The organism is Pseudomonas sp. FSL W5-0299 (assembly GCF_005930655.1).
In the GTDB taxonomy this organism is placed as follows: domain Bacteria; phylum Pseudomonadota; class Gammaproteobacteria; order Pseudomonadales; family Pseudomonadaceae; genus Aquipseudomonas; species Aquipseudomonas mandelii.
On record NZ_RXHX01000019.1, the window covers coordinates 1 to 110,062 of the forward strand.

Annotated in this window: 96 protein-coding genes, 3 tRNA genes, 2 pseudogenes and 1 riboswitch; of the genes and pseudogenes, 67 read left to right on the forward strand and 34 right to left on the reverse strand. The window is 59.9% G+C overall.

Annotated elements, in window-relative coordinates:
* From FHL16_RS34085 to FHL16_RS20890, 7 genes are all read left to right on the forward strand, one after another.
* The coding region (locus tag FHL16_RS34085; RefSeq protein WP_177346244.1) for a hypothetical protein at positions 1-142 on the forward strand (142 nt) is incomplete at its 5' end.
* Positions 143-842: 700 nt separating this feature from the next.
* On the forward strand, positions 843-1,616 hold the full coding sequence (locus FHL16_RS20865) for an ABC transporter substrate-binding protein (RefSeq protein ID WP_010457256.1): 774 nt from the start codon (positions 843-845) through the stop codon (positions 1,614-1,616).
* A gap of 91 nt (positions 1,617-1,707) precedes the next feature.
* Positions 1,708-2,397, forward strand: a complete 690-nt coding sequence (locus tag FHL16_RS20870; protein ID WP_010457254.1) for an ABC transporter permease — start codon at positions 1,708-1,710, stop codon at positions 2,395-2,397.
* Positions 2,394-3,092, forward strand: a complete 699-nt coding sequence (locus FHL16_RS20875; protein WP_010457252.1) for an ABC transporter permease — start codon at positions 2,394-2,396, stop codon at positions 3,090-3,092. Before FHL16_RS20870 ends, FHL16_RS20875 begins: the two co-directional genes overlap by 4 nt.
* Before the next feature lies 1 nt (position 3,093).
* The gene (locus FHL16_RS20880; protein WP_077749178.1) at positions 3,094-4,206 is read left to right on the forward strand and encodes a M14 family metallopeptidase; all 1,113 of its coding nucleotides are present in this window, start codon (positions 3,094-3,096) and stop codon (positions 4,204-4,206) included.
* A 27-nt stretch (positions 4,207-4,233) separates the two neighbouring features.
* A complete protein-coding gene (locus FHL16_RS20885) occupies positions 4,234-4,998 on the forward strand; it encodes an ABC transporter ATP-binding protein (RefSeq protein ID WP_010457249.1) in 765 nt (254 codons plus the stop codon).
* A gap of 247 nt (positions 4,999-5,245) precedes the next feature.
* Entirely contained in the window at positions 5,246-6,226 is a 981-nt protein-coding gene (locus FHL16_RS20890) for a GlxA family transcriptional regulator (RefSeq protein WP_010457247.1), read from the forward strand.
* A gap of 2 nt (positions 6,227-6,228) precedes the next feature.
* On the opposite strand, the gene FHL16_RS20895 is transcribed toward FHL16_RS20890, so the two are convergent.
* Complete coding sequence (locus FHL16_RS20895) at positions 6,229-11,094, reverse strand: dermonecrotic toxin domain-containing protein (protein ID WP_077749179.1); 4,866 nt, start codon at positions 11,092-11,094, stop codon at positions 6,229-6,231.
* 286 nt (positions 11,095-11,380) lie between these two features.
* Between FHL16_RS20895 and FHL16_RS20900 the strand changes: the two genes are divergently transcribed.
* The 7 genes from FHL16_RS20900 (at position 11,381) to astE (ending at position 19,225) form a co-directional block, all read left to right on the forward strand.
* Positions 11,381-12,601, forward strand: coding sequence for an aspartate aminotransferase family protein (locus FHL16_RS20900; protein ID WP_010457244.1), 1,221 nt, complete (start codon positions 11,381-11,383; stop codon positions 12,599-12,601).
* 203 nt (positions 12,602-12,804) lie between these two features.
* Entirely contained in the window at positions 12,805-13,824 is a 1,020-nt protein-coding gene (aruF, locus tag FHL16_RS20905; RefSeq protein WP_010457242.1) for an arginine/ornithine succinyltransferase subunit alpha, read from the forward strand.
* A 70-nt stretch (positions 13,825-13,894) separates the two neighbouring features.
* Positions 13,895-14,920 (forward strand): arginine N-succinyltransferase, encoded by a 1,026-nt coding sequence (gene astA, locus FHL16_RS20910; protein WP_010457241.1) that lies wholly within the window; start codon positions 13,895-13,897, stop codon positions 14,918-14,920.
* Positions 14,917-16,386 (forward strand): succinylglutamate-semialdehyde dehydrogenase, encoded by a 1,470-nt coding sequence (gene astD / locus FHL16_RS20915; RefSeq protein WP_177346245.1) that lies wholly within the window; start codon positions 14,917-14,919, stop codon positions 16,384-16,386. Before astA ends, astD begins: the two co-directional genes overlap by 4 nt.
* Before the next feature lie 161 nt (positions 16,387-16,547).
* Positions 16,548-17,894 (forward strand): N-succinylarginine dihydrolase, encoded by a 1,347-nt coding sequence (astB, locus tag FHL16_RS20920; protein WP_077749181.1) that lies wholly within the window; start codon positions 16,548-16,550, stop codon positions 17,892-17,894.
* 20 nt (positions 17,895-17,914) lie between these two features.
* Complete coding sequence (locus FHL16_RS20925; RefSeq protein ID WP_010457234.1) at positions 17,915-18,202, forward strand: hypothetical protein; 288 nt, start codon at positions 17,915-17,917, stop codon at positions 18,200-18,202.
* A gap of 12 nt (positions 18,203-18,214) precedes the next feature.
* The gene (gene astE / locus FHL16_RS20930) at positions 18,215-19,225 is read left to right on the forward strand and encodes a succinylglutamate desuccinylase (RefSeq protein WP_010457232.1); all 1,011 of its coding nucleotides are present in this window, start codon (positions 18,215-18,217) and stop codon (positions 19,223-19,225) included.
* 125 nt (positions 19,226-19,350) lie between these two features.
* Here the strand turns inward: astE and FHL16_RS20935 are convergent, their stop codons facing one another.
* A complete protein-coding gene (locus FHL16_RS20935) occupies positions 19,351-19,860 on the reverse strand; it encodes a 6,7-dimethyl-8-ribityllumazine synthase (protein WP_007943897.1) in 510 nt (169 codons plus the stop codon).
* 102 nt (positions 19,861-19,962) lie between these two features.
* Positions 19,963-20,134: riboswitch (FMN riboswitch) on the reverse strand.
* Positions 20,135-20,331: 197 nt separating this feature from the next.
* On the opposite strand from FHL16_RS20935, the gene ltaE reads away from it, so the two are divergent.
* The 6 genes from ltaE (at position 20,332) to FHL16_RS20965 (ending at position 26,156) form a co-directional block, all read left to right on the forward strand.
* Entirely contained in the window at positions 20,332-21,336 is a 1,005-nt protein-coding gene (gene ltaE / locus FHL16_RS20940) for a low-specificity L-threonine aldolase (RefSeq protein WP_077749182.1), read from the forward strand.
* A gap of 146 nt (positions 21,337-21,482) precedes the next feature.
* The gene (gene alaS, locus FHL16_RS20945) at positions 21,483-24,107 is read left to right on the forward strand and encodes an alanine--tRNA ligase (RefSeq protein ID WP_010457228.1); all 2,625 of its coding nucleotides are present in this window, start codon (positions 21,483-21,485) and stop codon (positions 24,105-24,107) included.
* A gap of 91 nt (positions 24,108-24,198) precedes the next feature.
* Positions 24,199-25,440 carry an aspartate kinase gene (locus FHL16_RS20950; RefSeq protein ID WP_008033100.1) on the forward strand — a complete coding sequence of 414 codons (1,242 nt, stop codon included), beginning with the start codon at positions 24,199-24,201 and terminating at the stop codon, positions 25,438-25,440.
* Positions 25,441-25,630: 190 nt separating this feature from the next.
* Positions 25,631-25,819, forward strand: coding sequence for a carbon storage regulator CsrA (gene csrA / locus FHL16_RS20955; protein WP_003178872.1), 189 nt, complete (start codon positions 25,631-25,633; stop codon positions 25,817-25,819).
* 62 nt (positions 25,820-25,881) lie between these two features.
* Positions 25,882-25,972 (forward strand) — tRNA-Ser (locus tag FHL16_RS20960).
* A gap of 107 nt (positions 25,973-26,079) precedes the next feature.
* Positions 26,080-26,156: transfer RNA gene (locus FHL16_RS20965), tRNA-Arg, on the forward strand.
* A gap of 19 nt (positions 26,157-26,175) precedes the next feature.
* Here the strand turns inward: FHL16_RS20965 and FHL16_RS20970 are convergent.
* Complete coding sequence (locus FHL16_RS20970) at positions 26,176-26,694, reverse strand: cell envelope protein SmpA (protein WP_077749183.1); 519 nt, start codon at positions 26,692-26,694, stop codon at positions 26,176-26,178.
* A 319-nt stretch (positions 26,695-27,013) separates the two neighbouring features.
* Here FHL16_RS20970 and mgtE point away from each other — a divergent pair, with 319 nt between their 5' ends.
* A complete protein-coding gene (gene mgtE / locus FHL16_RS20975) occupies positions 27,014-28,456 on the forward strand; it encodes a magnesium transporter (protein WP_010457218.1) in 1,443 nt (480 codons plus the stop codon).
* Between the two features lie 101 nt (positions 28,457-28,557).
* Here mgtE and FHL16_RS20980 read toward each other — a convergent pair whose 3' ends face one another.
* On the reverse strand, positions 28,558-28,884 hold the full coding sequence (locus FHL16_RS20980; protein ID WP_003178899.1) for an Arc family DNA-binding protein: 327 nt from the start codon (positions 28,882-28,884) through the stop codon (positions 28,558-28,560).
* Between the two features lie 385 nt (positions 28,885-29,269).
* On the opposite strand from FHL16_RS20980, the gene phnN reads away from it, so the two are divergent.
* A complete protein-coding gene (gene phnN / locus FHL16_RS20985) occupies positions 29,270-29,842 on the forward strand; it encodes a phosphonate metabolism protein/1,5-bisphosphokinase (PRPP-forming) PhnN (RefSeq protein ID WP_010457210.1) in 573 nt (190 codons plus the stop codon).
* On the opposite strand, the gene FHL16_RS20990 is transcribed toward phnN, so the two are convergent.
* On the reverse strand, positions 29,817-29,996 hold the full coding sequence (locus FHL16_RS20990; RefSeq protein WP_010457208.1) for a PA3371 family protein: 180 nt from the start codon (positions 29,994-29,996) through the stop codon (positions 29,817-29,819). The two genes, phnN and FHL16_RS20990, sit on opposite strands and share 26 nt — an antisense overlap.
* 23 nt (positions 29,997-30,019) lie before the next feature.
* Entirely contained in the window at positions 30,020-30,253 is a 234-nt protein-coding gene (locus FHL16_RS20995) for a hypothetical protein (protein WP_077749184.1), read from the reverse strand.
* Positions 30,254-30,543: 290 nt separating this feature from the next.
* Between FHL16_RS20995 and FHL16_RS21000 the strand changes: the two genes are divergently transcribed.
* Both FHL16_RS21000 and FHL16_RS21005 read left to right on the forward strand, forming a co-directional pair.
* Positions 30,544-30,620, forward strand: a tRNA-Arg gene (locus tag FHL16_RS21000).
* A 146-nt stretch (positions 30,621-30,766) separates the two neighbouring features.
* On the forward strand, positions 30,767-31,306 hold the full coding sequence (locus FHL16_RS21005) for a hypothetical protein (RefSeq protein ID WP_077749185.1): 540 nt from the start codon (positions 30,767-30,769) through the stop codon (positions 31,304-31,306).
* A gap of 1 nt (position 31,307) precedes the next feature.
* Here FHL16_RS21005 and FHL16_RS21010 read toward each other — a convergent pair whose 3' ends face one another.
* The gene (locus tag FHL16_RS21010) at positions 31,308-35,459 is read right to left on the reverse strand and encodes a CheR family methyltransferase (RefSeq protein ID WP_077749186.1); all 4,152 of its coding nucleotides are present in this window, start codon (positions 35,457-35,459) and stop codon (positions 31,308-31,310) included.
* Between the two features lie 204 nt (positions 35,460-35,663).
* On the opposite strand from FHL16_RS21010, the gene FHL16_RS21015 reads away from it, so the two are divergent.
* From FHL16_RS21015 to FHL16_RS21030, 4 genes are all read left to right on the forward strand, one after another.
* Positions 35,664-37,268 carry a tetratricopeptide repeat-containing response regulator gene (locus FHL16_RS21015; protein WP_010457175.1) on the forward strand — a complete coding sequence of 535 codons (1,605 nt, stop codon included), beginning with the start codon at positions 35,664-35,666 and terminating at the stop codon, positions 37,266-37,268.
* The gene (locus FHL16_RS21020) at positions 37,265-37,957 is read left to right on the forward strand and encodes a sensor histidine kinase (RefSeq protein ID WP_077749187.1); all 693 of its coding nucleotides are present in this window, start codon (positions 37,265-37,267) and stop codon (positions 37,955-37,957) included. The genes FHL16_RS21015 and FHL16_RS21020 overlap by 4 nt, the downstream gene beginning before the upstream one ends.
* A 201-nt stretch (positions 37,958-38,158) precedes the next feature.
* Positions 38,159-39,400: a glutamine synthetase family protein gene (locus FHL16_RS21025; RefSeq protein ID WP_177346246.1), complete on the forward strand. Its 1,242-nt coding sequence runs from the start codon at positions 38,159-38,161 to the stop codon at positions 39,398-39,400.
* Between the two features lie 70 nt (positions 39,401-39,470).
* Positions 39,471-40,847: an MFS transporter gene (locus tag FHL16_RS21030; RefSeq protein WP_010457169.1), complete on the forward strand. Its 1,377-nt coding sequence runs from the start codon at positions 39,471-39,473 to the stop codon at positions 40,845-40,847.
* A 66-nt stretch (positions 40,848-40,913) separates the two neighbouring features.
* Here the strand turns inward: FHL16_RS21030 and FHL16_RS21035 are convergent, their stop codons facing one another.
* The 4 genes from FHL16_RS21035 to flgA form a co-directional block, all read right to left on the reverse strand.
* Positions 40,914-41,660: a flagellar brake protein gene (locus FHL16_RS21035; protein ID WP_042932643.1), complete on the reverse strand. Its 747-nt coding sequence runs from the start codon at positions 41,658-41,660 to the stop codon at positions 40,914-40,916.
* A 92-nt stretch (positions 41,661-41,752) separates the two neighbouring features.
* Positions 41,753-42,220, reverse strand: coding sequence for a flagella synthesis protein FlgN (locus FHL16_RS21040; RefSeq protein ID WP_010457166.1), 468 nt, complete (start codon positions 42,218-42,220; stop codon positions 41,753-41,755).
* Between the two features lie 48 nt (positions 42,221-42,268).
* Positions 42,269-42,595: a flagellar biosynthesis anti-sigma factor FlgM gene (gene flgM, locus FHL16_RS21045; RefSeq protein WP_010457164.1), complete on the reverse strand. Its 327-nt coding sequence runs from the start codon at positions 42,593-42,595 to the stop codon at positions 42,269-42,271.
* Positions 42,596-42,760: 165 nt separating this feature from the next.
* Entirely contained in the window at positions 42,761-43,522 is a 762-nt protein-coding gene (flgA, locus tag FHL16_RS21050; RefSeq protein ID WP_077749189.1) for a flagellar basal body P-ring formation chaperone FlgA, read from the reverse strand.
* An 82-nt stretch (positions 43,523-43,604) separates the two neighbouring features.
* Between flgA and FHL16_RS21055 the strand changes: the two genes are divergently transcribed.
* The 6 genes from FHL16_RS21055 (at position 43,605) to flgE (ending at position 48,718) form a co-directional block, all read left to right on the forward strand.
* Positions 43,605-44,537 carry a chemotaxis protein CheV gene (locus tag FHL16_RS21055; protein ID WP_010457160.1) on the forward strand — a complete coding sequence of 311 codons (933 nt, stop codon included), beginning with the start codon at positions 43,605-43,607 and terminating at the stop codon, positions 44,535-44,537.
* A 46-nt stretch (positions 44,538-44,583) separates the two neighbouring features.
* Entirely contained in the window at positions 44,584-45,411 is an 828-nt protein-coding gene (gene cheR / locus FHL16_RS21060; protein WP_010457158.1) for a protein-glutamate O-methyltransferase CheR, read from the forward strand.
* 366 nt (positions 45,412-45,777) lie between these two features.
* A complete protein-coding gene (gene flgB / locus FHL16_RS21065; RefSeq protein ID WP_010457156.1) occupies positions 45,778-46,185 on the forward strand; it encodes a flagellar basal body rod protein FlgB in 408 nt (135 codons plus the stop codon).
* A gap of 3 nt (positions 46,186-46,188) precedes the next feature.
* Positions 46,189-46,632 carry a flagellar basal body rod protein FlgC gene (gene flgC, locus FHL16_RS21070; RefSeq protein ID WP_010457154.1) on the forward strand — a complete coding sequence of 148 codons (444 nt, stop codon included), beginning with the start codon at positions 46,189-46,191 and terminating at the stop codon, positions 46,630-46,632.
* Positions 46,633-46,647: 15 nt separating this feature from the next.
* Entirely contained in the window at positions 46,648-47,373 is a 726-nt protein-coding gene (flgD, locus tag FHL16_RS21075) for a flagellar hook assembly protein FlgD (protein ID WP_077749190.1), read from the forward strand.
* A 31-nt stretch (positions 47,374-47,404) separates the two neighbouring features.
* Entirely contained in the window at positions 47,405-48,718 is a 1,314-nt protein-coding gene (flgE, locus tag FHL16_RS21080; RefSeq protein ID WP_077749191.1) for a flagellar hook protein FlgE, read from the forward strand.
* 286 nt (positions 48,719-49,004) lie between these two features.
* On the opposite strand, the gene FHL16_RS21085 is transcribed toward flgE, so the two are convergent.
* Positions 49,005-51,899, reverse strand: a complete 2,895-nt coding sequence (locus tag FHL16_RS21085; protein WP_010457148.1) for a ribonucleoside-diphosphate reductase subunit alpha — start codon at positions 51,897-51,899, stop codon at positions 49,005-49,007.
* A 732-nt stretch (positions 51,900-52,631) separates the two neighbouring features.
* On the opposite strand from FHL16_RS21085, the gene FHL16_RS21090 reads away from it, so the two are divergent.
* The gene (locus FHL16_RS21090; protein WP_010457146.1) at positions 52,632-53,345 is read left to right on the forward strand and encodes a response regulator; all 714 of its coding nucleotides are present in this window, start codon (positions 52,632-52,634) and stop codon (positions 53,343-53,345) included.
* A complete protein-coding gene (locus FHL16_RS21095; RefSeq protein ID WP_077749192.1) occupies positions 53,342-54,952 on the forward strand; it encodes an ATP-binding protein in 1,611 nt (536 codons plus the stop codon). The genes FHL16_RS21090 and FHL16_RS21095 overlap by 4 nt, the downstream gene beginning before the upstream one ends.
* A 141-nt stretch (positions 54,953-55,093) precedes the next feature.
* Here the strand turns inward: FHL16_RS21095 and FHL16_RS21100 are convergent, their stop codons facing one another.
* The gene (locus FHL16_RS21100; RefSeq protein ID WP_202979495.1) at positions 55,094-55,819 is read right to left on the reverse strand and encodes a 4'-phosphopantetheinyl transferase family protein; all 726 of its coding nucleotides are present in this window, start codon (positions 55,817-55,819) and stop codon (positions 55,094-55,096) included.
* A 174-nt stretch (positions 55,820-55,993) separates the two neighbouring features.
* A complete protein-coding gene (locus tag FHL16_RS21105; RefSeq protein ID WP_077749194.1) occupies positions 55,994-56,785 on the reverse strand; it encodes a dienelactone hydrolase family protein in 792 nt (263 codons plus the stop codon).
* A gap of 147 nt (positions 56,786-56,932) precedes the next feature.
* Between FHL16_RS21105 and FHL16_RS21110 the strand changes: the two genes are divergently transcribed.
* The 3 genes from FHL16_RS21110 (at position 56,933) to FHL16_RS21120 (ending at position 59,721) form a co-directional block, all read left to right on the forward strand.
* The gene (locus tag FHL16_RS21110) at positions 56,933-57,535 is read left to right on the forward strand and encodes a hypothetical protein (RefSeq protein ID WP_077749195.1); all 603 of its coding nucleotides are present in this window, start codon (positions 56,933-56,935) and stop codon (positions 57,533-57,535) included.
* A gap of 165 nt (positions 57,536-57,700) precedes the next feature.
* Complete coding sequence (locus FHL16_RS21115) at positions 57,701-58,378, forward strand: response regulator (protein WP_077749196.1); 678 nt, start codon at positions 57,701-57,703, stop codon at positions 58,376-58,378.
* Positions 58,375-59,721: an ATP-binding protein gene (locus FHL16_RS21120; RefSeq protein WP_077749197.1), complete on the forward strand. Its 1,347-nt coding sequence runs from the start codon at positions 58,375-58,377 to the stop codon at positions 59,719-59,721. The genes FHL16_RS21115 and FHL16_RS21120 overlap by 4 nt, the downstream gene beginning before the upstream one ends.
* A 250-nt stretch (positions 59,722-59,971) precedes the next feature.
* On the opposite strand, the gene FHL16_RS21125 is transcribed toward FHL16_RS21120, so the two are convergent.
* A complete protein-coding gene (locus FHL16_RS21125; RefSeq protein ID WP_342212510.1) occupies positions 59,972-60,982 on the reverse strand; it encodes an AraC family transcriptional regulator in 1,011 nt (336 codons plus the stop codon).
* A gap of 339 nt (positions 60,983-61,321) precedes the next feature.
* On the opposite strand from FHL16_RS21125, the gene FHL16_RS21130 reads away from it, so the two are divergent.
* Both FHL16_RS21130 and FHL16_RS21135 read left to right on the forward strand, forming a co-directional pair.
* A complete protein-coding gene (locus tag FHL16_RS21130) occupies positions 61,322-62,656 on the forward strand; it encodes a dicarboxylate/amino acid:cation symporter (RefSeq protein WP_077749198.1) in 1,335 nt (444 codons plus the stop codon).
* A 144-nt stretch (positions 62,657-62,800) separates the two neighbouring features.
* On the forward strand, positions 62,801-63,982 hold the full coding sequence (locus FHL16_RS21135) for a CaiB/BaiF CoA transferase family protein (RefSeq protein WP_077749199.1): 1,182 nt from the start codon (positions 62,801-62,803) through the stop codon (positions 63,980-63,982).
* Between the two features lie 135 nt (positions 63,983-64,117).
* Here FHL16_RS21135 and FHL16_RS21140 read toward each other — a convergent pair whose 3' ends face one another.
* Positions 64,118-64,612 (reverse strand): SprT family zinc-dependent metalloprotease, encoded by a 495-nt coding sequence (locus FHL16_RS21140; protein ID WP_010457127.1) that lies wholly within the window; start codon positions 64,610-64,612, stop codon positions 64,118-64,120.
* Between the two features lie 149 nt (positions 64,613-64,761).
* Positions 64,762-65,364 (reverse strand): Yip1 family protein, encoded by a 603-nt coding sequence (locus tag FHL16_RS21145; protein ID WP_010457124.1) that lies wholly within the window; start codon positions 65,362-65,364, stop codon positions 64,762-64,764.
* A 439-nt stretch (positions 65,365-65,803) separates the two neighbouring features.
* Here FHL16_RS21145 and ttcA point away from each other — a divergent pair, with 439 nt between their 5' ends.
* On the forward strand, positions 65,804-66,628 hold the full coding sequence (gene ttcA, locus FHL16_RS21150) for a tRNA 2-thiocytidine(32) synthetase TtcA (RefSeq protein ID WP_010457122.1): 825 nt from the start codon (positions 65,804-65,806) through the stop codon (positions 66,626-66,628).
* A 130-nt stretch (positions 66,629-66,758) separates the two neighbouring features.
* Entirely contained in the window at positions 66,759-67,433 is a 675-nt protein-coding gene (locus FHL16_RS21155; RefSeq protein WP_077749200.1) for a DNA-3-methyladenine glycosylase I, read from the forward strand.
* A 90-nt stretch (positions 67,434-67,523) separates the two neighbouring features.
* Here the strand turns inward: FHL16_RS21155 and FHL16_RS21160 are convergent, their stop codons facing one another.
* The 3 genes from FHL16_RS21160 to arsC are packed head-to-tail and all read right to left on the reverse strand — an operon-like array spanning position 67,524 to position 68,897.
* Positions 67,524-67,949, reverse strand: coding sequence for a DUF2069 domain-containing protein (locus FHL16_RS21160; protein WP_010457118.1), 426 nt, complete (start codon positions 67,947-67,949; stop codon positions 67,524-67,526).
* Between the two features lies 1 nt (position 67,950).
* Entirely contained in the window at positions 67,951-68,547 is a 597-nt protein-coding gene (gene wrbA, locus FHL16_RS21165; protein WP_010457117.1) for an NAD(P)H:quinone oxidoreductase, read from the reverse strand.
* Entirely contained in the window at positions 68,544-68,897 is a 354-nt protein-coding gene (gene arsC, locus FHL16_RS21170) for an arsenate reductase (glutaredoxin) (protein WP_077749201.1), read from the reverse strand. Before arsC ends, wrbA begins: the two co-directional genes overlap by 4 nt.
* Before the next feature lie 114 nt (positions 68,898-69,011).
* Here arsC and FHL16_RS21175 point away from each other — a divergent pair, with 114 nt between their 5' ends.
* Entirely contained in the window at positions 69,012-69,479 is a 468-nt protein-coding gene (locus FHL16_RS21175; RefSeq protein ID WP_077749202.1) for a TlpA disulfide reductase family protein, read from the forward strand.
* Between the two features lie 176 nt (positions 69,480-69,655).
* Here the strand turns inward: FHL16_RS21175 and FHL16_RS21180 are convergent, their stop codons facing one another.
* On the reverse strand, positions 69,656-70,060 hold the full coding sequence (locus FHL16_RS21180; protein ID WP_077749203.1) for an META domain-containing protein: 405 nt from the start codon (positions 70,058-70,060) through the stop codon (positions 69,656-69,658).
* Entirely contained in the window at positions 70,060-70,494 is a 435-nt protein-coding gene (locus FHL16_RS21185; protein WP_077749204.1) for a hypothetical protein, read from the reverse strand. Before FHL16_RS21185 ends, FHL16_RS21180 begins: the two co-directional genes overlap by 1 nt.
* 134 nt (positions 70,495-70,628) lie before the next feature.
* Between FHL16_RS21185 and FHL16_RS21190 the strand changes: the two genes are divergently transcribed.
* Complete coding sequence (locus FHL16_RS21190) at positions 70,629-71,030, forward strand: hypothetical protein (RefSeq protein WP_077749205.1); 402 nt, start codon at positions 70,629-70,631, stop codon at positions 71,028-71,030.
* Between the two features lie 5 nt (positions 71,031-71,035).
* Here the strand turns inward: FHL16_RS21190 and FHL16_RS21195 are convergent, their stop codons facing one another.
* Complete coding sequence (locus tag FHL16_RS21195; protein ID WP_077749206.1) at positions 71,036-72,025, reverse strand: 2-hydroxyacid dehydrogenase; 990 nt, start codon at positions 72,023-72,025, stop codon at positions 71,036-71,038.
* Between the two features lie 154 nt (positions 72,026-72,179).
* The gene (locus tag FHL16_RS21200) at positions 72,180-74,933 is read right to left on the reverse strand and encodes a response regulator (protein ID WP_010457103.1); all 2,754 of its coding nucleotides are present in this window, start codon (positions 74,931-74,933) and stop codon (positions 72,180-72,182) included.
* A 214-nt stretch (positions 74,934-75,147) separates the two neighbouring features.
* On the opposite strand from FHL16_RS21200, the gene FHL16_RS21205 reads away from it, so the two are divergent.
* The 7 genes from FHL16_RS21205 (at position 75,148) to FHL16_RS21235 (ending at position 83,580) form a co-directional block, all read left to right on the forward strand.
* A complete protein-coding gene (locus tag FHL16_RS21205; RefSeq protein ID WP_077749207.1) occupies positions 75,148-75,870 on the forward strand; it encodes a response regulator transcription factor in 723 nt (240 codons plus the stop codon).
* A complete protein-coding gene (locus tag FHL16_RS21210; RefSeq protein WP_077749208.1) occupies positions 75,857-77,281 on the forward strand; it encodes a sensor histidine kinase in 1,425 nt (474 codons plus the stop codon). The genes FHL16_RS21205 and FHL16_RS21210 overlap by 14 nt, the downstream gene beginning before the upstream one ends.
* Before the next feature lie 141 nt (positions 77,282-77,422).
* Positions 77,423-78,325, forward strand: a complete 903-nt coding sequence (cysM, locus tag FHL16_RS21215) for a cysteine synthase CysM (RefSeq protein ID WP_042932649.1) — start codon at positions 77,423-77,425, stop codon at positions 78,323-78,325.
* Positions 78,325-79,677: a 23S rRNA (uracil(1939)-C(5))-methyltransferase RlmD gene (gene rlmD, locus FHL16_RS21220; RefSeq protein WP_077749209.1), complete on the forward strand. Its 1,353-nt coding sequence runs from the start codon at positions 78,325-78,327 to the stop codon at positions 79,675-79,677. The genes cysM and rlmD overlap by 1 nt, the downstream gene beginning before the upstream one ends.
* 122 nt (positions 79,678-79,799) lie before the next feature.
* On the forward strand, positions 79,800-82,043 hold the full coding sequence (relA, locus tag FHL16_RS21225) for a GTP diphosphokinase (protein WP_010457093.1): 2,244 nt from the start codon (positions 79,800-79,802) through the stop codon (positions 82,041-82,043).
* 132 nt (positions 82,044-82,175) lie between these two features.
* Positions 82,176-83,009, forward strand: coding sequence for a nucleoside triphosphate pyrophosphohydrolase (gene mazG / locus FHL16_RS21230; protein ID WP_010457090.1), 834 nt, complete (start codon positions 82,176-82,178; stop codon positions 83,007-83,009).
* Positions 83,010-83,037: 28 nt separating this feature from the next.
* Entirely contained in the window at positions 83,038-83,580 is a 543-nt protein-coding gene (locus tag FHL16_RS21235) for a DUF2058 domain-containing protein (protein ID WP_077749210.1), read from the forward strand.
* Positions 83,581-83,650: 70 nt separating this feature from the next.
* On the opposite strand, the gene FHL16_RS21240 is transcribed toward FHL16_RS21235, so the two are convergent.
* The 6 genes from FHL16_RS21240 to FHL16_RS21265 form a co-directional block, all read right to left on the reverse strand.
* The gene (locus tag FHL16_RS21240) at positions 83,651-83,839 is read right to left on the reverse strand and encodes a hypothetical protein (RefSeq protein WP_010457086.1); all 189 of its coding nucleotides are present in this window, start codon (positions 83,837-83,839) and stop codon (positions 83,651-83,653) included.
* A 379-nt stretch (positions 83,840-84,218) separates the two neighbouring features.
* A complete protein-coding gene (gene fabB, locus FHL16_RS21245) occupies positions 84,219-85,439 on the reverse strand; it encodes a beta-ketoacyl-ACP synthase I (protein ID WP_077749211.1) in 1,221 nt (406 codons plus the stop codon).
* Positions 85,440-85,450: 11 nt separating this feature from the next.
* Complete coding sequence (gene fabA / locus FHL16_RS21250) at positions 85,451-85,966, reverse strand: 3-hydroxyacyl-[acyl-carrier-protein] dehydratase FabA (protein WP_008148022.1); 516 nt, start codon at positions 85,964-85,966, stop codon at positions 85,451-85,453.
* Between the two features lie 248 nt (positions 85,967-86,214).
* The gene (locus tag FHL16_RS21255; RefSeq protein ID WP_010457080.1) at positions 86,215-88,116 is read right to left on the reverse strand and encodes an ATP-binding protein; all 1,902 of its coding nucleotides are present in this window, start codon (positions 88,114-88,116) and stop codon (positions 86,215-86,217) included.
* Positions 88,113-89,045, reverse strand: a complete 933-nt coding sequence (locus tag FHL16_RS21260; protein WP_010457078.1) for an ABC transporter substrate-binding protein — start codon at positions 89,043-89,045, stop codon at positions 88,113-88,115. Before FHL16_RS21260 ends, FHL16_RS21255 begins: the two co-directional genes overlap by 4 nt.
* A complete protein-coding gene (locus FHL16_RS21265) occupies positions 89,046-91,169 on the reverse strand; it encodes a TonB-dependent receptor plug domain-containing protein (RefSeq protein WP_042932652.1) in 2,124 nt (707 codons plus the stop codon).
* Between the two features lie 196 nt (positions 91,170-91,365).
* Here FHL16_RS21265 and FHL16_RS21270 point away from each other — a divergent pair, with 196 nt between their 5' ends.
* The 10 genes from FHL16_RS21270 (at position 91,366) to FHL16_RS21315 (ending at position 100,151) form a co-directional block, all read left to right on the forward strand.
* The gene (locus FHL16_RS21270; protein ID WP_010457075.1) at positions 91,366-92,391 is read left to right on the forward strand and encodes an NAD(P)H-dependent glycerol-3-phosphate dehydrogenase; all 1,026 of its coding nucleotides are present in this window, start codon (positions 91,366-91,368) and stop codon (positions 92,389-92,391) included.
* A gap of 32 nt (positions 92,392-92,423) precedes the next feature.
* The gene (locus tag FHL16_RS21275) at positions 92,424-92,771 is read left to right on the forward strand and encodes a DUF4389 domain-containing protein (protein ID WP_010457073.1); all 348 of its coding nucleotides are present in this window, start codon (positions 92,424-92,426) and stop codon (positions 92,769-92,771) included.
* A complete protein-coding gene (sixA, locus tag FHL16_RS21280) occupies positions 92,768-93,223 on the forward strand; it encodes a phosphohistidine phosphatase SixA (protein WP_010457071.1) in 456 nt (151 codons plus the stop codon). Before FHL16_RS21275 ends, sixA begins: the two co-directional genes overlap by 4 nt.
* Before the next feature lie 192 nt (positions 93,224-93,415).
* A complete protein-coding gene (locus FHL16_RS21285) occupies positions 93,416-95,083 on the forward strand; it encodes an AMP-binding protein (protein WP_077749212.1) in 1,668 nt (555 codons plus the stop codon).
* 31 nt (positions 95,084-95,114) lie between these two features.
* The gene (locus FHL16_RS21290; RefSeq protein WP_010457067.1) at positions 95,115-95,558 is read left to right on the forward strand and encodes a hotdog fold thioesterase; all 444 of its coding nucleotides are present in this window, start codon (positions 95,115-95,117) and stop codon (positions 95,556-95,558) included.
* A 202-nt stretch (positions 95,559-95,760) separates the two neighbouring features.
* The gene (locus FHL16_RS21295; protein ID WP_370654446.1) at positions 95,761-96,651 is read left to right on the forward strand and encodes an alpha/beta fold hydrolase; all 891 of its coding nucleotides are present in this window, start codon (positions 95,761-95,763) and stop codon (positions 96,649-96,651) included.
* Positions 96,648-97,502, forward strand: a complete 855-nt coding sequence (locus tag FHL16_RS21300; RefSeq protein ID WP_010457064.1) for an alpha/beta hydrolase — start codon at positions 96,648-96,650, stop codon at positions 97,500-97,502. Before FHL16_RS21295 ends, FHL16_RS21300 begins: the two co-directional genes overlap by 4 nt.
* A 50-nt stretch (positions 97,503-97,552) precedes the next feature.
* Positions 97,553-98,212, forward strand: a complete 660-nt coding sequence (locus FHL16_RS21305; RefSeq protein ID WP_077749213.1) for a glutathione S-transferase family protein — start codon at positions 97,553-97,555, stop codon at positions 98,210-98,212.
* Positions 98,213-98,220: 8 nt separating this feature from the next.
* Positions 98,221-99,027: a DUF4892 domain-containing protein gene (locus FHL16_RS21310; protein WP_042932656.1), complete on the forward strand. Its 807-nt coding sequence runs from the start codon at positions 98,221-98,223 to the stop codon at positions 99,025-99,027.
* A 68-nt stretch (positions 99,028-99,095) separates the two neighbouring features.
* Positions 99,096-100,151 (forward strand): AI-2E family transporter, encoded by a 1,056-nt coding sequence (locus FHL16_RS21315; protein ID WP_077749214.1) that lies wholly within the window; start codon positions 99,096-99,098, stop codon positions 100,149-100,151.
* Between the two features lie 109 nt (positions 100,152-100,260).
* Here the strand turns inward: FHL16_RS21315 and xopAW are convergent, their stop codons facing one another.
* From xopAW to FHL16_RS21330, 3 genes are all read right to left on the reverse strand, one after another.
* Positions 100,261-101,115: a XopAW family type III secretion system calcium-binding effector gene (xopAW, locus tag FHL16_RS21320; RefSeq protein ID WP_077749215.1), complete on the reverse strand. Its 855-nt coding sequence runs from the start codon at positions 101,113-101,115 to the stop codon at positions 100,261-100,263.
* Positions 101,116-101,348: 233 nt separating this feature from the next.
* Positions 101,349-102,398: a sensor histidine kinase gene (locus FHL16_RS21325; RefSeq protein WP_010457050.1), complete on the reverse strand. Its 1,050-nt coding sequence runs from the start codon at positions 102,396-102,398 to the stop codon at positions 101,349-101,351.
* Positions 102,398-103,156 carry a response regulator gene (locus FHL16_RS21330; RefSeq protein ID WP_077749216.1) on the reverse strand — a complete coding sequence of 253 codons (759 nt, stop codon included), beginning with the start codon at positions 103,154-103,156 and terminating at the stop codon, positions 102,398-102,400. Before FHL16_RS21330 ends, FHL16_RS21325 begins: the two co-directional genes overlap by 1 nt.
* Before the next feature lie 293 nt (positions 103,157-103,449).
* Here FHL16_RS21330 and pyrF point away from each other — a divergent pair, with 293 nt between their 5' ends.
* Positions 103,450-104,148, forward strand: a complete 699-nt coding sequence (pyrF, locus tag FHL16_RS21335; RefSeq protein WP_167362277.1) for an orotidine-5'-phosphate decarboxylase — start codon at positions 103,450-103,452, stop codon at positions 104,146-104,148.
* Positions 104,149-104,226: 78 nt separating this feature from the next.
* Here pyrF and FHL16_RS21340 read toward each other — a convergent pair whose 3' ends face one another.
* Positions 104,227-105,231 (reverse strand): NADP-dependent oxidoreductase, encoded by a 1,005-nt coding sequence (locus FHL16_RS21340; RefSeq protein ID WP_010457045.1) that lies wholly within the window; start codon positions 105,229-105,231, stop codon positions 104,227-104,229.
* Positions 105,232-105,467: 236 nt separating this feature from the next.
* On the opposite strand from FHL16_RS21340, the gene FHL16_RS21345 reads away from it, so the two are divergent.
* The 4 genes and pseudogenes from FHL16_RS21345 to FHL16_RS35085 form a co-directional block, all read left to right on the forward strand.
* A complete protein-coding gene (locus FHL16_RS21345; protein ID WP_077749218.1) occupies positions 105,468-106,229 on the forward strand; it encodes an SDR family oxidoreductase in 762 nt (253 codons plus the stop codon).
* Positions 106,230-106,415: 186 nt separating this feature from the next.
* Positions 106,416-107,807, forward strand: coding sequence for an aminotransferase-like domain-containing protein (locus FHL16_RS21350; RefSeq protein ID WP_077749219.1), 1,392 nt, complete (start codon positions 106,416-106,418; stop codon positions 107,805-107,807).
* A gap of 159 nt (positions 107,808-107,966) precedes the next feature.
* Positions 107,967-109,019 (forward strand): annotated as a pseudogene (locus FHL16_RS35080) (HAMP domain-containing protein); the annotation flags it as partial.
* A 264-nt stretch (positions 109,020-109,283) separates the two neighbouring features.
* A pseudogene (locus FHL16_RS35085) lies at positions 109,284-109,880 on the forward strand (methyl-accepting chemotaxis protein); the annotation flags it as partial.
* Positions 109,881-110,062 lie beyond the last annotated feature (182 nt).

A 110,062-nucleotide genomic window follows, 5' to 3' on the forward strand; every position in this document is an offset into this window, starting at 1 on the left:
CCGTTCGGGCAAGATCATGCGCCGGATCCTGCGCAAGATTGCGACCGCCGAATACGATGGGTTGGGTGATATCTCCACCTTGGCGGATCCGGGTGTGGTGCAGCATTTGATTGATGAGCACAAGATCATGAACGTCGCTTAACCGACATCTCTGAGTCAGTAAAAGCCCCATCCGGTGTTGTGCCGGATGGGGCTTTTTTTGTCTGAGGTTTTTGTGTTGGCCGGTCGGGCCTCATCGCTAGCAGGCTAGCTCCCACAGAGGGAACTGCGCTCGTTTCAAATTGCGAATCCCCTGGAGATCCCTGTGGGAGCTAGCCTGCTAGCGATGGCGATCTGTCAGGCACTCAATAAACAACGCCCAATAATTATCGACTTCACTTGTAGGCGCTTTCCCACTGTTACCCTCCGCCCTTCAAGTAACTGAATGTGTAACCGCGCGCTCCGATGCGGGGCATTGGGAAACGCCAACCCCCACTCCCGGGCCTCTCCAGCCCGGCTAAAAAATAAGACACAACGCTGCGCTTGCCGGATTAGAAGGGTTTGCCAATAATAGGCCCGCAATTTGCAGCAGTGATCGGTTCACTGTCTTTTGCTCTTGCATGAATTTGCAGGGCTGTCAACGCGCTCAAGCGGCTTTCTCGGTGCATCTGTAATTAGTTGTCGCATTGAAGAAATATCGGCTTCGGGCCTGTCGTTAGAATGCCGATCACTCGCTCGTTGTGGCTCGCGTTGAAAAAAGCGCGCGGTTCCTACGACGCAGCACCGCTTTGCGGTTCCACTCATTCGCATATTGGGCTGTCGCTCACTCTGCCGTTTTAGCCCTTTACCGATGGAGTCCCAAGATGAAGAAACTCGTGCTGCTTGGCGCCCTGGCACTGTCCGTGCTGTCCCTGCCGACTTTCGCTGATGAAAAACCTCTGAAAATCGGTATCGAAGCGGCTTACCCTCCGTTTGCTTCCAAAGCACCGGACGGCAGCATTGTTGGTTTTGACTACGACATCGGCAACGCTCTGTGCGAAGAGATGAAGGTCAAGTGCACTTGGGTCGAGCAAGAGTTCGACGGTCTGATCCCGGCGCTCAAAGTGCGCAAGATCGACGCGATCCTGTCGTCCATGTCGATCACTGAAGACCGCAAGAAATCCGTGGACTTCACCAACAAGTACTACAACACCCCGGCGCGCCTGGTCATGAAGGCCGGCACTCAAGTCAGCGAAGGCCTGACTGAGCTCAAGGGCAAAAACATCGGCGTGCAACGTGGTTCGATCCACGAGCGTTTCGCCCGCGAAGTCCTGGCCCCGCTGGGTGCCGAGATCAAGCCTTACGGTTCGCAGAACGAAATCTATCTCGACGTGGCCGCTGGCCGCCTCGACGGCACTGTGGCAGACGCTACGCTGCTCGATGACGGTTTCCTGAAAACCGACGCTGGCAAAGGTTTCGCCTTCGTTGGCCCGGCCTTCACCGACGTCAAATACTTCGGCGACGGCGTGGGTATCGCGGTTCGCAAGGGCGACGCGCTGAAAGACAAGATCAACACCGCGATCGCTGCCATTCGCGAGAACGGCAAGTACAAGCAAATCCAGGACAAATACTTCGCCTTCGACATCTACGGCAAGTAACACGTCCAGGCGACAAGTCCGAAATGGCGCAAGCAACAGGATCTCTGAGGTTTGCGCCATTTTTTCATCCCAACATTCGAGGACCTGAATCATGTTGAAAGGCTACGGGGCTGTCATCCTCGATGGCGCATGGCTGACGCTTCAGCTCGCCTTGTCCTCCATGGTCCTGGCCATCTTTCTGGGTCTGATCGGCGTTGCATTGCGTCTGTCGCCGGTTCGCTGGCTGGCCTGGCTGGGCGACCTGTATTCCACGGTGATCCGCGGTATTCCCGATCTGGTACTGATCCTGCTGATTTTCTACGGTGGTCAGGACCTGCTCAACCGCGTGGCGCCGATGCTCGGCTTTGACGACTACATCGACCTGAACCCGCTGGCCGCCGGTATCGGCACCTTGGGCTTCATCTTCGGTGCGTACCTGTCGGAAACCTTCCGCGGCGCCTTCATGGCGATCCCCAAAGGTCAGGCAGAAGCCGGCATGGCCTACGGCATGAGCAGTTTCCAGGTGTTCTTCCGGGTTTTGGTGCCGCAGATGATCCGTCTGGCCATTCCGGGCTTCACCAACAACTGGCTGGTACTGACCAAGGCCACCGCGCTGATTTCGGTGGTGGGTCTGCAAGACATGATGTTCAAGGCCAAGCAGGCGGCAGATGCCACCCGCGAGCCTTTCACCTTCTTCCTCGCAGTGGCGGCGATGTACCTGGTGATTACCAGTGTCTCGTTGCTGGCATTGCGTCACCTTGAGAAGCGCTACTCGGTAGGCGTAAGGGCGGCTGATCTATGATCTTCGACTACAACGTCATTTGGGAGGCCTTGCCGCTGTACTTCGGCGGCCTGGTGACCACCCTCAAATTGCTCGCGCTGTCGCTGTTTTTCGGCCTGCTGTGTGCGTTGCCGCTGGGCTTGATGCGCGTCTCCAAGAACGCCGTCGTCAACATGACGGCCTGGCTCTACACCTACGTGATCCGCGGCACGCCGATGCTGGTGCAGCTGTTCTTGATCTACTACGGTCTGGCGCAGTTCGAAGCGGTACGTGAAAGCTTCTTGTGGCCGTGGCTGTCCAGTGCAACGTTCTGTGCGTGCCTGGCCTTTGCGATCAACACCAGCGCCTACACCGCTGAAATCATCGCCGGCAGCCTGCGCGCCACGCCGAATGGCGAGATCGAAGCGGCCAAGGCCATGGGCATGTCGCGCTACAAAATGTACAAGCGCATCCTGCTGCCATCGGCTCTGCGCCGGGCGCTGCCGCAGTACAGTAACGAAGTGATCATGATGCTGCAGACCACCAGTCTGGCGTCCATCGTGACCCTGATCGACATCACCGGTGCCGCGCGCACGGTCAACGCTCAGTACTACTTGCCGTTCGAAGCGTACATCACCGCCGGCGTGTTCTATCTGTGCCTGACCTTCATTCTGGTGAAGCTGTTCAAACTGGCCGAGCGCCGCTGGCTGGGCTATCTGGCCCCGCGGAAGCACTGATATGGAACGCATCGATCACTTATTGCCGTGGAACCACCTGGGCAGCGAGCGCCAGATCTCGGTGTTCCGCTTCGGCAGTGGCGAGCGCAAGGCCTACATCCAGGCCAGCCTCCACGCCGATGAACTGCCGGGAATGCGCACGGCCTGGGAGCTGAAAAAGCGCCTGGCCGAACTCGAAGCCCAAGGCCTGCTCAACGGCGTGATCGAGCTGGTGCCGGTGGCCAATCCACTGGGCCTCGGTCAACTGTTGCAAGGCAGCCATCAAGGTCGTTTCGAAGCGGGCAGCGGTAAGAATTTCAACCGCGATTTCGTCGAGCTGAGCGCGCCAGTGGCCGCTGAGCTGGACGGGCATCTGGGCGATGATCCACACGCCAATATCCGCTTGATCCGCCAAGCCATGAGCGATGCGCTGGCGGCATTGCCGCCGGCCGCGAGCCAGCTGCAAGGCATGCAGCGCATCTTGCTCAGCCACGCGTGCACCGCTGATGTCGTGCTGGATTTGCATTGCGATGCCGAAGCGGCGCTGCACATGTACGCCTTGCCGCAACACTGGCCGCAATGGCGTTCGCTCGCCGCGCACCTGAACGTGAAAGTGGGGCTGCTGGCGGAAGATTCCGGCGGCAGTTCCTTTGACGAGGCGTGCTCGCTGCCGTGGCTGCGTTTGTCGCGTCAGTTCCCGGATGCGCAGATTCCGCTGGCCTGTCTGGCGACGACCATCGAACTGGGTGGTCAAGCTGATACCGGTCGCGCGGACGCCGAGGCTTATGCCGAAGGCATTCTGGCGTTCCTCGCCGAGCAAGGCTTGATCAGCGGCGAATGGCCCAAGCCTGCGCAAGAGGCGTGCGAAGGCATGCCGTTCGAGGGCACCGAGTTGCTGTTCGCGCCACACCCGGGTGTGATCAGCTTTTTGCGTAAACCCGGTGAGTGGATCGAAGCCGGTGACGAGATTTTCGAAGTGATCGATCCGTTATCGGATCGGGTCAGCACGGTGTGTGCTGGTACGTCCGGGGTGCTGTTTGCCATTGAACGGCTGCGTTATGCCCAACCCGGTTTCTGGCTGGCCAAGGTGGCGGGGCGCGAAGCGCTGCGTCACGGGCGCTTGCTCAACGACTGACTGACTGTTTTTGTGAGAACCGACCGCATGTACAAACTTGAAGTCCAAGACCTGCATAAACGCTATGGCAGTCACGAAGTGCTCAAGGGCGTGTCCCTGAAAGCGGCGGCTGGTGATGTGATCAGCATCATCGGCTCCAGTGGCTCTGGCAAAAGTACTTTTCTGCGCTGCATCAACCTGCTCGAGCAGCCGCACGCGGGCAAGATTCTGCTCAACAACGAAGAGCTGAAACTGGTGGCGAACAAGGACGGCGCGCTGAAAGCGGCTGACCCGAAACAGCTGCAACGCATGCGCTCGCGCCTGTCGATGGTGTTCCAGCATTTCAACCTGTGGTCGCACATGACCGCGCTGGAAAACATCATGGAAGCGCCGGTTCACGTGCTGGGCATGTCCAAGGCCGAGGCCCGTGAAAAAGCCGAGCACTACCTGAACAAGGTCGGCGTGGCCCATCGTAAAGACGCTTACCCGGGCCACATGTCCGGCGGCGAGCAGCAGCGCGTGGCGATTGCCCGTGCGCTGGCGATGGAGCCTGAGGTGATGCTGTTCGACGAACCGACCTCGGCCCTCGACCCGGAACTGGTCGGCGACGTACTGAAAGTGATGCAGGCCCTGGCGCTGGAAGGCCGGACCATGGTCGTGGTGACGCACGAAATGGGCTTCGCCCGTGAAGTGTCGAATCAGCTGGTGTTCCTGCACAAAGGTATCGTTGAAGAAAGCGGCAACCCGCGTGAAGTGCTGGTCAATCCACAGTCTGAACGCTTGCAGCAATTCCTGTCGGGCAGCCTGAAGTAAACCGAACTCCCGTTGCGCACCGGGATAGTGCATGCTTCGCAACCTAAAGGCTGGTCCCAATCCCTGCAGGAGCGGGGCTTGCCCGCGAATGCGGTGGTTCAGACAGCAATCATGTTGACTGAACCACCGTTCTCGCGGGCAAGCCTCGCTCCAACAGGGGAATGCTGCAGGTTTCGAGATTTGCGTTCATTTACGGGCTAGCATTGGCCCATGCCTTCATCACTGTTTTCGTTTCGGATTGCCCGCCATGACTGCCCATCGAATTGGTTTCCTGATTTGGCCCAGCACTAAAGCACTGACGCTTGCGCTGGCTGAGGAGGCCTTGCGTGTTGCCCAGCGTGTGCATCCGGATGTTGTCTACGAATTGTCGTTTTTGCAGGCCGAACCACCGACCGAAGGCGCCTGGCAACTGCCGGGTGAGCCGTGGGCCGGCAAGCTCGAAAACTTCCAGAAGCTGTTTCTGCTCGCCGATGAGCCGCCGACCACCCTCGCGCCGGCGCTCAGCAGTTCGCTGAAACAACTGGTGCGTGCCGGTTGCGTGATTGGTGGTTTGTCTGCCGGTGTCTACCCGTTGGCGCAATTGGGTTTGCTCGACGGTTACCGCGCTGCCGTGCATTGGCGCTGGCAGGACGATTTCGCCGAACGCTTCCCTAAAGTGATCGCCACCAGCCATCTGTTCGATTGGGATCGTGATCGACTGACCGCGTGTGGCGGCTTGTCGGTACTCGATCTGTTGCTGGCCGTGCTGGCCCGTGATCACGGCGCCGAACTGGCCGGCGCTGTGTCGGAAGAACTGGTAGTCGAGCGTATCCGCGAGGGTGGCGAACGCCAGCGCATCCCGCTGCAGAACCGCCTCGGTTCCAGCCATCCGAAGCTCACCCAAGCGGTGTTGCTGATGGAAGCCAACATCGAAGAGCCGCTGACCACCGATGAAATCGCCCAGCACGTGTGCGTGTCCCGTCGACAACTGGAGCGGATCTTCAAGCAATACCTCAACCGCGTGCCGAGCCAGTACTACCTGGAACTTCGCCTGAACAAGGCCCGGCAGATGTTGATGCAAACCAGCAAGTCGATCATTCAGATCGGCCTGTCCTGTGGCTTCTCATCGGGGCCGCATTTCTCCAGCGCCTACCGCAACTTCTTCGGTGCCACGCCGCGGGAAGATCGCAACCAGCGGCGCAGCAGCAGTCCATTCGAGTTGTCGTCGGTGCCGTCCGAGCGCGGCTGATGTTACTCGTCGATCTCGGAACCCTCTGAGGTCGACACCTGTATTTCCCCTCGGTTGATAACCTCCTCCACGCCAAAATCCGCACGGGTCAGTTCAAAGAAGCGGACCAGTCGCGCGAGGCTTTCCTGGGAAAACGGATTGCCTCTCAAGGTGATGTTTTCAGCAATTTCCACCGGCAATTCCAGCAGGTCGCTGGGCACCTCGGTTATTGCATTCATGCTCAGGTCAGCCCAGTCGAGATCCGCCAGCTGAAGCAGGCCGTCGGGTATGTCAGTGATGCCGGTGTCGTTGAGCAGCACGGTCGACAAGTCGGGCATTTGGCTTAGATCCGGCGTGCGCCCCAACGGGTTAAAGCTCAGGTCGAGGTAATCAAGCTGCTCCATTCCCGCCAATGCACTTGCCGACTCCGCTGACAGGCTGACCCGGCAATCGGGGAGCGACAGCGAGCGCAGGCGTCCCATCTTGAACACCGAATCGGGAATGTCACCCAGGTCACACTCGCGCAGCCGCAGGCTTTTGAGGTTGAGAAAGGACTCAAGGAAACGCCCCAGGCGTGTTGCGCCCTCGGCACTGTCAACCTCAAGCGCGGAAACATGGCTGAAGTCCGCACTCAAGGTCGGCAGTTCTCCATTGATGACCGGACGGACCCTGAGTTCGAACGTCGGCTCAAGTGCTTCGTTGAACTCATCCAGTTCCGACTCGCGCTGCCAGCACTTCTCGAGCGCTTGCTTGAATTCGTCGCGGTTCGTTTGCTCGGCAACGAGTTGCTCGTCGCTGAAGGGTTCGCCCGTCACCGGGTCCTGCTGCGGAACATCGGCGGTCCATGCGGACAAATCGTTTTTCAGCTGGGTGAGCTCTTGTTCAAGGCGCGTCAAATAGCTGCGGCCATCCTCCAGAGTCCCCGGCAATTCGTAGACGAACTCGCTCGCCTGCTCGATTTCCATGCTGGGGTACAGCGCCTTGACCCGATCGATGTCGGCTTCGGGTGCATAGACGCCCATGTCGTAGGCGGTTTCGAAGTGGTGTTGCTTGATCAATTCTCGCGCGCTGTTCGACAGCGGGTTGTCGGTGAGGTGCAGGCCGCGCTTGTCGTAAAGCGAACTCTCGAATAACCCGGCAGGCAACTCGCTGATGTGGTTGTTCATCAGCAGGAGGGTTTGAAGCTTCGGGTGTTGCAGAAGGCTGGCCGCAATCCCTGTCTGGCGGGTGTCGCTCAGGTCCAGGTGCGCCAGCTCGCTCATCGTGTCGATATGCGGCAAGGTTTCAAACGGATTTTTGTACAGGTCGAGCATGGCCAGTTGCTTCATTGACGCCAGCTTCGACCACGTGGCGGCGTCGACCCGGATGCCGCAATCGCTCAAGACCAAGGCGTGAAGGTCGGGCATTTGGCTGATGGCGTCGGGGAGGGTGTTCAGGGAAAAGCGGCGCAATTCCAGGCGGCGCAGCCCGCTGAAACCTCGTAGAAACGCGGGAATGGCCTGTGCGCTGCGGGTGCCTTCCAGGGACAGCTGCGACACATGACTGAAATCGGCAGTCAACGACGGCAAGTCGCCGAGGATCGGCTCTGCAAACCTGAGCACATATTGGGTCACCCCCTCCGGTGTGTCGAAATCCCGGTCGGACTGTCGACGCCAGCTGCGCTGGATTTCCTGGGCCAGCAACCGGCGGTTGTTTCGCTCGGCTTGTTGATCCAGTTCGCTGAGCGGGCGGCCGGTCTCAGGATGGGTTGTGGGGGAATCACTGACCCAGGCGCGCAGGTCCTGATGCAGTCGGGCCAACTCCCTCCTCAAACGTGAAAGTTCTACGCGAGCACCATCGGGATGAAGTTGCAGTGTCTGGACAATGGACTGCATTTCTTCCTGAGGCAGGTTGGGGTAAACCTCGCGAACCCGGTCGTTGAGCGTCGGTGTCTCGCGGGCGATTCGACTGTAGCCCTCGGTACCACCGGGCAGGCGCATGGTGGTCGGGTCATAGAACGGTTTCCGATGGGGATTTTTTGCAAACAGCCTGCGTAAGGCCGGTTGCTCCAGTGCGTGTTCGGCGATGCGTTGTTTAAAGACCTGGGCATCTGTGATCGAAGGGTTCAACTTGTTGCGTTGCGCATCCGGCAGCGCCCGGAACAAGGCCTGATAAAAATCCTCCGGCGACGAATCCGAGTCTTGGTGTACGTGGTAAGTCCCGTCTTCAGCGCGAACCAGTATTTTTTGTAGGGGCGCATCGGGTTGGCCAATGCTGTCGCGCAAAGCCCCCTCGGCCGAGTAGTCCCGCACTTCGATACGCAACCCGGCTGGTAAATCGGGCAGTGAGTTCAGGCTTTGCAAGGCCATTCGGTGGGTGTCGGTAGTGTCCAGCGCTTCGGAATAAAAACCTTCAGAGGCTCGGATGGCACGCACGGCCTCCATGGCTTTGAGCGCGGCGTCCTTGAGACGCTGGGGCGTGCGGCCGTTGTGCAGCTGTTTCAGTTCCGTGCCGGACGCATTGCTCACCAGTTCCTCGGCGATATCGGTAGGTAACCCCCGCACATCATCGATCAGCCGCTGAACCCGCAGGTCATCGGTTTTTTCCAACGCGCGATAACGCAGATCGAACAGCGATTTGCGGTAATCCCGGGCCAGTTCTGCGGTCCGTTGTCTGAAGGCTGATGTTTGGGCTTGCGCTGTCGGCATTGGCGTGTCGACAGGCCAGCCGTCGTAGCCACTCAGCAGTTGATGTTGCAGGGTCGAATCAGCCTTTCGATAGTGCTCGGGTTGATCACTGCCGATCTGCTCGATAAAGGTGTCGATGTCCCGGTTGATCTTGAAACGCTTGATCGTGTCGGTCAGCAGCGAAGGCGGGCGGTAATGTTCGACATGCATTTCGCGCACGACGTTGTCGTGGAAACCGCTGACCCGCAGGATCTGCTCGCGTTCGGCGTTGCTGAACGACTCGACACCCTGGCCGATTCGACGCATGACCGTTTCCCGATCCCACTCCAGCGGTTGTTCCAGCTCGGTGTGCCAGGCGCCGTGATGATTGTGCAGTAAAGAAGGCTGATAAGCGTCGGCGCGGGTCGGGTGCTCAATCTGAAACGCGTTGGAGGTGCCATCGGGTTTCACGGCATACAGTTTTCCTTCCAGAGGCAGCAGCGTCTTGCCCCCGTGGCGATAGAGGCCAAGCTGATCGGGTTTGGCGTCTTCGGGCAAACGCTGTGCCTGTTCGTAAGGGGTCAGATCCGGCTTCCAGTAGCGGGTTTTTCCTTTCGGCGTTGCGACGGGTTTGAGCGGGTCGACCAGCGCGACCGCTTCGCGCGAAAGCAAACGGCTGAAGGCGCCGGCAGCGATCGCACCACCCACCGCGAATGTGCCCACCTCAACCACTGTTTCAGCGAGTGTAATCAAATGCCCGACCGCCTCTGTTTTCAGTCCTTCGGCCAGGTCTACGATGCCTTCGAAGGTTTCGTCGAGTAACTGGTAAGCCATATAACCCAGCATTATTTCGCCAAGAAACGGGACGAACGGCATTGCCACGAATGTTGCGATTTCAAGCAGCGTCGAAGCTACTTTGCTGACGGCATCCCACAAAGCCCAGCGCGCATTTCGGTCGGCGGAGGCGGTGGAGACGGCCAGCGTGCTGGCGTCGTTGAGGATCTTGTTCAGTTGTCGCTGATAGAGATAGTTCCACAGGTCCGCGCTGAACGGCGTCATTGAAAACCGCAGGTTGGGCCTGTCGATGGGCGTTTCGCGCCAGCTCGGCAGTGGGTCGCCACGCTTGTGTTGATGCCAGGTCACGCGCTGGAGGCGGCGGTTGAGATCAGCAAAAAAAGGCCCCCTTTCCTTATGCTCGACGAAGCGGCTGAAGAACGTCTGGTAAGCCGGGGCGCGTAGCTTGCGGGTCAGTTCGGTCATGAACGCCAGGGTGTTCGGGTACTCCTTGAGCGGGTGCTCGGGATCGTCGGGAATGTAGGCAATGATCCGTGTTCCCTTGCGCGCGCGCTCCAGGCTCGGCGCGAAAACGACAATCCCGGTCAGGGAGGAGGACATGAGGGTCAGGTCATGACCGTACAGCGGCTGGCCATTGAGTCGCGCCCCGGAACGACCTTCCACAAGGCGCAGGATCGAGTGATAGGCATCCTCCGGAATATCCTTGCGGATTTGAGCCATTTGTAGCGCGGCTTTGAGTGCCGTTTTATGCGAGCTGATCACCTTCGCTTTCAACACCGCGCCGGCCACCGGGTTGGTCAGCCCAAGATTGTCTTTGAGGTACGTGGTGTAGCGGGCGCCGATGTCCAGTTCCCGGCACAGCCTCACAAAGGCAGCGATGGTCAGTTTCTGTTTGACCGCCGGCAGCGTATCGAACTGCCCTGCGGGCGATGGTTCGGTAATGAACGTCGAGGCGGGCTCGTAAGCATCCGCCGCCATTTCCGATGCCTGAAAGTTATGCAGGGCGGCGTCGAGCAGCGACACGGTCCAGGTGCGCGCTGCCCCCGTCTTGATCCCGAACCAGGGCACGGCTTGTGGAATGTACAGGCGCAGGAAGGTGGTTTTAACGTCCACTTCCAGATCAAACCGGGTTTTCAAGGCCGCGCTTAGCAACGCTTCGGCGAAGGCGCGTGCGCTTTGCAGCCTCGACAGCGTTGAGTCCAGACGATTTCGCTGGGTCCAATGTTCCTGGCTGAGCTTTTTCAGCGACTGGTGTTGCAGGGATGTCGCGGTGCCGTGCCAGTGCGGCGCGGCAAGCGAGGCGGTTTTGAGGGCATCGCGTGTCGCGGGCGAGGCTTCCAATACCCAGGCCGGCAGGTTGTTGAACAGATGATGGTAGTGATCGTCCGGTTGCGTGGCGGATTCATTGCCACCGACATTTGAAGGGCGATCGTTTTCGTGTCGACTCATGCGCTATTCCCTTAGCGTTTGGATGAGTCGCCAGCAAAACAGACGATGGCGGGGCGGGTGCGGTACATATTTACCGCACCGCTCGACAAGCCTGCCTATAACCTGTGCCGGCGGTTTAAACTGCGCCTTTGCGACCCTATATGTCGCATTGCCGTAAACCCGGTTGAAACCGGGGTTTGCGCTATAAGAAGTTGTCGCTTGGCGGCAAGGCCGGGCTGAAAACTGTCCTTACAATCCCCCCATCGCTCGCCAGTTTCCGGCGAGTGTTCCTCTTCAGGAGACTCCGATGTCCGTTGAGCACGCTGCGGTAGAACGCGCCGATTTCGACCAGGTAATGGTTCCCAACTACGCGCCTGCCGCATTCATTCCAGTGCGTGGTGCCGGTTCCCATGTCTGGGACCAGTCTGGCCGCGAGCTGATCGACTTCGCTGGCGGGATTGCCGTTAACGTATTGGGCCATGCGCACCCGGCGCTGGTCAGTGCCTTGACCGAGCAGGCGAACAAGCTGTGGCACGTGTCCAACGTGTTCACCAATGAGCCGGCCTTGCGCCTGGCGCATAAGCTGGTCAACGCCACCTTTGCCGAGCGTGCTTTCTTCTGCAACTCCGGCGCCGAAGCCAACGAGGCCGCCTTCAAGCTGGCCCGTCGCGTCGGTTTTGATCGGTTCGGCAGCGAGAAGTACGAAATCATCGCCGCGCTCAACAGCTTCCATGGCCGTACCCTGTTCACCGTGAACGTCGGTGGCCAGTCCAAGTATTCCGATGGTTTCGGTCCGAAGATCACCGGTATCACCCACGTGCCGTACAACGATCTGGCTGCGCTGAAAGCCGCCATTTCCGACAAGACCTGCGCCGTGGTTCTGGAGCCGATCCAGGGCGAGAGCGGTGTGATCCCGGCTGAGCTTGAGTACCTGCAAGGCGCTCGCGATCTGTGCACCGCGCACAACGCGCTGCTGATCTTCGACGAAGTGCAGACCGGCATGGGTCGCACCGGCCACCTGTTCGCCTATCAGCATTACGGCGTAGTCCCGGACATCCTGACCAGCGCCAAGAGCCTGGGCGGCGGTTTCCCGATCGCGGCGATGCTGACCACCGAAGACCTGGCCAAGCATTTGGTCGTCGGCACCCACGGCACCACTTACGGCGGCAACCCGCTGGCGTGCGCGGTCGGGGAAGCGGTGATCGACGTGGTCAACACCCCTGAAGTGCTGGCTGGCGTCAAGGCCAAGCATGCCAAGTTCAAGGCGCGCCTTGAGCAGATCGGTGAGAAGTACGGCATTTTCACCAAGGTCCGCGGCATGGGCCTGTTGATCGGTTGTGTACTGAGCGACGCCTGGAAAGGCAAGGCCAAAGACGTCTTCAACGCCGCCGAGCGTGAAGGCCTGATGATTCTGCAAGCCGGCCCCGACGTGGTGCGTTTTGCCCCAAGCCTGGTGGTTGAAGACGCAGACATCGACGAGGGCCTGGACCGCTTCGAACGCGCTGTGGCCAAGTTGACGCAAGCCTGATAGACCCTTCGGCGCCTGACATTTCAGGCGTCGAACCCAATTTTTATGCCGGACCCGCTCTTCTGTAGGAGCAAGGCTTGCCCGCGAAAGCGGCGTGTCAGACACCTTGTTATTGGCTGACACACCGCTTTCGCGGGCAAGCCTCGCTCCTGCAAGGGTACGGCTTATTTCCCCCAAAAGAGTTACGAGAAAGGAGTGACACCATGCTGGTGATGCGCCCCGCGCAAATGGCTGATCTGGGCGAGGTACAGCGTCTGGCTGCGGACAGCCCGATTGGTGTCACTTCCTTGCCGGATGACGTTGAACGCCTGAGCGACAAGATCGCCGCAAGCGAAGCCTCGTTTTCCGCGGAAGTCAGCTTCAACGGCGAAGAAAGCTATTTCTTCGTCCTCGAAGACTCGACCACCGGCAAACTGGTCGGTTGCTCCGCAATCGTTGCCTCCGCCGGTTACTCCGAGCCGTTCTACAGCTTTCGCAATGAAACCTTCGTGCACGCCTCCCGCGAGCTGAAGATTCATAACAAGATTCACGTGCTCTCGCAGTGCCACGACCTGACCGGCAACAGCTTGCTGACCAGTTTCTACGTGCAGCGCGAGTTGGTGGGTTCGCCTTGGGCCGAGCTCAACTCCCGTGGTCGTCTGCTGTTCGTTGCCAGCCATCCGGAGCGCTTTGCCGATTCCGTGGTGACCGAGATCGTCGGTTACAGCGACGAAAATGGCGATTCGCCGTTCTGGGACGCCATCGGTCGCAACTTCTTCGACCTCAACTACGCCGAAGCCGAGCGTCTGTGCGGCCTGAAGAGCCGGACCTTCCTCGCCGAACTGATGCCGCATTACCCGATCTATGTGCCTTTGCTGCCGGACACCGCTCAAGAAGCGATGGGCCAGGTGCATCCGCGAGCCCAGATCACCTTCGACATCCTGATGCGCGAAGGCTTCGAGACCGATCACTACATCGACATTTTCGACGGCGGCCCGACGTTGCATGCCCGCGTCTCCGGGATCCGTTCGATCGCGCAGAGCCGTGTAGTGCCGGTGAAAATCGGCGAGGCGGTCAAAGGTGTCGGTCGTCAGTACCTGGTGGCCAACGCCCAGTTGCAGGATTACCGCGCTGTATTGCTCGAGCTCGATTACGCGCCGGGCAAACCCGTGACCCTGGATCTGGAAGCGGCCGAAGCCCTGGGCGTCGGTGAGGGTGCGAGCGTGCGCCTGGTGGCGGTTTAACGACTGCTTGAGTGTTTAGAAAGCAGCGAAGTTTCGCGGGTGGCGCAAGCGGCCCGTTTGAGGAGATAGCATGATCGTTCGTCCTGTACGCAGCAGCGATTTACCCGCTCTGATCGACCTGGCCCGCAGCACCGGCACCGGCCTGACCACCTTGCCGGCCAACGAAGAACGTCTGGCCCATCGGGTCGGCTGGGCCGAGAAGACCTTTCGCGGTGAAGCCGGGCGGGGCGATGCAGACTACCTGTTCGTGCTCGAAGACGATGACGGCCGCGTGGTGGGCATTTCCGCCATCGCCGGCGCTGTCGGCCTGCGTGAGCCTTGGTACAACTTCCGGGTCGGCCTGACGGTCAGCGCTTCGCAAGAGCTGAACATCTACCGCGAGATCCCGACGCTGTTCCTGGCCAACGACCTGACCGGCAACTCTGAGTTGTGCTCGCTGTTCCTCCACGCCGATTACCGCACGGGCCTCAACGGCCGCATGCTGGCCAAGGCGCGGATGCTGTTCATCGCCGAGTTCCCGCAGCTGTTTGGCAACAAGATCATTGCCGAGATGCGCGGCGTGTCCGACGAAGCCGGGCGCTCGCCATTCTGGGAAAGCCTGGGCCGTCACTTTTTCAAGATGGAATTCAGCCAGGCCGATTACCTGACTGGCGTGGGCAACAAGGCGTTCATCGCCGAACTGATGCCGAAATTTCCGCTGTACACCTGCTTTCTGTCGCCAGACGCGCGCAACGTCATCGGTCAGGTTCACCCTGACACCGAGCCGGCGCTGGCCATGCTCAAGAGCGAAGGTTTCAGCTACCAAGGCTACGTCGACATCTTCGACGCCGGCCCTGCGGTCGAGTGCGAAACCGGCAAGATCCGCGCCGTGCGCGACAGCCAGGCACTGGTGTTGGCCATCGGCACGCCGGGTGATGACGCTACTCCGTTCCTGATTCACAACCGCAAGCGCGAAGACTGCCGCATCACTGCCGCGCCAGCACGCTTCGCCGCCGGTACGTTGGTCGTTGATCCGCTGACCGCCAAACGTCTTCAACTCAACGCCGGTGATCAAGTGCGCGCCGTTCCGTTGTCTGCTGCCAGGGAGTCGAAATAATGAATTCGCTATACATCGCAGGTGAATGGCTGGCCGGTCAGGGCGAAGCCTTCCAGTCGCTGAACCCGGTGACCCAGCAAGTGCTGTGGACCGGCGAAGGCGCGACCGCCGCTCAGGTTGAGTCGGCCGTGCAGGCTGCTCGTCAGGCGTTTCCGGGCTGGGCCCGTCGCACCCTGGACGAGCGCATTACCGTGCTTGAAGCCTTTGCCGCCGCGCTGAAAAACCACGCTGACGAACTGGCCCGCACCATTGGTGAGGAAACCGGCAAGCCGTTGTGGGAAGCAGCAACGGAAGTGACCAGCATGGTCAACAAGATTGCGATCTCGGTGCAGAGCTACCGCGAGCGTACCGGCGAGAAGAGCGGTCCGCTGGGCGACGCCACCGCCGTGTTGCGCCACAAGCCACACGGCGTGGTGGCGGTGTTCGGGCCTTACAACTTCCCGGGGCATTTGCCGAACGGTCACATCGTGCCGGCACTGCTGGCCGGTAACAGCGTGCTGTTCAAGCCCAGCGAACTGACGCCGAAAGTCGCCGAACTGACGGTTAAATGCTGGATCGAAGCCGGTCTGCCGGCGGGTGTTTTGAACCTGCTGCAAGGCGCGCGCGAAACCGGTATCGCCCTGGCGGCGAACCCGGGCATCGACGGTCTGTTCTTCACCGGTTCGAGCCGCACCGGCAATCATCTGCACCAGCAATTCGCCGGTCGTCCGGACAAGATCCTCGCCCTGGAGATGGGCGGTAACAACCCGCTGGTGGTGGATCAGGTCGCAGACCTCGATGCTGCCGTTTACACCATCATCCAGTCGGCATTCATTTCCGCCGGCCAGCGTTGCACCTGTGCCCGTCGCTTGCTGGTACCGCAGGGCGCCTGGGGCGACACGTTGCTGGCGCGTCTGGTGGTGGTCAGTTCGACGATTGAAGTCGGTGCGTTTGACCAGCAACCGGCGCCGTTCATGGGCTCGGTGATTTCCCTCGGCGCGGCGAAAGCGCTGATGGATGCGCAAGAGCATCTGCTGGCCAATGGCGCCGTGGCGCTGCTGGAAATGACTCAGCCTCAGGCGCAAGCCGCGTTGCTGACACCGGGCATCCTGGACGTGACGGCTGTCGCCGATCGTCCTGACGAGGAGCTGTTCGGCCCGTTGCTGCAAGTGATCCGCTACGCTGATTTTGAAGCGGCGATTGCTGAAGCCAACGACACGGACTATGGGCTGGCGGCTGGTTTGCTGTCGGATTCCGAAGCGCGTTATCAGCAGTTCTGGCTGGAAAGCCGTGCCGGTATCGTCAACTGGAACAAGCAGCTGACCGGCGCCGCGAGCAGCGCGCCATTCGGCGGCGTCGGCGCTTCGGGCAACCACCGCGCCAGCGCCTACTACGCCGCAGATTACTGCGCGTACCCGGTGGCCTCGCTGGAAACGCCGAACCTGGTGTTGCCTGCATCGCTTACGCCTGGCGTGAAGATGGCGTGATGTCCATCGCCAGCAGGCTGGCTCCCACAGGTTCGGTGGTGTTCACACATTTTGTGTACGACCCCATCACTGTGGGAGCCAGCTTGCTGGCGATGGCCGCGACGCGGTCTTACTGAATAGTTACTGAAGCCATAACAACAGATTCTCGTGGAGCCTCGCTGATGAAATCCTATGAAGTCAATTTTGACGGTCTAGTGGGGCCGACCCATAACTACGGCGGTTTGTCCTACGGCAACGTCGCGTCCCAGAGCAACAGCCAGCAGTCTTCGAACCCGAAGGAAGCCGCGCTGCAAGGCCTGGCGAAAATGAAAGCGCTGATGGAAATGGGCTTTCAGCAAGGCGTTCTGGCCCCCCAGGAACGTCCTGACGTTGCGGCCCTGCGCCGTCTGGGCTTCAGCGGCACCGACGCGCAAGTGATCGAGAAAGCCGCCAAAGATGCGATGCCCTTGCTGGTCGCCAGTTGCTCGGCGTCGAGCATGTGGGTGGCCAACGCTGCCACGGTCAGCCCGAGTGCCGATACTGCGGATGGCCGCGTGCATTTCACCGCTGCCAACCTCAACTGCAAATACCACCGCAGCATCGAACACCCGACCACCAGCCGCGTGCTGGGGGCGATGTTCGCTGACCAGAAACACTTTGCTCACCACGCCGCCTTGCCGGCGGTGGCGCAGTTCGGCGACGAAGGTGCGGCCAACCACACCCGTTTCTGCCGTGAATACGGTGAAGCCGGCGTCGAGTTCTTCGTGTTCGGGCGCAGCGCATTCGACACCCGCTACCCGGCTCCCCAGAAGTACCCGGCGCGCCAGACGCTTGAAGCCTCGCAAGCCGTTGCTCGCCTGCACGGCTTGAGCGATGACGGCGTGGTCTTCGCCCAGCAGAACCCATCGGTGATCGATCAGGGCGTGTTCCACAACGACGTGATCGCGGTAGGTAACGGCGAGGTGCTGTTCTATCACGAGGACGCGTTCCTCGACACCGAGCAGATGCTCGCTGAACTGCAGGGCAAACTCGCAAAAGTCGGTGGGACATTCCAGTCAATTTGCGTCCCGCGTTCTGCCGTAACCGTCGAAGACGCCGTTCGTTCCTACCTGTTCAATAGCCAACTGCTGACCCGCCCTGACGGTTCGATGCTGTTGATCGTGCCGGAAGAGTGCCGTGGCAATGAACGCGTCTGGCAGTATCTGCAAGGTTTGACCAGCTCCGGCGGCCTGATCCGCGAAGTGAAGGTTTTCGATCTGAAACAAAGTATGCAGAACGGCGGCGGCCCGGCTTGCCTGCGGTTGCGTGTCGCACTGAATGAAACCGAACTGGCGGCGGTCAATCCAGGGGTTATCATGACGGCACCGTTGTACGGCACGCTGACCGAATGGGTCGACAAGCACTACCGTGACCGCATGGCCGAAACCGACCTGGCGGATCCGCAATTGCTGCTTGAGTGCCGGACGGCACTGGATGAACTGACGCAAATCCTTAAACTGGGCGCGGTTTATCCTTTCCAGATCAATTGAACGTCGAGAGCGTAAAAAACATGAGCGATACCCTGCAGCTGATCCTTGAAGACACCGACGGCACGCAACTGGAAACGTCCTGCACCCGCGTCGCGGTACTGTGGCAAGGCAAAGAGCTGTGGATCCAGCAGGACGGCCGCGGCCAGCTGCTGATCGGCGTGGACGTTGAAGAAGGTGATGCCGAATACGCAAACCTGCTGCTGCGCCCATTGGCGACTAATCTGGTAAGTCTGCAACTGGAAATGGAACCGGCTGAAGTCGGCGACGAAGACCACGTGCACGGCCCGGATTGCGCACACGACCACTAAGGAAATCGCTCTATGCTCGCCCTCGGCAAACTGCTTGAACTGACCCTCGCCGGCCGCGAACCGGCGGAGAAGACTCAACTGACTGTCGAAGGCGTGCGCATGCGCTGGTTGAGCGAAGGTGCGCTGGAAGTCCGGCCGCCTGAGGCGCGCGACAATGGCCTGGACCTGCTGCTGTCAGCGGGTATCCATGGCAACGAAACAGCGCCGATCGAGTTGCTCGATCGCCTGTTGCATGACATCGCTCGCGGCGACTTGAAACCGCGCGCACGCATTCTGTTCCTGTTTGGCAACCCGGAAGCGATTCGCAAAGGCGAGCGCTTCGTCGAGCAGGACGTCAATCGGCTGTTCAACGGCCGTCACGAACAAACCAGCGGCTCCGAAGCCCTGCGCGCCTGTGAACTGGAGCGGCTGGCGGCGAGTTTCTTCAGCCTGCCGGATCGCAGCCGCCTGCATTACGACCTGCACACCGCGATTCGTGGTTCGAAAATCGAGCAGTTCGCGTTGTATCCCTGGAAAGAGGGGCGCCAGCATTCACGTCTCGAGCTGGCCCGTTTGCGTGCTGCCGGTATGGAAGCGGTGCTGTTGCAGAACAAGCCGTCGATTGTGTTCAGCTCTTACACCTACGACAAGCTTGCGGCCGAGTCTTTCACCCTTGAGCTGGGCAAGGCGCGGCCGTTTGGGCAGAACGACGGTGTGAACGTCTCGCTGCTTGAAACCCGCCTCCAGCAGATTATCGAAGGCACCGAGCCTGCGGTGACCGACGAAGGCCTGGACGGTTTGCAGTTGTTCAGCGTGGCGCGGGAAATCATCAAGCACAGTGATAGCTTCCGCCTGAACCTGCCGGCGGACATCGAGAACTTTTCGGAGTTGGACGTGGGTTACGTGCTGGCCGAAGACATCGCCCAGACCCGCTGGATCATCGAAGAGAAGGGCGCCCGGATCATCTTTCCGAACCCCAAGGTCAAAAACGGCCTGCGCGCCGGCATCCTGATCGTGCCCGCCACCGACGAAAACCTCGCATAACAGACACAGTAGTCCCCTGTAGGAGCGAGGCTTGCCCGCGAAAGCGATTTCATAATCAACATTGATGTTGAATTTAAAATCGCTTTCGCGGGCAAGCCTCGCTCCTACAGGGGCTGGCTCGGGGTTTAGACGGCTACCGCGCGAGGCTCGCTGCGACGCAACGCACGCATCTTGTGCAGCGTATCGGCACAGGTCTTCGCCGCTTCCTGGCCTTTATGCACGAAATGCTCGAAGAAGAACTTCTGATGCTCTTCGCCGGCATGGAAGTGGTGCGGGGTTAAAACCACCGAGAACACCGGCACTTCAGTCTCCAGCTGAACCTGCATCAGGCCGCTGATCACCGACTGGGCGACGAATTCGTGACGGTAGATGCCGCCGTCGACCACCAGGCCCGCGGCGACGATGCCGGCATAACGGCCGGACTTGGCCAGCAGCTTGGCGTGCAGTGGAATTTCAAAGGCGCCGCCGACTTCGAAGAAATCGATCTCCGATTCCTGATAACCCTGGGCAATCATTTCGGCAACGAAGCCCTTACGGCTCTGGTCGACGATTTCCTTGTGCCAGCAGGCCTGGATGAACGCAACGCGCTCGCCCTGATGGTTTTTGCTTTTGCTATCGATTGCGGTGGGTTGCATGTTCTGACTCCTGTTTATGTAAAAAACAGGGCATATGAATCGAATGGGATTTAAGGGTACGCACGCTCGCACGAATGCCTGCGGACGGCCCTTTGGCGCCAATCCCGTTCTCTCTTCATCCGGACTATGACCGTCGGCCCCGGGATCACACCGGGTCTGCTGACCTTGCCGCCAGACACCACCGAAGCCGTGTCTGTCACCAAGCGCTCGCGGGCTATGCGCATTGTGCGCAATTACCGCCGGTGGGGAGTTGCACCCCGCCCTGAGAACGTTTTGCCGCCAGATTGTTTGGCGGCGCAGCTTTTTTAACACATATTTCCTGCCTGTGCATTGCTGCTATCTGATGATTGCTATCGACTTTTTCGCTCACTTGACGGGTCTTTTCCTTCGCTTGGGGTTGATTAATCGTTGTCATGACCGCAGTAATTCCTACCTGAAAGGGATTTTCCCCTGCTTACCGAGGCCAGATTCATGAGCGTTATCGATCTTCGCAGCGACACCGTTACCCAACCGACCGCCGGAATGCTCGACGCGATGGCCAGTGCGCCCACCGGTGACGACGTCTATGGCGAAGATCCGACGGTCAACCGCCTGGAAGCGGAACTGGCAAAACGGTTGGGGTTTGCCGCTGCGTTGTTCGTGCCGACGGGCACCATGAGCAATCTGCTGGGCCTGATGGCTCATTGCGAACGGGGTGACGAATACATCGTCGGCCAGCAGGCGCACACGTATAAGTACGAAGGTGGCGGCGCGGCGGTGCTTGGCTCGATCCAGCCGCAGCCGCTGGAAGTGCAGGCTGACGGCTCGCTGGACCTGGCGCACGTCGTCGCCGCGATCAAACCGGACGACTTCCATTTCGCTCGTACACGGTTGCTGGCGCTGGAAAACACCATGCAGGGCAAAGTCCTGCCGCTGGAGTATCTCGCCCGGGCACGCAGCCTTACCCGTGAACATGGGTTGCAGCTGCACCTGGACGGCGCTCGGCTTTACAACGCGGCCGTCAAGTTGGGTGTTGATGCCCGCGAGATCACACAGCACTTCGATTCGGTTTCGGTCTGCCTGTCCAAAGGCCTGGGCGCGCCGATCGGGTCGGTGTTGTGTGGTTCGGCAGAGTTGATCGGCAAGGCGCGTCGCCTGCGCAAGATGGTCGGTGGTGGCATGCGCCAGGCCGGTCTTTTGGCCGCGGCGGGGCTTTATGCGCTGGATAACAACGTTCAGCGTCTGGCCGACGATCACGCCAATGCGCAATTTCTGGCCGACGGACTGCAAAAGGCCGGTTACGAAGTCGAGCCGGTGCAGACCAACATGGTTTACGTGAACATGGGCGACAAGGCCGAGGCGATCAAGGCCTTTGCCGCCGAGCGTGGCATCAAGCTGAGCGCTGCCGGACGCCTGCGGATGGTCACGCACATGGACGTTGACCGCGCTCAAATCGAGCAGGTCGTCGCGACATTCGTCGACTTTTCTCGCAACTGATCGCCTTGGCGGTCCAATTGACCGTTTCTATCGTATAAACACGCTGTACCCCGCGCGCTGGGCCGATATAATGCGGCCCTTTGCCGTCGCTTCGTCTGTTGACGTTTCGTACAGGCCTTTGGCCGCAGCCTCCGTGGAAGAACCTAATGAAAAGCGCAGAAATCCGTGAAGCCTTCCTTCGCTTCTTCGAAGAGCAAGGCCACACCCGTGTAGCCTCCAGCTCTTTGATTCCGGGCAACGACCCAACCCTGCTGTTCACTAACGCGGGGATGAACCAGTTCAAGGACTGCTTCCTGGGCCAGGAAAAGCGCGCGTACACCCGCGCTGTCTCCAGCCAGAAATGCGTGCGCGCCGGCGGCAAGCACAACGACCTGGAAAACGTCGGTTATACCGCCCGTCACCACACCTTCTTCGAAATGCTGGGTAACTTCAGCTTCGGTGATTACTTCAAGCGCGACGCGATCACCTACGCCTGGAACTTCCTGACCTCCGAGCAGTGGCTGAACCTGCCGAAGGAAAAGCTCTGGGTCACCGTCTACGCCAGCGATGACGAGGCCTATGACATCTGGACCAAGGAGATCGGTGTTCCGGCCGAGCGCATGGTCCGCATCGGCGACAACAAGGGCGCGCCATACGCTTCCGATAACTTCTGGACCATGGGCGATACTGGCCCGTGCGGTCCTTGCACCGAGATTTTCTACGATCACGGCGCCGACATCTGGGGCGGCCCGCCGGGCTCGCCGGAAGAAGATGGCGACCGTTACATCGAGATCTGGAACAACGTGTTCATGCAGTTCAACCGCACCGCCGATGGCGTGTTGCACCCGCTGCCAGCGCCGTCGGTCGACACCGGCATGGGCCTGGAGCGGATCAGTGCCGTGCTGCAGCACGTTCACTCGAACTATGAAATCGACCTGTTCCAGAGTCTGCTGAGCGCATCGGCCAAGGCTATCGGCTGCACCAACGACGCTCAGGCTTCCCTGAAAGTCGTGGCTGACCACATTCGTTCGTGCGGTTTCCTGATTGCCGACGGCGTGCTGCCGTCCAACGAAGGCCGGGGTTATGTGCTGCGCCGGATCGTCCGTCGCGCCTGCCGTCACGGCAACAAACTGGGCGCCAAGGGCAGCTTCTTCTACCAGATCGTAGCGGCCCTGGTTGCCGAGATGGGCGAAGCCTTCCCTGAGCTGAAAGCTCAACAGGCACACATCGAACGCGTCCTGAAAGCCGAAGAAGAGCAGTTCGCCAAGACCCTGGAGCAGGGCCTGAAAATCCTTGAACAGGATCTGGCCGAACTCAAAGGCGACGTGGTGCCGGGCGACGTGGTGTTCAAGCTCTACGACACCTACGGCTTCCCGATGGACCTGACGGGCGACATCGCTCGCGAGCGCAACTTGACCATCGACGAAGCAGGCTTCGAACGCGAAATGGAAGCCCAGCGCGTCCGTGCCCGTTCCGCCAGTTCCTTCGGCATGGACTACAACAGCCTGGTCAAGGTTGATGTGGCCACCGAATTCACCGGTTACAAAGCCACCAGCGGTTCGGCGAAAGTTGTTGGCCTCTATAAAGAAGGCCAGGCGGTCGACGTACTGAGTGAAGGCGAAGAGGGCGTGGTCGTTCTCAATCAGACCCCGTTCTACGCTGAGTCCGGCGGCCAGATTGGCGATTGCGGTTATCTGCAATCGAGCGGTGGCCGCTTCGACGTGCGTGACACCACCAAGACCGGCGGCGCATTTCTGCACCACGGTGTGTTGGCATCGGGCAGCCTGATCATCGGTTCGCCGGTTGAAACCCACGTTGAAGCCGAGGTGCGCCACGCCACTTCGCTGAACCACTCGGCCACTCACTTGCTGCATGCGGCGTTGCGTAAAGTACTGGGCGATCACGTTCAGCAGAAAGGCTCGTTGGTCGACAGTCAGCGCCTGCGCTTTGACTTCAGCCACTTCGAAGCCATCAAGCCTGAGCAACTGAAGGCCCTGGAAGACATCGTCAACGCCGAGATTCGCAAGAACTCCGCCGTTGAAACCGAAGAAACCGACATCGAAACCGCCAAGAAAAAAGGCGCCATGGCGCTGTTTGGCGAGAAGTACGGCGACAACGTGCGCGTGCTGAGCATGGGCGGTGATTTCTCCGTCGAGCTGTGCGGTGGCATCCACGCCAACCGTACCGGTGACATCGGCCTGCTGAAAATCATCAGCGAAGGCGGTGTTGCGTCGGGCGTGCGTCGTATCGAGGCAGTCACCGGTGCTGCGGCACTGGCTTACTTGAACGCTGCAGAAGAACAACTCAAGGAAGCGGCCAACCTGGTCAAGGGCAGCCGCGACAACCTGATCGACAAGCTGTCGGCTGTGCTGGAGCGCAACCGTCTGCTGGAGAAGCAACTCGAGCAGTTGCAGGCCAAGGCGGCCAGCGCGGCGGGCGACGATCTGTCGGCTTCTGCCCTGGACGTCAAAGGCGTGAAAGTGCTGGCCGTGCGTCTGGACGGTCAGGACGCCAAGGCGCTGCTGGCGCTCGTCGATCAGCTGAAAAACAAACTCGGCCGCGCAGTGATCCTGCTCGGCAGTGTCCATGAGGAAAAGGTCGTTCTGGTTGCAGGCGTAACCAAAGACCTGACTGGCCAACTCAAAGCCGGTGATTTGATGAAGCAAGCCGCTGCGGCAGTGGGCGGGAAGGGCGGTGGTCGTCCAGACATGGCGCAAGGCGGCGGTACTGACGCTGGCGCACTGGACGCGGCACTGGCCCTGACGGTTCCATTTGTAGAGCAGGGTTTATAAGGCAGGGTGTCCGGCCCGTCGTCTAGTGGCGGGCGGGAACGCTGTTTGAGTGATTATTTGGGCGCCCTTCATGGGCAGAGGCGGCTTTGAAATGGCTTTGATCGTACAGAAATTTGGAGGCACCTCAGTCGGCACTGTCGAGAGAATCGAGCAGGTCGCCGACAAGGTTAAGAAATTCCGCGATGCCGGCGATGACCTGGTGGTTGTCCTGTCGGCAATGAGCGGCGAAACCAACCGTCTGATCGATCTGGCCAAGCAAATCAGTGGTGATGGCCAACCGGTTCCGCGTGAGCTGGATGTGATCGTTTCCACGGGCGAGCAGGTGACGATTGCACTGTTGGCCATGGCGCTGATCAAGCGCGGCGTGCCTGCGGTGTCTTACACCGGCAACCAGGTGCGGATTCTGACGGACAGTGCGCACAATAAAGCGCGTATCTTGCAGATTGATGACCAGAAGATTCGCGGTGATCTGAAGGCAGGTCGTGTGGTGGTTGTCGCCGGTTTCCAGGGCGTCGACGAGCATGGCAACATCACCACCCTCGGTCGTGGCGGTTCCGACACCACCGGCGTGGCGCTGGCGGCGGCTTTGAAGGCCGACGAATGCCAGATCTACACCGATGTCGATGGCGTCTACACCACCGACCCGCGTGTGGTGTCCGTGGCCCAGCGCCTGGACAAGATTACCTTCGAAGAGATGCTGGAAATGGCCAGCCTCGGTTCCAAGGTGTTGCAGATCCGTGCGGTGGAATTCGCCGGCAAGTACAACGTTCCGCTGCGCGTACTGCACAGCTTCAAGGAGGGTCCGGGCACCCTCATTACTATTGATGAAGAGGAAACCATGGAACAGCCGATCATTTCCGGCATCGCTTTCAATCGCGATGAAGCCAAGCTGACCATCCGTGGCGTGCCAGACACCCCGGGCGTTGCATTCAAGATTCTCGGCCCGATCAGTGCCGCGAACATCGAAGTCGACATGATCGTGCAGAACGTTGCGCACGATAACACCACCGACTTCACCTTCACCGTGCACCGCAATGACTTCCAGGCCGCACAAACCGTGCTGGAAAACACCGCTCGCGAGATCGGTGCCCGTGAAGTGGTCGGTGACATCAAGATCGCCAAGGTCTCGATCGTCGGCGTCGGCATGCGTTCTCACGCAGGCGTGGCCAGCCGCATGTTCGAATCCCTGGCGAAAGAAAGCATCAACATCCAGATGATCTCGACGTCGGAAATCAAAGTCTCCGTTGTGATCGAAGAGAAGTATCTGGAACTGGCTGTGCGCGCTCTGCACACAGCTTTCGAACTGGACGCACCGGCCCGAACAGGCGAGTGATGCGTTTGCCAAAGGGCGCGGTCTGACCGCGCCCTTTGTCTTTTTTGAATGGCGCGACCCAGGAACTGTTCTTTTGCTCGCGCTGGTCAATACTCAGGCATGTAGGGCTGCGATCGTTTTCCGGTTGTAGGTCGAGTGCCTTTTTTTTGCAGACTGTTGTCCCTGAAATGAAATGCGTGAGGAGAAAGGTATGCTGATTCTGACTCGTCGGTGCGCAGAAAGCCTGATTATTGGTGATGGCGAAATCACCGTGACCGTGCTCGGCGTCAAAGGAAATCAAGTGCGTATTGGCGTTAACGCACCTAAAGAGGTTGCGGTTCACCGTGAGGAAATTTACTTGCGGATCAAGAAAGAGAAGGACGACGAACCAAGCCATTAATTTTTATCGTTTTTTATGTTTGCAAACGGGGAAGAAGCTGGTTAATATACGCCCCGTGTTGCGGAGAGCTGGCCGAGTGGCCGAAGGCGCTCCCCTGCTAAGGGAGTACACCTCAAAAGGGTGTCGGGGGTTCGAATCCCCCGTTCTCCGCCATTATTTGCGTAGTACGTTGTAATCTGGCTTTTTCGGTAAGTGTTTGAAATTACTAGAAAAAGTGCTTTACATAGAGATTAGACGGCCTATAATGCGCGGCAACAAATGCACTCGTAGCTCAGCTGGATAGAGTACTCGGCTACGAACCGAGCGGTCACAGGTTCGAATCCTGTCGAGTGCACCAAACACCAAAAAGCCCGCGTTTAACGCGGGCTTTTTGCCGTCCGGGATTTGGCTTTTCCCTTTGTACATCCTTTCTCGTCGAACTCCACGTGTGCGCTGCGACCTCGCTTGAGTTCGTAGCGGTAGCTTGTTGCGGAATTCCTGATACTGATCTTGTCCGGCTTGCCCAGGGCGCTCTCGACGTCCTGTTGTGTCATGCCCGCGACTATCCGTTGATTGATGATTGCTTCGCGACGTTCCTTGGCGGTTATCAGGTTTGCGCACTTGTCCTCAGTCTGGCCGACAATGGTTGGCTCCTTTCTTCCGGTTTTCGTCGAGGGTGTCTCCCGAGCGTCAGCCTCAGGCATGAGCGCTATCGTGTTGCCGGGCGTGAAAGTGCGCACCTCTTGCTGCGAGAAGCTTTCACCCTCCGCGCAACTCAGGGTTGTGAAGGTGAGGCGACCGTCGGGTGCTTCGCAACGGTGAAGGATGGTTGCCTGCAACCGGGGTGAAAGGCAGAGCAGGGCAAGCAGTAAAAAATAAAAGGCAATTGATGGCATTAAACGTCCTCCATGACGGTCCATGTCAGGGTAGCCGCTACATTTTTCGATGAGGGTGTGTTTTCTTTTCAGAATGAGTCGTCGCAGTTGGAGAGATCAGGACTGCGCTCAGCTTTGTCTTGCAACCGCTTGTTTCAGCCATGATTTTTTGACGTTTAAAACCGTCGGGCGGTGTATCATTGCGCCCGTCAGCCCCGCCGGGGCTTGTGGAATACCTCCATGGACTTACCCAGTAGTTACTCAGTATCCCGTTTTTCCAATCATGAATTGACTGATTGATCCTTCCGGCGTGCCCCGCTGCTGGGAGTGGAGTTCGCCTATGTCTGAAGTAGAAGTAAAGAAAACGCAGGAAAGCTTGCAGGACCGCCTCGCTCAAGTCGTTGAGCTGCTGCAGCGCCAGCGGGTGGTCGAAGACCTGACTCATCGCCAGGAAGGTCCGCATCACGACCGGGTCGAGAACCTGGTTCACCGGCAAAACCTCGTCGAGCTGCAACGCAAGCTCGATGATCTGCACTCCGCCGACGTTGCCTACATCCTTGAAGCCTTGCCGCTGGACGATCGTCTGACGCTCTGGCAATTGGTCAAGGCTGATCGTGACGGCGACATTCTCCTCGAAGTATCCGACTCGGTTCGTGAAACCCTGATCGCCGACATGGACGATCACGAGCTCCTGGCTGCGGCCAAGGACATGGACGCCGACGAACTTGCTGACCTGGCTTCCGAGCTGCCGCGAGACGTTGTCCACGAGCTGATGGAAACCCTCGATGGTCAACAGCGTGAGCGCGTCCGCTCCGCGTTGTCCTATGACGAGGAGCAAGTCGGTGCGCTGATGGACTTCGAGATGGTGACCATCCGTGAGGATGTCAGTCTCGAAGTCGTCTTGCGTTATCTGCGGCGTCTCAAAGAGCTGCCGGGCCACACCGACAAACTGTTTGTGGTCGACTACGACGGCGTGCTCAAGGGCGTGCTGCCGATCAAGCGTTTGCTGGTCAACGATCCGGAAAAGCAGGTTTCGGAAGTCATGGCCAGCGACCCGGTGAGTTTTCACCCGGACGAAGATGCCTACGATGCCGCTCAGGCGTTCGAACGTTACGACTTGATCTCGGCGCCTGTGGTCGACAAGAACGGCAAGCTGATCGGCCGTCTGACCATCGATGAAATGGTCGACCTGATCCGTGAAGAGAGCGAAAACGAAGTGCTCAACATGGCGGGTCTGCGCGAAGAAGAAGATATCTTCGCTTCGGTCTGGAAATCCCTGCGCAACCGTTGGGCCTGGCTGGCGGTCAACCTGATCACCGCGTTTATCGCATCCCGGGTGATCGGCCTGTTTGAGGGCTCCATCGAAAAACTGGTGGCACTGGCGGCATTGATGCCGATCGTGGCCGGTATCGGTGGCAACTCGGGCAACCAGACTATCACCATGATCGTTCGAGCCATGGCGCTGGACCAGGTGAGCACCGGCAATACCTCGCGATTGATGCGCAAGGAGCTGGCCGTCGGTTTGATCAATGGCCTGGTCTGGGGTGGCGTGATTGGCGTTGTGGCCTATCTGCTTTATGGCAGTTGGTCCCTCGGGGTGGTGATGACCGCCGCCATGACGCTTAACTTGTTGCTGGCGGCGTTGATGGGGGTCTTGATCCCGATGACTCTGGCGCGGCTTGGGCGCGATCCGGCGATGGGTGCCAGCGTTATGATCACTGCCATGACTGACAGCGGCGGGTTCTTCATCTTCCTCGGGCTGGCGACGATTTTCCTGCTCTGACTTGCCTGCTTTAAGAAACCCGCCAATTCGGCGGGTTTTTTATGGCCGAATTTCAGGCAAAAAAAAGCCAGCGATTATGCTGGCTTGGCTTTCGGGTCGAATCAGGAAGCGTCTGCGGCCATTTCGGCGTCATGGGCAATCAGCGAAACAAGAGCATTTTGCTGACGGTGGGAGAGTTGGCGGAAGCGTTGCAGCAGTTCACGTTCGTGCAATGACAGCTCTGGGCTGTCCAGGCGCATGCTCAACTCTTCGCCCAGTGCACCTTCCTGAATAAGACTCTGCTCAAGGCGCGCAATGATTTCGGAGTTCATGCTGCGATGATGATTGCGAGCCACCTCGGCAATGCGTTCACGCATTCCGTCTGGCAGACGTACGACGAACTTGTCAGCCGTACGGCTGGAATAAATTGCCTGTTTCAATGGGCGCATATATTTAACCGGTTAGTTCAGGGGAGCGGTTCTCGGGATTGGCCGCAGGATGTCTGATAGGACAAGCTCTCTGGCCAAATGTTCAACCTGAATTGATAGAGGCTCGCATCATGCCTCAAAGCAGCCAGATCATTGGCGTCAATTCTGTGACAAATATTGAGCTGGGTAAAGGCGTTATGCCAGCACCTTTATCGAAAATGTGGACTGGTTAGAAAACTTTGGTCCCTGCCCGTATCGCTGACCGCGTGCTCTTCCCGTCAGGTGATGCCCGAAGACGCCTGAAGGTGCATGCTACGCGGATTCGATCCTTGGTCCTTACCTTATACAGGATAGTGGCAAATGGCCGATTTACTAGTGGCAGACCCGCACAGGGGGGGGATTCAGGATGGATGGCAGGCTGATTTACTTGATGGGGCCTTCCGGATCCGGCAAAGACAGCCTCATCGAAGCGGCTCGACAACCTTTACGCTCGATAAACGGCGAAGTGGTACGACGGGTCATTACGCGTTCGGCTGAATCCGTAGGCGAAGATGCCATCGGAGTCTCTCGCGAGGAGTTCGAACAACGCCGCGACAAGGGTGACTTTGCGCTGTCGTGGCACGCCCATGGCCTGGATTACGGCATTCCGGTCCAGATCGACCATTGGCTGGAAGAAGGTCGTCATGTCTTGGTCAATGGCTCTCGTGGCCACCTGGCCGAGGCACTGCAACGCTACCCGACATTGTTGCCGGTGCTGTTGACGGTCCAGGATGAGGTCTTACGCGAGCGACTGATGAAGCGAGGCCGTGAGAGCCTTGCAGAAATTGAAGCCAGATTGCGCCGCAACAGGTTATTTACAGCGGAGGATCCTCTCGGTGATTCGCAGATCCATCGACTCGACAACTCTGGCGAGCTTGCCGTCACCGTCGCCAATCTTCTGAAATTGCTTAACGTCAGCGCAGAACCGGATCGAATTTGATTTTGCGTCCGATAATCAGCGCCAGCACGAACAACGCGCCGAAAACGCCGCAGGCGATCAGGGGTACGGTGGCAACCGTGTCCGGGACCAATGACAGATGAAGAATGCCGCTCAGTAAGGCAAGGATCAAGAATCCTGCGGCTGATTTGGACATTGCTGTGCTCCTGATAGGGTGATTCAAAATACCAAGCGTTCCGAAGTCTGAGACACCGGAAGATAATTTTGCTGGCTTACGTCCTGGCCAACAAAGCCGCGCTGATCGTTCATGACCGCCAATTGCGGGGCTTTTTGCAGCTGGAGGTAATGCGGCATCCGATGCGCGACCTGCTCAGCGCCGCTCTCGGCGGCAAAATGACCACCCAGCAGGACGGTAAGGGCGATTGCATTCGAGAGTAAAAGGACGCTGTTCATGAGGCTAACCTCGGTTGTTCGTGAGAACAGCTAAAGCAGCCCGCGTGCCAAGAGTCTAACGGCAATTAAATCCTTTAAAAACAAAGAATTAACTTATTGCTTAAAGAGGCCGTCGTTGCAAATTGCAATGATGGCATTTTGAGAGGATGCAATTTGCACGGTAAATTAAGCCACGATGACAAGGGGCTGCTGCCTACACTTAAAAAGCCCTACGGACGACATGACAAAAGCAGGCCTGGCCGTTAACATGCTCGCCGTCTATCGCACCGCATCCCTGCGGGGCGATCTGTGTCTCAGTAGCTCAATTGGATAGAGCATCCCCCTCCTAAGGGGAAGGTTGGCAGTTCGAACCTGCCCTGGGACACCACCTGATTTACAGCCCTGCGCTGTGATAAAAAGCCCCGCCGGAAAATCCTCCAGCGGGGCTTTTTTATGCCCGTCGCCCCGACGACCTACATGGCAAGTCCATCGTTGCTGTGCCTTACTCCTTCGTACCATTCAAGGAGTGACGCGATGCGACACAGAGGTGCACATTTCTGGTTATGGACCAACAGCAGGCTACTTCACCATACCCATGAAGAAGTGCTCAGCGATGGTGTGCAGGTCGAGGTGCAGGCACGGGTCGGTCATGGGGGCGTCACGCAGGTGTTCATCGGTATATACGCTGACGGTGGCGGGGCGATTTGCGAGGAGTTTCATGACCGCGCGGTGGGTGAATATTATTGTTCCGCATTGAAGTGGGGCGCTCAGCGGGCAAGAGAGCTGGTGGCGGACAGCCAAGCGTTTGTCGCGCCGCATCGGGTGCAATTGACGTTGGCCCCGGTGATTACCGATGAACCGACACTGGCATTGCGACGCATGGAAATGACCGAACGGGAGCGTTTGAAAATCCGCTCCGAAGACGCCTGGTCGGAGTACCTGGCGGCCAAAGCCGCGATGCTTGAGCTGATGCGCGCCACCAAAGTCGACCCCGGGGTGTGGGCGGACCACAAGGAGCGCCTGCGGCAGGCGATTGATCGGCGCATCACTGTGCAACGCGCCTATCTGCGCTGAGTCATTTGCCGATCGACAGGCTCGAGGAGCGTCGCAGTTCCTCGATGGTCTCGATCAGTTCATCGTAGGACACCGGTTTGCCGATGTGCTGGTCGAAGCCCGATTGCCGGGATTTCTGAATATCGCTTTGGGCACCGTAGCCCGTCAGCGCAATGGCCGGCACATCCCTGAGCAGCGGGAGTTGCCGCAAAGCGCTCATCAGTTCGTGACCGTTCATGACTGGCATGCCCAGGTCCGAAATGATCAGGTCGAAGTGCGTGCCTTTTGCGGCGTCCAGCGCGGCCACCGGACGGTCGAAGGCAATCACTTGCGCGTCCTCCATTTCCAGCAGCATCTTCAAGGTTTCCAGCACTTCGGCAGAGTCGTCGACCAGCAGAATGGTCAAGCCGCTCAGCCGTCCGGCCCCCTCGTCGACCTGCGTAGCGGTTTGAGCGTCATGATCAGTCTTGGCCATCGGCAAGTAGACACTGAACGTGCACCCTGCACCCAACCCGGGTGAGCTCACTTCAACCGAGCCGTGTTGTGCTTCTGCCAGTTGGCGGACCAGCGACAGGCCGATCCCCAGCCCTTCACGGTTGTGCGTGGCATGTTGCTTCTCTGCCTGCCCGAACAGATCGAACACGTGCTCAAGGTTCTCGGCGGCAATGCCGGTGCCGTTGTCTTTGACGTCCAGCCGCACCCTGTTCCCGTCCTGGCTGGCGATCAGTTGCACGTGGCCATTGGGCGGGGTGAATTTCAGCGCGTTGTTCACCAGGTTCCAGATAATCTGTTCCAGGCGTGTCGGATCGGCATGCACCATCAACGGCTCTGAAGGCACATGCAACTCGACCGTGGTTTCGTGCCGTTCGTTGAGCACGACGCTGTGGATATCACGCAGCACGCTGACCAGGTCGGTGGCGACGGGTTGTAGCTTGAGTTTGCCGGTACGGACACGGGCGACATCCAGCAGATCATCGATGATCCGGGCCTGGCTATTGACGGCATCGCAGATCGTATTGACGGCCTTGGCGGCCGGAGCCACGGACTTGGTCACCGGCAGGCGACGCAGCAACTCAGCGTTGAGCTGGATCAGGTTCAGCGGGTGCTTGAGCTCATGGGACATGACCGCGAAGAACTCGTCCTTGAGGTAATTGGTGTTGCGGGTCTCGGCCAGCGCCAGGCTTTGCGCTTCGTGCTGACGTTTGTGGCCGGTCAGGTCCCGGGCAATCTTCACGTAGCCTCGGAGGTTGTCACCGCTGAGCAACGTCGCCTCACCACTGCAAAAGAACCGACTGCCATCCTTGCGCAAGTGCCAGCGTTCGTCCTCGCTGCGCCCATGGTCGCGCACCGTCTGCAGTTCTTTCTCGGGCACGCCGCTGGCGCGGTCCTCTTCAGAGAAAATAAAGTCGTAATAAGCCCCCTCTGCTTCGCTCTTGCCATAACCGAAGATCAACTCGGCACCTTTGTTCCAGCTGGTGATCACCCCTTGTTCATCCAGCGTGATGATCGCGTAATCGCGGGTGCTTTCAGCCACCAGACGCATGCGTTCTTCGCCCAGGCGCAGTTCTTCTTCGGCGGCGCGGCGTTTGGTGATGTCGATGAAGGTCAGCACCGTCCCGTCGATATGGTCTTCGCTGGAGCGGTAGGGCAGCAGGCGGGCGATGTACCAGCGCTTGTCGGTGCTGCTGACTTCGCGCTCGATCATGTTCAATGACTCGAAGACCAGCGCTGCATCACGGGCCAGGTCGTCGTAGTGCAGTCGGTGGGTGATGTCGAGCAAGGAGCGCCCGGTATCCACCGGCAACATGCTGAAAATGTCCGTGGCGCGCGGAGTGAACCATTTGATCCGCATGTTGCGGTCAACGAACACCGTGGCGATGTCGGTGGAGGCGATCAGGTTGGTCAGGTAGTCGTTGATCTTGTCGGTTTCTTCAACTTTGGTTTTCAGCTCGAAGTTGACCGTCAGTAACTCTTCGTTGATTGATTGCAGTTCTTCCTTGCTGGTTTCCAGCTCTTCGGTGGCCGAGCGCAGCTCTTCGTTGATTGCCTGCATTTCTTCGTTGGAGGCCTTCAGCTCCTCGCTGGAGACTTCCGATTGTTCGATGGTGTCCTGCAAGTGCAACTTGGTGCGTTGCAGTTCGCGTTCAAGGTTGGACAGCACCTGGCTTTCGGTTTGCGTCAGGGTCGAGGCGGCCTGTTCCGAGGGATCGACTTCGGCCTCTTCGAAAATCACCAGGACAAACTCGCCGTCCGACTCTTCGTCCTTATAAGGCTGCGCCATCAGGTCGACTTTGTAACGCCGGTTGTCCCGGCTGATCGGCACCGCACGGGATTTGACCACCAGGCCACTCTGCTGGACCTGAAACAGCGTGGTGCGAATCTCCAGACGCAACTCGGGAACAATCAGCGTCAGCAAGTTACGCGACAACTCGCCGCCCACATGGCGCAGGAAGCGCCCAGCGCTATCGCTCATGTGCAGGATGTCGGCGTTGGCATCGACAATCATGCTCGGTGGCGCCGCGCTTTCGAGGGCGCGCTGATGGATGTCGGCAAAGGACAGTTTGCGCTGCACCGCGTTTTGCGGCGTCTCACGGGAAATATTGCTGCGCACATACCCGCCGCGCGGCATGGTTGGGGTACGTCGGCTATTGGTCGTGCCGGTCTTGGCGCGGAAGATCCGGTTGCGCTTGTCCACCGGAGCGAACAGTTCGTGGCAAGCATCGGCGCTCTCGGAAGAGCCCAGGAACAGGAAACCGCCCGGACGCAGTGCGAAGTGAAACATTTGCAGAATTTCACGCTGCACTTCGCGATCCAGGTAGATCAGCAGGTTGCGGCAAACGATCAGGTCAATCTGCGAAAAGGGCGGATCGGACAACAGGCTGTGTTTGGCAAACAGGACCTTTTCGCGAATTTCCTTGCGAATCCGGTAGTGGTCATCTTCCTTGACGAAGTAATGCCGCAGGCGCGTCGGCGGCACATCGGTCACGATCGCTTGCGGGTACAGACCGGCCCGGCCGATGCTGATGGCGCGCTCGTCAATGTCGGTGGCGAACAGTTGCAGCGAGGCTTTGCTGGCGTCCAGTTGCAGTTGATCGTTGAGCAGCATCGCCAGGCTGTAGGCTTCTTCGCCCGTTGAACAACCGGCGGACCAGACACGGATTTCTTCTTTCTCGGGCTGCGCCGACACGGCGGCACTGACCAGTTGCGGCAGCACGTTCCGCTCCAGGGCTTCGAACGCCTCGCGATCACGGAAGAAGTTGGTCACGCCAATCAACATATCGCCCAGCAGGGCTTTGGTTTCGTCGGGATTGTTTTGCAGGAAGCGGAAATAGGCACCCAGGTCGGGTTGGGCCGTGACCTGCATCCGGCGCTCGATCCGCCGCAACACGGTCGCGCGCTTGTAGTGCTTGAAATCATGGCCGGTGCCGGTGCGCAGCTGGATCAGGATGTCATGGAGCAGCTGTTCGGCGAGCGCCGCGTCACGCTCGGACACGGAGGCGAACGTTTGCAGGTCCGGGTCGTTGGCGGTGGGCAGGCTGATTTCCTGTGAGTTTCGCCACAGCTCCAGCAGCTTTTGCGGCATTTCCACCACCGGCAACACCAGATCGACATTGCCGGTTTCGATGGCAGCGCGAGGCATGCCGTCAAACTCGGCATCTTCCGGTGCCTGGGCCATGGTGATGCCACCGTGTTCCTTGATGCGCGACAGCCCGACCGCACCATCGGAGCCACTGCCTGACAGCACCAGGCAGAAAGCGCGCTCGCGGTGGACTTCGGCCAGGTCGCGGAAAAACAGATCAATCGAGGCGTGCCGAGACCCGTGCGGGTCGTTGCTGCTGACTTCAAGCACCCCGTCATTCATCGTCAGCCGCTGAGCCGGCGAGATGACGTAAACGTGATTTTTCTCGATCGGCACCGTTTTGGTGACTTGCAGGACTGGCATCCGGGTCGATTCCTGGATGATCTTGTCCGCGATGCTCTGGTGATCGGGCGACAGGTGAAGAATGATCACGAACGCCATGCCGTTGTCATGCGGCATGTTCTCGAAAAACAGTTTGATGGCTTGCAGCCCGCCCGCCGACGCTCCAACGCCTACCACTGGAAAATCCAGGGTGCTGGGCTTCAGGGCCTTACGCTCAGGAGCCGGGGCCGAGTGCTGGGGGGTGCTGGTCATTTCTTCTGCCTTAGTCGGCGACTGCGGTCTATTGATATCTTCGGTTATAAAAAGCGCGTCAATAAAGCAGCATAATCCCGTTTTTCAATAACACCTTCAAATATTTAGAGACACTTGATTGGCTGGAGTTCTCAAGGGAACGGCACTCCTGGCCGATAACCCGAACGGTCATTGTCTTCTTCTCAAATTGCCTGGAAATCTTCGATGCTGTCGTATCACCAAAAGAGTTTTCTGATCGTCGATGATTTCTCGGATTTCCGCAGTTCCGTCAGGTCCATGCTGCGTGAACTGGGGGTCAAGGACGTCGACACCGCAGACACCGGGGAGCAGGCGCTGCGCATGTGTTCGCAGAAGGCCTACGATTTCATCCTGCAGGATTTTCACCTCGGCGACGGCAAGAAGAACGGCCAGCAAGTCCTCGAAGACTTGATGATCGAAAAGCTGATCAGCCATGAAAGCGTGTTCGTCATGGTCACTGCCGAAACCAGCCAGGCCATGGTGCTCAGCGCGCTGGAACACGAACCCGACGCTTACCTGACCAAGCCGTTCAACCGTTCCGGCCTGGCCCAGCGCCTGGAGCGTCTGGAACAGCGCAAGAACCTGCTCAAGCCGATCCTGCAAGCGCTCGATCGTGGCAAACCGCTCGAAGTGCTCAATGCCTGCATCGAGCTGTGCAAGAAGGACATCCGTTATTCGCCGCTGTGCCTGCGTTACCGCGCGGACGCCTTGCGCGACCTGAATCAAAACGAAGCGCTGGAACGTCTCTACGACAGCATCATTGCCGATCGGCCGTTGCCGTGGGCGTTTGCCGGGTTGGGCAAGTTGCTGTTCAAGCGTGGCCAGGTCAGCCAGGCTAAAGGCGTCTACGAAAAAGCCCTGAAAGTGTTTCCGATGATGCCGGCGCTGTATGACGGCATGGCTGATGTGCTGGTGGCCGAAGGGGATACCAAGGGCGCGCAGAAAGTATTGGAAGAAGCCATTCGCCTGTCGCCGCTGGCGGTGCGCCGGCAAGCTCTGCTGGGCAAACTGGCGATGGCCAACGAAGATTTCGATACGGCCTCAAAGGCTTATCGCCAGGCCGTGTCCCAAGGCGCGCAGTCACGCTTCAAGGATGCCGAAAGCAACCTCGGCCTGGCCCATGCGTTGATCAGCAAAGGCAGCGAGAAAGGCCTGGATACCCGCACCCGACTGGAGATCAATACGACCCTCAGCCTGGTGGCCAAGGAAAACCCGTCTGATCCTGGCCTGCAGATTCGTGCGCGCCTGATGAAAGCCACCAGCCTGTTGCTCAACGACGCCGAAACCGCCGAGAAGCTCACCGAGCAGGCGATGATGCGCCTTGATGGCATGGAGCAGTTCATGAGCGCCGAAGCCGCGCTGCTGGTGGCCAAGCAGCTGCAAATGCTCGGCCAGGCGAGCGCCGGCGCGACGATGTTGAAAAACTGTGCGGAAATCTACGGTGACGATCCGGTGGTGATGCAAGGGATCGCCAAACTGACCGACGACCCGACGATCCTCAGCCAGAGCAACGCGGCCTCCGACCTCAACCGACAGGGTGTGCAGGTGTACAAGACCGGCAACCTGGTCGAAGCCCGGGCAATCTTTCGCAAAGCGCTGGCGCTGCAACCGAAGAACATCAGTATCGCCCTTAACATGGCGCAATCGCTGCTGCACGGCACCGATACCAGCGTAGCGTCGGCCGAGCTCGATGAATGCCGGGCCTGCCTGAAACTGGTGGGCATGATGCCCGACACCGACGCGCGGTATCCGCGCTTTCAGAAACTGAAAATCAAGGCGTTCAGCGGATGAGCCAAGACAACTCTGCACTGGATTTTTCGACGGTGATTGCCTCCACCGTGCACGACATGAAGAACTCGTTGACCCTGCTGATGCAGGCCCACAGCCAATGGCTGGCCCGCTTGCCCGATCCCGAGCGGCACAGCCCGGAGCAGGGCGTCATCGAGTACGAGTTCGCTCACCTCAACGGCATGCTGGTGCAGTTGCTGGGGCTGTACAAACTGGGCGTCAATCAGATGCCGTTGCAGCCGGCCTATCATGAGCTGGATGATTTCATCGAAGCGCAACTGGCCGCTCATCAGGAAGTGTTCGCCAGTCGCGGCATTGTCGCGACTTATGAAGTCGACCCGTTGAGCCCCTTGGGTTTCTTCGATCGCGAGCTGGTGGCCTCGGTGCTGGCCAACTGCATCAACAACGCCATTCGTTACGCCCGCCAGTCATTGCTGATCAGTGTCGGCGACGAGGCCGGCGAACTGGTGCTGTCCATCAACGACGATGGCGACGGTTATCCGGTCGAGATGATCGAGCGTCAGGCCGATTATGTGCAGGGCATCAACCACAGCAGCGGCAGCACAGGCCTGGGCTTGTATTTCGCCGGACGGATCGCCGCCTTGCATCAGCGCAATGGCGTGGAAGGACGCACCCGGATCAGCAACGGCGGGCCGTTGGGTGGTGGGGTGTTCAGCCTCTGTCTGCCCTGACGTTTCTTTTTGTGTGGCGCTGCTTGATATTCCGAACAGGCGGAGCCTATTTTGTACGGGTCGCCGTTCGCGGCTCGCACAATTACAAAGGATTGCGTCATGACAACCGATGGCCAGCGTTCACTCGCACAGCGATTGACGGGCATTGATGAGATTGAATGTGTCACGCCGGATTTGAACGGCGTGCCTCGGGGCAAGGTAATGACCGCCGAGGGGTTTCTCGAAGGAAGGCGTTTGCAGATGGCGCGGGGTGTGCTGCTGCAATGCATCATGGGCGGATATCCGCCCGCACGCTTTTATGGCAGCGATGATGGCGACCTGGCGCTGGTGCCTGACCCGGCACACATCCACCGCCTGCCCTGGAGCCAGCAACCGCGGGCACTGGCCATTTGCGACGCCGATGAACTGACCGGCGAGAGCTCGAAGCTGTCGACCCGTGGCCAACTCAAGGCGGTGATCGCCCGTTACGCGGCGCTGGGCCTGGCACCGGTGGTGGCGACCGAGCTGGAATTCTTCGTGTTCGCGCCCAATCCCGACCCGACGCAACCGTTCCAGCCGCCGTTGGGCCTGGACGGTCGGCGCGAGGAAGGTCATTCGGCGTTCAGTGTCAGTTCCAATAACGGTCTGCGGCCATTCTTCAGCGAAGTCTACCAATGCATGGCGGCCCTGGGTTTGCCGCGCGACACCTTCATGCATGAGATGGGCGTCAGCCAGTTCGAGATCAACTTGCTGCACGGCGATCCGTTGCTGCTGGCCGACCAGACGTTCCTGTTCAAGCACCTGCTCAAGGAAGTCGCGCTCAAGCACGGCCTGAGCGTGGTGTGCATGGCCAAGCCGCTGGCGCACACGCCGGGCAGTTCGATGCACATTCACCAGAGCATCGTCGAGATCGGCAACGGACGAAATGTGTTCAGCGATGCGGCAGGCCAACCGACCTCGACCTTCCGTCACTTCATTGGTGGCCAACAGGCCGGCATGGCGGATTTCACCGCGTTGTTTGCGCCGAACGTGAATTCCTATCAGCGCTTGTGCCATCCGTATGCTTCGCCGAACAATGCCTGCTGGTCCCACGACAACCGGGCCGCCGGATTGCGCATTCCGGCCAGTTCACCGGCCGCCCGTCGGGTCGAAAACCGCTTGCCGGGGGCTGATGCGAATCCGTATCTGGCGATCGCCGCCAGTCTTGCCGCCGGTTTGTATGGCATTGAGAACGAACTGGAGCCGAGCGAGGCGATCCAGGGCGAATTCGAAGTCCCGGATAATCTTTCGTTGCCGTGTACCTTGCATGCCGCTCTTGAACGTCTGAAACGTAGCCAATTGGCGAAGGAACTGTTCGGCAAGGAGTTCATCGAAGGCTACGTCGCTTCGAAGACCATGGAGTTGACCAGCTTCTTTGATGAAATTACCCCCTGGGAGCGCCGTGTTCTGGCCACCCAGGCCTGATGACCTGTCGTCTTCGGGCTATCTTTTCGGATAGCCCGTTTCTTACCGCAAGGAGCCGCTCGGAACGCCGATGCGCCAAATCTGGAAACCTTTTCGAGCGCTTTATTTTGCCTCGCTGATGATGTTGATCGGCTCAGGCTTGCTGAGTACCTACCTGGGCTTGCGTCTGGCGGCGGATAACGTCGACAGCTTGTGGGTGGGTGCGTTGATGGCCGCCAACTATTTCGGCCTGGTGCTGGGTGGCAAGATCGGTCACCGACTGATCGCCCGGGTCGGGCATATTCGCGCCTATTCGGCCTGCGCCGGGATTGTCGGCGCGGCGGTGCTCGGCCACGGCCTGGTCGACTGGTTGCCGGCGTGGATATTCCTGCGGGTGATCGTCGGTCTCGGCATGATGTGCCAGTACATGGTGATCGAAAGCTGGCTCAATGAGCAGGCTGAAGCGTCCCAGCGTGGCACGGTATTCAGCGGCTACATGATCGCGTCCTACCTGGGGCTGGTGCTGGGCCAACTGATTCTGGTCATGCACCCGGCCCTGGGCCTGGAGCTGCTGATGCTGGTCGCCTTGTGCTTCGCGCTGTGCCTGGTGCCGGTGGCCCTGACCCGGCGGATTCACCCGGCGCCATTGCATCCGGCGCCGATGGAGCCGCGGTTCTTCATCAAGCGCGTGCCGCAGTCATTGAGCACGGTGCTGGGCGCGGGGCTGATCATTGGCTCCTTCTACGGTCTGGCGCCGCTGTATGCTTCGCAGCAAGGATTGTCCACCGAGCAGGTCGGTCTGTTCATGGGTAGCTGCATTTTTGCCGGGCTGCTGGTGCAGTGGCCGTTGGGCTGGCTGTCTGACCGTTATGACCGGGCGTTGTTGATCCGCTGTTTTGCGGTGGTCCTGGCCCTGACCGCGTTGCCGCTGGCGATCATGCAGCAGGTGCCGCTGGAGGTTCTGTTCGTCGCCGGGTTCTTCTGTTCGCTGGTGATGTTCTGCCTGTATCCGCTGGCGGTGGCCTTCTCCAATGACCACGTCGAAGGTGATCGTCGCGTGTCCCTGACAGCGATGTTGCTGGTGACTTACGGCGTGGGTGCCAGCATCGGGCCGTTGGTGGCCGGGGTCCTGATGAAGCTGTTCGGCAGCCACATGCTATATGCCTTCTTCAGCTTCTTCGCGTTGGTGCTGGTGTGGCGGATTCGCCCGAAAGCGGTCACCAACCTGCATCAGGTCGAAGATGCGCCGTTGCATCACGTGGCTATGCCGGACAGCATGTCGAGTTCGCCGCTGGTGGCGTGCCTTGACCCGCGGGTCGATGAGCAGGTGGTGCAGGATCAGATGCAAAATCCGATCAGCCCGGAACCTGCGCCTGAACCAGAGCCGGATCCCGAGACCGAGACCGATCCACCATCAGAAGACCCGGATGCGGGTCGTGAGCAAAGCTTCACCGAAGCCAGGCCCTAAAAACCTGCGCATAAAAAAACGGGCAGTCACCGCAAGGGACTGCCCGTTTTTTGTTGAAGCACCGTATTACATGTCGTCTTTGTCGAAACGGCGTGCTTCACGCTGTAGCTGATAGACGAACCGTTCGACTTGCCGCTGCACCAGACCGCTCATGTTATGAAAGCGAACACCGGCGAAGGTGGTGGAGATCCTCTCTTCGAAGTGCAGGTAACGCAATTCGACCGGTGCGGTCATGTTGCCGAAGGGCAGGGCGGCGACAAAGCGGTCATAGACCTGGCCCAGTTGCAGGCTGCCGGTGATGTCACCTTCAAAACGCAGTTTGCAGCCGGTGGCCGAGATGTCCAGCAGCTTGCCGCCCAAGGTCGATTTGAGTTTCTCACCGCCCAGTTCGACGTTGACCAGTTGCGCCAGTTTCAACGCTGCACGGAACGCATTACGGCGCTGGTGATAGATCACTTCAGCGGGCAGTGGGCCACGATAGCAGCGAGCATCGCCGGACTCATCGATGGTCAGCGTACCGTTACTTTCCCAGGCGATGCGCACGCCGTCATGAAAGCCTTCAACCTTGAATGGTTCTCCGGCCAGCAGAAAACGTTCCCCGTCACGCGGGATCATTTCATCCAGGGCGATCGAATTGCTGTCGCGATCAACGTTCACCAGATAGCTCTGGAAGCGTTGGGTGCGCTCATGGAACGTGATGATCAACGGATCATGGCTTTCTTGCAGCTGCCGCAGGTTACCGGCGATTTCCATCGGCGTGGATAGCACCTTGGGTGGCTGCGGAGCATCGTCCGCGTTTAAGGCATTGAACACGGTTCATCATTCTCCAGGCAAAATTTGACTGCGACTTGCTAGCATACTGCCAGCATGTGAGGCGTCTTGATAGAGCGTGCTCATCAACAGGCTCAAGCCTGACTAAGCGGGCGCGGCTTTGCGAGCTTGGAGGTTGATCCGCGGGCATCGTAAAGCGCTGGCGGTTCGCCGCCGGTGAGGATTTTCAGCTGATTGGCCGTGGCGGCCTGCTGGACCAGGATCGACTGGCCATTATTGACGTTGGCTGCCTGGCATTGAGCCAGTAGATCGGTCAGTTTCTCGCTCTGTTCCAGCAATTGATCGCCGATGCTCGACTGGCTGGCAAGTTGCTCCAGGCCACTGCGATCGGCCGGCAGATTGAGGCTGACGAGGATTTCACTGCGCTTGCGGCCATGCTGTTCAAGCAGAATGATCATTGCCTGCTTCTGCGCCAGAATATCTTCGAGCAGCGGCATGTCGCGACCGTGCAAGGCGAGGGACTCGGTTTGCAGTAACTCCAGCAAGCGTTGCGCTGGAGCAAAGTCGTCGGTGATCAGTTGCAGTAAATTAGTGTCGTGCATGGCTGGCCTTGGGGTTTAAGCGTCCAAAAGCCTGGCGCAGGCCGTGGCCTAGCGCTGGGCTTCGAAGTTGAGCAGTTTGCTGGCTACACGGTTGCTGTCGACTTTATAGCTGCCATCGGCAATCGCTGCTTTCAACTCGGCCACGCGGGCGTTGTCGACGGCAGGCTGATCGCGCAGCTTGTCAGTGACCTTCTGCAACTGTTGAGCCTCATTGCTGAGGTGTACCGATTCCCCGCTTTTGACGGTACTGGCCTGTTCGGCCGGGGTATTCAGCGGCGCGGATGTGCCGGTTTCGGCGGTTTCCTTCGCGGTGCTGGTACGCGTACTACCGGTAAGTGACGAGGAACTGTTCAAACGGCTGAAATCGATGACCATGGTAAAAAACCTCTGGGTATTTGGACGCTTGCCATGTTTTCGGCTCTCCCTGCGAAAACTTTAGGCCCATTTATCAATGAGCTTGCATGCGCCAGCGCTTGTCCTGCCTGCGGCACAGTTTAGGGAACAGCCGGGCGGCGCGCCATCTTTCACCAGTAGATTGTTCTACATGGCAACTTCCACCTGGCCCGGCGCGATGACTTGCGCCTTGATGACCCGCTGGGAGTTGAGGTTTTTCACACGAATCTGTTCACGCAGGCCGCCGTTGGACAGGGCTTCGCCCGGCATACGCACACTGAGCGTACCACTGCGGGCGGTAATCACCACTTGGTCGCCCTTGCTGATGACTTCCGCCTGTTCGAGATGGACCAGCGTCAGGACCTGATTGGCGACCGTTGGTCGGGTAAGTTTCTGCCCCACGGCTTGTTCCAGGGAGGTGAAATAACCCTGGTTGATCAGGCTGATGTCTCGCTCGCGCAACATGACATCGCCGGGCTCGATGACCCCGGCGCGTTTGAGCGGCCGGGTGGTGGTGACAACGTCCCGAAACAGGCGGACTTGAGCGGGTACGAAGACTGTCCAGGGGGATGTGCTGTCGCAGCGGACCTTGACCGTGACCCGTCCGATCGGGGTCGCCGGGCTCTCCAGGGTGGCTGTCAATTCCTTGTCGCACATGGGCATGCGCAGTCGCGGATCGAGCTGGTTGACTTCGATTTCGTAGCGTCCTTCCGTTTGACTGGTAGCCAAATAGTCTTCTACGGTGAATTCAAGAAAGCCCTGAGTGACGCCGATAAGCATGTCAGGCAAGGTAACCGCGTCAGCAAGGGCAGGGCTGCCAGCGTTGAACAGGCAGACGGCCGACATTGCGCAAAGCAATTTGCGGGTAATTGATGTCAGGCGTCGGAAAAATGTCGGTTCTGTGTTCATAAGAGTTAAAAAGCAAGCGCCGTGCCGTTTAGCAATAAATGTGCGTCGCAACACACTTAAGCGTTGGTGTAGGAGTCAGTGCATGGCTGGTGTAATGGATTCAGTAAACCAGCGCACGCAACTGGTTGGGCAGAATCGCCTTGAGCTGTTGTTGTTCCGTCTCGACGGCCAGCAGCTGTATGGGATCAACGTGTTCAAGGTTCGGGAAGTGCTGCAATGCCCCAAACTGACCCTGATGCCCAAGTCCAGTCCTGTCGTGTGCGGTGTGGCAAATATCCGGGGGGCGACCATTCCGATTCTTGATCTGGCGATGGCGACCGGCTCCGGCGCACTTAAAGATCAAAGCAATCCCTTCGTGATCATCACGGAGTACAACACCAAGACCCAGGGATTCCTGGTGCGATCGGTGGAGCGCATCGTCAACATGAACTGGGAGGAGATTCATCCGCCACCCAAGGGCACGGGACGCGATCATTACCTGACGGCTGTGACTCGGGTCGACAATCAGTTAGTCGAAATCATCGACGTCGAGAAAGTGCTGGCGGAAGTGGCGCCGACACCGGAAGCGATTTCGGTCGGCGTGGTGGATGTCGAAACCCAGCACAAGGCGCTGTCCTTGCGGGTATTGACGGTCGATGACTCGTCGGTGGCGCGCAAGCAGGTGACCCGTTGCCTGCAAACGGTCGGCGTTGAAGTGGTGGCATTGAACGACGGCAGGCAAGCGCTGGATTACTTGCGCAAGCTGGTCGATGAGGGCAAGAAGCCGGAAGAAGAGTTCCTGATGATGATTTCCGACATCGAGATGCCGGAAATGGACGGGTACACCCTGACGGCCGAGATCCGCAACGACCCGCGCATGCAAAAGCTACATATCATCCTGCATACTTCGTTGTCGGGTGTATTCAATCAGGCAATGGTCAAGAAGGTCGGCGCGGACGACTTCCTGGCAAAATTCCGTCCTGATGACCTGGCATCCCGGGTAGTCGACCGGATCAAAGCAGCAGATATCAGCTAGGGGCCTTCTGCCCCTGGCGGTTAACACGATTTAAGAGGCGGCATCTTTGTCTACGGGTAATTTGGATTTCGAACAGTTCCGGGTATTCCTGGAAAAAGCCTGTGGCATTTTGCTCGGTGAAAACAAGCAGTACCTGGTCTCGAGCCGTCTCAACAAGCTGATGGAGCAGCAAGGCATCAAATCCCTGGGTGAGCTGGTTCAGCGCATCCAGACCCAGCCGCGCAGCGGTTTGCGCGAGATGGTGGTGGATGCCATGACCACCAACGAAACCCTGTGGTTTCGCGACACCTATCCGTTTGAAGTCTTGAAGAACAAGGTGTTGCCCGAAGCGATCAAGGCGGCCCCCGGCCAGCGCTTGCGGATCTGGTCGGCGGCGTGCTCGTCGGGTCAGGAACCGTATTCGCTGTCGATGTCGATCGATGAGTTCGAGCGCGTCAACATGGGCCAGTTGAAGATGGGCGCGCAAATCGTCGCGACCGACTTGTCCGGCACCATGCTGACCAACTGCAAGACCGGCGAGTACGACAGCCTGGCCATCGGCCGTGGTCTGTCGCCCGAGCGCCTTCAGCGTTACTTCGACCCCAAAGGGCCGGGGCGCTGGGCGATCAAGGCGCCGATCAAGAGTCGCGTGGAGTTTCGCTCGTTCAACCTGCTGGACAGCTACGCGGCCCTGGGCAAGTTCGACATCGTGTTCTGCCGCAACGTGTTGATCTACTTCTCCGCCGAGGTGAAGAAAGACATCCTGTTGCGTATTCACAGCACGCTCAAGCCAGGCGGTTATCTGTTCCTCGGCGCCTCCGAAGCGCTGAACGGTTTGCCGGATCATTACCAGATGGTCCAGTGCAGCCCGGGGATCATTTACCAGGCGAAGTGATTCGTTGGCCGCATCAAAAAACGGGAGTCCTCAGGGGCTCCCGTTTTTTTTGCCCGATGATTTCCCTGACATCACCACGATCCCCCTGTGGGAGCAAGCCTGCTCGCGATGGCGTCGTGTCAGCCAACATCAATGTTTCTATTACACCGCTATCGCGAGCAGGCTCGCTCCCACAGGGGAGGGTGGTGTTCTTTAGAGGGTGATAAGCGGCAGAAAAGCGGCAGGCGGCGGAAATCGGTTGCCGCTTTTCTGGCATTGCCGCCTTGCCACTGCCGGCAAAGCCCCGGTTTCCGGGGTTTTTTGAATTGGCACGCCACTTGCTATGTCTCTGTTACGAAAAATCAGGTCACCCGAAGGTTTCCCGACATGAGCATCAGCTTCGATAAAGCGCTCGGTATCCATGAACAAGCCCTGGGCTTCCGCGCTCAGCGTGCCGAAGTCCTGGCCAACAACATCGCCAACGCCGATACCCCGAACTACAAGGCTCGGGACCTGGAGTTCTCCAAAGTGCTCGCCGCACAGAACGAGAAAACCAAGGGTGGTACGTTTGCCTTGAACATGACCAACAACCGCCATATCGAGGCCGAAGGCCTGGGCAATGGCGACGAGTCGCTGATGTATCGCACGCCGATGCAGCCGTCGATCGACCAGAACACTGTGGACGCCCAACTGGAACAGTCGAACTACGCGGAAAACGCCGTCGGCTTCCAGGCCAGCTTCACCCTGCTCAACAGCAAATTCAAAGGGCTGATGTCAGCCCTGCGCGGAGAGTAAGTCATGTCCCTATCCAGTGTTTTCAACATTGCCGGTAGCGGCATGAGCGCGCAGACCACGCGCTTGAACACCGTGGCCTCGAACATCGCCAACGCCGAAACCGTCTCGTCGAGCATCGACCAGACCTATCGCGCCCGTCACCCGGTGTTCGCCACCATGTTCCAGGGCGGCCAGAGCGGCGGCAGCGATTCGCTGTTCCAGAACCAGGACGCCGCCGGCCAAGGCGTGCAAGTGCTGGGCGTGGTCGAAGACCAAAGCAACCTTGACGCGCGTTACGAGCCGAACCATCCGGCCGCCGATGCCAAGGGCTACGTCTACTACCCGAACGTCAATGTCGTCGAAGAAATGGCCGACATGATTTCCGCCAGTCGCTCGTTCCAGACCAACGCTGAAATGATGAACACCGCCAAAACCATGATGCAGAAGGTCCTGACCCTCGGTCAGTGATAAGGGGCGACTCAGATGAGTGTTACCGATACCACCAGCGGCGTGAACATCAAGGACGTCTTGGCCAACTCTTCGGTCAAGGCCAATAACACCAGCAGCGACGGCCTGGCCTCGGCCACCAACAGCGCCACCGGCAAGAAGGCGTTGGGCAAGGACGCGTTCCTGCAATTGCTGGTTACCCAGCTGAAGAACCAGAACCCGCTCGAGCCGCAAGACAACGGTGACTTCGTGGCTCAGCTGGCACAGTTCAGTAGCCTGGAAGGCATCACCACGCTGAACGATACGGTCAGCGGCATTGCCGGCAACTACAACTCGTCGCAAGCGCTGCAAGCATCTTCGCTGGTGGGCCGCTCGGTGGTCGCGCAGACCGACACAGCGGTGGTCGATACCTCCAAGAGCTTCAACGGCACGGCCGTGGTTCCGGCATCGGTGGATCCGGTGACGATCAAGATCACCGACGCCGATGGCAAAGTGATTCGCACCATCGACATGGGCAGCCAGCAGGCCGGCAACGCCAGCTTCATCTGGGACGGCAAGAACGATGCGGGCGAAGTGGCCAAGGCGGGCACGTACAAATTTGCCGCCACCGCGACTTACGACAGCAAGGCGACCGCGCTAGTGACCTACCTGCCGGCCACCGTCAACAGCGTGACCATCAGCCAGACCGGCGGTGAGTTGATGCTGAACCTCGCAGGCCTGGGCAGTATCGCCCTGTCCAAAGTACAGACCATTGGTATATAGAGCCGACTAACACGGCACAAAGGAGTGGAATATGTCTTTCAATATCGGCCTTAGCGGTCTCTATGCAGCCAACAAACAACTGGACGTGACCGGCAACAACATCGCCAACGTCGCGACCACCGGTTTCAAATCGTCCCGTGCAGAATTCGAAGACGTGTACTCGGCCACTCGCCTGGGTACCGGCAGCAAGACCGTCGGCAACGGCGTGCGTCTGGCCAACGTTTCCCAGCAGTTCGGCCAGGGCGACGTGAACAACACCGGCAACGTGCTGGACATGGGCATCCAGGGCAACGGTTTCTTCATCCTCAGCGACAACGGTTCCCTGAGCTACACCCGTGCCGGTGCGTTCAAGACTGACGCCGAAAACTACGTGGTCGACAACAACGGCAACCGCCTGCAAGGTTACGGCGTTGATGACAACGGCAAGATCATCAATGGCGTGCTGACCGACCTGAAAATCGACACCTCGAGCCTGTCGCCCAAGGCCACCACTCGCGTCGACCAGACGATTAACCTGAACTCCTCGGAAACCCTGCCGACCGTTACACCGTTCAACCCGGCCGAGCCATTGAGCTACAACAAGCCGATCTCCACGCATATCTATGACAGCCAGGGTAACCAGCACAACCTGGACCAGTACTACGTGAAAACCGGTACCAACGCGTGGACCGTGTACACCTACGTCGACGGTCGTTCGCCGTCCAACCCGGCCGCCGAGCCACCGGTGCCAGTGACGGCCAACGTGACCTTCAACTCTGACGGTACCGTCAACACCATGACCGGCAGTCCTGGCTTTGCTGTGACCGGTAAAGTCTTCCAGTTGACCGGTTGGGTGCCGGGCGTGGTCACCAATGCCAACGTGACGCCAAAAGTCTGGGGGCCTAACGGTTCGGTTGCGGCCACTGGCGGCCTGTCCTTCGACATGACCAAGACTACCTCTTACAATTCGCCGACTGCCCGTACCCAGCAATTTCAGGACGGCTACGCCACTGGCCAGATTTCCAGCCTGACCATCGACGAAACCGGTGTCATGACCGCTAACTTCAGCAACCAGCAAACCAAGGCCATCGGCCAGGTGGCGGTCGCGAGCTTCGCCAACGAGCAAGGCCTGCAGCCCATCGGTGGTACGCGCTGGAAAGAAACCTTCGCCTCGGGCGAGGCGGGTGTCGATGCTCCGAAAACCGGTACGCTGGGTGCGGTGGTGTCCAACTCCCTGGAAGAGTCCAACGTCAACCTGACCAACGAACTGGTCGATTTGATCAAGGCGCAGAGCAACTACCAGGCAAACGCCAAGACCATCTCCACTCAGAGCACCATCATGCAGACCATCATTCAGATGACCTGATGCTGGTTCGCGCTGAATAAAGAGCCCCTCGTGAGAGGGGCTTTTTTTATGAGCGGGATTTGTCTCGAGTGCCGAATTTTGCGTTGTCAGTGATGGCCCCTACGCGAGCGGGCTCGCTCCTACAAAGGATCTTCAGTGCGGCGCCTGTCCAGTTCAGGAGCGAGCCTGCTCGCGAAGGCGTCAGCCCGGTCACCACTTTCCTTGGGGCAAAAGAAAACCCCCGACAATCCAGAGGACTGATCGGGGGTTATCCAGACGAGCGCCTTGCGGCGCTCACCGGCTCAGCTTATTGGCAAGCTTCGCAATCCGGCTCGTCGATGGCGCAAGCCTTCGGCACTGGAGCAGGGCCGGCTGGCGCTGCCAGGACCGAATCTTCACCGTGGTTGCCGCCGCTGGAAACAGCGTTCAGCTTGCCGGTGTTGATGGTCGACTTCTCGGTGCTGGTCGCGGCCAGGGCACGGAGGTAGTAAGTGGTTTTCAGGCCACGGTACCAGGCCATGCGGTAGGTCACGTCCAGCTTCTTGCCCGAAGCGCCAGCGATGTACAGGTTCAGCGACTGAGCCTGGTCGATCCACTTCTGACGACGGCTTGCCGCGTCAACAATCCACTTGGTGTCCACTTCGAAGGCGGTCGCGTAGAGCTCTTTGAGTTCTTGCGGGATGCGCTCGATCTGTTGCACCGAACCGTCGTAGTACTTCAGGTCGTTGATCATGACCGAGTCCCACAGACCGCGAGCCTTCAGGTCGCGAACCAGGTACGGGTTGATCACGGTGAATTCGCCCGACAGGTTCGATTTCACGTAGAGGTTCTGGTAGGTCGGTTCGATCGACTGCGATACGCCGGTGATGTTGGCGATGGTCGCGGTCGGTGCGATGGCCATGATGTTGGAGTTACGAATGCCTTTCTGCACACGGGCACGAACCGGTGCCCAGTCCAGGGATTCGTTCAGGTCAACGTCGATGTACTTCTGGCCACGTTGCTCGATCAGGATCTGTTGCGAATCCAGCGGCAGGATGCCTTTGGACCACAGCGAACCCTGGAACGTCTCGTAGGCGCCGCGCTCGTCGGCCAGGTCGCAGGAAGCCTGGATCGCGTAGTAGCTGACCGCTTCCATCGACTTGTCGGCGAATTCGACGGCCGCGTCGGAACCGTAAGGAATGTGCTGCAGGTACAAAGCGTCCTGGAAGCCCATGATGCCCAGGCCGACCGGACGGTGCTTGAAGTTGGAGTTCTTCGCTTGTGGCACCGAGTAGTAGTTGATGTCGATTACGTTATCGAGCATGCGAACGGCGGTGTTCACGGTGCGTTCCAGCTTGGCGGTGTCCAGCTTGCCGTTGACGATGTGGTTCGGCAGGTTGATCGAGCCCAGGTTGCAAACGGCGATCTCGTCCTTGTTGGTGTTCAAGGTGATCTCGGTGCACAGGTTCGAGCTGTGAACCACGCCGACGTGCTGCTGCGGGCTGCGCAGATTGCACGGGTCTTTGAAGGTCAGCCATGGGTGGCCGGTTTCAAATAGCATGGACAGCATTTTGCGCCACAGGTCTTTGGCCTGGATGGTCTTGAACAGCTTGACCTTGCCTGGGTATTCGGTCAGGGCTTCGTAGTACTCGTAACGCTCTTCGAAAGCCTTGCCGGTCAGGTCGTGCAGGTCCGGTACTTCGGACGGCGAGAACAGGGTCCACTTGCCGTCATCGAAGACGCGCTTCATGAACAGGTCAGGGATCCAGTTGGCGGTGTTCATGTCGTGGGTACGACGACGATCATCACCGGTGTTCTTGCGCAGCTCGATGAACTCTTCGATGTCCATGTGCCAGGTTTCCAGGTAGGCACAGACAGCGCCTTTGCGCTTGCCACCCTGGTTAACGGCGACGGCGGTGTCGTTCACTACTTTCAGGAACGGGACAACACCCTGGGATTTGCCGTTGGTGCCCTTGATGTACGAGCCCAATGCACGAACCGGCGTCCAGTCGTTGCCCAGGCCGCCTGCGAATTTCGACAACATGGCGTTGTCGTGGATCGCGTGGTAGATGCCCGACAGGTCATCCGGCACGGTAGTCAGGTAGCAGCTGGACAGCTGTGGACGCAGGGTGCCGGCGTTGAACAGGGTCGGGGTCGACGACATGTAGTCGAAGGACGACAGCAGGTTGTAGAACTCGATGGCACGGTCTTCTTTCTGCTTCTCTTCAATCGCCAGGCCCATGGCCACGCGCATGAAGAAGATTTGCGGCAGTTCGAAGCGGATACCGTCCTTGTGGATGAAGTAACGGTCGTACAGGGTTTGCAGGCCCAGGTAAGTGAACTGCTGATCGCGCTCGTGGTTGATCGCCTTGCCGAGTTTTTCCAGGTCAAAGGTGGCCAGGACCGGGTTCAGCAATTCGAATTCGATACCCTTGGCGATGTACGCAGGCAAGGCCTTGGCGTACAGGTCGACCATCTCGTGGTGGGTCGCGCTTTCGGCGACTTCCAGGAAGCTCAGGCCTTCGGCACGCAGGGTGTCCATCAGCAGGCGAGCGGTCACGAACGAGTAGTTCGGCTCACGCTCGACCAGGGTACGGGCGGTCATCACCAGGGCGGTGTTGACGTCGGTCAGGGCCACGCCGTCGTACAGGTTTTTCAGGGTTTCGCGCTGGATCAGGTCGCCGTCGACTTCTTCCAGGCCTTCGCACGCTTCGGTGACGATGGTGTTCAGGCGGCCCATGTCCAGAGGCGCAAATGAGCCATCGGCGCGGGTGATGCGGATCGACGGGTGAGCGTTGACCGCTTCTTCGGCCGGTGCGTGGGCAGCGCGTTCTTTCGAACGACCGTCACGGTAGATCACGTAGTCGCGGGCCACTTTCTGCTCGCCGGCACGCATCAGGGCCAGTTCGACCTGGTCCTGGATTTCTTCGATGTGGATGGTGCCGCCCGAAGGCATGCGACGCTTGAAGGTTGCGGTGACTTGTTCGGTCAGGCGCGCAACGGTGTCATGGATTCGCGACGAGGCGGCAGCGGTGCCGCCCTCAACTGCGAGAAACGCTTTGGTGATCGCGACGGTGATCTTGTCATCGGTATAAGGAACGACAGTGCCGTTACGCTTGATCACGCGCAGTTGGCCAGGCGCGGTGGCGGACAGATCCGAAGTCGAATCAGCGGCCTGCGGCAAGGTGCCCTGCGGGTTCTCGCGAGTTGTGTCGGTTTGCATGGGGGAGTGTCTCCACATTCTCTATGTTTGTTTGAGCACCTTCATGGTGCCCACCGTTCTGTCCTGAAGCACTACAACCGAGGGGCCTCGGGCATAACAACTTCGGGACAGTAGGAAAAGGCTAATGATGCCGCTTCCTTGCCGAAGTCTTTGGTCTCGAGCCAGGGCCCGAAACCGGATTCCATTCAGGGTGACAGTAATGACTGCAACACCCGTACCGTTCCGGCTGTTCTGGCCTCAAAAAACGGTGCCATCCGCAGGTGCGGTTTGGGCTTTCAAATTCACGCTTGGTTCAACCGGAAACAGCAATAAAGCGCTTGAGTTTCTGGTCTGAAATGTGGTTAGGCTTTTTAAGCAAAAACCCTACATGTAGGGTTTTTTTGGCGCCCGGCTACAAGATAATGCGTTTTGGAGGGTGTTGCAACGTACTACCTGTGGATAAACCTGTGCGTAAATTGTGTGTGAAAGAAGGAACAGGCGTGTAGGCCGCGACCTAGCGGGAGCGAACCGTTTTTCACTGATTTTCAGCGATTGAAAACAGTCATTCGGATTTTTAAGGGCGCGAACCCTATCACAAAAATCCGGGTTGTCCGAACGCATTTGCCGGCTTGTGTTCTCGGCGTTCGGCGTTTATACAATCGGCCAGTGTGTATGCATTCTTATCCTCCCCAATCATTACAAAAAGACGGGCGGATCCTTCCTTATAAGTGTTGTTGGCAAGCAGAGGTCACCGTGGAGCAAGAAGCCTGGCAGATATTGATTGTGGAGGACGACCAGCGTCTGGCCGAACTGACCCGCGATTACCTGGAAGCCAATGGCCTGCGCGTATCGATCGAGGGCAATGGCGCCCTGGCCGCGGCCCGCATCATTAATGAAAAGCCGGACCTGGTGATCCTCGACCTGATGCTGCCGGGCGAAGATGGCCTGAGCATCTGCCGCAAGGTCCGCAATAAATATGACGGCCCGATCCTGATGCTCACCGCCCGCACCGACGATACCGATCAGATTCTTGGCCTGGACCTGGGGGCCGACGATTACGTGTGCAAACCAGTGCGTCCGCGCCTGCTGCTGGCGCGCATCCAGGCGCTGTTGCGCCGCAGTGAAGCCCCTGAGGTGGCCCCGGAAAAACAACGACGCCTGCAGTTCGGCCCGCTGGTGGTGGACAACGCATTGCGCGAGGCCTGGCTGAATGACAACGGCATCGAGCTGACCAGCGCCGAATTCGATCTGCTGTGGCTGCTGGTGGCCAACGCCGGGCGCATCCTGTCCCGGGAAGAAATTTTCACCGCCCTGCGCGGCATCGGCTATGACGGCCAGGATCGCTCCATCGACGTGCGCATCTCGCGCATCCGCCCCAAAATCGGCGACGATCCGGAGCATCCACGACTGATCAAGACCATCCGCAGCAAAGGGTATCTGTTCGTTCCGGAAGCCTGCACCCTGTGAACTCGATCTTCCTGCGCATCTACGGCGGCATGTGTGCGGCGCTGATTCTGGTCGCGGTGCTCGGCGTACTGGCCTTGCACCTGCTCAACCAGGTGCGCAGTGAGCAATACCGCGAACGCCTGGCCCACGGCACCTTCTCGCTGATGGCCGACAACCTGCAACCGATGAACGAAACCGAACGCCACCGGGCCTTGCTGGTGTGGGAGCGTTTGCTGGGGATTCCGTTGGCGCTGAAGACCTTCGCCCAGACCGACCTCGACCTGACGCAGCGTACCCGCGTGCTGCGCGGCCAGGCGCTGGTGGAACAGACCGGTCCGCACGCAGCGAAGGTGTATCGGCTGGTCAGCGACAAGGAACAGTTGGTTTTGACGGGAGAAGTCCAGCAGATCAGCGAGCAACTGGCGCGAGCGACTATCTATCTGCTGGCCGACGAACTGGTGCGCGTGCCGGTGGCTGAGCAGCCCAAGCGCCTGGCGCAATTGAAACAAGACAAAGGCTTCGGTTTCGACTTGCGCCTGGTCACCGTCGACCAGGCGGACATGGACGAGGACCAGAGCCGCCGGATCTCCGAAGGCGACACGGTGATGGCATTGGGCAAGGGCGGTGACTCGATCCGGGTGTTTGCCGGCATGGTCGGCACGCCGTGGGTCCTGGAAATCGGCCCGCTGTACCAGATGAATCCTTATCCGCCCGAATGGTTGGTGCTGATCGCGGCCCTTGGTTTGAGCCTGATCGGCTTGATCGTCTATCTGTTGGTGCGACAACTTGAGCGTCGCTTGCGTGGTCTCGAAGCCGCTGCCACGCGCATTGCCAAGGGCAGCCTGGAAACCCGCGTGCCGGCGCGCGGCGCGGATTCGGTGGGGCGGCTGGCCTCGGCGTTCAATGGCATGGCCGAGCACTTGCAACAGTTGTTGGCGATCCAGCGTGAACTGGTGCGCGCGGTGTCCCACGAATTGCGCACCCCGGTGGCGCGCCTGCGTTTTGGCCTGGAGATGATCGGTTCGGCCACCACGCCACAGGCCCTGGAGAAATACCGCGAAGGCATGGACCACGACATCGAGGACCTCGACAAGCTGGTGGACGAAATGCTGACCTACGCGCGTTTGGAGCAGGGCTCGCCCGCGTTGAATTTCCAGCGGATCGATCTGGATGCGTTGGTCAATCAAGTGATCGAGGAATTGGCACCGCTACGCGCCGACGTCACCGTGCAGCGCGGGTTGTGCCTGTCCGCCGCCGATTGTGACGATGCCTGGGTCGAGGCCGAGCCGCGCTATTTACACCGGGCGATCCAGAACCTGGTGAGCAATGCCATGCGCCATGCCTCGTCGCGGGTGACGGTCAGTTATCAGGTGGGGCAGCAGCGTTGCCGGGTGGACATCGAAGATGACGGGCCGGGCGTGCCAGAGTCGGCGTGGGAAAAAATCTTCACGCCGTTCCTGCGCCTTGATGACAGCCGTACACGGGCGTCGGGCGGGCATGGCTTGGGACTGTCCATTGTGCGGCGGATTATCCATTGGCATGACGGGCGGGCGTTGATCAGCAAGAGCAAGAGTCTGGGCGGGGCGTGCTTCAGCCTGAGTTGGCCTAGGAATCAGGAGAGGCGGTGAGATCTCGGTTGTCTGGGCTGGCCTCATCGTCGGAACGCCGCCCGGAGCAGGCTCGCTCCCACAGGGGATTTTCGGTGTGACATAGATCCAGTGTGGGAGCGAGCCTGCTCGCGATGAGGCCCTTCAATACACCGCAAATCCTCAGGCCTTGATACTGACCAGACTCAACAACTGCCCATCCACCACCCCAAACTGCGCATCCAGCTCCGTGCCATTGCGCCACTCGCTGGACAGATCTGTCAGCAATCGCAGCCGCACCTCACCGCTCTCGCTCCACTCCAGCACTTCCGCATGTTCAAAATAAAACCGCTGCCGAACAATCGGATACAGCGCCTTGAACAGACTCTCCTTCACCGAAAACGTCAGCGTGACCAGCATCGCCAACTGATCACGATGACCTGCGGCCATGCGCTGCAATTCCGCCGGGGTGAGGATTTCCCCGGCCAGGCGTTCGGCACGTTCAGGGTTTAGCAGATTTTCCAGGTCCATCCCCAATCCACGCCAGTGGGTCTTGTTCGCGACAATCGCCGCGGCCCGGCCGGTGCTGTGGGTGATTGAGCCGCTGATATGCGCAGGCCAGACCGGCGCCCGGTCTTCACCGATGGCCGGGCTGAAACTCAGCCCTTCCAGCTTCTGCAACGCCGCCCGGGCACAGACCCGACCGGCCAGAAACTCGGCCTGACGCTTGGCAACCGAGCGCTGGATGCTCGCTGGCGGCTCGATGGCGCTGCGCGTGAAATCATCGAGGGCCAGTTGCGAGGTATCGAAGTGCGTGCTCAATAGCACCGTATCAGGCAGCACAAACGGCAGCGGCCAATGGGCATCGAGCGGGGTGCAGCAGACGGGCAGGGCGGGGGTGGCATTCATGTCGCGCATTTTGCCGGGTTGCCTTCGGGCTGGGTAGCCCTGACGTAGACCGCGTTATCGTTCTTCGCGGGCAAGCCTCGCTCCTGCAGGTTTGAGCCGATCACGAAATGGCGGAACGACACAAGCCCTGTAGGAGCGAGGCTTGCCCGCGAAGGCCACGTCTCGATCTTCTGCTTAACCGAAGATTTTTTTGAAGAACGCCTGCATATCCGCCCAGGATTTTTCATCCGCCGCCTTGCTGTACCCGATATCCGGCCCACCATGATCGCCATGGCCCAACCGATCCGCATCTGGATTGCTGAACCCATGCTTGGCGCCCTCAAGGCTGACGAATTGATAGTCGGCCCCGGCCTTGTCCATCTCAGCCTTGAACGCCGCGACGTTGTCCGCCGTCACCATGCTGTCCAGCGCACCATGCTCCACCAGGATTTTCGCTTTCACGCTGCCCGGTGTTGCGGGCGTTTTGGTCGCCAGCGCCCCGTGGAAACTCACCACGCCCGCCAGCGGAACGCCTTGACGCGCTGCATTCAGCACCACGGCACCGCCGAAGCAGTAACCGATGGCAGCGACTTTATCCGGATGGGTCTGTGGCTGTTTCTTCAGCAAATCGAGCCCGGCCTGGAAGCGGGCGCTGGACGCGGCACTGTCTTTCAACGCCGCTTGCATGAAGGCCATGGCGTCCTTGGGATGCTCGGTGTTCTTGCCATCGCCATACATATCAATGGCCAGCGCGCTGTAACCCAGTCCGGCCAAATCACGGGCGCGGCGCTTGGTGTAATCGTTGAGGCCCCACCATTCATGCACCACCACCACGCCCGGACGTTGACCCTTAATAGCATCGTCGTAAGCGTAATAGCCGATCAGCTTCGTGCCGTCGGGGCTCTGATAGGGAATCTCCTGAGTCTTGATCTCGGCGTGGCTGAGCCCGCTCAAGGCCAGTAATAGGAGGGCGAGGAAAACGCGCATGGTCGGATCTCCTGCATAAAAGTCATCAAAACAGCCGGGTGGAGTTGATTCAGCTTAGGTTCAGAGTGCGTTCAGGGGGAGTTCAGGGGTGGGTGCGTAACCTTGCCCCGTACCCAAAAAGCAAATAGCGCATGAGGAAATTCCCCAATGACTCACTTCAAAAAACTGCTTCTGGCTTTCACCGTCATGGGCGCAAGCACCGCGGCTTTCGCTTCCAACGATAATTTCGCCAGCCTTACTCTTGGACAGACCAGCGACAAAGTCAAAAAGTCCCACGCCCTGAACGACAACCTCAACCACCCGAACGCCGACGGCGTGATCGGCAAGGACACCACCTGGGGTGTGCGTCTGGGCCAGCAAAGCAGCGAGGGCCGCTACTACGCCACTTACGACAACGTGTCGGGTTCGCACAATGGCATTAAACTGCGTCAGGAAAACCTGTTGGGCAGCTACGATCTGTTCTACCCGGTAGGCGCCAGCACCAAATTGTTCGGCGGTGCCACGGCCGGCCTGACCAAAATGACTCAGGAGTCCCCAGGGTTCAGCCGCGACAGCAACATCGGCTACGCCATTGGCGGCCAGGTTGGCGTATTGCAGCAAGTGTCGCAAAACACCTCGGTCGAACTGGGTTACCGTTACCTGCGCAGCAACGCCAGCACCGAGATGAGCGAGCGCGGTGGCAGCAAGCAGGGTTCGCTGGACCTGACCAGCAGCGCCCAGACCTATCTGTCGGCGAACTACGCTTTCTGATAAGTGCAATCCCTGTAGGGGTGAGCCTGCTCGCGATAGCGGTGTGTCAGTCGACATCAATGTCGAATGTGCTGGCGCCATCGCGAGCAGGCTCGCTCCTACAGGGTTCTGCGGTGTGACTGAGAACTGTGCTGCTGGAGATAACGATTTGCCTAGGAGAGCGTTATGAAACTGCTGGTCGTCGAAGATGAAGCGCTGTTGCGCCATCACCTGCAAACCCGCCTGACGGACAGCGGCCACGTGGTCGAGTCCGTGGCCAACGCCGAGGAGGCGTTGTACCAGACCGAGCAGTTCAACCACGACCTGGCGGTGATCGACCTCGGCCTGCCGGGCATGAGCGGGCTCGACCTGATCCGTCATCTGCGCTCGCGTGGCAAGGCCTTCCCGATCCTGATCCTCACGGCGCGTGGCAACTGGCAAGACAAGGTCGAAGGCCTCGCCGCCGGCGCCGACGATTACGTGGTCAAGCCGTTCCAGTTCGAAGAGCTCGATGCGCGCCTGAATGCCTTGCTGCGCCGCTCCAGCGGTTTCACCCAGTCGACCATCGTCGCCGGGCCGCTGCTGCTCGACCTCAATCGCAAACAAGCGTCCCTCGATGAACAACCGCTGGCGCTGACCGCCTACGAGTATCGAATCCTCGAGTACCTGATGCGCCATCATCAGCAAGTGGTGGCCAAGGACCGCTTGATGGAGCAGCTCTATCCGGATGACGACGAGCGCGATCCGAACGTCATCGAAGTGCTGGTCGGCCGTCTGCGGCGCAAACTCGAAGGCCCGGCCGGTTTCAAACCGATCGACACTGTGCGCGGCCTCGGCTACCTGTTCAATGAGCGCTGCACTTGATTCGCTCCCTTCGTGTCCGCTTGATGCTGGCCGCCGCCACCCTGGCGGTCCTGTTCATGCTGGCGTTGCTGCCAGCGATGCAGGGCGCGTTCAGCCTGGCGTTGCAGGATTCCATCGAGCAACGCCTGGCGTCGGACGTAAACACGTTGATTTCCGCCGCCCGGGTGGAAAACAACGCCCTGCAGATGCCGACGCAGTTGCCCGATGAGCGCTTCAACCTGACTGACAGCCGCTTGCTCGGTTACATCTATGACCGCGAAGGTCATTTGGTCTGGCGCTCGAAGGCCACCGGCGAAGAGAAGATCAACTACAAACCGCGTTACGACGGACGCGGCAACGAATTCGCGCGCATTCGCGAGGCCGATGGTCAGGAATTCTTCGTCTACGACGTCGAAGTCAAACTGCTCAGCGGCAAAAGCGCGGCATTCAGCATCGTCGCCCTGCAACCGGTGCACGAGTACGAAGTCACCCTCGAAGGCCTGCGCGAAAACCTCTACCTCGGTTTCGGTGCCGCGTTGCTGGTGCTGCTGGCGCTGCTGTGGATCGGCCTGACCTGGGGCTTGCAGGCCTTGCGTCGGCTCAGTCAGGAGCTGGACGAAATCGAAAGCGGCGCCCGCGAAAGCCTCAGCGAACAACACCCGCGTGAGCTGCTGCGCCTGACCGGCTCCCTCAACCGCTTGCTGCACAGCGAACGCGAGCAGCGCAGCCGCTACCGAGATTCCCTCGACGACCTGGCCCACAGCCTGAAAACCCCGCTGACCGTGCTGCAAGGCGTCAGCGAAGACATGGCCCAGCGCCCGGAAAACCGAGATCAGGCCTGGTTGCTGCAAACCCAGATCGAGCGCATGAGCCAGCAGATCGGCTATCAACTGCAACGCGCCAGCCTGCGTAAAAGTGGGCTGGTACGTCACCAGGTGCGCCTGCAGCCGGTGCTGCAAAGTCTGTGCGACACGCTGGACAAGGTCTACCGCGACAAGCGCGTGCGCGTTGCTTTCAACCTGCCGGAGCCGTGTTACGTGCCGATCGAACAGGGCGCGCTGCTGGAGATGATGGGCAACCTGCTGGAAAACGCCTATCGCCTGTGCCTGAGCGAAGTGCGCATCAGCGTGCGCGAAACCCTGAGCGGGGTCGAGTTGTGCGTTGAAGACGACGGGCCGGGCGTGCCGCCGGATCAGCGAGCGCGGATTCTGCAACGGGGCGAGCGGCTGGATCGCCAGCACCCGGGGCAGGGGATCGGGTTGGCGGTGGTCAAGGACATTATCGAGAGCTACAACGCGAAGCTGACGCTGGGGGATTCGCCGATGGGCGGGGCGGCGTTCCGGATTCATTTTCCGGTGGTTTGATCGAGGGGTTGGCGGTGTTTTTTCGGGCCTCATCGCGAGCAGGCTCGCTCCTACAATTGAATCTGCGGCGCTCGCGAAAAGTGCATGCTCCGCAGATCCCCTGTAGGAGCGAGCCTGCTCGCGATGAGGCCGGTCAATTCAACCCAAAAATCAGTTTCGGATGCTGGACAGGCTTGATCCGCCGTAGTCGTTCAGTCAGGTAGACCGCGTCATCGTTCATCGCGAGCAGGCTCGCTCCCACAGGAGATCTTCAGTGAATGCACAATGTGCGTTCACACCGATCACCTGTAGGAGCGAGCCTGCTCGCGATGAGGCCGGTCAATTCAACCCAAAAATCAGTTTCGAACCCCAATTGCTCGGCAATCTGCTGTAACGACAGATCTGCTCGCCCCAGGTGATAAATCGCAATGTCCCGGCGCAACTGATCCTTCAATTCCTGAAAACTCGACCCTTCTTCGCGCAAGTGCCGACGCAACGTCTGCGGGCTGATGTGCAGGTGCGCAGCCACCTCTTCCAGGTCCGGCCAGCGTGCACTGTCGCGGCTGAGCAAGCGGCGCAACTGGCTGCTCAGACTGTCGCCGTCATCCGGGCGCGAGAGCAGGTCGGCGGGAGAATGTTGGAGGAAATGCTTGAGCGTGCGTTCGTCCTGCAACAACGGCATGTGCAGGTAGCGGCTGTGAAACAGCAAACTGCTCTGCGCCGTGGAAAACTCCATGGGGCAGGGGAACAGCAAATCGTATTCGGCGCCGTGTTCGGGCTTTGGATAACTGAACGTCGCCTGCTCCAGCCGAATGCGCTGGCCGATCAGCCAACTGCCAAGCCGGTGCCAGACCATCAGTTGGCTTTCGGTGAGGAAATGATCAGGGTCTTGGAACTTTGAATCGTCGAGGCTCAGGCGGACCCATTCGTCTTCGCGGGTCAGGGTCAGGCGCGGACCGTCAGGGAATAGGCTGTAAAACAATAAGCCGCGATGCAGCGCCTTATCGAGGTTGCGGCAGTGGATCACGGCGTGGCACATCATTGCGAAGGTCCCGGTTTTACTGGGCGTCGGCCCGAAACCGAGGTATTCGTCGTCGAGGGCCAGCCACAACGCCTGGATCAATCGCGTGAACTGCTCCGGCGCAATTCGCGCCCGTGGCTCATCCAGCAACTCGGGGCTGATGCCGAGTTGTTGCAGCAGATTTGAATAGTCATAACCCAACCGACGCGCGCCACCTAATGCGGCACGGGCGAAATGACTGGCGATGGTGCGTTCACGCATGGCAGGCAGGTCCGACCCAATGAACGACGGATGGTAGCTGTCGACCCTCGTTATGAACAGGCGGATATCCGCCAAATTGTAGGACGAGACCTGGTCGATGGGCGGAAATCCGCCACATTGTGGTAGCTCGTCAGTGGCAAGGCTGGACCTGTAACCCTTGATGTCAAAAGGCATGCAGGCATTTTTTTAAAGGTGGCACGGGCCTTGCGATACAACAAGCAGATGCCTGCCGTTGCGCAGCTCGACAAAACAAATCCCTCCAGTGCAGGAGGGTTCGCAATTGAAGTGTCTTGGGCAACAGACGGATGTTGTCACGGGGCACTCTTGAGGAACTTTGCAATGACGACTCGTCAGCCACTGTATAAATCCCTGTACTTCCAGGTGATCGTTGCTATCGCCATCGGCATCCTGCTCGGTCACTTCTATCCGCAGACCGGTGTGGCCCTCAAGCCACTGGGTGACGGGTTCATCAAACTGATCAAAATGGTCATCGCGCCAATCATCTTCTGTACGGTCGTCAGCGGTATCGCCGGCATGCAGAACATGAAGTCGGTCGGCAAGACCGGTGGCTATGCGCTGCTGTACTTCGAAATCGTCTCCACCATTGCCTTGCTGATCGGTCTGGTCGTGGTCAACGTCGTGCAACCGGGCGCCGGCATGCACATCGATGTGACCACTCTGGACACCAGCAAAATCGCTGGCTTCATCTCGGCCGGTAAAGACCAGAGCATCGTTGCCTTTATCCTCAATGTGATCCCGAACACCATCGTAGGCGCCTTCGCCAACGGCGACATCCTGCAAGTGCTGATGTTCTCGGTGATCTTCGGTTTCGCCCTGCATCGCCTGGGTGCCTACGGCAAGCCGGTTCTGGACTTCATCGATCGCTTTGCCCACGTGATGTTCAACATCATCAACATGATCATGAAGCTCGCTCCAGTCGGCGCGTTCGGTGCGATGGCCTTCACCATCGGTGCCTACGGTGTCGGCTCGCTGGTGCAACTCGGTCAGCTGATGATCTGCTTCTACATTACCTGCATCCTGTTTGTGCTCGTGGTACTGGGCGGCATCTGCCGCGCGCACGGCTTCAGCGTAATCAAATTGATTCGCTACATCCGTGAAGAACTGCTGATCGTACTGGGCACTTCCTCTTCGGAATCCGCTCTGCCGCGCATGCTGATCAAAATGGAACGCCTGGGTGCACAGAAGTCCGTTGTCGGCCTCGTAATCCCGACCGGCTACTCGTTCAACCTCGACGGTACGTCGATCTACCTGACCATGGCGGCTGTGTTCATCGCTCAGGCGACCGACACCCACATGGACATCACCCACCAGATCACCCTGTTGCTGGTGTTGCTGTTGTCCTCCAAAGGCGCTGCAGGCGTGACCGGCAGTGGTTTCATTGTGCTGGCAGCAACCCTGTCGGCCGTTGGCCACTTGCCGGTTGCCGGCCTGGCGCTGATCCTGGGTATCGACCGTTTCATGTCCGAAGCCCGTGCGCTGACCAACCTGGTCGGTAACGCGGTTGCGACCCTGGTCGTGGCCAAGTGGGTCAAAGAGCTGGACGAAGACAAGCTGCAAATCGAGCTGGCTTCCGGCGGTCGCGGTATCTCCGACACCCGTGAAGAAGACGACCTGGGCGTGGCCGAAGGCCCAACCCCTAGCAACGTCAAGTAAGACTGGCTGCACTGAAAAACCCGCTTCGGCGGGTTTTTTCTTGCCCGTGATTTGAGCGCAACGGTCACAGCTGCTGACACTTCAGGTGATTGCTGCAATGCGTTTGCCTGCCTAGGCTGGAGGCATCGTTCACGGAGGTCGCTCATGCCCGGTCCACTGGCATCACTCAAGGTTCTGGATTTCTCGACGCTGCTGCCGGGGCCGTTTGCCTCGTTGTTGCTGGCGGACATGGGCGCGCAAGTCCTACGCATCGAATCGCCGACCCGTATGGATTTGCTCCGGGTGTTGCCGCCGCACGATCACGGGGTGTCGGCCAGCCACGCCTACCTCAATCGCAACAAGCGCAGCCTGGCGCTGGACCTCAAGCAGCCCGAGGCGCTGGAGGTGATCAAGCAATTGCTGGCGGACCACGACATCGTGCTGGAACAGTTCCGCCCCGGTGTGATGGAACGCCTGGGGCTGGGTTATGACGCGTTGAAGGCGATCAATCCGCGGCTGATCTACGTGTCGATTACCGGTTATGGCCAGAGCGGCCCCTACAAGGACCGCGCCGGTCACGATATCAACTACCTGGCGCTGGCGGGGCTGGCGAGCTACACCGGCCGCACCGAGAGCGGGCCGCTGCCATTGGGCATGCAGGTGGCAGATGTCGCCGGCGGCTCGTTGCACGGAGTGATCGGGTTGCTGGCGGCGGTGATCGCTCGCCAGCACAGCGGGGTGGGGCAGCATCTGGATGTGAGCATGACCGACTGCGCCTTCAGCCTCAACGCCATGGCCGGCGCCGGGTACCTGGCCTGTGGTGTGGAGCCGGGCAGGGAGGATCAGATGCTCAATGGCGGCAGCTTCTACGACTACTACCGTTCGCGGGACGGGCGCTGGTTATCGGTGGGCAGTCTGGAACCGGCCTTCATGCAGCAACTGTGCAGCGCGCTGGGGCGGCCGGAGCTGGCGGCCAAGGGCCTGTCGCCCAAACCCGCCGAGCAACAGGTACTGAAGAATGAGTTGAAAGCCGAATTCGAGAAACATGACTTTGCGCAACTGTGCGAGTTGTTTGCCGGGGTCGATGCGTGTGTCGAGCCGGTGCTGAGTTTGGCCGAGGCGGTGCAGCATCCGCAGTTGCAGGCGCGGGAGTTGGTGACGCAGGTGCCGCGGGGGGACGGTTCTGCGCAGGCGCAGATGGCGTGCCCGTTGAAATTCTCAGAGGGATTGCCGGCGCCGCGGCATATCGGCGCGGTGTTGGGACAGCATACGGATCAGGTGTTGGGGGAGTTGGGGATGAGTGCTGAGCGGATTGCAGAATTGCGCCGTGCCAAGGTGATTCTCTAGCGTCTGTACCGGCCTCTTCGCGGGCAAGCCTCGCTCCCACAGGATCTGTGTCGTTCACAAAGCTTGTGCTCGAAATCAATACCTGTGGGAGCGAGCCTGCTCGCGATGAGTCCGGCACCGCCACCACAAATCTGACTACTCGACCCGCATCTCCCCACTGAACACCAACGTGCTGCGGCACCGCCGGCACAAATACCGCCGCCCTTGCCGTACCAGACCATGGCGCTGGGCCGAAAACGGGAAATCGCTGTCGACGCACGGGCATTTGTAGATGTAGCGCGTCACGCTGCGGCGTTTGACGTCGTAGGTGTGGCAGCGATTGGGCGGCAGTTCGTACACGCCGCGCATGATCAATTGCCACTCTTCACCGTGCGGCTGAATGCGGTCGCCGAACAGTTGATGGGCGATCAGGTGCGCGACCTCGTGGGCCACGGTCTGCTTGAGGAAGTCTTCAGTGTTTTCCCGGTACAGCTGCGGATTGAAGCGCAGCAGGTTCTCGTGCAAATGCGCGACACCGGCTTTTTGACCGCGCAGCTTGAGGCTCACCACGGGGCGTTTGAAAGTTCGTTTGAAAAAGGATTCGGCCAGCTGATAACAGTCTTCGACGCGGGTATTGAGTTGCTCGGGCATGCTTGATGGATCTCCAGAGACGTCGAGTATGCCGCAACCCCGGGGCCTTGCGAATCGCCGAGGCGCCGAATGGTCGTTACCCCTCACACATTAGAAGGCCGCCTTGCGGCGGCCTGTGTTGGCAGATCTTGTTTTTGGGTGGTGAGTTGCTAATTGGTGTAGACCGGCCCCACGCCGAGTCCCCAGACAATCACTGTAAACGCCATGATGGCGACCAGCACCACCAGGCCTACGGCAAGTACCGAACTGGAAAACAGAAAGCCCTCGTCTGATGGAATGTTCATGAAAGTGGGTAGCCCCACATACAGCAAGTACACCGTGTAGCAGATGGCCGCCGTTCCGACGATCATCCCCAGCCACATATGAGGGTACAGCGCCGCCAGACCGCCGATGAACAGCGGGGTCGCGGTATAGGTCGCAAATGCAACGCAGCGGGCCAGGCTTGGATTGGCGTCATAAGTACGGGCCATCCAGTGGATGAATGCGCCCATGACCGCGACGCCGCCGAGCATCGCCAGGTACGACATGATCGTCATCCATAGCGCGCTTTCCTGGGTCAACATGACCGGCGCTCGATTGCCGATGACCCAGCCGACCTGAGTGGTGCCGATAAACGCCGACACAGCGGGAATTGCCGCCAGAATCAGCGTGTGAGTCAGGTACATGTGGCTGATGCTTTCCTCTTGGTCGCCACGGATTTCTTTCCATTCCTGGTCGGGGTGGGTGAAGAGCCCCACTACGTGATGGATCATGCCAGTCACTCCTCTTGTTTTTACCGTCGCCCCCCAGTGGAGCGCCTACAGGCCAAAGTGGCCAAGTAAGTAAAAGGTCTGGATATGTATGCGACCTTATGTCGCAGTATAGAAAGGTCTTCACGGCGCAGGTTGTAGGGCGTTAGAGCAAATTGCGCTGTAAACCCTGCTGTTAATCGCCGCAGGGTCTTGCGCGACCTATGTGGCGAGGGAACTTGCTCCCGTTCGGCTGCGCAGCCGTCGCAAAAACGGCCGACGGGGTTTGACTGACCCGATGGTGCAGGATGGTTTTGGGGCCGCTGCGCGACCCGGCGGGAGCAAGCTCCCTCGCCACAGGGGTAAGCTCAGCTCAGATAAAGTGCAGTTGCCAGGCACTTCGCCGACGATGGGTTTTTGCGTAAAATGCCGGCCTTTCGTCACACCTTACGGATCTCGCGTCATGGGCACTCTCACGGTCAACCAGAACAAACTGCAAAAGCGCCTTCGCCGTCAGGCGGGTGAGGCTGTTGCCGATTTCAACATGATTGAAGACGGCGACAAGGTCATGGTCTGCCTGTCCGGTGGTAAAGACAGCTACACCATGCTCGACGTGCTCTTGCACTTGCAGAAGGTCGCTCCGATCAAGTTCGAGATCGTGGCCGTGAACATGGACCAGAAACAGCCAGGCTTCCCTGAACACGTGTTGCCGGCCTATCTGAAAACGCTGGGCATCGAGTACCACATTGTCGAGAAAGACACTTACTCGGTGGTCAAGGAGCTGATCCCGGAAGGCAAGACCACCTGCTCGTTGTGCTCGCGCCTGCGTCGCGGCACGCTCTACACCTTTGCCGACGAAATCGGCGCGACCAAAATGGCCCTCGGTCACCACCGCGACGACATCGTCGAGACATTCTTCCTTAATATGTTCTTCAACGGTTCGCTCAAGGCCATGCCGCCGAAGCTGCGCGCCGACGACGGCCGCAATGTGGTGATCCGGCCACTGGCCTACTGCAACGAAAAAGACATTCAGGCCTACTCGGACTTCAAGCAATTCCCGATCATCCCGTGCAACCTCTGCGGCTCCCAGGAAAACCTGCAACGTCAGGTGGTTAAGGACATGCTGCAAGAGTGGGAACGCAAGACCCCGGGCCGCACCGAAAGCATTTTCCGCAGCTTGCAGAACGTGCAACCGTCGCAACTGGCGGACCGTAACCTGTTCGACTTCACCAGCCTCAAGATCGACGAAACCGCCGCTTCGCGGTTCGTCAACGTGGTCAACCTCTAATCAGAAACGGTAGGAGCGAGCCTGCTCGCGATTGCGTCGTGTCAGTCGACATCAACGTTGAATGACACATCTCTATCGCGAGCAGGCTCACTCCTGCAATTGTTTTTTGTTTCAACCTCCAGGAGAGGGCATGCGCGATTACAAGTGGCTGCACGAATACTGTCTGAATCGCTTCGGTTCAGCAGCTGAACTGGAAGCCCATCTGCCCGTTCCCAAGACCCCGGCGCAACTGCGCAAGATCAGCGACGATCGTTATCTCTCGACCATGGCCCTGCGCGTGTTTCGCGCCGGCCTCAAACACAGTCTTGTGGACGCCAAGTGGCCGTCGTTCGAAGAAGTGTTCTTCAAGTTCGACCCGGAAAAGGTGGTGCTGATGAGCGCCGAACACCTTGAGCGCCTGATGCAGGACGCGCGGATCATCCGACACCTGGGCAAGCTCAAGAGCGTGCCGCGCAATGCGCAGTTCGTACTGGACGTGGCGCATGAGAAGGGCAGCTTCGGCGCATTGATCGCCGATTGGCCGGTGACGGACATCGTCGGGCTGTGGACGTACCTGAAAAAGCGCGGCCATCAATTGGGCGGGTTGTCGGCGCCGCGTTTCTTGCGCATGGTCGGCAAGGATACGTTTGTGCCGAGCTATGACGTGGTGGCGGGGCTGAACGCGCAGAAGATCGTCGACAAGGTGCCGACCAGCCAGCGGGACCTGGCGTTGGTGCAGGATGTGTTCAACCAGTGGCATGAACAGAGTGGCGGCCGGCCGATGAGCCAGATTTCGATGATGCTGGCGTACACCGTCAATCATTAAGACCGAGTCGTGGCCTTCGCGAGCAAGCTTTGCTCCTACAGGTGCGGTGCAGCCCTTGTAGGAGCGAAGCTTGCCCGCGAAGGCGTCAGATCAGGCGGCGGAGATCTCGCCTTCACCCGCCAACTTGCGATTCAACTGAAACCGCCACCGCACATACAACAGCGCCGAGCAAAACACCGCCAGGCTCGCGCCCATTTCCAGCAAGCCAAACAGCTGCCGATTGGGGTCATACGCGGCCAGTGCGCCCTTGATGAAATACAGATTCACCACAAAACACATCCACGAATGCCCGCGTGCGCTGCCGATGATCATCCCCGGTGCGAGCAATAGCAGGGGCACCAGTTCGATCAGCAAAATCACCCACGGCCGGGCGCCGTGCAGGTCGGCAAATACCAGATAATAGGCGCACAGCAGCCCCACCAGCCCGAAAAAGCACAGCAGGCTGATCGCGCGCATCGCCCGGACCCGCGGTTCGAGCCATTCGATCGAGGGCAGAATCTTCGGCTTTTTCGCCACGTCAGTTCCCCAGTTTCTGCGCAGTCTTCGCCAGACGCAGGCCCAAGGCCCGGCATAGCGCGACTTCATGTTCGTTCAAACCGCTTTTGCCATCCGCCCCGGCGTGATGACTGGCGCCATACGGCGTGCCGCCGCCCCGGGTTTCCAGCAGGGCCGATTCGCTATACGGCAGGCCGGTAATCAGCATGCCGTGGTGCAGCAACGGCAACATCATCGACAGCAGCGTGGTTTCCTGACCACCGTGCAGGCTTGCGGTGGAGGTGAATACCCCGGCCGGTTTGCCCACCAGCGCCCCCGTCAGCCAAAGATTGCTGGTGCCGTCGAGGAAGTACTTGAGCGGCGCGGCCATGTTGCCGAACCGGGTCGGACTGCCCATGGCCAGGCCCGCGCAGTGCTTCAGGTCGTCGAGGCTGGCGTACAGCGCGCCTTCATCGGGGATGTCCGGCGACACGGCTTCGCATTCGGTGGAGATCGGCGGCACCGTGCGCAAGCGCGCTTCCATCCCGGCCTGCTCGACACCACGGGCAATCTGCCGGGCCATTTCATTGGTCGAGCCGCTACGGCTGTAATACAGAACCAGAATGTACGGCGCGCTCACGGCAGCAACTCCAGCACATTCTCCGGCGGACGGCCGATGATGGCTTTGTCGCCGACTTCCAGAATCGGTCGCTCCATGAGTTTCGGGTTGGCGGCGATGGCGGCGATCAATTGCTCCTCGCTCAAACTGCTGTCGGCCAGGTTGAGAGTCTTGTATTCGTCCTCGCCGGTGCGCAGCAGTTGCCGGGCGCTGATGCCGAGTTTGGTCAGCAGGCTCTGGATTTGCGCGGCGTCCAGCGGCGTTTCCAGGTAGCGGATCACGGTCGGGGTCAGGCCACGGGCTTCCAGCAGTTCGAGCGCACCGCGGGATTTCGAGCAGCGCGGGTTGTGATAAAGCGTCAGATCGGTCATGTGCGGGTCGCATCTTGCGTAAGGTGGCGGCTATTCTAACTGTGCAGCGCGTAATCCAGAACCTCGGGAGGCGATGGGTCGCAGGCGCATTCAATTTTGAACAAGGATTACGACATGACAAGACGACTGGCAGCAGCATTGGCGATCATCGGTACGTTGATGCTGGGGGGCTGTGGCAACGACTATGGCATCGACCAGAACGGCCAGAAAGTCGCCGCCGAACGTCTGGACAACCAATGGGTGGTCCTCAACTACTGGGCTGAATGGTGCGGCCCGTGCCGTACCGAGATCCCGGAGTTGAACACGCTGGCGGATCAGTTGAAGGACAAGAAGATAGGTGTGTTCGGGGTCAATTTCGACAATGTGCAGGGGGAAGAGCTGAAAAGCGCCAGCGAGAAACTGGGGATCAAGTTCACCGTGCTGGCGTCGGACCCGGCGGATCTTTTCGAGTTGCCGCGCAGCGAAGCGTTGCCGGTGACCTACATCATCGACAACAAAGGCAAGGTACGCGAGCAGTTGATGGGCGAGCAGACGGCGGCTGGGGTGATGGCCAAGCTTGAGGCGTTGCAAGCGGTCAAGTGACTGCGCATGGATCTTGTGGCGAGGGAGCTTGCTCCCGCTCGACTGCGCAGCAGTCGCAAAACCGGTACAAACGGTGTTCCTGATGAACCGAGGTGACGGGTTTTAGGGCTGCTGCGCAGCCCAGCGGGAGCAAGCTCCCTCGCCACAGGTATTCACTTGGCCACAGCTCGGGGTTATCAACCCTCTTCAAGCCACCAACGCAACGGCTTGCCTTCGGCCGGCCAGAAGCGCATCTGTTCGATCGGCGAAACATCCCAGCGCTGCACATTTTCCAGGGCCTGCATGAAGCGCTTTTCCTGCTCCATCACGGCTGGTGCGCACATTTTGCGGGTGCTGCCGATTTTGCCGAAGCTCAGCTTGTCACCTTCGAGCGTGTACGGTGCAAACCAGTGGTTGCAGCCGCCATTGCCGTAAGCCCGACCGTCTTCACCGAGGGTGATGGTCAGGTGGCTGTAATCCATCAGTGGACGTTCGCCGATCCATTCCAGGATGTAGCTGCGGTTTTGTTGCAATTTCACCGGCTCGGCGGCGCAGCCCAGCAGGCTGGCACCAACCAGGGCGGTCAGGGCGAGGTGTTTCATCACGCGGGCTCCTGGCAGGTCGGGCACAGGTGCTTCTCGCCAACGGTGGTCCAGCCCAGCTCGGCAATGCGCGCAGTGGCGGCAGGTTTTTCTGCCTTGTTGCCCAGTTTGGCATCGACCGCAAACTCAAAGCTCAGCTCTTTGGCGCAGCTGTCGCAGTTGACTTTCCAGGTGTGGATCGCCAATTCGCCGAACACCGGACCACTGGCCACTGCGACCCATTGGCCGGGCGGGTTGATCAAGTGGCGAACCGTTTCCACGGTCAGGCGCATGGACAGGTCCTTGGCACCTTTGAGGGTCACGATCAGCACGTCGTTATTACGAATCGAGCCGCCGTTGCCGGTGACTTGATAACGCCCCGGCACAAGGGCGCGGCATTCGGTGAGGGTGTGTTGCGGGTTCATCAGGCTATAGCGGAAATCGTGTTCGACCATGGGTCCTCCAAATATGCGCGGTATGCTATCACGGGCCTGCTCGCAGCATGGCGCGGGCAGATGACCTTCGATCTGGTTCAAATCACCGGTCGACTCATGGCACACTGCCGCTTTTGCATTTCTAAGGAACGGACATGGCGTTAATCGAATGTTATGAGTGCAAGCAACGCATCAGCTCCACGGCGCCTGCTTGCATTCATTGCGGTGCACCGGCGGGAACGGTGCAAGCGGCCACTTCGACGGCAGCGCCTGTGCAGGCACCCCTTTCTTTCGGGCGTTTACCGGAGGATGAGAAAGTGGCCAGGGTGACCCCGGCCGCATTCGGGCGTAAACGCAAAACCGCAGCCCCAATCGAGATGGCGGCGTCGATGCCCGCCTCCAACGGCGTGCGTCCGGTGGAACTGTGGCTGAAGCTGATGATTTTCTTTCTGCCGCCGTTTTTTGTCTGGTTCCTGCTGCGTCGCGGGCATTCCGTGGGGCAACGCTTGCTGGGTTTCGGCTGGCTGGGCCTGATGATTCTCTTGTCCAAGGCCTGATCGGGTCAGCCTTCGACCTGATTCTGCGACGTGCCGGCGGCCCATGCCGCGATGTTCTGTAGGGTGGTCGTGGCAATCGCGTCCAGGGCTTCGCGGGTCAGGAAGGCCTGGTGCGCGGTGATGATCACGTTCGGAAAGGTCAGCAGCCGCGCCAGCACATCGTCCTGCAGCGGCAGGTCGGAGCGGTCCTCGAAGAACAGCTGCGCTTCCTCTTCATAGACATCCAGCCCCAGATACCCCAATTGGCCGTCCTTCAGTGCATCAATCAGCGCCGGCGTGTCCACCAGGCCGCCGCGTCCGGTGTTGATCAACATCGCGCCGGGCTGCAAGTGCGCCAGTGATTCACGGTTGATCAAGTGTTTGCTCTGTTCATTGAGCGGGCAGTGCAGGCTGATGATCTGCGACTCGGCCAGCAATTGCGGCAAGCTCAGGTAGCGGGCGCCGAGGGCTTCGACCTGCGGATTGGGGTAGGGGTCGTAGGCCAGCAACCGGCAACCGAAACCGTTCATGATTTTCGCGAAGGTTGCGCCGATCTGCCCGGTGCCGACCACGCCGACCGTCTTGCCCACCAAATCGAAACCGGTCAGGCCGTGCAGGCTGAAATCCCCTTCGCGGGTACGGTTGTAGGCACGGTGCAGGCGACGGTTGAGCGCCAGGATCAGCGCCACCGCGTGCTCGGCCACCGCGTGCGGCGAGTATGCCGGGACCCGCACAATTGACAGCCCTAAACGCTTCGCCGCCGCGAGATCGACATGGTTGTAACCGGCCGAGCGCAGGGCGATCAAGCGTGTGCCGCCCGCTGCCAGACGTTCCAGCACCGGCGCGCTCAAGTCATCATTGATGAACGCGCAGACCACCTCGTGATGCTCCGCCAGCGCCACCGTATCGAGGCTCAGCCGCGCCGATTGAAAGTGCAGCTCGATACCGGCAGGCAGTTCGGTGCCGAGAAAACTGTCACGGTCGTAGGTCTGGCTGCTGAAAAGAATCGTGCGCATACGGTCCTCCTGATTTTTTTCGAGTCCTGTGTGGCCGCGCACCGTTCTATTGTGCGAACGGCTGTGGCGAGGGGCTCCCACACCTGGAATGGTGCCGCGACGAACAGAACCCGGTGAGCTTAGCGCCGATGCTGGCCGGCGCCATTGCGCTGCATCAAGCGTTTATCCGGGCATGGGCGGCCAGGCGGTTGATCGCACGGTCGAGTTCTTCCAGGGCGCCGGGGGCTTTGGGGTCCTGTTGCTTGAGCAGGGTTTCGCTGCGCTGGCAGGCGGCACGCAGTTGCGGGACGCCGCAATAACGAGTCGCGCCGTGCAGGCGGTGGACGCGCTCGATCAAGGCGTTGTTGTCATTGGTTTCCCGGGCCAGGCGAATGGCCTCGCGATCAGCTTCCAGGGAGGCCAGCAACATCGCCAGCATGTCCGCAGCCAGATCGGCCTTGCCGGCGGCCAGGCGCAAGCCTTCGTCGTGGTCGAGCACCTGCAATTCATGGGCGCCGCCATGGCTGTCGCTGGAGCGCTCCGGCCCGTGATTGCGCAACGCCAGGCCTGTCCACTTCAACACCACCTGGGCCAGTTGTCGTTCGCTGATCGGTTTGGTCAGGTAGTCGTCCATGCCGCTTTGCAGCAGCGCGCGTTTTTCGTTGGCCATGGCGTGGGCGGTGAGGGCGACGATCGGCAGCGGCGTGCAATGCCGCTCGCTTTCCCACTGACGAATCGCCTCGGTGCTTTGACGGCCGTCCATGCCGGGCATTTGCACGTCCATCAGCACCAGGTCAAAAGTCTCGCTTTGCACTGCTTTGACTGCCGCGTAACCGCTTTCGACCGCGAGCACCTTGGCACCCATGTCTTCGAGCAGGGTTTGCACCAGCAACAAGTTGGCCGGGTTGTCGTCGACGCACAGCACCTTCGGCGCGCGGCTCGATACCGGTTCGCCGGGCTCGCTGCGCTGCTGGCGCGGGTTGACCAGATCGGACAATGCCCGACGCAACTTGCGGGTGCAGGCCGGTTTGGCCTGAAGCTGACTGTGCGGGTTGGGCACCGAGAGGTGGAACAGCGTCTGTTCGGTGGTCGGGCACAGCACCAACACTTTGCAGCCCAGGTGTTCGAGGTCCCAGATGTGCTGGTTGAGGCGCTCCGGTGGCATGTCGTTGCTGGTGATGCCGAGCACCGCCAGATCGATCGCCTGATCGGTCTGATGCGCGCCGGTCACGCCATTGGTCAGGCTTTCCAGGGTATTGAACGGCGTGACGGCCAGGCCGCAATCTTCCAGCTGATGCTGCAAGGCCTGACGGGCCAGTTCATGGTTTTCCAGCACCGCGACGCGGCGCCCGAGCAGCGGCGGGCCGGGCAGGTCTTCGGCGTCGTCGCGGGTCTTGGGCAGGCTGAGGCTGATCCAGAATTCCGAACCTTCGCCCGGCGTACTGTCGACACCGATCTCGCCGCCCATCTGTTCGATCAGGCGCTTGGAAATCACCAGACCCAGGCCCGTGCCTCCTGGCTGTCGGGACAGCGAATTGTCAGCCTGGCTGAACGCCTGGAACAGCGCGCGCACATCCTGGTTCGACAGGCCGATGCCGGTGTCCTGAATGCTGATGCGCAGTTGCACGCTGTCTTCGTGTTCTTCTTCGAGCATGGCCCGGGCGACGATGGTGCCTTCGCGAGTGAACTTGATCGCGTTGCTCACCAGGTTGGTGAGGATCTGCTTGAGCCGAAGCGGATCGCCCACCAGCGACAACGGCGTGTCGCGATACACCAGGCTCACCAACTCAAGCTGTTTGGCATGGGCGGCCGGGGCGAGGATGGTCAGGGTGTCCTGCAGCAGGTCGCGCAGGTTGAACGGAATATTGTCGAGCACCAGTTTGCCGGCCTCGATTTTCGAGAAGTCGAGGATCTCGTTGATGATCCCCAGCAGGCTGTCGGCGGACTTTTCGATGGTGCCCAGGTAGTCGAGCTGACGCGGGGTCAGCTCGCTTTTTTGCAGCAGGTGCGTGAAGCCGAGAATGCCATTGAGCGGGGTGCGGATTTCATGGCTCATGTTGGCCAGGAACTCGGATTTGATCCGGCTCGCTTCCAGGGCTTCCTTGCGCGCCAGGTCCAGTTCGATGTTCTGGATCTCGATGGTTTCCAGGTTCTGGCGCACGTCTTCGGTGGCCTGGTCGACACTGTTCTGCAACTCTTCCTGCGCGTTTTGCAACGTGCCGGCCATGCGGTTGATGCCGGACGCGAGCTCATCCAGTTCCTGACTGCCAAGGGGTGGCAGACGGGTTTCCAGATGGCCGTCCTTGAGTTGCGCTACCGCCAGTTTGATCTGGCTGATCGGCCGGTTGATGGTCCGGCCCATGCGCAAGGCGAGCAGCGCTGCGCCGGCCAGGCCCGCGCCGATCAGCAGCAGGCTGGCGAACAGGCTGCGGTAACCGCGCAGCAGCATGCCGCTGTGGGACAGTTCGAGTTCGACCCAGCCCAACAGTCGGTCGGCTTCATCCGGTATCAGGTCGCCGGCAAGGTTGCGGTGCTTGCCAAAGACCGGCAGCAGATAGCGTGTCGCATCGTTGCCACTGTGGCGCAGCATCTTTGAGCCATTGCCCAACGGCGCCGGGTTGAGCATGGTCGGGCCGGCGTGGGCTACGGGCGTACGGTCGGCGGCGAGGAAGGTCACGGCGCGCACGTCCGGTGTTTCCAGCGACTGGGTGGCGATACGCTCCAGCAGCTCGTTGTCTTTGCGGCCCATGGCCGGGGCCACCAAGGGCGCGAGCTGTTCGGCGATCATCTCACCGCGCTGCATCAGTTGGGTTTGCAGGTCGGATTGCTGCATCCAGGTGAAATAGCCACCCAGGATCAGCGCCATCAGGCTGGTCGGCAACAGGGTCAGCAACAGCACGCGGCCTTTAATTCCCAGTTTCTTGAGCACGCATCTCTCCTGCATCCAGCTATTGATTGACCTGCACGTGCGTCCGGCACGCGCCATCGGGCCAGTGTAGCGATTTGCAGGCAGGCAATCTTCGTAAAATTGATGTCGTCATTCGTCGGCCGGACCGGCGCTTTCGCGCCACGGGCAAACCTTGGGTTGCCCAACGTCAGGCAATCTTGAATAATCTCCAACTGAGAATTATTTGCAGATACTCATGACTCCCATCTCTGTTGGCCATCCTCGCATCCTGTCCATTGAAGACGATCTCGTGCTCGGCGCTTATGTGCACGAGCATCTGGGCCGGTGCGGTTTTCAGGTGACCTGGTGCCAGAACGGCCAGGAAGGCCTGGACATTGCCCGCCAGCAACCCTTCGACGTGGTGCTGATGGACATTTTGCTGCCAGGGCTGAACGGGTTGAACGTGCTGACGCAACTGCGCCAGAGCCATTCGACCCCGGTGGTGCTGATGTCGGCGCTGGGCGCCGAGGCGGATCGCATCAGCGGTTTTCGCCTCGGGGCCGATGATTACCTGCCAAAGCCTTTCAGCATGGCCGAGTTGCGTGTGCGCATCGAAGCGATCCTGCGCCGGGTGGCGCTCGACCGTCGGCCGGAGCGGGCAGCGGCGACGTCCTCGGTCGACAGCCTGCGTTTCGATGACGAACTCTGTGACGTTTCCTATGGCGAACTCGCCGCCGGCCTGACCCGCAGCGAGTATCGATTGCTGGACACCTTGAATCGCAATGGCGATGAAGTGCTGAGCAAAGCCTTCCTTTATCAGCACGTGCTGCAACGCGGTTTTGCCGCCCATGACCGCAGCCTCGACATGCACATCAGTCAGATCCGCCGCAAACTCAAGGGCATCGGCTACACCGAGCGGGAAGTGCGTACGGTCTGGGGCAAGGGTTACGTGTTGAGTGCCGGCGATGAAATGGTCTGACTTGCCGGGCCGACACTCGCTGTTCTGGAAACTGGCATGTCTGTTGGTGGCGTTCTGTCTGCTGATGATCTGGCTGAGCTGGTCCTGGGGGCGCTACATGGAGCAGCGAAACCAGTTTTTGTCGGATCAGGCCCGAGTCACGCTGACGGGGTATGCCGCCGAGGCCGAGCAGGCGTGGCGTTCGGAGCAGAGCGCGGGCGTCGATGCCTGGCTGCATGGTATGAAACAGCGTGAAACAGGCTGGGTTGGCGTCATCAGCGGTGATTTGCAGTCCCTAAGCAGCCAGCCGCTCACTGACCAGGAAATCGAGCGACTGACTTTCCTGCGCGGCCTGGATTGGCCCATTCACAAGAAACGCCTGCCGTGGCTGCGCGTGCCGTTTCCCGGCGATTCGACGGCTGGCAGCCTGGTCATCGAACTGCCCCAGCGCTTCATGCCCGGCCAATACAGGCTGTTCTGGCGCGTGATCACCAACGGCATCATCCCGGGATTGTTCACGCTGTTGCTGTGCGTCGGCCTGTATCGGCTGCTGGTCGTGCCGTTGAATCAATTGCGCGAGCAGGCCAATGCCTGGCGCGCCGACCAGTTGAATGTGCGTCTGTCGAGCAGCACCACCAAACGTTCGGATGAACTCGGAGAGCTGGGTCGGGCCTTCGACCACATGGCCGAGCGATTGCAAAGCACTGTGGCCCTGCAGCAGCAATTGCTGCGCGACTTGTCCCACGAACTGCGCACGCCGCTGAGCCGTCTGCGGGTCGCCAGCGAAAGCGAGCAGGGGCTGGCGCAATTGCGCGAGCGCATCGGGCGGGAAGTCGATGGCATGCAGCGGCTGGTAGAAGACACTCTGCAACTGGCCTGGCTCGACACCGAGCGCGCACCGTTGCCCGACGAAGCGATCCAGGTCCAGGCGCTGTGGGAAATGCTCACGGAAAACGCTTGTTATGAAAGTACCTGGCCGGCGAGCCAGTTGCAGTGCGCGGTGGATTCGTCCTGTTGGGTTCGGGGCAATCTCAACACCTTGGCGCAGGCGCTGGAGAACATTCTGCGCAATGCCATTCGTCATTCGCCGAGTGGCGGTATCGTTCGTTTCAGCGGGCAACGTGACGGCGACTTCTGGCATTTGTGGCTGGAAGATGAGGGCGGCGGGGTGGCTGAGGCGGATCTGGAGCGGATCTTCTGTCCGTTCATTCGACTCGACGGCTCGCGGCCGGGGGATGGCGGGTTCGGCTTGGGGTTGAGCATTGCGAGGAATGCGGTGAAGCGGCAGGGCGGGAGTCTTTGGGCACAGAACACTGGGCGTGGGCTGCGGCTAAATATTCGGTTAGTGGCTGAGAGTGATGGCGTCAGTGACGACGCCATCGCGAGCAGGCTCGCTCCCACAGTGGATCTTTGCCGACCACAAATCGTCTGATCAACCCCGCACCCTGTGGGAGCGTAACGCTGAAACAGCCCCTTATTCCCATAAGCCATAAGCACCGCACTTTGCGTGATATGGCCTGCTCGCGTTTGCCGGTATGATAGGCGCCCCCGCAGTCTGGATTGCGAATACGCCATGACCTTGCAGTACCCAACCATCGCCGATTGCGTCGGCAACACCCCGCTGGTCCGTTTGCAGCGCCTGCCTGGCGCCACCAGCAATACCCTTTTGCTCAAGCTCGAAGGGAATAACCCGGCGGGTTCGGTCAAGGACCGGCCGGCGCTGTCGATGATTACCCGCGCTGAATTGCGTGGGCAGATCCACGCCGGCGATACGCTGATCGAAGCGACTTCGGGTAACACCGGTATCGCGCTGGCCATGGCTGCCGCGATCAAGGGTTACAAGATGATCCTGATCATGCCGGACAACTCCAGCGCCGAACGTAAGGCCGCGATGACGGCCTATGGCGCCGAGCTGATCCTGGTCACCCAGGAAGAAGGCATGGAAGGCGCGCGCGACCTCGCTCAGCGAATGGAAGCCGAAGGCCGTGGCAAGGTGCTGGATCAGTTCGCCAACGGCGATAACCCCGAAGCGCACTACACCACCACCGGCCCGGAAATCTGGCGCCAGACCGAGGGCACCATCACTCATTTCGTCAGTTCGATGGGCACCACCGGCACCATCATGGGTGTCTCGCGCTACTTGAAAGAGCAGAACGACAACGTGCAGATCATCGGCCTGCAACCGATGGAAGGCTCGGCGATTCCGGGTATCCGTCGCTGGCCGCAGGAATACCTGCCGAAGATTTATCAAGCCGATCGTGTCGACCGCATTGTCGACATGGCGCAAAGCGAAGCTGAAGACGTGACCCGTCGTCTGGCCCGCGAAGAAGGCATCTTCTGCGGCGTGTCCTCGGGCGGTGCGGTGGCAGCGATGCTGCGCCTGTCCCGGGAAGTTGAAAACGCGGTGATCGTCGCGATCATTTGCGACCGTGGCGACCGTTACTTGTCGACCGGCATTTTCGACGCGCCCAACTGATGGCCAAGCAAGAGAGAGGCCTGCGCTTCCAACCCACTGGCGGCAGCAAGACCCCGCAAATTCCGACCGGCAAAAAGCAGCGCTTGAGCATCGAGCGCCTGGCCAATGACGGTCGCGGTATCGCGTTTTTCGAAGGTCGCACCTGGTTCGTCCTCGGCGCGCTGGCGGGCGAAGACGTCGAGGCGCGCGTGTTGGGTGCCCACGGCAAAGTGGTCGAGGCGCGCACCGAACGGGTGTTCCAGGCCAGCGAGTTGCGTCGTCCGGCGCCGTGCCCGCATGCCGGCCGCTGTGGCGGTTGCAGCGTGCAACATCTGCCGCACACTGAACAACTTGCCCTGAAACAGCGCATGCTCGCCGAACAACTGTCCAAGGTCGCCGGTGTCGAACCCCAAGAGTGGGCAGCGCCGTTGAGCGGTCCGGAATTCGGTTACCGCCGTCGCGCTCGAGTGGCGGTGCGTTGGGACATGAAAGCGAAGAAGCTCGAAGTCGGTTTCCGCGCGGCGGGCAGTCAGGACATCGTGGCCATCAACGAATGCCCGGTGTTGGTCCAGCCCTTGCAGCCGATCATGACCCGCTTGCCGGAAATGCTTCGACGCTTGAGCAAACCTCAGGCGCTGGGGCATGTGGAATTGTTCAGCGGTTCGTCGTTGGCGGTGTTGCTGCGGCACATGGCGCCGCTGTCCGACGCCGACATGACGATCCTCAAGGATTTCTGCGCGTTCCATGAAGCCCAGCTGTGGCTGCACGGAGACGGTGAACCGCAACCAATCGAGACTGACCAGTCGTTGGGTTATCGACTTGAACAGTGGGACTTGAATCTGGCGTACCGACCGGGAGATTTCATCCAGGTCAACGCCGGGGTCAATGAAGCGATGATCGCCCAGGCGTTGGAGTGGCTGAAGCCGACAGCGGAGGAACGGGTTCTCGATCTATTCTGTGGGTTGGGTAACTTTGCCTTGCCGCTGGCCAAGGTCGTTCGCGAAGTGGTGGCAGTGGAAGGTGTGCAGGCGATGGTCGAGCGAGCAGCCGCGAATGCAGCTAGCAACAATCTTCATAATGCGACTTTTTTTCAGGCCGATTTATCCCAGCCTTTGACCGATGCCGAATGGGCGCGCGAAGGCTTTTGTGCGGTACTCTTGGACCCACCGCGTGACGGTGCTTTCGAGGTCGTGCGCAAGCTGGCGTCCCTGGGCGCCAAACGGTTGGTGTACGTATCGTGCAACCCGGCAACGCTGGCGCGCGATACGGTCGAATTGATCAAGCAGGGCTACCGGTTAAAACGTGCCGGGATTCTCGATATGTTTCCTCAGACGGCACATGTCGAGGCCATGGCGTTATTTGAAGCGAGCTAGGACGGCTCGTCTGGTCCGACTGGCCGCCCGTGCCGCTCTTGCAGTAGCCCCGTGAGGGCAATCGGGCAATGAAGGTCAGCGAATTGACGCATTGAATCTGCGTCGTAGGGAAGGTAAGCAAGATGGTACAGGTGAGAGCACACCAGCCGATCAACACTGACGGCAGTATCAATCTCGAGGCTTGGCTCGATCATGCGGTCAGTGTCGATCTGGCACTGGATCGCGAAGCCTTGAAGGAAGCGTGCGAGTTCGCTCGCGTGTCTGAACAACAGGCCAATGCGGCGAAGAATCTATGGTCCGAAGGGACCTCGAGTTTCCGCACCGGCCTTGAAATCGCCGAGATTCTCGCCGACCTCAAACTCGATCAGGATTCGTTGGTCGCAGCGGTCCTGTACCGCGGCGTGCGCGAAGGCCAGATCGAACTGCCGGCGGTCAGCCAGCGCTTCGGTCCGGTGGTCGCCAAACTCATCGACGGCGTGTTGCGCATGGCGGCGATCAGCGCCAGCCTGAGCCCCCGTCAATCGTTGGTGCTGGGCACCCAGGGCCAGGTCGAAAACCTGCGCAAAATGCTGGTGGCCATGGTCGACGACGTGCGCGTCGCGCTGATCAAACTGGCCGAGCGCACCTGCGCGATCCGTGCGGTGAAAACCGCCGACGACGAAAAGCGTAATCGCGTTGCCCGTGAAGTCTTCGACATCTACGCGCCGCTGGCTCACCGTCTCGGTATCGGTCATATCAAATGGGAACTGGAGGATTTGTCCTTCCGTTACCTTGAGCCCGATCAGTACAAGCAGATCGCCAAGTTGCTGCACGAGCGGCGTCTGGATCGCGAGCGTTTCATTGCCGATGTGATGAACCAGCTGAAAGTCGAGTTGCAGGCCACCGGCGTCGATGCCGACATCAGCGGCCGGGCCAAACACATCTATTCGATCTGGCGCAAAATGCAGCGCAAGGGGCTGGAGTTCAGCCAGATCTACGACGTGCGCGCCGTTCGTGTGCTGGTGCCGGAAATGCGCGACTGCTACACCGCGCTCGGCATCGTCCATACGTTGTGGCGGCACATTCCGAAGGAATTCGACGACTACATTGCCAACCCGAAAGAGAACGGCTACCGCTCGCTGCACACCGCGGTGATCGGCCCCGAGGGCAAGGTGCTGGAAGTGCAGATCCGCACCCACGCCATGCACGAAGAAGCCGAGCTGGGCGTTTGCGCGCACTGGCGCTACAAGGGCACCGACGTCAAATCCGGCTCCAACCACTACGAAGAGAAAATTTCCTGGCTGCGCCAGGTACTCGAGTGGCATGAAGAGTTGGGTGACATCGGCGGTCTGGCTGAACAGCTGCGGGTCGATATCGAGCCGGACCGGGTCTACATTTTCACCCCGGACGGTCACGCCATCGACCTGCCGAAGGGCGCGACCCCGCTGGACTTCGCCTACCGCGTGCACACCGAAATCGGTCATAACTGCCGTGGCGCGAAGATCAACGGGCGCATCGTACCGCTCAACTACAGCCTGCAAACCGGTGAACAGGTCGAGATCATCACCAGCAAGCACGGCACTCCGAGCCGTGACTGGCTGAACCCGAACCTGGGTTACATCACCACCTCGCGGGCACGGGCAAAGATCGTTCACTGGTTCAAGTTGCAGGCGCGTGATCAGAACGTCGCGGCCGGTAAAACCCTGCTCGAACGTGAGCTCAGTCGTCTCGGCTTGCCAGCGGTGGACTTCGACAAGCTGGCCGACAAGGCCAACATGAAGACCGCCGAAGACATGTACGCCGCGTTGGGCGCGGGCGATCTGCGCCTGGCGCAACTGGTGAACCTGGCGCAACAACTGGTCGAGCCGGAACGCGGCAATGAGCAGCTGGAACTGATCCCGCGCAAAGCCACCGGCTACAAACCGGGCAAGCGCGGCGACATTCAGATTCAGGGTGTCGGCAATCTGATGACGCAAATGGCCGGCTGCTGCCAGCCGTTGCCGGGTGATGCCATTGTCGGTTACATCACCCAGGGCCGTGGCGTGAGCATTCACCGTCAGGACTGTGCCTCGGTGCTGCAACTGGGCGGGCGCGAGCCGGAGCGGATCATTCAGGTCAGCTGGGGCCCGGTGCCGGTACTCACCTACCCGGTGGACATCATCATCCGCGCCTACGACCGTTCCGGTTTGCTGCGTGACGTGTCGCAGGTGTTGCTCAACGAGCGGATCAACGTGCTGGCGGTCAACACCCGCTCGAACAAGGAGGACAACACCGCGCTGATGTCCCTGACCATCGAGATTCCGGGGCTGGATGCATTGGGGCGGTTGCTGGGACGGATTTCCCAGTTGCCGAACATCATCGAAACCCGGCGTAACCGTACACCGTGATGATGATCCCTGTAGGAGCGAGGCTTGCCCGCGAAGGCGTCATACCTGACACACCGCCTTCGCGGGCAAGCCTCGCTCCTACAAGGTTACGGTTGGGCCGACATACCGCATTGCAGATGTAGAGATTGATTGATGTATTCACTTGAAGACTTGCTGCACCTGATGAACCGTCTGCGCGACCCGCAGTTCGGTTGCCCGTGGGACATCAAGCAAACCTACGCCACCATCGTCCCGCACACCCTTGAGGAAGCCTACGAAGTCGCTGACGCCATCGAGCGCGGTGACTTCGATCACTTGCAGGGCGAGTTGGGTGATTTGCTGTTCCAGGTGGTTTATTACAGTCAGTTGGCCCGGGAAGAAGGGCGCTTCGAATTCGCCGGTGTGATCGACAGCATCACCCGCAAGCTGATCCGTCGCCATCCTCACGTATTTCCAACCGGTGATCTGTACGCGCCGCTGGATGTTCCGCGTCTGAGTGAAGAGCAGGTCAAGCAGCGCTGGGAAGAGATCAAGGCTGAGGAGCGCGCCGAGAAATCATCCGCGCCCGAACAGCTGTCCTTGCTCGACGATGTGCCCGCCGCGCTGCCTGCATTGTCCCGCTCGGCGAAGTTGCAGAAGCGCGCGGGGCAAGTCGGTTTCGACTGGCCGGACGCCTTGCCGGTGCTGGACAAGGTCCGCGAAGAACTCGATGAAGTGCTCGAAGCCATGGCCGACAATGACTCGGCAGCGATTGCCGATGAGGTGGGTGATTTGCTGTTTTCCGTGGTCAATCTGGCGCGTCATTTGAAAGTCGACCCGGAAACTGCACTGCGTGGCGCCAACAGCAAGTTTGAAAGACGCTTCCGTTTTATCGAACAGGCATTGCGCGACACCCACCGTCCCATGGAAGATTGCACCCTCGAAGAGTTGGACGCCTTGTGGGGCGAAGCCAAACGTCAGGAAAAGAATTTGCCCAGCTGCGGTTGAGCAGTGGCCTAAGTGAGAAATAAGCACCATGAGCATTTCCCTTCGCGACCAGTTGCTCAAAGCAGGGCTGGTCAACCAAAAGCAGGCCAAACAGGTCGGCAAAGAGAAGCAGAAGCAGCAACGCCTGGCCCATAAAGGCCAGATTGAACTCGATGACTCGCAGCAGCGTGCCGCCCAGGAAGCCATGGCCGAGAAGGTCAAGCGCGACCAGGAGCTGAACCGTCAGCAACAGGAGAAAGTCGAGGCCAAGGCTCGCGCGGCGCAGATCAAACAATTGATCGAAGTATCGCGCCTGCCGAAGCTGACGACCGAGGACTACTACAACTTCGTTGACGACAAGAAGGTCAAGCGTATCTCCGTCAACACGCTGATGCGCAACCAGTTGAGCAATGGCTTGCTGGCGATCGTGCACCATGCCGGCGGCTACGAAGTGATCCCGCGTGAGGCGGCCCTGAAGATTCAGGAGCGCGATCCTCGGCGCATCGTGCAGCTGAACGTCAAGACTGAAGAAGTCGCTGCCGAAGATGATCCATACGCGGCCTATCAGATCCCTGATGATCTGATGTGGTAAGCCTTTAACGGCTTCAACAACGACAAACCCCGCTCATGGCGGGGTTTGTCGTTTTCAATGCTGTCATTGCTTATGCAGATCGGAGCGCTCGTTGCTGCTCCTGTTTTTCCAGTTCAGCCTTGTAGCTGTGGGCGTCGGTTTCGGAATGAAACATCCCCACCAGCATGTCTTGTTGATGTACATCCCAGATACGGATACCGGCGGCTATGCCTTCATGGGATTTATGTGAATCGTCGCGTTCAGTTACTTTTACAGTCATCTGCTAGCTCCAATCTCTGTTATCTGCAGCAAGGCGTGTGCAGGACTCTGTTATATGTTTGGTTAGCCTGCTAAGTAAACGACTGAGTTCGGTAACGAATTTTTGCGAAACCGACAATAGTCCTGCAGCCCGCCAAACACGTGGCATTCGGTCGCAGGGCATTGAGTTTCATGACAAAAGCTTCATGTTCGCCGTGAATATCTCGCTGGTAGAACACGGTATCTGTAGGAGCCAGGCTTGCCGGCGAAAGCGTCCTTCAGTGCGCCTTCGCCGGCAAGCCTGGCTCCTACAAAAAGCATCGCAGTGCACATTTTTTCAGGCATAAAAAAACGCCCCGAACCAGTCGGGGCGTTTTTGTGTGCTGCGAGACGGCGGAGTATTACTTGCCGGTCCAGCGCTTCAGTACCAGGGTGGCGTTGGTGCCACCGAAGCCGAAGCTGTTGCTCATCACGGTGTTGATGGTGGCGTCTTCGCGAGTCTTGGTCAGGATCGGCATGTCTGCCACTTCCGGGTCCAATTCTTCGATGTTGGCGGAGCCCGCCATGAAGTTGCCTTCCATCATCAGCATGCAGTAGATCGCTTCGTGAACGCCGGCGGCGCCCAGGGAGTGACCCGACAGGCTCTTGGTGGAGCTGATGGGCGGGGCCTTGTCGCCGAACACTTCACGCACACCTTTCATTTCCGCGACGTCGCCGACCGGAGTCGAGGTGCCGTGGGTGTTCAGGTAGTCGATCGGAGTATCGACGGTGGACATGGCCATCTGCATGCAGCGGATGGCGCCTTCGCCGCTTGGGGCGACCATGTCGTAGCCGTCGGAGGTCGCGCCGTAGCCAACGATTTCCGCGTAGATCTTCGCGCCGCGGGCCAGAGCGTGTTCCAGCTCTTCGACCACGACCATGCCGCCACCGCCGGCGATGACGAAACCGTCACGCTTGGCGTCGTAGGCACGGGAAGCTTTTTCCGGGGTTTCGTTGTACTGGCTGGACAGTGCGCCCATGGCGTCGAACAGGAACGATTGGCTCCAATGCTCTTCTTCACCGCCGCCGGCGAACACGACGTCCTGCTTGCCCATCTGGATCTGTTCCATGGCGTTGCCGATGCAGTGAGCACTGGTGGCGCAGGCAGAAGCGATGGAGTAATTCAGGCCCTTGATCTTGAACGGTGTGGCCAGGCAAGCGGAAACGGTGCTGCTCATGGTCCGCGTGACGCGGTATGGGCCAACGCGCTTCACGCCTTTCTCGCGCAGGATGTCCAGCGCTTCCATCTGGTTCAGCGTGGAGGCGCCACCGGAACCGGCGATCAGGCCGGTACGCGGGTTGGAGACTTGCTCATCGGTCAGGCCGGAGTCTGCGATGGCGTCTTTCATGGCCAGGTAGGCGTACGCCGCCGCGTGGCCGACGAAGCGATAGATCTTGCGATCGATCAGCTCTTCGAGGGGAAGGTCAATGGAGCCGGAAACCTGGCTACGCAGACCCATTTCGGCATATTCCGGGTTGAACCGGATGCCAGGGCGGCTTGCACGCAGGTTAGCGGAGACGGTCTCTTTGTCATTGCCCAGGCACGATACGATGCCCAGACCAGTGATAACGACGCGGCGCATGCGGATAACCCTTAGAAGTTGTCAGTGGAGGTGAAAACGCCGACCCGAAGGCCTTCGGCGGTGTAGATCTCGCGGCCGTCGACACTAACCGAACCATCGGCGATGGCCAGGTTCAGCTTGCCCTTCAGCACGCGCTTGATCTGAATGTTATAGGTGACTTTCTTGGCGGTCGGCAGGACCTGGCCAAAGAATTTCACTTCGCCCGAACCCAGCGCACGGCCACGGCCCGGCAGACCTTGCCAGCCGAGGAAGAAACCGACCAGTTGCCACATGGCGTCGAGGCCCAGGCAGCCTGGCATCACCGGATCACCTTCGAAGTGGCAGGCGAAAAACCACAGGTCAGGAGTGATATCCAGCTCGGCGACCAATTCACCTTTGCCGTACTTGCCACCCTCGGCACTGATATGGGTGATGCGATCCACCATCAGCATGTTCGGGGCGGGCAGTTGTGCGTTACCCGGGCCGAACAGCTCACCGCGACTGCAGCGCAGCAGGTCTTCCCGAGTAAAGGCGTTTTGTTGGGTCATGCGAGCTCCTCAATAGTCCCATGCGGCAGGGTGGGGCAAATCTTCCCGGCCGACCGAGGCGTTCATGCCTCGAGTCAGCAGCCTACTCATAGACTATTGCGTTGTGGTGAAAGTCACAGCACCAAGGACATGAATGTACACTTGTGCACTGAAATTATTATTCAAGCCCCTTTTCGGGCCTGTTCGGGTGCCTAAGACTGCCGCACTTTCGCCTTTCACGCCAGTCGCAGATGGTCGAAAGGCCTGTACTACTGCACCCAGCGCTGCAAAATTTGCTGCAGATCAGTGCGTTTGAAGGGCTTGGCCAGGTAATCGTTCATTCCAGCCGATAAACACGCTTCGCGGTCGCCCTGCAAGGCATTGGCGGTCAGGGCGATGATCGGCAAGTCTGCGCAGCCGGGGAGCAGGCGGATCTGGCGGGTTGCTTCGTAGCCGTCGATGATCGGCAGTCGGCAATCCATCAGAATCGCTTCAAATATCAGGCTTTTGGCGCTTTGCACCGCCTGCGCGCCATCGGTCGCGACGCTGACAGTAAAGCCCAGACTGCGCAACATTGCTTCGATCACCGTCTGGTTGACCGGGTTGTCCTCCACCAGCAGCACATTGCGTCCTTCACCATGGCCGTCGCCGCTCTGTGTCCGTGGTTTCAACTCCGGCAGTGACTGCTTATAAAGGGCCAACGGAATTTCCAGGGTAAACACCGATCCCAGGCCTTCTTCGCTCTGGGCGCGCAAGGTGCCGCCCATCCGTTCGGCCAGGGTACGGGCAATCGGCAACCCCAACCCGGTGCCGCCGTAACGCCTTGAAATAGAACTGTCGGCCTGCTGGAACGCGTTGAACATCAACTCCAGGCTTTCGGCCGAGATACCAATGCCGCTGTCGCGCACGGTGCAGGTGAACCACAGCAGTTCGTGATCCAGTGACTGCCATTGCGGTTCGATACTGACGCGGCCTTGCTCGGTGAACTTCAGCGCATTGCCCACCAGGTTGACCAGAATCTGCCGGATCCGCGTCGGGTCGCCTTGAACCTGCAAGGCGCGCATGTCCTCGGGAATCGCCAGGGCCAGATCGAGCCCGCGTTGCGCCGCGCTGTGCTGGAACGACTGGGCGCAGCTGCTGATCAGGTCAGCGAGGTTGAACGGAATGTGTTCCAGCTCCAGTTCTGAACGCTCGATGCGCGAGAAGTCGAGAATGTCGTTGATGACTTTGAGCAGGTGTTCGGTCGACTCCGAAGCCAGCGCCGCATACTCGATCTGCTCCTCGGTCATGTCGGTGGTTTCCAGCAGTTGCAGCATGCCCAGCACGCCATTCATTGGGGTGCGCAGTTCGTGGCTCATCATCGCCAGGAAGTCGGATTTGGCGTTGTTGGCCTTTTCCGCTTCTTCGCGGGTCTGGATCAATTGCGCCATGGCCTGCTGCTGCTCACGGCTGGCCTGCTCAAGGCCTTGCGCGAGGTTATTGATGTGCTGCGACAACGCGCCCAACTCAGTGTCATCGACGATCGGCAGCGGCGTTTTATAATCACCCTCCTGAATCGCCTTCACGGCGTGGCCGATGTCGCGGATCGGCTGCGACAGGCTGCCGGCCAGGCGTCGGGCCACCAGAAAGGTAAACAGCAGCGCGAACAAGGCGAGAATCCCGGCCTTGAACAGGATTTCCTGCTGACGCTGGCTGAAGGCGTCATTGGACAAGCCGACGATCACCCGGCCCAGATAGTCCTCGGGCGGGGCCGTGTTGGCGACGTTGCTGCCCTGGAAGAAATCATTGTTCAGCGCGATCCGTTGCAGCCGTACCGGCGCCTGGAACACTTCGACCTGATGCGAGCGGGCATGGGTTTCCGACGGTTGCTCGACGTACACCAGAATCCGGTTGGCGCTGTCCTGGACCTCGAGAAAGCGCACGTTGGGCGTGGCCAGCGTCGCCTTGAGCAAACTTTCGAGTACCTCGTTGTTGCCCGAGATCACCCCGTATTCCGTGGCGGGGGCCAGTTGGTTGGCGATCAGCTGGCCGGTGTGGTTGAGCTCCTGGCGCAGGTCCTGGATCCGCACGAAGGTGAAGAAACTGATCAGCAGCAACGTCAGCAACAGGGCGGGGCCGAGGCTGATGATCTGCGTGCGGGTGTTGATGTCCCAACCGCGACGGAAGGTCATGGGCGGCTTTCTCCTTCGGCCAACTGTGCTGCGACAAACGCTTCAGTCACCTGTTCAATACCCAATGAACGAGCCACCTGCGGATTACTTAACACTTTGAAGTGTTTTGGATACAACGCACGGGGCCAGCCTGTCTGCGGCCGATCGAGCAATTCGTCGAGCACTTCCAGCCAATCGTTCTGATCGCTGTAGGTGCTGGCCAGGCTACCAGCCTTGACGAACGCGGCGTTCGGGCCGACCAGCGCCAGTTGTCGCGAATAGCTGCTCAACAGCAGGTTTTTTGCGGTTTTCGGGTTGTACAGATCGGCGTCGTCGAGGCCCAGCAGCACGTCGCAGTTCTTCAGCAAATTCTGTAAAGGGCGGCTGTCGTTGGTGTTGTCCCATCGCTCGGCGATCACTTCAAGGCCCAACGCTTGTGCCGACAGCCGCAATTCCTTGAGCAGGAATTCGCTGTGACTGTCGTACAGCACGCCGATGCGTCGGGCCTCGGGCAGGATGAGCCGGGTCAGGCGCAATTGCCGATCCAGCGGCGGATCGCTCCAGAGCAGGCTGAGGTGCGATGGAAAGTCAGCGCCGAAACGATGATGGGCTTGCAGGCGACTGATGCGCAGTACCAGCGTCGGCGGACCTTGTGTCTCTTGCAGGCGCCAATCGAGGCTCGGCAGATCGAGCAGGATCAAACGGGTATCGCCGGGCAGTGCGCCCGGCCTCGGCAAGCTGTCCAGTACTTGGAAGCGAACGCTGTCGGCCGGGCGCATGCCGCTCAGCGCCTGCACAAAGGATTGCACGCCCGGGCTGTCTTCGGCACCGGTCAGCAGAATGTCGGCGGCCTGAATCGTCAGGCTGCCAAGCAGGCCGGCAAACACCAGGCACACCCCTGCCAGCAGGCGGCCAAGGGTTGGCGACTTCCGCGACAGGCGATGCAGCATTTAAAACGTCAGCTCCGCGCTGAAGTAGAGCACCCGACGCTCGTCATAGTTGTTGTCGACGAAGGTGGTGGGTTGATGGTCGAGGCGCTGCTGGAGCACGCCGGCCAGTTCCAGATTGGCCTTGCCCAGGCCGATGCGTTTGGCGATGCGCGTGTCGACGCGTTCGAAGCGATAACCGTTGAGGGCGTCGTCCCCGTAATAGAAGAGGGCGCTGTTCCAGCCGTGGCCCCAGTTGCGCAGCCAACCGGCGGAACCGCTGTTGCGCGCCGTCAGTTGCTCATCCTGCGGATTGCTCGCCTCGGCGTCGACGTAGGCGTAAGTCAGGCGCAGCCGGTCGGCGCTGCTCAGGCGCCAGTCCAGCTGGGTTTCCGTGCCCTTGAAGCGCGAGCTGTTGGAATTGCTGGCGATGTACTGATTGTTGCGCAGGGGTTCGCTGATCATGCCGCTGATTTCGTCGTAGAACAGTTTCACATCGACCGTCAGCCCAAGCTCCGCGAAGTAGCCGTTGTAGCCCAGCTCGCGCGAGCGCATGCGTTCTTGTTCGAGGTCGCCGGGGCCGCGGGTCTTGACGAAATACCGGGCGCTGGTCTGGCCGTAGGCACTGGGCCGCAGGTTGGTCACCTGGTAACTCCAGTTGACGTTGTTCTCGAACATGTCCGGTGAGCGGATGGCTTCCGAATACACCGCGCGCAAGCCGTGACGCGGGTTGATCAGGTAATTGACCGCTACCCGCGGGGTCAGCGAGCTGCCGGTCAATTGCGTGTCTTCGAACATGGCGCCGCCCTGCAGCAACCAGTGCTCGGTGGCGCGCCACTCGAGTTGGCCGAATGCGCGCCAAGTGGTGTCGTCGAGCGTGCCATTGAAGTAGGTCTCGGAATTTGCCCGGTCGTAACGATAGTTCATGCCGCTGACCAGTCGCAGACTGTCGGACAGGCTGAGGGTGTCTTGCAGTTCCAGGTCGTAGCGCGTTTCCCGGGCGCTCTGGTCGATGTCGCCACAGAGGGTTTGCCGGGCACCGTTGCGCCATTGCGCCAGCACTTGATTGCCTAGCGCTTGTTCCGCCGCCGTGCCGGCCGGCGCGCCGGGACCGGTGAAGCGCTCGATGTTGCGCGCCAGGCGTTCGGTGTAGTTCGGGTTGAGCTGCCAGAGTTCGGTCAGTTGCGGGCTGAACGAAACTTCCGCATCACAGGCGCGCCAGGTCTGCTGACGGTCCCAGTGCTGAGCCGAACCCTGGATATAAAGGCTGTGATCAGGATTGATGTCCAGGTTCCAGCGCAACGAACCGGCGTAGTCCTTGGCAACGACGTCGGAATTGTTCCCGGCTGCGGTAATCCCGGAGAACACCGGGCGGTAGGTATAAGGCCGCTGGTTGGTTCCGTCCTTGGCGTTCAACTGCCAGTCGATGCTCTGGTTTTCACTCAGGGTCTGGCTGACGGCAAGGTTGAAGCGGTTCAAGCGGCGACTGTCGCGATAATCAGCACCGTTGCTGTCGGTGTCGAAGCCGTCGTCCTGCTGGCCGGACAGTGACAGACGCAGGTCGCCGCCGTCCCAGCCCACACCCTGGCTGGCGTAAAAATCATCGATGCCGCGCTGGCCACGGGTGACTTTCATCCGCGTGCCGTGGCTGTCGGCCGGGTTGCGGGTGATGATGTTGACCACCGCCATCAACGCATTGGCGCCGTAGCTGACCGTGTTGGGGCCGCGGAAAACCTCGATGCGCTCGATGTCTTCCATGGCCACCGGGATATCACTCCAGTCCACCGTGGCCAGGCCAGCGCGGTACACCGAGCGGCCGTCGATCAGCACCTGCATGCGCCGCGCTTCCGTGGCGTTGGTGCCGTGGTAATTCACCGCCGCCTGATTACCGCTGATATTGCCGACCATCATGCCCGGCACCAGGCGCAGCAATTCGCTGATGTCCCGTGCACCGCTGGCATTGATCAGTTCGCTGTCGATCACCGTCATGCTTCCCGGGACTGCGGCCGGCGACTGCTTCAGGCGGGTGGCCGTGAGCACTTGCGGCAGCGATTCGTTGTCGAGGAACAAGTCGTCGGCCAGCAATGGCGAGCTGAAAAGCAATGCCAGAACCAGCGGAGAGGAGGGTGAAGGAGAGCCAAACGACACGAAACGTCCTTGATAACGATGAGATGGCGCGCATGTTAACCGAGCTGTTCGACTTTTCCATTCACGATGCCGGCATTTTCCTAGGATTTATTGGTCTTCTTCCTACAAGTGCCGGTAATTGATACGGGGGCTGGCCGCCACTGGGACGCTCCGTATAATGCCGACATCGCCACTGGTATGGATTAACGGATTGCATATGACTGAACAGCGCCCAATTGCGGTCCTGGGAGGCGGAAGTTTTGGTACCGCCGTGGCTAATCTGTTGGCCGAGAACGGGCATCAGGTCCGGCAGTGGATGCGTGACCCCGAGCAGGCTGAGTCCATGCGGGTCAATCGCGAAAACCCGCGTTACCTCAAAGGCATCAAGATTCTTCCCCTGGTAGAACCGGTGACTGATTTGCAAGCGACCCTGGACGCTTGCGACCTGTGCTTTGTTGCGCTGCCGTCCAGCGCGCTGCGTTCGGTACTGGTCCCGCACGCCGCACGGTTGAGCGGCAAATTGCTGGTCAGCCTGACCAAAGGCATCGAAGCCCACACGTTCAAGCTGATGAGCGAGATCCTCGAAGAAATCGCCCCGCAAGCGCGCATCGGCGTGCTGTCCGGGCCGAACCTGGCCCGTGAAATCGCCGAACACGCCCTGACCGCCACCGTGGTCGCCAGCGAAGACGAAGAACTCTGTCAGCGGGTCCAGGAGGCGTTGCATGGCCGGACCTTTCGCGTGTACGCCAGCGCCGACCGCTTCGGCGTGGAGTTGGGCGGGGCGCTGAAAAATGTTTACGCGATCATCGCCGGCATGGCGGTGGCGCTGGGCATGGGTGAAAACACCAAGAGCATGCTGATCACCCGGGCGTTGGCGGAAATGACCCGCTTCGCGGTGAATCAGGGCGCCAACCCGATGACCTTCCTTGGGTTGGCGGGCGTGGGCGACTTGATCGTCACGTGTTCGTCGCCGAAAAGCCGCAATTACCAGGTCGGGTTTGCCCTCGGCCAGGGGTTGAGCCTGGAAGAGGCGGTGACCCGCCTGGGCGAAGTCGCCGAAGGCGTGAACACGCTGAAGGTGCTCAAGGCCAAGGCTCAGGAAGTGGGCGTCTATATGCCGCTGGTCGCCGGGTTGCACGCGATTCTGTTCGAAGGGCGCACGCTCAATCAAGTGATTGAACTGTTGATGCGCGGCGAACCCAAAACCGATGTGGACTTCATTTCCACCAGCGGTTTCAACTGATCACGCTTTCGAGATAAAGCAGGGAGTTGCACATGAACGATCCGAAAACAGAGGCCACCTACGAGTCCATTCTGCTGCGGGTGTTATGGATGATCGTCTTCTTGCTGGTCTGGCAAGTGGCGCAGTTCATCCTGGGGGCGGTGGTGCTGGTGCAACTGATCTATCGTTTGATTTATGGCGCCCCGAGCGCCAGCCTGATGAACTTCGGCGACAGCCTGAGCCAGTTCCTGGCGCAGATCGGTCGTTTCGGCACCTTCCACAGCGACCAGAAACCCTGGCCGTTCGCCGACTGGCCGACGCCGCGTACACCGGAAGGCGAAGCGCCGCACGCCGTGCCGCCAGCGCCACATCCGGCCCGAGATGAGGAGCCGAAACTATGAAACTCTGGGTATTGCGTCATGGTGAAGCCGAGCCACACGGTTCCAAGCCACACGATTCGGAGCGCGCGCTGACGGAACATGGTCGTTCAGAGGTGCTGAGCATCGCTGCTGAACTGATCGGTCAGCCGATTACAGCCATCTATGCCAGCCCGTTTCTGCGAGCGCAGGAGACCGCGCAGCTGGTGCGCGAGGCGCTGGGTTTCGAACCGGAGATTCGCACTGTCGAGTGGCTGACCCCGGACACTGATCCAGACAAGGTGGCCGAGCAACTCGTGTCGGTGAGTGACGTCCTTCTGGTCAGTCACAACCCGTTGGTGGGGAACCTGTTGAGTTACTTGCAGCATGGTGCCGGCTATCCACCAGAGAGGGTCAGCACCGCTGGCCTGGCCGAGCTCGAGAGCGCTGAACTGCTGATAGGTTCGATGAAGCTCAACAGCATCAAACACCCGTAACCGCATTTGCTTTGGCTTTTTGCAGGCGCGAGGCTTGTCCGCGAAGCTGTTGCCGTCGTTGAAAGCCCTTCGCGTGCAAGCCTCGCTCCTACAGGGGGCGGCGGTGTTCCGGGATTTTGTGTGAAATAGTCAACCAAGCAACCGCTTGGTTGACTACGCTTGCTCCAGACCAAAAATAAAGGAGCGAGTCGCATGTCTGCTGCTTTTCGTTTACCGCTGGACGTCTTTTACGAGCGTGAAGCCCGTCATCCCCGCCAGCGTTTTCTGGTCCAACCTACCGGCGGCGGACACGTCGAGACCCTGACCTGGGCCGACGTCGGCCATCAGGCTCGCTGCGCCGCGCATTGGCTGCGCGCACGCGAACTGCCCCAAGGCAGCCACATCGCCCTGATTTCGAAAAACTGCGCGCACTGGATCATCTCCGACCTGGCAATCTGGATGGCCGGGCACGTTTCGGTGCCGTTGTACCCCAACCTCACCGCCGAGTCGGTGGCGCAAGTGCTCGAACACTCGGAAGCGGCGCTGGCGTTCATCGGCAAGCTCGATGACTGGCCAGGCATGTCTCGCGGGGTCAGTGCCGATCTGCCGACCATCAGCCTGCCGTTGCATCCGCCGGGTACTTTCGACTACAGCTGGGCCGATCTGCAAAAGAGCTCACCGATCCAGGACGATCCCAAGCCGTCCGCCGACCAGTTGGCGACCATCATTTACACCTCCGGCACCACCGGGGTGCCCAAAGGCGTGATGCATAGCTTCGGCAATCTGGGCTTTGCCACCACGCGCGGCACTCAGCTGTTCGGTCTCAACGAGTCGGATCGACTGCTGTCTTACCTGCCGCTGTGCCATGTCGCCGAGCGGATGTTCGTCGAGCTGGCGTCGATCTACACCGGGCAAACCGTGTTCTTTGCCGAAAGCCTCGACACCTTTCTCACCGATTTGCAGCGCGCGCGGCCGACCGCGTTGTTCGGCGTCCCGCGGATCTGGACCAAGTTCCAGATGGGCGTGTACAGCAAGATTCCGGCAAAACGCCTCGACTTCCTGCTCGGCCTGCCCTTTATCGGCAAACGGGTCGGGCACAAAGTGCTCGTCGGGTTGGGGCTGGATGCGTTGCGCGTGGCGTTGTCCGGCGCCGCGCCTGTGCCGCAGACCTTGCTGTTGTGGTACCGCAAGCTGGGACTGGATGTGCTGGAGGTCTACGGCATGACCGAAAGCTGCGGTTACTCCCACATCGGCCGGCCCGGCGAGAACAAACCCGGCTGGATCGGCAAGCCTTGCCCGGAGGTTGAAGTGCGGATCGCCGATTCGGGCGAAGTCATGGTGCGCAGCGGTGCGACCATGCTTGGCTATTTCAAGGAGCCCGAGAAAACCGCAGAAACCATCACCGAGGACGGCTTCCTGCGCACCGGCGACAAGGGCGAACAAGATGCCGAAGGCAACCTGCGCCTGACCGGGCGACTGAAGGAGATCTTCAAGACCAGCAAAGGCAAATACGTCGCGCCGGCGCCGATCGAAAATCGGCTGGCGGTGCATTCGCGGATCGAACAGGTGTGCGTGGTCGGTGATGGCTTGAGTGCGCCGCTGGGGCTGTGCGTGCTCTCGGCGGTCGGTCAGCAGGACGCCGGGGGAACGGCGCGGGCAGGGTTGCATGCAAGCCTGGAAAAGCTGCTGGAGGAGGTCAATGGCGGCCTCGACAAACACGAACGCTTGCGCCAGTTGGTGGTGGTCAAGGACAGTTGGGCGGTGGAAAACGGCTTCCTGACACCGACCCTGAAGATCAAGCGCAACGTGATCGAAGCGTCTTACGGCGCTCGGTTCGAAGAATGGAGCGAGCGCAGCGAGACGGTGCTGTGGCAGGATTGAGCCACGAATAAAACCAACAAAGGAAAGCAAGATGAGTCTGTGGCGTACCATTCCCGACGTCGAGCAGTTGAACGCAATCCAGAAAAACACCATTGGCGAAGTGCTGGATATTCGCTTCGAAGCCTTTGATGACGAGTCCCTGACCGCGAGCATGGTCATCGACCACCGCACCCACCAGCCTTACGGTTTGCTGCACGGCGGCGCGTCGGTGGTGCTGGCCGAGACGGTCGGTTCCATGGCCAGTTACTTGTGCATCGATGCCAGCAAATTCTATTGTGTGGGTCTGGAAATCAACGCCAATCACTTGCGCGGATTGCGCAGCGGGCGAGTGACGGCAGTGGCCAAGCCGATTCACATTGGGCGCACGACTCATGTCTGGGATATCCGTTTGAGCAGTGACGAGGGCAAGGCCAGTTGCGTGTCGCGGTTGACCATGGCGGTCGTGCCGTTGGGCGAGAATCCACCGGCCCGCTGATTGTCGAGCGAACCACCTCTTCCGGCCCGATGATTACCTGTGGCGAGGGAGCTTGCTCCCGTTGGCTGCGACAGCAGCCCTTGCCGGCACGCCTCTCGCGGCGTGCACCGGTTTTGCGCCTGCTGCGCAGCCGAACGCGAGCAAGCTCGCTCGCCACAGGGTTCGGCGATGTCTGAATGCTCATGCCCCTGACCGGACTGTCATCATTCCTGGCACTTACAGTCATTGCCGCCGCCTCGCGTCTTACGGACAATCAACCCTTGTTTTCGCTCATGGATTTGCCGGTATGTCGCAACAGATATTTTTCGCCCACGCCAATGGCTTTCCTTCGGGCACCTACGGCAAGTTGTTCGCGGCGCTGGCGCCCGAGTACCAGGTGACGCATCTGGAACAGCACGCCCACGATCCGCGTTTTCCGGCGGACGACAATTGGCGCAACCTGGTGGATGAGCTGATCCATCACCTCAAAGAGCAACCGGAGCCGGTCTGGGGCGTCGGCCATTCCTTCGGCGGGGTGCTGCACCTGCACGCGGCGTTGCGTTGCCCTGAACTGTATCGGGGCGTGGTGATGCTCGATTCGCCGGTGCTGACCCGCGCCGATCAATGGGTGATCCGTGCGGCCAAGCGTTTCGGTTTCATCGACCGCCTGACCCCCGCCGGCCGTACATTGGGGCGCCGGGAAGAGTTCGCCGACCTGGACGCGGCACGGCTCTATTTCGCCGGCAAAACCCTGTTCCGCAGCTTTGATCCCGAGTGCTTCGACGCTTACCTGCAACACGGTTTGCAAAAAGTCGGCGACAAGCTGCGCCTGCGTTTCGACCCGGCCACGGAGATCAGCATCTACCGTGGCGTCCCGCACACCAGTCCAGGCCAGGCACGCCAGTTGAAAGTGCCGCTGGCGGTGGTGCGCGGGCACAAGAGCCGGGTGGTGATGCGTCACCATGCAAGCTCCGTCGGGCGTATGCCGCTGGGTGAGTCCCTGACCATGCCCGGTGGCCACATGTTCCCCCTCGAACGTCCGCAAGACACCGCCACGCTGCTGAAAAACCTGTTCAGCCGCTGGGAAGGTCGTCGCCAACAGGATTGCGCATGAGCCACGTTGTCGAAGAAGTTCGCCTGAGCCTGCCGCACATCGAGCTGGCCGCGCACCTGTTCGGTCCCGAAGACGGCCTGCCGGTGATCGCCCTGCACGGCTGGCTGGACAACGCCAACAGCTTCGCCCGGCTGGCACCGAAGCTCAAAGGCCTGCGCATCATCGCCCTCGACATGGCCGGTCACGGACATTCCGGGCATCGCCCGACCGGCGCCGGTTACGCGATGTGGGACTACGCTCACGACGTGCTGCAAGTCGCCGAGCAGTTGGGCCTGAAGCGTTTTGCACTGATGGGGCACTCGATGGGGGCGATCGCTTCGTTGATTATTGCCGGGTCGATGCCGGAACGTGTCACGCATCTGGCGTTGATCGACGGCATCATTCCTCCGACAGACAAAGGCGAAAATGCCGCCGAACGCATGGGCATGGCCCTGCAAGCCCAGCTGGATCTGCGGGAAAAACGCAAACCGGTCTACAACACCCTGGATCGAGCCATCGAGGCACGCATGAAAGGCCTGGTGGCGGTCAGTCGCGAAGCCGCCGAGCTGTTGGCCCAGCGTGGACTCATGCCGGTGCCGGGCGGTTACACCTGGCGCACTGACAACCGACTCACGCTGCCATCGCCCCTGCGTCTGACAACCGAACAGGCGATGGCCTTCGTCCAGCGGGTCAGTTGCCCTGCGTTATTAGTGGTAGCAGCTGACGGCATGCTCGCCAAACATCCCGAGTTGCTGGAGCGTCTACCCTTTAGCCGTGAACAGCTGCCTGGCGGCCATCATTTGCACCTGAATGACGAACCCGGCGCCGACCTTGTCGCAGACTGTTTCAATCGGTTCTTCGCCGTTCCTTGACTTGCGCCGGGCAACTGTCGAGGCTGGGCGGGTTGAAATGGGAGACAACCATGATAGATCTCTACACCGCTGCGACCCCGAATGGCCACAAGGTCTCTATCGTGCTCGAGGAACTCGGCCTGCCCTACACGGTGCACGCCTTGAGTTTCGACAAAAAGGAACAGAAGTCACCGGACTTCCTCAAGATCAATCCCAATGGCCGGATTCCGGCCATTGTCGACCGCGCCAACGGCGATTTTGCCGTGTTCGAATCCGGCGCCATCCTGATTTACCTCGCTGAGCTGGGCGGCAAACTGCTGCCCCAGGACCCGAAGGGGCGCTCGGTCGTCCTGCAGTGGCTGATGTTCCAGATGGGTGGGATCGGGCCGATGCAGGGGCAGGCCAACGTGTTTTTCCGTTACTTTCCAGAAAAACTCCAGGGCGCCATCGACCGCTATCAACATGAAACACGTCGCCTCTATGAGGTGCTCGATACACGCCTGCAAGCCGTGGAGTTTCTCGCGGGCGAGTACAGCATTGCCGACATTGCCACCTATCCGTGGGTGCGTGGCCATGAGTGGTCGGGCGTCGAGGTTGACGGTTTGCCGGCCTTGCAGCGCTGGATGGCATCCATGGAAGCGCGTCCGGCGGTCCAGCGTGGTTTGCTGGTGCCCGAGCGCTTCGATGATGCCAGTGTCGTCAAGGGTGCCCAGGCCATGCTGATCCGATGAGTCTATCCATGCGTTCATTCAGTGTGCTGGTGCTGTGTTGTTTCAGTCCCTTGTTATTTGCCGCCGATGTCCCGGGCAGTCAGGACTTGCCGATCGTGCCGCGCATGGCCGACGCGCAGATCGTCGACTATCGCCCCGGCGTTGAGCTCGAGCGGATTTATCCGCTGGGTTCGATCCGTAAGATCAGCGGCCAGTTGCGCTTCGATGGTCAGGTCAGCGCCCGGGGAACGGCGACATCGGTGACCTATGAGTTGCCGCCGGAGCACTCGTCAACCGACGCCTTCACTGCCGCGCGTGAAGCGTTGCAAGAGCAGGGCGCCGGCTTGCTGTTCTGGTGTCAGGCACGTGATTGCGGTGAAAGCAGCCTCTGGGCCAATGAGGTCTTCGGTAACGCCAAGTTGTACGGTGCCGACGATCAACAGGCGTACTTGCTCTTGCGTCTCGCGGCGCCCCGGGACAATACGTTGGTGGCGCTTTACAGCATCACTCGCGGCAATCGCAAAGCCTACCTGCACGTCGAGCAGTTCGACGCTGCCGCGCCGCTGGGTGATTTGCTGCCGACGTCGGCGACCTTGCTGCGAGAGCTGAAAAGTACGGGCGAACTCGATTTCCCCACATTGAGCGCCGATCCTGATGCCACCTGGCTGCGCCTCATTTCTCGCGGCTTGAACCTCGACACCACCTTGCGGGTCAGTGTTTCCGGGCCAAACGCCGAAGCGTGGCGCCAGGCGCTGATCGGGCAGGGCGTGCGGGCGGCGCGAATGGAAGCCGGCAGCGCCAAAAGCCCTGGCCTGCACATCGAACTGTTGCGATAAGCTTCATCAGGCAAACGCGGCTGGCGCGTTTGCCTGCTCTTTGTTGACTGATTTTTTCGAGAACCTACATGCTCAATAACGATCGGCTGTTGGTGCAGATCCTGCTCCTGGTGCTGTTTGGCGCGAGCCTCTGGGTGATGGCGCCGTTCTGGTCGGCCTTGTTCTGGGGCGCGGTGCTGGCGTTCGCCAGTTGGCCGCTGATGCGGTTGTTGACCCGCTGGCTCAACGGCCGGGAATCCCTGGCCGCGCTGGTGCTGACACTGGGCTGGATGTTGCTGGTGGCGGTGCCGCTGGTCTGGCTCGGGTTCAACCTGGCGGATCACGTGCGTGATGCCACTGCGTTCATCAAGGATGTGCAGATGGACGGTTTGCCCGAAGCACCGACCTGGCTGGGCGGCGTTCCTTTGGTGGGCGAGCGGTTGATGGTGATCTGGAACAGCATCGATGAGCAAGGCGCGGCGATGATGGTGGCGGTCAAACCGTATCTGGGTCAGGTCGGCAACTGGCTGCTGGCACGCAGTGCGCAGATTGGCGGCGGGATTCTCGAGCTGACATTGAGCATTGTGTTCGTGTTCTTTTTCTACCGTGACGGGCCGCGGCTGGCGGCGTTTGTCCATGGGCTGCTGGAGCGCCTGATCGGTGATCGCGCCGGGTACTACATCGAACTCGTGGCCGGGACGGTGCAGCGTGTGGTGAACGGGGTGATCGGCACAGCGGCGGCGCAGGCGGTCCTGGCGTTGATCGGGTTCCTGATTGCCGGGGTGCCCGGGGCGTTGGTGCTGGGCATCGTGACGTTCATGCTCAGTCTGATTCCGATGGGGCCACCGTTGGTGTGGATTCCGGCCACCGCGTGGCTGGCCTGGAAGGGTGAATACGGGATGGCGGTGTTCCTCGGGTGCTGGGGCACGTTCATCATCAGCGGCGTCGACAACGTGCTGAAGCCGTACCTGATCAGCCGGGGCGGGAATCTGCCATTGGTGATCGTGTTGCTCGGCGTGTTTGGCGGGTTGATTGCGTTCGGGTTTATCGGGCTGTTCATCGGGCCTACGTTGCTGGCGGTTGCGTACAGTCTGTTGACGGACTGGAGCAAGAGTCATGCGCGGGTAGACGATCGCCGGCCCTGAGATTTTCGGCGGGGCTGAGGGCCTCATCGCGAGCAGGCTCGCTCCCACAGGGGATTTGTGAAAGGCGCAGCTCTACTGTGGGAACGGGCTTGCTCGCGAAGCTTTTGACTCAGGTCGATACGTTCAAGTATTTGCCCACGCTCGCCACGTTATCGAGCGAATACTGCTTGCTCAGGTTGGCGATCATTTTGTTCAGCGCTTCATTGACGTTGAATTGAGCGGTGGAGTTGTCGCTGGTTTTCTCGCGACCTGCTTGCAGCGCCGCGTTCAGTTCATCGCTGCTGACCTCACCGCTGCCGTCACTGTCCAACTCCTTGAGCAACGCAGCGCTGGTGTCGGTGCTGGTCGATGAGGTGCTGTCGCTGGCCTGCAGCACGCTGCTCAGTTCGGTGGCGGTCACGCTGCCATCGCTGTCCGTATCCAGCTGGCTGAACAATTCTTCGCTGGACACCTGCTGCTGCGGTGGCGGTGGCGGCGGGGTCAGGCTGGCGGCGAGTTCGTCCTTGCTGACGGTGCCGTCCTGGTTCTTGTCCAGGGCCGAGAATATTTCTGTACTGTCGGCACTGCTGCCAGCGTTGTTCAGACCGTTGCTCAATTCGTCGCTGCTGATCGCGCCGTCACCGTCGGCGTCCAGGGCGCTGACGAGCGCGTCGGCCAGTTCGGTGTTGGGTGCCTGGTCATGCGGCGGTGGTGGCGGCGGTGCCATTGCCGCCATTTCCTCGCTGCTCAAGCTGCCGCTGTCGTCACTGTCCAGATCACCAAAGTTTTTGCTCAGGCTGACCAGCAGGCCGTCATCGGTTTTCTGCGACAGGGCACTTTCAAGTTCGCCCTGATCCACCGCGCCGTCGCTGTTGCTGTCGAGCTTGGCGAACAGTTCTTTCTGGAATTGCTGGCTGCGGGCGCTGTTGGTCGAGGTGCTGCTGGTGCTGGTATAGCTCGTGTAGTTGCTGACACTACCAATCATTGGACTCACTCCCTGGAATGGAAAACCGGTGGGTGCACCGGCTTATGCAGCGTCAAGGGGCAAGGTGTCGTGGGTGTGTGAGGTTTGTACCGATTGGTACACACAAGTCTCAGGCCAGGCTCGGATCATGTAGGCGTGAGCCTGCTCGCGAAAGCGGCGGGTCAGTCGACATCAATGTTGAATGATCGACCGCTTCGCGAGCAGGCTCACTCCTGCAGGGATTGGTGTGTGGTTCAGGCGCGGGGCAGGCGGATGACGGCGGTGAGACCGCCGCCGGGTGTTTCTTCCAGGCTCAACTGCCCACCCAGTCGTTCCGCCGCCTCGCGAGCGATGGTCATACCGAGCCCGACGCCGCCCGAATTGCGATTACGCGAACCTTCCAGCCGAAAGAACGGCTCGAACACCGCTTCACGTTTGTCCGCCGCAATACCCGGGCCGTGGTCGATGACGCGGATCACCAGTTGCTCACGGTTGTCTTCGAGCGTGATCCGCGCGTGCCCGGCATAGCGCAGGGCGTTGTCCAGCAGATTATTGATGCACGAGCGCAACGCCATCGGCTGCACTTGCAGCGGCGCGCAGTGGCCGCTGGCCTGAACATCTGCCCCCTGGTCCTGGGCGTTTTCGCTCAAGGACTCCACCAGCGCCTGCACGTCCATCCATTGCCCGGCTTCACTGGTGCGCTGCTCGTGCAAATAGGTGAGGGTGGCATCGAGCATGCTGATCATGTCGTCCAAGTCCTGGCGCATCTGGCCCTGCAGCTTGTGGTCTTCGATCTGCTCCAGCCGCAGCTTGAGGCGAGAGAGCGGCGTGCGCAGGTCGTGGGACACCGCGCCGAGCATCCGTGAGCGCTGCTGCACCTGTTCGATAATGCGTTTCTGCATCAAATTGAAGGTGTAGGCCGCTTGCCGGGCTTCCCGTGGGCCGGATTCATCCAGCGGCGGGCTGTCGAGGTTTTCGCTCAAGCGTTCGGCGGCGTCGCTCAGCCGCTGGATCGGCCGGCTGAGCAGTTTGGCGCCGTACCAGGCGGCAATGATCAGCGTGACAAACTGGAACGTCAGCGGCACCAGCGGGCCGCCGAACCAAGGCCGCGGTGGCCGGTTTTCGAAGCGAGGGTCCATCGGCGGGCGCTGTCCGCCCATGCCTTCGGAAAATCCCGGCGGCGGTGGAGGCGGGGGAGGACCGTAATGGTGGAACCAGGCAAACGCCAACAGGTGCGCCAGGATGATCGCCAGCAGCAGCACGCCAAACAGGCGGCCGAACAGCGTATCGAAGCGCGCCCGCATCAGCCGATGTCTCGTGCGTCGAACAGATAACCCTCACCGCGAACGGTCTTGATCAACTGCGGGGCTTTCGGGTCATCACCGAGTTTCTGGCGCAGGCGCGAGACCAGCAAGTCGATGCTGCGATCAAACGCTTCGATGGAACGACCACGGGCAGCGTCCAGCAGTTGTTCACGGCTGAGCACCCGGCGCGGACGCTCAATGAACACCCACAGCAGGCGGAATTCGGCGTTGGACAGCGGCACCACCAAACCGTCGGCGGCGATCAATTGCCGCAGCACGCTGTTCAGGCGCCAGTTGTCGAAGCGAATATTCGCACGCTGTTCGGTGCGATCGTCGCGCACCCGACGCAGAATGGTCTGAATCCGCGCGACCAGTTCCCTTGGTTCGAAGGGCTTGGCCATGTAGTCGTCGGCGCCCAGTTCCAGGCCGATGATGCGGTCGGTGGGTTCGCAGCGTGCGGTGAGCATCAGGATCGGAATGTCCGATTCGGCGCGCAGCCAGCGGCACAGGGACAACCCGTCTTCACCGGGCAGCATCAGGTCGAGCACCACCACGTCGAAATGCTCCGCTTGCAACGCCAGGCGCATGGCAGCGCCATCGGTGACGCCGCTGGCGTGAATGTTGAACCGGGCCAGGTAGTCGATCATCAGTTCGCGGATCGGGACGTCATCGTCGACGATCAGGGCGCGAATGCTCCAGCGTTTGTCGTCAGCGGGTGCTTTTTGATCGTCGTTCAGAGGTGCTGGGGTGCTGTGCATGCGTGCGTTCATCTGCCAGGTAGGCTGCCAACCACAAAGATGGGCTGCGAGGTTGTGGTTCCAGCATAGGCGTCCGGCCCGGAGGCGGGAAGTGCTGTAAGGACGTGTTGCGGCTGCCGAGGGTAGCGAGGAAGGGTGTTGTGGGCGTGTCGTGTGTGTATCGAACTCGACACAATCGGCGCAGGGACTAGTCTTGCTGGAGTCTTCGGGACGATTTACCGATCATCGGGTCCCGCAGTGGCGCTGGTTCCGCTACAATGCGCGCCGATTTCGTCCTGCCTGAGAGCCCGCACATGTCCGTCTGCCAGACTCCTATCATCGTCGCCCTGGATTTCCCCACCCGTGACGCCGCACTGAAGCTGGCCGACCAGTTGGACCCTAAACTGTGCCGGGTCAAAGTCGGTAAGGAGCTGTTCACCAGCTGCGCCTCGGAAATCGTCGGCACCTTGCGTGACAAGGGTTTTGAAGTGTTCCTGGACCTCAAGTTCCACGACATCCCGAACACCACCGCGATGGCGGTTAAAGCCGCGGCGGAAATGGGCGTGTGGATGGTCAACGTTCATTGCTCCGGCGGTCTGCGCATGATGGCCGCCTGCCGTGAAGTGCTGGATCAGCGTACCGGCCCCAAACCACTGTTGATCGGCGTGACCGTGCTGACCAGCATGGAACGTGAGGATCTGGCGGGTATCGGCCTGGACATCGAGCCGCAGGAACAGGTGCTGCGTCTGGCTGCACTGGCAGAAAAAGCCGGAATGGATGGTCTGGTGTGCTCGGCCCTGGAAGCCCGTGCCCTGAAATCGGCGCACCCGACGCTGCAACTGGTGACCCCGGGGATTCGCCCGGCGGGCAGCGCCCAGGACGATCAGCGCCGTATCCTGACCCCGCGTCAGGCGCTGGATGCCGGTTCCGATTACCTGGTCATTGGCCGTCCGATCAGCCAGGCGGCGGATCCAGCGAAGGCGTTGGCCGAAGTTGTAGCCGAAATCGCCTGATCAAACACCGAAGATCAAAAATGTGGGAGTGAGCAGGCTCACTCCCACATTAGTTTTGGGGTGAATTCAACTGTTGGGTTAAACCTTCAACACCAACTTCCCGAAATTCTCGCCGCTGAACAATTTCATCAGCGTCTCCGGGAAGGTCTCCAGTCCTTCAACAATGTCTTCCTTGCTCTTGAGCTGCCCCTTGGCCATCCAGCCGGCCATTTCCTGCCCGGCGGCGGCGAACTGAGCAGCGTAGTCCATCACCACGAAGCCTTCCATTCGCGCGCGGTTGACCAGCAACGACAGGTAGTTGGCCGGGCCCTTGACCGCTTCCTTGTTGTTGTACTGGCTGATGGCGCCACAAATCACCACGCGCGCTTTCATGGCCAGGCGACCCAGCACCGCGTCGAGAATATCGCCGCCGACGTTATCGAAATACACGTCGACACCTTTTGGACATTCACGCTTAAGGCCGGCATGCACGTCTTCGTTCTTGTAGTCGATGACGCCGTCAAACCCCAGTTCGTCGATCAGGAATTTGCACTTGTCCGCGCCGCCCGCGATGCCGATCACGCGGCAGCCTTTGATCTTGGCGATCTGCCCGGCAATGCTGCCCACCGCACCGGCCGCGCCGGAGAGCACCACGGTGTCACCTTCCTTCGGTGCGCCGACATCAAGCAACGCGAAGTAGGCGGTCATCCCGGTCATGCCCAGCGCGGACAGGTAACGGGGCAGCGGTGCCAGTTTCGGATCGACTTTGTAGAAACCTCGTGGCTCGCCGAGGAAATAATCCTGTACGCCCAAGGCTCCGTTGACGTAGTCCCCGACCGCAAAACCAGGATTGTTCGAGGCAACGACTTTGCCTACACCCAATGCGCGCATGACTTCGCCGATACCGACCGGCGGAATGTAGGACTTGCCCTCGTTCATCCAGCCACGCATGGCCGGGTCCAGGGACAGGTATTCGTTTTTGACCAGGATCTGACCCGCAGCCGGTTCACCGACTGGCACTTCTTGATAGGTAAAGGTCTCGCGGGTAGCCGCGCCCACCGGACGTTTGGCGAGCAGGAACTGGCGATTGGTCTGGGTAGTCATGACAGGCACTCAAGATGAATGAAGCCTTGTTGATAGACCTTCATGATCGATGCCGCAAGTTTGGCTGATGCGGCGAATGGACGTCGATCCAGTGCAGTGATAGTCGGTGCCGCAGTTCTATCACTGCCACTCATGGTCACTCAACCGGGCTTCTGATAGTGCTGCCGTGTCCCATGCCCCTGTGGCTAAACTGGAAACACACGATCCCCCGCATTCTTCTCTTTGAGGGCATAACAATGAGCATGACGTTTTCCGGCCAGGTCGCCGTGGTGACCGGCGCTGCCAACGGTATTGGCCGCGCGACCGCCCAGGCATTCGCCGCTGAAGGGTTGAAAGTGGTGGTGGCCGACATGGACACGGCCGGGGGCGAAGGCACTGTGGCGCTGATTCGTACAGCGGGCGGCGAAGCGACCTTCGTGCGCTGCAACGTCACGCTGGAAAGCGATGTAAAAAATCTGATGGACGAAGTGGTGAATACCTACGGCCGTCTGGACTACGCCTTCAACAATGCCGGCATCGAGATCGAGAAAGGCAAACTGGCTGAAGGCACCCTTGATGAGTTCGACGCGATCATGGGCGTCAACGTCAAAGGCGTCTGGCTGTGCATGAAGTACCAGTTGCCGTTGCTGCTGGCCCAGGGCGGCGGCGCGATCGTCAACACCGCTTCGGTGGCGGGCCTTGGTGCGGCGCCGAAGATGAGCATTTATGCGGCGTCGAAACACGCGGTGATCGGCCTGACAAAGTCGGCGGCGATCGAATACGCCAAGAAAAAGATTCGCGTAAACGCGGTATGCCCGGCGGTGATCGACACCGACATGTTCCGTCGCGCCTATGAAGCGGACCCGAAGAAGGGCGAGTTCGCCAACGCCATGCACCCGGTCGGCCGCATCGGCAAGGTCGAGGAAATCGCCAGTGCCGTGCTGTATCTGTGTAGCGACGGCGCGGCGTTCACCACCGGTCACTCGCTGGCAGTGGACGGTGGAGTCACGGCGTTCTGACCCATCAAGATCTGCCTCGTAGGAAAAGGCCCGCACACGTGCGGGCTTTTTCATGGTGTCGCGAAGGGCGGCGGACAATGTGTTTCAAATGGTTAGAACCGAGGGTTTTGGCGGCGTTGTCGCACATCCGATCCTGCGCACCTGTGATTAACTGCTCCCCGCAAATGGACAGGAGTTTGCTTGCTCATGGAATTGAGAATCGATCGACAGGCATTGGTGCCGGTCGTACAGCAAATCGTCGATGGGTTGGCCGTCTGGCTCCGTCAGAGCGAGGTGCAGCCGGGGACGCGTTTACCTTCTGCGCGGCACATCGCGCGGGTCAATCTGCTCAGTCAGTCCAGCGTCGTCGAAGCCTGTGAGCGGCTGGTGACTCAAGGTGTGCTGGCGCCGCGTCATGGCGCCGGTTTCATTGTCGCCACGCCAACGCTGGTCGCCCAGGGGCAACAGGATTGCCTCTGGTTCGAAGGGGCGGAACTGAAACAGGGCGGCTGCTCGGGCGAACTTAAGCTGGGCTGTGGCGGGTTGCCGGAGAGCTGGCGCGAGACTGACGACCTGAGCTACGCGATTCGTCAGGTCAGCCGTACCGACATGGCCGGGTTGTTCAACTACAGCACTTCACGAGGCCTGCCTGCCTTGCGTCTGCAAATTCTCAAACGCCTTGGACGGCTCGGTATCGAAGTGGATGAAAACCGTATCCTGACCACCGCAGGTGCCAGTCAGGGGCTCGACCTGATCGTGCGCACCTTGCTCAAGCCGGGAGATTGCGTGGTGGTGGAAAGTCCGGGGTATCCACTGTTATTTGACCTGCTCAGGCTGCACGGCGTGACGATGATCGAGGTGCCTCGTACCCCGCGCGGGCCCGACACGGAGCAACTGCAATTACTATTGTTAAAGCACCGGCCCCGCGCGCTATTCATCAACAGTTTCTACCACAACCCTACGGGCAGTTGCCTGACGCCTGCGATGGCGCAGCAGGTTTTGCAATTGACCAAGTCCCATGGCGTTCTGGTGATTGAAGATGACGTCTATGCGGATTTGCACTACGGCCCCGGCACGCGCCTCGCTGCATTGGGGGGGGATGACAACGTGATCTACGTTGGCAGTTACTCGAAAACCCTCAGCAGTTCATTGCGGGTCGGCTTTGTCGTGGCCAGCGAAGGGGTCATATCGCGATTGGCCGAGGTCAAGATGATCAGCAGCATGGGCGCCTCAAGTTTCTGCGAGTCGGTGCTGACTTGCCTGTTGGCCAGCGGCGCGTACCGCAAACTGGTACAGCGTCAGCGCCAGCGTTTGAATACGGACAGAGAGGCGGCCTTGCAAGTGCTCGAAGACGCCGAGTGGGAAGTTTTCGGCAAGCCGGCTGGTGGCCTGTTTATCTGGGCGCGATCGCGGATGTCCGACTACGCTCAGGTGCGCAAACAGGCCCGGCGCTGCGGTGTGCTGCTGTCTTCTGCCACGGCCTTCAGTCCTGATGGCCAGGCGAAAGATTGGCAGCGCATCAACGTCGCTTATGCCTGTGATCCTCGTGCCCGGGCTTTTTTTCAGGCGACCGCTGCGAATCGACCTAAAGCGTTCTGAAAACGACGTGGACGTAGCTTTTTGCCATTATTCCGACGCCAGAGACTTGTGCTGGCCCATGCCCATTGCGAATCTGCGTCAACAGACTATGTCAGGGGACTAAGTGCAATGATTTCGGCCGTGCAAGGACGTTTTGCCAACCTCGGTATGGCAAAAAAAATGGGTGTCGGGTTTGTCTTGGTGCTGCTGTTGACGGCCCTGGTGGCAGCCATCGGCGTTTGGTCCCTGCAAACCATCAGTCAGCGCTTCGACGGGCTCAAGCAGATGTCGTCGCTCAACAGCGGTTTGCTCAAGGTGCGACTGCTTGAGCAGGAGTACGCCTTGCACGGCAACCCGAAAACCGCGGATGCCCTGCGCCAGGGGGTTGATGGCCTGATCGCCTTGGCGACGCAGCTCAAGGCTACTTCAGCGGCCAACGTGCCAGTGATGAATGACGTCGAGCAGTCCCTGGCGGCTTATCGCAAGGCCTTCGACGAATTCGTCTCGCTGAGTCAGGCCAAGGACCTGGCCCTGGAAATGGCCAGTTGGTCGGTGTCCAGCGTGGCCAATAATCTGGATGTCCTGCAAGCCGGGCTTGCCGACGATGGCGCCTATACCTTGAAGGAGTCCGAAGGCAAGGACGGTGGGCAGTTCATCGAGCAAGCCAATCAGGTCAGCCAGGTGTCGCGGTTGATGCTGCAGGCCATGAACGAAGCACGTGTGCGTCTGGATCAGAGCCGCAAGGGCGATGACAGCGCAGCTCAGGGCAAGATCGAGCAGGCCGATCAGGCGCAGGTTCAGGCCGAGCAGTTGAAAACCACAGTCAAGGATGAGGGCTATCAGACTGTCCTCAATGAAGTGGCGGGTCACATCACCAGTTTCAGCGAGAAACTGACCGAATACACCGGTCTGTTAGCCCAGGAAAAAATCGTCTATGAGCAACTGCACCAGCGTGCTGCGCAGGTGGTGGAGCGGGTCGATCAGGCGTATGTCGCCGAAGACCAGTCGATGCAGGCCGAATTGAAAAAGAACTCGATGCTGATCATTGGCTCCTCGGCCCTGGCGTTGCTGGTCGGGTTGATCGCGGCGTGGGTCATTACCCGATTGATCGTGGCGCCGCTGCGCAGTGTGATTCGTGTTGCGCAGCAGATCGCCGCGGGTGATTTGAGTGCGACGGTTGAAGTGACGCGCCGTGACGAAATCGGCCAGTTGATGCAGGCCATGCAACAGATGGGGGCGGGGCTGAGCACCATCGTCAGCGGTTTGCAGGCCGGTATCGAGCAGTTGGCGAGTTCGGCGCAATCCTTGTCGGCGGTGACCGAGCAGACCAACCTGGAGGTCAGCAGCCAGAAGGAAGAAACCGAGCAGGTCGCCACGGCAATGAATCAGATGACGGCGACGGTGCACGATGTGGCGCGTAACGCGGAGGAAGCCGCTCAGGCTGCGCAAACGGCGGACGGTAAGGTGGAAAGTGGCCAGCAGGTGGTGCGTCAAAGCATGGCGCGGATCGAGCAGCTGGCGGATTCGGCGACGTCGGCCAGTTCGAGCATCGAAAGCCTGAGTGCAGAAATCCAGAACATCGGCACGGTGCTCAGTGTGATCAAGAGTGTCGCCGAGCAAACCAACCTGTTGGCGCTCAATGCGGCGATCGAGGCAGCACGGGCCGGCGAGCAGGGCAGGGGGTTTGCGGTTGTGGCGGATGAGGTTCGGGCGTTGGCCAAGCGCACTCAGCAATCGACCGAGGAGATTGAGCGTCTGGTGAGCGCCTTGCGTTCGGCGGCGCAGTCGTCGGTGCAGCAGATTCAGAACAGTGGTGAGCTGGTGAAGCTGGCGGTGAGTGACGCGTTGCAGACTGAGAGTGCGCTGGGAAGTATTGCGGCGGCGGTGTCGTTGATTCAGCAGATGAACCAGCAGATTGCGGCGGCCGCCGAGGAGCAGAGTTCGGTGGCCGAGGAGATTAATCGCAGTGTGACGAGTATTCGTGCGAGTGCGGATCAGTCTTCGTTGGCGATGCGGGGGAATGCGGCGTCGAGCATTGAATTGGCGCAGTTGGGGGTTGAGTTGAAGGGGATGGTCGGACACTTCCGGCTCTGATTTGTCTCCCTGCGTATGTGCACAGATCTAATGTGGGAGTGAGCCTGCTCGCGATGGCGGCCTTCGGGCCGACCATGTTGTGGTTGACCGGGTACATATCCATTTCTGCGGTAACGGCGGCTGGCGGTTTCGCCCTTACGGCGAGTCCCTTTTGTCAAACGCCCGGAGTGCCGGCCCAGCCA

What these genes read in the sequence shown, in the direction of transcription:
- FHL16_RS20865 (WP_010457256.1), top strand. Translation starts at nt 843, where the DNA reads ATGAAGAAACTCGTGCTGCTTGGCGCCCTGGCACTGTCCGTGCTGTCC.
- FHL16_RS20870 (WP_010457254.1), top strand. Translation starts at nt 1,708, where the DNA reads ATGTTGAAAGGCTACGGGGCTGTCATCCTCGATGGCGCATGGCTGACG.
- FHL16_RS20875 (WP_010457252.1), top strand. Translation starts at nt 2,394, where the DNA reads ATGATCTTCGACTACAACGTCATTTGGGAGGCCTTGCCGCTGTACTTC.
- FHL16_RS20880 (WP_077749178.1), top strand. Translation starts at nt 3,094, where the DNA reads ATGGAACGCATCGATCACTTATTGCCGTGGAACCACCTGGGCAGCGAG.
- FHL16_RS20885 (WP_010457249.1), top strand. Translation starts at nt 4,234, where the DNA reads ATGTACAAACTTGAAGTCCAAGACCTGCATAAACGCTATGGCAGTCAC.
- FHL16_RS20890 (WP_010457247.1), top strand. Translation starts at nt 5,246, where the DNA reads ATGACTGCCCATCGAATTGGTTTCCTGATTTGGCCCAGCACTAAAGCA.
- FHL16_RS20895 (WP_077749179.1), bottom strand. Translation starts at nt 11,094, where the DNA reads ATGAGTCGACACGAAAACGATCGCCCTTCAAATGTCGGTGGCAATGAA.
- FHL16_RS20900 (WP_010457244.1), top strand. Translation starts at nt 11,381, where the DNA reads ATGTCCGTTGAGCACGCTGCGGTAGAACGCGCCGATTTCGACCAGGTA.
- aruF (WP_010457242.1), top strand. Translation starts at nt 12,805, where the DNA reads ATGCTGGTGATGCGCCCCGCGCAAATGGCTGATCTGGGCGAGGTACAG.
- astA (WP_010457241.1), top strand. Translation starts at nt 13,895, where the DNA reads ATGATCGTTCGTCCTGTACGCAGCAGCGATTTACCCGCTCTGATCGAC.
- astB (WP_077749181.1), top strand. Translation starts at nt 16,548, where the DNA reads ATGAAATCCTATGAAGTCAATTTTGACGGTCTAGTGGGGCCGACCCAT.
- FHL16_RS20925 (WP_010457234.1), top strand. Translation starts at nt 17,915, where the DNA reads ATGAGCGATACCCTGCAGCTGATCCTTGAAGACACCGACGGCACGCAA.
- astE (WP_010457232.1), top strand. Translation starts at nt 18,215, where the DNA reads ATGCTCGCCCTCGGCAAACTGCTTGAACTGACCCTCGCCGGCCGCGAA.
- FHL16_RS20935 (WP_007943897.1), bottom strand. Translation starts at nt 19,860, where the DNA reads ATGCAACCCACCGCAATCGATAGCAAAAGCAAAAACCATCAGGGCGAG.
- ltaE (WP_077749182.1), top strand. Translation starts at nt 20,332, where the DNA reads ATGAGCGTTATCGATCTTCGCAGCGACACCGTTACCCAACCGACCGCC.
- alaS (WP_010457228.1), top strand. Translation starts at nt 21,483, where the DNA reads ATGAAAAGCGCAGAAATCCGTGAAGCCTTCCTTCGCTTCTTCGAAGAG.
- FHL16_RS20950 (WP_008033100.1), top strand. Translation starts at nt 24,199, where the DNA reads ATGGCTTTGATCGTACAGAAATTTGGAGGCACCTCAGTCGGCACTGTC.
- csrA (WP_003178872.1), top strand. Translation starts at nt 25,631, where the DNA reads ATGCTGATTCTGACTCGTCGGTGCGCAGAAAGCCTGATTATTGGTGAT.
- FHL16_RS20970 (WP_077749183.1), bottom strand. Translation starts at nt 26,694, where the DNA reads ATGCCATCAATTGCCTTTTATTTTTTACTGCTTGCCCTGCTCTGCCTT.
- mgtE (WP_010457218.1), top strand. Translation starts at nt 27,014, where the DNA reads ATGTCTGAAGTAGAAGTAAAGAAAACGCAGGAAAGCTTGCAGGACCGC.
- FHL16_RS20980 (WP_003178899.1), bottom strand. Translation starts at nt 28,884, where the DNA reads ATGCGCCCATTGAAACAGGCAATTTATTCCAGCCGTACGGCTGACAAG.
- phnN (WP_010457210.1), top strand. Translation starts at nt 29,270, where the DNA reads ATGGATGGCAGGCTGATTTACTTGATGGGGCCTTCCGGATCCGGCAAA.
- FHL16_RS20990 (WP_010457208.1), bottom strand. Translation starts at nt 29,996, where the DNA reads ATGTCCAAATCAGCCGCAGGATTCTTGATCCTTGCCTTACTGAGCGGC.
- FHL16_RS20995 (WP_077749184.1), bottom strand. Translation starts at nt 30,253, where the DNA reads ATGAACAGCGTCCTTTTACTCTCGAATGCAATCGCCCTTACCGTCCTG.
- FHL16_RS21005 (WP_077749185.1), top strand. Translation starts at nt 30,767, where the DNA reads ATGCGACACAGAGGTGCACATTTCTGGTTATGGACCAACAGCAGGCTA.
- FHL16_RS21010 (WP_077749186.1), bottom strand. Translation starts at nt 35,459, where the DNA reads ATGACCAGCACCCCCCAGCACTCGGCCCCGGCTCCTGAGCGTAAGGCC.
- FHL16_RS21015 (WP_010457175.1), top strand. Translation starts at nt 35,664, where the DNA reads ATGCTGTCGTATCACCAAAAGAGTTTTCTGATCGTCGATGATTTCTCG.
- FHL16_RS21020 (WP_077749187.1), top strand. Translation starts at nt 37,265, where the DNA reads ATGAGCCAAGACAACTCTGCACTGGATTTTTCGACGGTGATTGCCTCC.
- FHL16_RS21025 (WP_177346246.1), top strand. Translation starts at nt 38,159, where the DNA reads ATGACCGCCGAGGGGTTTCTCGAAGGAAGGCGTTTGCAGATGGCGCGG.
- FHL16_RS21030 (WP_010457169.1), top strand. Translation starts at nt 39,471, where the DNA reads ATGCGCCAAATCTGGAAACCTTTTCGAGCGCTTTATTTTGCCTCGCTG.
- FHL16_RS21040 (WP_010457166.1), bottom strand. Translation starts at nt 42,220, where the DNA reads ATGCACGACACTAATTTACTGCAACTGATCACCGACGACTTTGCTCCA.
- flgM (WP_010457164.1), bottom strand. Translation starts at nt 42,595, where the DNA reads ATGGTCATCGATTTCAGCCGTTTGAACAGTTCCTCGTCACTTACCGGT.
- flgA (WP_077749189.1), bottom strand. Translation starts at nt 43,522, where the DNA reads ATGAACACAGAACCGACATTTTTCCGACGCCTGACATCAATTACCCGC.
- FHL16_RS21055 (WP_010457160.1), top strand. Translation starts at nt 43,605, where the DNA reads ATGGCTGGTGTAATGGATTCAGTAAACCAGCGCACGCAACTGGTTGGG.
- flgB (WP_010457156.1), top strand. Translation starts at nt 45,778, where the DNA reads ATGAGCATCAGCTTCGATAAAGCGCTCGGTATCCATGAACAAGCCCTG.
- flgC (WP_010457154.1), top strand. Translation starts at nt 46,189, where the DNA reads ATGTCCCTATCCAGTGTTTTCAACATTGCCGGTAGCGGCATGAGCGCG.
- flgD (WP_077749190.1), top strand. Translation starts at nt 46,648, where the DNA reads ATGAGTGTTACCGATACCACCAGCGGCGTGAACATCAAGGACGTCTTG.
- flgE (WP_077749191.1), top strand. Translation starts at nt 47,405, where the DNA reads ATGTCTTTCAATATCGGCCTTAGCGGTCTCTATGCAGCCAACAAACAA.
- FHL16_RS21085 (WP_010457148.1), bottom strand. Translation starts at nt 51,899, where the DNA reads ATGCAAACCGACACAACTCGCGAGAACCCGCAGGGCACCTTGCCGCAG.
- FHL16_RS21100 (WP_202979495.1), bottom strand. Translation starts at nt 55,819, where the DNA reads ATGAATGCCACCCCCGCCCTGCCCGTCTGCTGCACCCCGCTCGATGCC.
- FHL16_RS21105 (WP_077749194.1), bottom strand. Translation starts at nt 56,785, where the DNA reads ATGCGCGTTTTCCTCGCCCTCCTATTACTGGCCTTGAGCGGGCTCAGC.
- FHL16_RS21110 (WP_077749195.1), top strand. Translation starts at nt 56,933, where the DNA reads ATGACTCACTTCAAAAAACTGCTTCTGGCTTTCACCGTCATGGGCGCA.
- FHL16_RS21115 (WP_077749196.1), top strand. Translation starts at nt 57,701, where the DNA reads ATGAAACTGCTGGTCGTCGAAGATGAAGCGCTGTTGCGCCATCACCTG.
- FHL16_RS21125 (WP_342212510.1), bottom strand. Translation starts at nt 60,982, where the DNA reads ATGCGTGAACGCACCATCGCCAGTCATTTCGCCCGTGCCGCATTAGGT.
- FHL16_RS21130 (WP_077749198.1), top strand. Translation starts at nt 61,322, where the DNA reads ATGACGACTCGTCAGCCACTGTATAAATCCCTGTACTTCCAGGTGATC.
- FHL16_RS21135 (WP_077749199.1), top strand. Translation starts at nt 62,801, where the DNA reads ATGCCCGGTCCACTGGCATCACTCAAGGTTCTGGATTTCTCGACGCTG.
- FHL16_RS21140 (WP_010457127.1), bottom strand. Translation starts at nt 64,612, where the DNA reads ATGCCCGAGCAACTCAATACCCGCGTCGAAGACTGTTATCAGCTGGCC.
- FHL16_RS21145 (WP_010457124.1), bottom strand. Translation starts at nt 65,364, where the DNA reads ATGATCCATCACGTAGTGGGGCTCTTCACCCACCCCGACCAGGAATGG.
- ttcA (WP_010457122.1), top strand. Translation starts at nt 65,804, where the DNA reads ATGGGCACTCTCACGGTCAACCAGAACAAACTGCAAAAGCGCCTTCGC.
- FHL16_RS21155 (WP_077749200.1), top strand. Translation starts at nt 66,759, where the DNA reads ATGCGCGATTACAAGTGGCTGCACGAATACTGTCTGAATCGCTTCGGT.
- arsC (WP_077749201.1), bottom strand. Translation starts at nt 68,897, where the DNA reads ATGACCGATCTGACGCTTTATCACAACCCGCGCTGCTCGAAATCCCGC.
- FHL16_RS21175 (WP_077749202.1), top strand. Translation starts at nt 69,012, where the DNA reads ATGACAAGACGACTGGCAGCAGCATTGGCGATCATCGGTACGTTGATG.
- FHL16_RS21180 (WP_077749203.1), bottom strand. Translation starts at nt 70,060, where the DNA reads ATGAAACACCTCGCCCTGACCGCCCTGGTTGGTGCCAGCCTGCTGGGC.
- FHL16_RS21185 (WP_077749204.1), bottom strand. Translation starts at nt 70,494, where the DNA reads ATGGTCGAACACGATTTCCGCTATAGCCTGATGAACCCGCAACACACC.
- FHL16_RS21190 (WP_077749205.1), top strand. Translation starts at nt 70,629, where the DNA reads ATGGCGTTAATCGAATGTTATGAGTGCAAGCAACGCATCAGCTCCACG.
- FHL16_RS21195 (WP_077749206.1), bottom strand. Translation starts at nt 72,025, where the DNA reads ATGCGCACGATTCTTTTCAGCAGCCAGACCTACGACCGTGACAGTTTT.
- FHL16_RS21205 (WP_077749207.1), top strand. Translation starts at nt 75,148, where the DNA reads ATGACTCCCATCTCTGTTGGCCATCCTCGCATCCTGTCCATTGAAGAC.
- FHL16_RS21210 (WP_077749208.1), top strand. Translation starts at nt 75,857, where the DNA reads ATGAAATGGTCTGACTTGCCGGGCCGACACTCGCTGTTCTGGAAACTG.
- cysM (WP_042932649.1), top strand. Translation starts at nt 77,423, where the DNA reads ATGACCTTGCAGTACCCAACCATCGCCGATTGCGTCGGCAACACCCCG.
- rlmD (WP_077749209.1), top strand. Translation starts at nt 78,325, where the DNA reads ATGGCCAAGCAAGAGAGAGGCCTGCGCTTCCAACCCACTGGCGGCAGC.
- relA (WP_010457093.1), top strand. Translation starts at nt 79,800, where the DNA reads ATGGTACAGGTGAGAGCACACCAGCCGATCAACACTGACGGCAGTATC.
- mazG (WP_010457090.1), top strand. Translation starts at nt 82,176, where the DNA reads ATGTATTCACTTGAAGACTTGCTGCACCTGATGAACCGTCTGCGCGAC.
- FHL16_RS21235 (WP_077749210.1), top strand. Translation starts at nt 83,038, where the DNA reads ATGAGCATTTCCCTTCGCGACCAGTTGCTCAAAGCAGGGCTGGTCAAC.
- FHL16_RS21240 (WP_010457086.1), bottom strand. Translation starts at nt 83,839, where the DNA reads ATGACTGTAAAAGTAACTGAACGCGACGATTCACATAAATCCCATGAA.
- fabB (WP_077749211.1), bottom strand. Translation starts at nt 85,439, where the DNA reads ATGCGCCGCGTCGTTATCACTGGTCTGGGCATCGTATCGTGCCTGGGC.
- fabA (WP_008148022.1), bottom strand. Translation starts at nt 85,966, where the DNA reads ATGACCCAACAAAACGCCTTTACTCGGGAAGACCTGCTGCGCTGCAGT.
- FHL16_RS21255 (WP_010457080.1), bottom strand. Translation starts at nt 88,116, where the DNA reads ATGACCTTCCGTCGCGGTTGGGACATCAACACCCGCACGCAGATCATC.
- FHL16_RS21260 (WP_010457078.1), bottom strand. Translation starts at nt 89,045, where the DNA reads ATGCTGCATCGCCTGTCGCGGAAGTCGCCAACCCTTGGCCGCCTGCTG.
- FHL16_RS21270 (WP_010457075.1), top strand. Translation starts at nt 91,366, where the DNA reads ATGACTGAACAGCGCCCAATTGCGGTCCTGGGAGGCGGAAGTTTTGGT.
- FHL16_RS21275 (WP_010457073.1), top strand. Translation starts at nt 92,424, where the DNA reads ATGAACGATCCGAAAACAGAGGCCACCTACGAGTCCATTCTGCTGCGG.
- sixA (WP_010457071.1), top strand. Translation starts at nt 92,768, where the DNA reads ATGAAACTCTGGGTATTGCGTCATGGTGAAGCCGAGCCACACGGTTCC.
- FHL16_RS21285 (WP_077749212.1), top strand. Translation starts at nt 93,416, where the DNA reads ATGTCTGCTGCTTTTCGTTTACCGCTGGACGTCTTTTACGAGCGTGAA.
- FHL16_RS21290 (WP_010457067.1), top strand. Translation starts at nt 95,115, where the DNA reads ATGAGTCTGTGGCGTACCATTCCCGACGTCGAGCAGTTGAACGCAATC.
- FHL16_RS21300 (WP_010457064.1), top strand. Translation starts at nt 96,648, where the DNA reads ATGAGCCACGTTGTCGAAGAAGTTCGCCTGAGCCTGCCGCACATCGAG.
- FHL16_RS21305 (WP_077749213.1), top strand. Translation starts at nt 97,553, where the DNA reads ATGATAGATCTCTACACCGCTGCGACCCCGAATGGCCACAAGGTCTCT.
- FHL16_RS21310 (WP_042932656.1), top strand. Translation starts at nt 98,221, where the DNA reads ATGCGTTCATTCAGTGTGCTGGTGCTGTGTTGTTTCAGTCCCTTGTTA.
- FHL16_RS21315 (WP_077749214.1), top strand. Translation starts at nt 99,096, where the DNA reads ATGCTCAATAACGATCGGCTGTTGGTGCAGATCCTGCTCCTGGTGCTG.
- xopAW (WP_077749215.1), bottom strand. Translation starts at nt 101,115, where the DNA reads ATGATTGGTAGTGTCAGCAACTACACGAGCTATACCAGCACCAGCAGC.
- FHL16_RS21325 (WP_010457050.1), bottom strand. Translation starts at nt 102,398, where the DNA reads ATGCGGGCGCGCTTCGATACGCTGTTCGGCCGCCTGTTTGGCGTGCTG.
- FHL16_RS21330 (WP_077749216.1), bottom strand. Translation starts at nt 103,156, where the DNA reads ATGCACAGCACCCCAGCACCTCTGAACGACGATCAAAAAGCACCCGCT.
- pyrF (WP_167362277.1), top strand. Translation starts at nt 103,450, where the DNA reads ATGTCCGTCTGCCAGACTCCTATCATCGTCGCCCTGGATTTCCCCACC.
- FHL16_RS21340 (WP_010457045.1), bottom strand. Translation starts at nt 105,231, where the DNA reads ATGACTACCCAGACCAATCGCCAGTTCCTGCTCGCCAAACGTCCGGTG.
- FHL16_RS21345 (WP_077749218.1), top strand. Translation starts at nt 105,468, where the DNA reads ATGAGCATGACGTTTTCCGGCCAGGTCGCCGTGGTGACCGGCGCTGCC.
- FHL16_RS21350 (WP_077749219.1), top strand. Translation starts at nt 106,416, where the DNA reads ATGGAATTGAGAATCGATCGACAGGCATTGGTGCCGGTCGTACAGCAA.